104 protein-coding genes, 1 tRNA gene and 1 pseudogene are annotated in these 113,904 nt (G+C 75.8%); 40 read left to right on the top strand and 66 right to left on the bottom strand.

The window, feature by feature from the left end:
• Window positions 1-18 precede the first annotated feature (18 nt).
• Both ACI79X_RS12560 and ACI79X_RS12555 read right to left on the bottom strand, forming a co-directional pair.
• A complete protein-coding gene (locus ACI79X_RS12560) occupies window positions 19-627 on the bottom strand; it encodes an arsenate reductase/protein-tyrosine-phosphatase family protein (protein WP_457025735.1) in 609 nt (202 codons plus the stop codon).
• A gap of 113 nt (window positions 628-740) precedes the next feature.
• Window positions 741-2,123 carry a polysaccharide biosynthesis tyrosine autokinase gene (locus tag ACI79X_RS12555; protein WP_457025734.1) on the bottom strand — a complete coding sequence of 461 codons (1,383 nt, stop codon included), beginning with the start codon at window positions 2,121-2,123 and terminating at the stop codon, window positions 741-743.
• Window positions 2,124-2,386: 263 nt separating this feature from the next.
• Between ACI79X_RS12555 and ACI79X_RS12550 the strand changes: the two genes are divergently transcribed.
• From ACI79X_RS12550 to ACI79X_RS12535, 4 genes are all read left to right on the top strand, one after another.
• Window positions 2,387-3,289 carry a glycosyltransferase gene (locus ACI79X_RS12550; protein WP_457025733.1) on the top strand — a complete coding sequence of 301 codons (903 nt, stop codon included), beginning with the start codon at window positions 2,387-2,389 and terminating at the stop codon, window positions 3,287-3,289.
• A gap of 55 nt (window positions 3,290-3,344) precedes the next feature.
• On the top strand, window positions 3,345-4,619 hold the full coding sequence (locus ACI79X_RS12545) for a glycosyltransferase family 4 protein (RefSeq protein WP_457025732.1): 1,275 nt from the start codon (window positions 3,345-3,347) through the stop codon (window positions 4,617-4,619).
• A gap of 88 nt (window positions 4,620-4,707) precedes the next feature.
• Window positions 4,708-5,733: a glycosyltransferase family 4 protein gene (locus ACI79X_RS12540; protein WP_457025731.1), complete on the top strand. Its 1,026-nt coding sequence runs from the start codon at window positions 4,708-4,710 to the stop codon at window positions 5,731-5,733.
• Window positions 5,734-5,855: 122 nt separating this feature from the next.
• The gene (locus tag ACI79X_RS12535; protein ID WP_457025730.1) at window positions 5,856-7,271 is read left to right on the top strand and encodes a hypothetical protein; all 1,416 of its coding nucleotides are present in this window, start codon (window positions 5,856-5,858) and stop codon (window positions 7,269-7,271) included.
• Here the strand turns inward: ACI79X_RS12535 and ACI79X_RS12530 are convergent.
• From ACI79X_RS12530 to ACI79X_RS12515, 4 genes are all read right to left on the bottom strand, one after another.
• A complete protein-coding gene (locus ACI79X_RS12530; protein WP_457025729.1) occupies window positions 7,268-8,506 on the bottom strand; it encodes a hypothetical protein in 1,239 nt (412 codons plus the stop codon). The two genes, ACI79X_RS12535 and ACI79X_RS12530, sit on opposite strands and share 4 nt — an antisense overlap.
• Before the next feature lie 90 nt (window positions 8,507-8,596).
• Entirely contained in the window at window positions 8,597-9,829 is a 1,233-nt protein-coding gene (locus ACI79X_RS12525) for a glycosyltransferase family 4 protein (protein WP_457025728.1), read from the bottom strand.
• Between the two features lie 107 nt (window positions 9,830-9,936).
• A complete protein-coding gene (locus ACI79X_RS12520) occupies window positions 9,937-11,421 on the bottom strand; it encodes a glycosyl hydrolase family 28-related protein (protein ID WP_457025727.1) in 1,485 nt (494 codons plus the stop codon).
• Between the two features lie 133 nt (window positions 11,422-11,554).
• Window positions 11,555-12,451, bottom strand: coding sequence for a glycosyltransferase family 2 protein (locus ACI79X_RS12515; RefSeq protein ID WP_457025726.1), 897 nt, complete (start codon window positions 12,449-12,451; stop codon window positions 11,555-11,557).
• A 105-nt stretch (window positions 12,452-12,556) separates the two neighbouring features.
• Between ACI79X_RS12515 and ACI79X_RS12510 the strand changes: the two genes are divergently transcribed.
• Complete coding sequence (locus ACI79X_RS12510) at window positions 12,557-14,002, top strand: lipopolysaccharide biosynthesis protein (protein ID WP_457025725.1); 1,446 nt, start codon at window positions 12,557-12,559, stop codon at window positions 14,000-14,002.
• A 16-nt stretch (window positions 14,003-14,018) separates the two neighbouring features.
• Here ACI79X_RS12510 and ACI79X_RS12505 read toward each other — a convergent pair whose 3' ends face one another.
• Window positions 14,019-14,795, bottom strand: coding sequence for a class I SAM-dependent methyltransferase (locus ACI79X_RS12505; RefSeq protein ID WP_457025724.1), 777 nt, complete (start codon window positions 14,793-14,795; stop codon window positions 14,019-14,021).
• 212 nt (window positions 14,796-15,007) lie between these two features.
• On the opposite strand from ACI79X_RS12505, the gene ACI79X_RS12500 reads away from it, so the two are divergent.
• On the top strand, window positions 15,008-16,165 hold the full coding sequence (locus tag ACI79X_RS12500) for an acyltransferase family protein (protein ID WP_457025723.1): 1,158 nt from the start codon (window positions 15,008-15,010) through the stop codon (window positions 16,163-16,165).
• Between the two features lie 35 nt (window positions 16,166-16,200).
• Here the strand turns inward: ACI79X_RS12500 and ACI79X_RS12495 are convergent, their stop codons facing one another.
• Window positions 16,201-16,851: a TVP38/TMEM64 family protein gene (locus tag ACI79X_RS12495; RefSeq protein WP_457025722.1), complete on the bottom strand. Its 651-nt coding sequence runs from the start codon at window positions 16,849-16,851 to the stop codon at window positions 16,201-16,203.
• A 68-nt stretch (window positions 16,852-16,919) separates the two neighbouring features.
• On the opposite strand from ACI79X_RS12495, the gene ACI79X_RS12490 reads away from it, so the two are divergent.
• The gene (locus ACI79X_RS12490; protein ID WP_457025721.1) at window positions 16,920-18,128 is read left to right on the top strand and encodes a glycoside hydrolase family 3 N-terminal domain-containing protein; all 1,209 of its coding nucleotides are present in this window, start codon (window positions 16,920-16,922) and stop codon (window positions 18,126-18,128) included.
• A 9-nt stretch (window positions 18,129-18,137) separates the two neighbouring features.
• Here ACI79X_RS12490 and ACI79X_RS12485 read toward each other — a convergent pair whose 3' ends face one another.
• A complete protein-coding gene (locus tag ACI79X_RS12485; RefSeq protein ID WP_457025720.1) occupies window positions 18,138-19,214 on the bottom strand; it encodes a glycosyltransferase in 1,077 nt (358 codons plus the stop codon).
• A 101-nt stretch (window positions 19,215-19,315) separates the two neighbouring features.
• Window positions 19,316-19,543, bottom strand: a complete 228-nt coding sequence (locus tag ACI79X_RS12480) for a hypothetical protein (RefSeq protein WP_457025719.1) — start codon at window positions 19,541-19,543, stop codon at window positions 19,316-19,318.
• A gap of 125 nt (window positions 19,544-19,668) precedes the next feature.
• Here ACI79X_RS12480 and ACI79X_RS12475 point away from each other — a divergent pair, with 125 nt between their 5' ends.
• Complete coding sequence (locus ACI79X_RS12475) at window positions 19,669-20,475, top strand: hypothetical protein (RefSeq protein WP_457025718.1); 807 nt, start codon at window positions 19,669-19,671, stop codon at window positions 20,473-20,475.
• Window positions 20,476-20,550: 75 nt separating this feature from the next.
• Window positions 20,551-21,069 carry a hypothetical protein gene (locus ACI79X_RS12470; RefSeq protein WP_457025717.1) on the top strand — a complete coding sequence of 173 codons (519 nt, stop codon included), beginning with the start codon at window positions 20,551-20,553 and terminating at the stop codon, window positions 21,067-21,069.
• A 49-nt stretch (window positions 21,070-21,118) separates the two neighbouring features.
• Here ACI79X_RS12470 and ACI79X_RS12465 read toward each other — a convergent pair whose 3' ends face one another.
• Window positions 21,119-21,274 (bottom strand): hypothetical protein, encoded by a 156-nt coding sequence (locus ACI79X_RS12465; protein WP_457025716.1) that lies wholly within the window; start codon window positions 21,272-21,274, stop codon window positions 21,119-21,121.
• Window positions 21,275-21,384: 110 nt separating this feature from the next.
• A complete protein-coding gene (locus ACI79X_RS12460) occupies window positions 21,385-21,543 on the bottom strand; it encodes a hypothetical protein (RefSeq protein WP_457025715.1) in 159 nt (52 codons plus the stop codon).
• 220 nt (window positions 21,544-21,763) lie between these two features.
• Between ACI79X_RS12460 and ACI79X_RS12455 the strand changes: the two genes are divergently transcribed.
• Together ACI79X_RS12455 and ACI79X_RS12450 are read left to right on the top strand one after the other, a co-directional pair.
• Window positions 21,764-23,938: a SpoIIE family protein phosphatase gene (locus ACI79X_RS12455; protein WP_457025714.1), complete on the top strand. Its 2,175-nt coding sequence runs from the start codon at window positions 21,764-21,766 to the stop codon at window positions 23,936-23,938.
• Between the two features lie 10 nt (window positions 23,939-23,948).
• Window positions 23,949-24,773 carry an SDR family oxidoreductase gene (locus tag ACI79X_RS12450; protein WP_457025713.1) on the top strand — a complete coding sequence of 275 codons (825 nt, stop codon included), beginning with the start codon at window positions 23,949-23,951 and terminating at the stop codon, window positions 24,771-24,773.
• Window positions 24,774-24,797: 24 nt separating this feature from the next.
• Here the strand turns inward: ACI79X_RS12450 and nrfD are convergent, their stop codons facing one another.
• The 6 genes and pseudogenes from nrfD to ACI79X_RS12420 all read right to left on the bottom strand — a co-directional run bounded on the left by nrfD (window position 24,798) and on the right by ACI79X_RS12420 (window position 31,528).
• A complete protein-coding gene (nrfD, locus tag ACI79X_RS12445; protein WP_457025712.1) occupies window positions 24,798-25,850 on the bottom strand; it encodes an NrfD/PsrC family molybdoenzyme membrane anchor subunit in 1,053 nt (350 codons plus the stop codon).
• Window positions 25,847-26,911, bottom strand: coding sequence for a 4Fe-4S dicluster domain-containing protein (locus ACI79X_RS12440; protein ID WP_457025711.1), 1,065 nt, complete (start codon window positions 26,909-26,911; stop codon window positions 25,847-25,849). The genes nrfD and ACI79X_RS12440 overlap by 4 nt, the downstream gene beginning before the upstream one ends.
• Window positions 26,908-30,198 (bottom strand): annotated as a pseudogene (gene fdh, locus ACI79X_RS12435) (formate dehydrogenase). Before fdh ends, ACI79X_RS12440 begins: the two are co-directional and overlap by 4 nt.
• Before the next feature lie 85 nt (window positions 30,199-30,283).
• A complete protein-coding gene (locus ACI79X_RS12430; RefSeq protein ID WP_457025710.1) occupies window positions 30,284-30,904 on the bottom strand; it encodes a GNAT family N-acetyltransferase in 621 nt (206 codons plus the stop codon).
• Window positions 30,832-31,236, bottom strand: coding sequence for an MmcQ/YjbR family DNA-binding protein (locus ACI79X_RS12425; protein WP_457025709.1), 405 nt, complete (start codon window positions 31,234-31,236; stop codon window positions 30,832-30,834). Before ACI79X_RS12425 ends, ACI79X_RS12430 begins: the two co-directional genes overlap by 73 nt.
• Window positions 31,237-31,264: 28 nt before the next feature.
• The gene (locus tag ACI79X_RS12420; protein ID WP_457025708.1) at window positions 31,265-31,528 is read right to left on the bottom strand and encodes a hypothetical protein; all 264 of its coding nucleotides are present in this window, start codon (window positions 31,526-31,528) and stop codon (window positions 31,265-31,267) included.
• Window positions 31,529-31,632: 104 nt separating this feature from the next.
• Between ACI79X_RS12420 and ACI79X_RS12415 the strand changes: the two genes are divergently transcribed.
• The 4 genes from ACI79X_RS12415 to ACI79X_RS12400 all read left to right on the top strand — a co-directional run bounded on the left by ACI79X_RS12415 (window position 31,633) and on the right by ACI79X_RS12400 (window position 36,361).
• Window positions 31,633-32,442: an MBL fold metallo-hydrolase gene (locus ACI79X_RS12415; protein WP_457025707.1), complete on the top strand. Its 810-nt coding sequence runs from the start codon at window positions 31,633-31,635 to the stop codon at window positions 32,440-32,442.
• Entirely contained in the window at window positions 32,439-33,146 is a 708-nt protein-coding gene (locus tag ACI79X_RS12410) for a DedA family protein (RefSeq protein ID WP_457025706.1), read from the top strand. Before ACI79X_RS12415 ends, ACI79X_RS12410 begins: the two co-directional genes overlap by 4 nt.
• On the top strand, window positions 33,128-35,320 hold the full coding sequence (locus tag ACI79X_RS12405; RefSeq protein WP_457025705.1) for a phage holin family protein: 2,193 nt from the start codon (window positions 33,128-33,130) through the stop codon (window positions 35,318-35,320). Before ACI79X_RS12410 ends, ACI79X_RS12405 begins: the two co-directional genes overlap by 19 nt.
• 72 nt (window positions 35,321-35,392) lie before the next feature.
• The gene (locus ACI79X_RS12400; protein WP_457025704.1) at window positions 35,393-36,361 is read left to right on the top strand and encodes a glucosyl-3-phosphoglycerate synthase; all 969 of its coding nucleotides are present in this window, start codon (window positions 35,393-35,395) and stop codon (window positions 36,359-36,361) included.
• Here ACI79X_RS12400 and ACI79X_RS12395 read toward each other — a convergent pair.
• Together ACI79X_RS12395 and ACI79X_RS12390 are read right to left on the bottom strand one after the other, a co-directional pair.
• Window positions 36,318-39,338, bottom strand: coding sequence for an acetoacetate--CoA ligase (locus tag ACI79X_RS12395; protein ID WP_457025703.1), 3,021 nt, complete (start codon window positions 39,336-39,338; stop codon window positions 36,318-36,320). The genes ACI79X_RS12400 and ACI79X_RS12395 overlap by 44 nt on opposite strands.
• On the bottom strand, window positions 39,335-39,997 hold the full coding sequence (locus tag ACI79X_RS12390; protein WP_457025702.1) for a 4'-phosphopantetheinyl transferase superfamily protein: 663 nt from the start codon (window positions 39,995-39,997) through the stop codon (window positions 39,335-39,337). Before ACI79X_RS12390 ends, ACI79X_RS12395 begins: the two co-directional genes overlap by 4 nt.
• 269 nt (window positions 39,998-40,266) lie before the next feature.
• Here ACI79X_RS12390 and ACI79X_RS12385 point away from each other — a divergent pair, with 269 nt between their 5' ends.
• Both ACI79X_RS12385 and ACI79X_RS12380 read left to right on the top strand, forming a co-directional pair.
• Window positions 40,267-41,229: a glucosyl-3-phosphoglycerate synthase gene (locus ACI79X_RS12385; protein ID WP_457025701.1), complete on the top strand. Its 963-nt coding sequence runs from the start codon at window positions 40,267-40,269 to the stop codon at window positions 41,227-41,229.
• Complete coding sequence (locus tag ACI79X_RS12380; RefSeq protein WP_457025700.1) at window positions 41,226-42,395, top strand: glycosyltransferase; 1,170 nt, start codon at window positions 41,226-41,228, stop codon at window positions 42,393-42,395. Before ACI79X_RS12385 ends, ACI79X_RS12380 begins: the two co-directional genes overlap by 4 nt.
• Window positions 42,396-42,408: 13 nt before the next feature.
• Here ACI79X_RS12380 and ACI79X_RS12375 read toward each other — a convergent pair whose 3' ends face one another.
• Both ACI79X_RS12375 and ACI79X_RS12370 read right to left on the bottom strand, forming a co-directional pair.
• Window positions 42,409-43,359 carry a Gfo/Idh/MocA family protein gene (locus ACI79X_RS12375; RefSeq protein WP_457025699.1) on the bottom strand — a complete coding sequence of 317 codons (951 nt, stop codon included), beginning with the start codon at window positions 43,357-43,359 and terminating at the stop codon, window positions 42,409-42,411.
• 29 nt (window positions 43,360-43,388) lie between these two features.
• The gene (locus ACI79X_RS12370) at window positions 43,389-44,504 is read right to left on the bottom strand and encodes an NDMA-dependent alcohol dehydrogenase (RefSeq protein WP_457025698.1); all 1,116 of its coding nucleotides are present in this window, start codon (window positions 44,502-44,504) and stop codon (window positions 43,389-43,391) included.
• 252 nt (window positions 44,505-44,756) lie between these two features.
• On the opposite strand from ACI79X_RS12370, the gene ACI79X_RS12365 reads away from it, so the two are divergent.
• The gene (locus ACI79X_RS12365) at window positions 44,757-45,476 is read left to right on the top strand and encodes a TetR/AcrR family transcriptional regulator (protein ID WP_457025697.1); all 720 of its coding nucleotides are present in this window, start codon (window positions 44,757-44,759) and stop codon (window positions 45,474-45,476) included.
• Between the two features lie 10 nt (window positions 45,477-45,486).
• On the opposite strand, the gene ACI79X_RS12360 is transcribed toward ACI79X_RS12365, so the two are convergent.
• The 4 genes from ACI79X_RS12360 to ACI79X_RS12345 all read right to left on the bottom strand — a co-directional run bounded on the left by ACI79X_RS12360 (window position 45,487) and on the right by ACI79X_RS12345 (window position 48,293).
• Entirely contained in the window at window positions 45,487-46,101 is a 615-nt protein-coding gene (locus ACI79X_RS12360; RefSeq protein ID WP_457025696.1) for a TetR-like C-terminal domain-containing protein, read from the bottom strand.
• Window positions 46,102-46,234: 133 nt separating this feature from the next.
• A complete protein-coding gene (locus ACI79X_RS12355; RefSeq protein ID WP_457025695.1) occupies window positions 46,235-46,582 on the bottom strand; it encodes a hypothetical protein in 348 nt (115 codons plus the stop codon).
• A complete protein-coding gene (locus ACI79X_RS12350) occupies window positions 46,579-47,469 on the bottom strand; it encodes a 1,4-dihydroxy-2-naphthoyl-CoA synthase (protein WP_457025694.1) in 891 nt (296 codons plus the stop codon). The genes ACI79X_RS12355 and ACI79X_RS12350 overlap by 4 nt, the downstream gene beginning before the upstream one ends.
• 53 nt (window positions 47,470-47,522) lie before the next feature.
• Window positions 47,523-48,293 (bottom strand): hypothetical protein, encoded by a 771-nt coding sequence (locus ACI79X_RS12345; protein WP_457025693.1) that lies wholly within the window; start codon window positions 48,291-48,293, stop codon window positions 47,523-47,525.
• A gap of 130 nt (window positions 48,294-48,423) precedes the next feature.
• Between ACI79X_RS12345 and ACI79X_RS12340 the strand changes: the two genes are divergently transcribed.
• Complete coding sequence (locus ACI79X_RS12340) at window positions 48,424-49,227, top strand: endonuclease/exonuclease/phosphatase family protein (protein ID WP_457025692.1); 804 nt, start codon at window positions 48,424-48,426, stop codon at window positions 49,225-49,227.
• 9 nt (window positions 49,228-49,236) lie between these two features.
• Here the strand turns inward: ACI79X_RS12340 and ACI79X_RS12335 are convergent, their stop codons facing one another.
• A complete protein-coding gene (locus tag ACI79X_RS12335; RefSeq protein WP_457025691.1) occupies window positions 49,237-49,728 on the bottom strand; it encodes an NUDIX domain-containing protein in 492 nt (163 codons plus the stop codon).
• Window positions 49,729-49,794: 66 nt separating this feature from the next.
• Here ACI79X_RS12335 and ACI79X_RS12330 point away from each other — a divergent pair, with 66 nt between their 5' ends.
• Together ACI79X_RS12330 and ACI79X_RS12325 are read left to right on the top strand one after the other, a co-directional pair.
• Complete coding sequence (locus ACI79X_RS12330; RefSeq protein ID WP_457025690.1) at window positions 49,795-50,253, top strand: MaoC family dehydratase; 459 nt, start codon at window positions 49,795-49,797, stop codon at window positions 50,251-50,253.
• A gap of 6 nt (window positions 50,254-50,259) precedes the next feature.
• The gene (locus ACI79X_RS12325) at window positions 50,260-50,838 is read left to right on the top strand and encodes an LOG family protein (protein ID WP_457025689.1); all 579 of its coding nucleotides are present in this window, start codon (window positions 50,260-50,262) and stop codon (window positions 50,836-50,838) included.
• Here the strand turns inward: ACI79X_RS12325 and ACI79X_RS12320 are convergent.
• Entirely contained in the window at window positions 50,835-51,392 is a 558-nt protein-coding gene (locus ACI79X_RS12320) for a DinB family protein (RefSeq protein WP_457025688.1), read from the bottom strand. The genes ACI79X_RS12325 and ACI79X_RS12320 overlap by 4 nt on opposite strands.
• 73 nt (window positions 51,393-51,465) lie before the next feature.
• Here ACI79X_RS12320 and ACI79X_RS12315 point away from each other — a divergent pair, with 73 nt between their 5' ends.
• Window positions 51,466-52,575, top strand: coding sequence for an NAD(P)/FAD-dependent oxidoreductase (locus tag ACI79X_RS12315; RefSeq protein WP_457025687.1), 1,110 nt, complete (start codon window positions 51,466-51,468; stop codon window positions 52,573-52,575).
• Between the two features lie 89 nt (window positions 52,576-52,664).
• Here ACI79X_RS12315 and ACI79X_RS12310 read toward each other — a convergent pair whose 3' ends face one another.
• The 9 genes from ACI79X_RS12310 to ACI79X_RS12270 form a co-directional block, all read right to left on the bottom strand.
• Window positions 52,665-53,501, bottom strand: coding sequence for a substrate-binding periplasmic protein (locus ACI79X_RS12310; RefSeq protein ID WP_457025686.1), 837 nt, complete (start codon window positions 53,499-53,501; stop codon window positions 52,665-52,667).
• Window positions 53,502-53,577: 76 nt separating this feature from the next.
• Window positions 53,578-54,234, bottom strand: a complete 657-nt coding sequence (locus tag ACI79X_RS12305; protein WP_457025685.1) for an amino acid ABC transporter permease — start codon at window positions 54,232-54,234, stop codon at window positions 53,578-53,580.
• Window positions 54,231-54,869 carry an amino acid ABC transporter permease gene (locus ACI79X_RS12300; protein WP_457025684.1) on the bottom strand — a complete coding sequence of 213 codons (639 nt, stop codon included), beginning with the start codon at window positions 54,867-54,869 and terminating at the stop codon, window positions 54,231-54,233. Before ACI79X_RS12300 ends, ACI79X_RS12305 begins: the two co-directional genes overlap by 4 nt.
• Window positions 54,869-55,633, bottom strand: coding sequence for an amino acid ABC transporter ATP-binding protein (locus ACI79X_RS12295; RefSeq protein ID WP_457025683.1), 765 nt, complete (start codon window positions 55,631-55,633; stop codon window positions 54,869-54,871). Before ACI79X_RS12295 ends, ACI79X_RS12300 begins: the two co-directional genes overlap by 1 nt.
• On the bottom strand, window positions 55,630-56,790 hold the full coding sequence (locus ACI79X_RS12290) for an aminotransferase class III-fold pyridoxal phosphate-dependent enzyme (RefSeq protein WP_457025682.1): 1,161 nt from the start codon (window positions 56,788-56,790) through the stop codon (window positions 55,630-55,632). Before ACI79X_RS12290 ends, ACI79X_RS12295 begins: the two co-directional genes overlap by 4 nt.
• Window positions 56,791-56,821: 31 nt before the next feature.
• Window positions 56,822-58,357, bottom strand: coding sequence for an aldehyde dehydrogenase family protein (locus tag ACI79X_RS12285; protein ID WP_457025681.1), 1,536 nt, complete (start codon window positions 58,355-58,357; stop codon window positions 56,822-56,824).
• Window positions 58,358-58,383: 26 nt separating this feature from the next.
• Window positions 58,384-59,550, bottom strand: coding sequence for an NAD(P)/FAD-dependent oxidoreductase (locus ACI79X_RS12280; RefSeq protein WP_457025753.1), 1,167 nt, complete (start codon window positions 59,548-59,550; stop codon window positions 58,384-58,386).
• Between the two features lie 289 nt (window positions 59,551-59,839).
• Window positions 59,840-60,604: a cache domain-containing protein gene (locus ACI79X_RS12275; protein WP_457025680.1), complete on the bottom strand. Its 765-nt coding sequence runs from the start codon at window positions 60,602-60,604 to the stop codon at window positions 59,840-59,842.
• Complete coding sequence (locus ACI79X_RS12270; protein ID WP_457025679.1) at window positions 60,601-61,377, bottom strand: FadR/GntR family transcriptional regulator; 777 nt, start codon at window positions 61,375-61,377, stop codon at window positions 60,601-60,603. Before ACI79X_RS12270 ends, ACI79X_RS12275 begins: the two co-directional genes overlap by 4 nt.
• Before the next feature lie 156 nt (window positions 61,378-61,533).
• Between ACI79X_RS12270 and ACI79X_RS12265 the strand changes: the two genes are divergently transcribed.
• Window positions 61,534-62,433 (top strand): MBL fold metallo-hydrolase, encoded by a 900-nt coding sequence (locus ACI79X_RS12265; protein WP_457025678.1) that lies wholly within the window; start codon window positions 61,534-61,536, stop codon window positions 62,431-62,433.
• Window positions 62,434-62,443: 10 nt separating this feature from the next.
• On the opposite strand, the gene ACI79X_RS12260 is transcribed toward ACI79X_RS12265, so the two are convergent.
• The 4 genes from ACI79X_RS12260 to ACI79X_RS12245 form a co-directional block, all read right to left on the bottom strand.
• Window positions 62,444-63,427 carry a GGDEF domain-containing protein gene (locus ACI79X_RS12260; protein ID WP_457025677.1) on the bottom strand — a complete coding sequence of 328 codons (984 nt, stop codon included), beginning with the start codon at window positions 63,425-63,427 and terminating at the stop codon, window positions 62,444-62,446.
• A 121-nt stretch (window positions 63,428-63,548) separates the two neighbouring features.
• Entirely contained in the window at window positions 63,549-63,965 is a 417-nt protein-coding gene (locus ACI79X_RS12255) for an arsenate reductase ArsC (RefSeq protein WP_457025676.1), read from the bottom strand.
• A complete protein-coding gene (arsB, locus tag ACI79X_RS12250; protein WP_457025675.1) occupies window positions 63,962-65,071 on the bottom strand; it encodes an ACR3 family arsenite efflux transporter in 1,110 nt (369 codons plus the stop codon). The genes ACI79X_RS12255 and arsB overlap by 4 nt, the downstream gene beginning before the upstream one ends.
• The gene (locus ACI79X_RS12245; RefSeq protein ID WP_457025674.1) at window positions 65,068-65,406 is read right to left on the bottom strand and encodes a metalloregulator ArsR/SmtB family transcription factor; all 339 of its coding nucleotides are present in this window, start codon (window positions 65,404-65,406) and stop codon (window positions 65,068-65,070) included. The genes arsB and ACI79X_RS12245 overlap by 4 nt, the downstream gene beginning before the upstream one ends.
• A 119-nt stretch (window positions 65,407-65,525) precedes the next feature.
• Between ACI79X_RS12245 and ACI79X_RS12240 the strand changes: the two genes are divergently transcribed.
• Window positions 65,526-65,939 (top strand): ArsI/CadI family heavy metal resistance metalloenzyme, encoded by a 414-nt coding sequence (locus ACI79X_RS12240; protein ID WP_457025673.1) that lies wholly within the window; start codon window positions 65,526-65,528, stop codon window positions 65,937-65,939.
• Window positions 65,940-65,942: 3 nt separating this feature from the next.
• Here the strand turns inward: ACI79X_RS12240 and ACI79X_RS12235 are convergent, their stop codons facing one another.
• Window positions 65,943-68,498 (bottom strand): putative bifunctional diguanylate cyclase/phosphodiesterase, encoded by a 2,556-nt coding sequence (locus ACI79X_RS12235; protein WP_457025672.1) that lies wholly within the window; start codon window positions 68,496-68,498, stop codon window positions 65,943-65,945.
• 91 nt (window positions 68,499-68,589) lie between these two features.
• Window positions 68,590-68,676, bottom strand: a tRNA-Ser gene (locus ACI79X_RS12230).
• Between the two features lie 146 nt (window positions 68,677-68,822).
• Between ACI79X_RS12230 and ACI79X_RS12225 the strand changes: the two genes are divergently transcribed.
• On the top strand, window positions 68,823-70,640 hold the full coding sequence (locus ACI79X_RS12225) for a helicase-related protein (protein WP_457025671.1): 1,818 nt from the start codon (window positions 68,823-68,825) through the stop codon (window positions 70,638-70,640).
• Window positions 70,641-70,663: 23 nt separating this feature from the next.
• Here ACI79X_RS12225 and ACI79X_RS12220 read toward each other — a convergent pair whose 3' ends face one another.
• The 7 genes from ACI79X_RS12220 to ACI79X_RS12190 all read right to left on the bottom strand — a co-directional run bounded on the left by ACI79X_RS12220 (window position 70,664) and on the right by ACI79X_RS12190 (window position 78,233).
• Window positions 70,664-71,416 carry an MIP/aquaporin family protein gene (locus ACI79X_RS12220; protein ID WP_457025670.1) on the bottom strand — a complete coding sequence of 251 codons (753 nt, stop codon included), beginning with the start codon at window positions 71,414-71,416 and terminating at the stop codon, window positions 70,664-70,666.
• 97 nt (window positions 71,417-71,513) lie between these two features.
• Complete coding sequence (locus tag ACI79X_RS12215) at window positions 71,514-72,611, bottom strand: ABC transporter ATP-binding protein (protein ID WP_457025669.1); 1,098 nt, start codon at window positions 72,609-72,611, stop codon at window positions 71,514-71,516.
• On the bottom strand, window positions 72,608-73,609 hold the full coding sequence (locus ACI79X_RS12210) for an ABC transporter ATP-binding protein (protein ID WP_457025668.1): 1,002 nt from the start codon (window positions 73,607-73,609) through the stop codon (window positions 72,608-72,610). The genes ACI79X_RS12215 and ACI79X_RS12210 overlap by 4 nt, the downstream gene beginning before the upstream one ends.
• Window positions 73,606-74,571, bottom strand: coding sequence for an ABC transporter permease (locus ACI79X_RS12205; protein WP_457025667.1), 966 nt, complete (start codon window positions 74,569-74,571; stop codon window positions 73,606-73,608). Before ACI79X_RS12205 ends, ACI79X_RS12210 begins: the two co-directional genes overlap by 4 nt.
• Complete coding sequence (locus ACI79X_RS12200) at window positions 74,568-75,509, bottom strand: ABC transporter permease (RefSeq protein WP_457025752.1); 942 nt, start codon at window positions 75,507-75,509, stop codon at window positions 74,568-74,570. Before ACI79X_RS12200 ends, ACI79X_RS12205 begins: the two co-directional genes overlap by 4 nt.
• A complete protein-coding gene (locus ACI79X_RS12195; RefSeq protein ID WP_457025666.1) occupies window positions 75,506-77,044 on the bottom strand; it encodes an ABC transporter substrate-binding protein in 1,539 nt (512 codons plus the stop codon). Before ACI79X_RS12195 ends, ACI79X_RS12200 begins: the two co-directional genes overlap by 4 nt.
• Before the next feature lie 112 nt (window positions 77,045-77,156).
• Window positions 77,157-78,233 carry an ABC transporter ATP-binding protein gene (locus ACI79X_RS12190; RefSeq protein WP_457025665.1) on the bottom strand — a complete coding sequence of 359 codons (1,077 nt, stop codon included), beginning with the start codon at window positions 78,231-78,233 and terminating at the stop codon, window positions 77,157-77,159.
• 243 nt (window positions 78,234-78,476) lie between these two features.
• Between ACI79X_RS12190 and ACI79X_RS12185 the strand changes: the two genes are divergently transcribed.
• Window positions 78,477-79,937 carry a glycoside hydrolase family 3 protein gene (locus ACI79X_RS12185; RefSeq protein WP_457025664.1) on the top strand — a complete coding sequence of 487 codons (1,461 nt, stop codon included), beginning with the start codon at window positions 78,477-78,479 and terminating at the stop codon, window positions 79,935-79,937.
• A complete protein-coding gene (gene nagA / locus ACI79X_RS12180; RefSeq protein WP_457025663.1) occupies window positions 79,934-81,064 on the top strand; it encodes an N-acetylglucosamine-6-phosphate deacetylase in 1,131 nt (376 codons plus the stop codon). Before ACI79X_RS12185 ends, nagA begins: the two co-directional genes overlap by 4 nt.
• Window positions 81,065-81,073: 9 nt before the next feature.
• Here nagA and nagB read toward each other — a convergent pair whose 3' ends face one another.
• The 10 genes from nagB to ACI79X_RS12130 form a co-directional block, all read right to left on the bottom strand.
• Window positions 81,074-81,856 carry a glucosamine-6-phosphate deaminase gene (gene nagB / locus ACI79X_RS12175; protein WP_457025662.1) on the bottom strand — a complete coding sequence of 261 codons (783 nt, stop codon included), beginning with the start codon at window positions 81,854-81,856 and terminating at the stop codon, window positions 81,074-81,076.
• Window positions 81,857-81,863: 7 nt separating this feature from the next.
• Window positions 81,864-82,829 carry an ROK family protein gene (locus ACI79X_RS12170; RefSeq protein ID WP_457025661.1) on the bottom strand — a complete coding sequence of 322 codons (966 nt, stop codon included), beginning with the start codon at window positions 82,827-82,829 and terminating at the stop codon, window positions 81,864-81,866.
• The gene (locus tag ACI79X_RS12165) at window positions 82,826-83,740 is read right to left on the bottom strand and encodes a carbohydrate ABC transporter permease (RefSeq protein WP_457025660.1); all 915 of its coding nucleotides are present in this window, start codon (window positions 83,738-83,740) and stop codon (window positions 82,826-82,828) included. Before ACI79X_RS12165 ends, ACI79X_RS12170 begins: the two co-directional genes overlap by 4 nt.
• Window positions 83,737-84,723 carry a carbohydrate ABC transporter permease gene (locus ACI79X_RS12160; RefSeq protein ID WP_457025659.1) on the bottom strand — a complete coding sequence of 329 codons (987 nt, stop codon included), beginning with the start codon at window positions 84,721-84,723 and terminating at the stop codon, window positions 83,737-83,739. The genes ACI79X_RS12165 and ACI79X_RS12160 overlap by 4 nt, the downstream gene beginning before the upstream one ends.
• Window positions 84,724-84,786: 63 nt before the next feature.
• Window positions 84,787-86,112, bottom strand: coding sequence for an extracellular solute-binding protein (locus tag ACI79X_RS12155; RefSeq protein ID WP_457025658.1), 1,326 nt, complete (start codon window positions 86,110-86,112; stop codon window positions 84,787-84,789).
• A 65-nt stretch (window positions 86,113-86,177) separates the two neighbouring features.
• A complete protein-coding gene (locus ACI79X_RS12150; RefSeq protein ID WP_457025657.1) occupies window positions 86,178-87,359 on the bottom strand; it encodes an ROK family protein in 1,182 nt (393 codons plus the stop codon).
• Window positions 87,360-87,489: 130 nt separating this feature from the next.
• The gene (locus ACI79X_RS12145) at window positions 87,490-89,151 is read right to left on the bottom strand and encodes a hypothetical protein (protein WP_457025656.1); all 1,662 of its coding nucleotides are present in this window, start codon (window positions 89,149-89,151) and stop codon (window positions 87,490-87,492) included.
• A 276-nt stretch (window positions 89,152-89,427) separates the two neighbouring features.
• A complete protein-coding gene (locus ACI79X_RS12140) occupies window positions 89,428-90,282 on the bottom strand; it encodes a MaoC family dehydratase (protein ID WP_457025655.1) in 855 nt (284 codons plus the stop codon).
• Window positions 90,282-91,634 carry a 3-oxoacyl-ACP reductase gene (locus ACI79X_RS12135; RefSeq protein WP_457025654.1) on the bottom strand — a complete coding sequence of 451 codons (1,353 nt, stop codon included), beginning with the start codon at window positions 91,632-91,634 and terminating at the stop codon, window positions 90,282-90,284. Before ACI79X_RS12135 ends, ACI79X_RS12140 begins: the two co-directional genes overlap by 1 nt.
• Before the next feature lie 14 nt (window positions 91,635-91,648).
• Window positions 91,649-92,938, bottom strand: coding sequence for an acetyl-CoA C-acetyltransferase (locus ACI79X_RS12130; protein ID WP_457025653.1), 1,290 nt, complete (start codon window positions 92,936-92,938; stop codon window positions 91,649-91,651).
• Between the two features lie 90 nt (window positions 92,939-93,028).
• Here ACI79X_RS12130 and ACI79X_RS12125 point away from each other — a divergent pair, with 90 nt between their 5' ends.
• From ACI79X_RS12125 to ACI79X_RS12110, 4 genes are all read left to right on the top strand, one after another.
• Window positions 93,029-93,688 carry a TetR family transcriptional regulator gene (locus ACI79X_RS12125; RefSeq protein ID WP_457025652.1) on the top strand — a complete coding sequence of 220 codons (660 nt, stop codon included), beginning with the start codon at window positions 93,029-93,031 and terminating at the stop codon, window positions 93,686-93,688.
• Complete coding sequence (locus tag ACI79X_RS12120) at window positions 93,685-95,736, top strand: acyl-CoA dehydrogenase family protein (protein WP_457025651.1); 2,052 nt, start codon at window positions 93,685-93,687, stop codon at window positions 95,734-95,736. The genes ACI79X_RS12125 and ACI79X_RS12120 overlap by 4 nt, the downstream gene beginning before the upstream one ends.
• A gap of 61 nt (window positions 95,737-95,797) precedes the next feature.
• Window positions 95,798-96,529, top strand: a complete 732-nt coding sequence (locus ACI79X_RS12115) for a trimeric intracellular cation channel family protein (protein WP_457025650.1) — start codon at window positions 95,798-95,800, stop codon at window positions 96,527-96,529.
• A gap of 27 nt (window positions 96,530-96,556) precedes the next feature.
• Window positions 96,557-97,780, top strand: a complete 1,224-nt coding sequence (locus ACI79X_RS12110; RefSeq protein ID WP_457025649.1) for a saccharopine dehydrogenase family protein — start codon at window positions 96,557-96,559, stop codon at window positions 97,778-97,780.
• Here the strand turns inward: ACI79X_RS12110 and ACI79X_RS12105 are convergent.
• Window positions 97,759-100,503 (bottom strand): SpoIIE family protein phosphatase, encoded by a 2,745-nt coding sequence (locus ACI79X_RS12105; RefSeq protein WP_457025648.1) that lies wholly within the window; start codon window positions 100,501-100,503, stop codon window positions 97,759-97,761. The genes ACI79X_RS12110 and ACI79X_RS12105 overlap by 22 nt on opposite strands.
• 167 nt (window positions 100,504-100,670) lie before the next feature.
• Here ACI79X_RS12105 and ACI79X_RS12100 point away from each other — a divergent pair, with 167 nt between their 5' ends.
• Window positions 100,671-101,792, top strand: a complete 1,122-nt coding sequence (locus ACI79X_RS12100; RefSeq protein WP_457025647.1) for an EAL domain-containing protein — start codon at window positions 100,671-100,673, stop codon at window positions 101,790-101,792.
• Here the strand turns inward: ACI79X_RS12100 and ACI79X_RS12095 are convergent.
• Complete coding sequence (locus ACI79X_RS12095) at window positions 101,773-102,696, bottom strand: aldo/keto reductase (protein WP_457025646.1); 924 nt, start codon at window positions 102,694-102,696, stop codon at window positions 101,773-101,775. The genes ACI79X_RS12100 and ACI79X_RS12095 overlap by 20 nt on opposite strands.
• 11 nt (window positions 102,697-102,707) lie before the next feature.
• Here ACI79X_RS12095 and ACI79X_RS12090 point away from each other — a divergent pair, with 11 nt between their 5' ends.
• Window positions 102,708-103,205, top strand: a complete 498-nt coding sequence (locus tag ACI79X_RS12090) for an HU family DNA-binding protein (RefSeq protein ID WP_457025645.1) — start codon at window positions 102,708-102,710, stop codon at window positions 103,203-103,205.
• 145 nt (window positions 103,206-103,350) lie between these two features.
• Window positions 103,351-104,607 (top strand): serine hydrolase domain-containing protein, encoded by a 1,257-nt coding sequence (locus ACI79X_RS12085; protein WP_457025644.1) that lies wholly within the window; start codon window positions 103,351-103,353, stop codon window positions 104,605-104,607.
• A 49-nt stretch (window positions 104,608-104,656) separates the two neighbouring features.
• Here ACI79X_RS12085 and ACI79X_RS12080 read toward each other — a convergent pair whose 3' ends face one another.
• Window positions 104,657-105,118 carry a MaoC family dehydratase gene (locus ACI79X_RS12080; RefSeq protein ID WP_457025643.1) on the bottom strand — a complete coding sequence of 154 codons (462 nt, stop codon included), beginning with the start codon at window positions 105,116-105,118 and terminating at the stop codon, window positions 104,657-104,659.
• 75 nt (window positions 105,119-105,193) lie between these two features.
• On the opposite strand from ACI79X_RS12080, the gene folP reads away from it, so the two are divergent.
• The 3 genes from folP to ACI79X_RS12065 all read left to right on the top strand — a co-directional run bounded on the left by folP (window position 105,194) and on the right by ACI79X_RS12065 (window position 108,283).
• The gene (folP, locus tag ACI79X_RS12075) at window positions 105,194-106,054 is read left to right on the top strand and encodes a dihydropteroate synthase (protein ID WP_457025642.1); all 861 of its coding nucleotides are present in this window, start codon (window positions 105,194-105,196) and stop codon (window positions 106,052-106,054) included.
• A 115-nt stretch (window positions 106,055-106,169) separates the two neighbouring features.
• A complete protein-coding gene (locus ACI79X_RS12070) occupies window positions 106,170-106,604 on the top strand; it encodes a PaaI family thioesterase (RefSeq protein ID WP_457025641.1) in 435 nt (144 codons plus the stop codon).
• An 80-nt stretch (window positions 106,605-106,684) separates the two neighbouring features.
• Window positions 106,685-108,283 carry an AMP-binding protein gene (locus ACI79X_RS12065; RefSeq protein WP_457025640.1) on the top strand — a complete coding sequence of 533 codons (1,599 nt, stop codon included), beginning with the start codon at window positions 106,685-106,687 and terminating at the stop codon, window positions 108,281-108,283.
• Between the two features lie 57 nt (window positions 108,284-108,340).
• Here ACI79X_RS12065 and ACI79X_RS12060 read toward each other — a convergent pair whose 3' ends face one another.
• Window positions 108,341-109,033: a hypothetical protein gene (locus tag ACI79X_RS12060; RefSeq protein ID WP_457025639.1), complete on the bottom strand. Its 693-nt coding sequence runs from the start codon at window positions 109,031-109,033 to the stop codon at window positions 108,341-108,343.
• 63 nt (window positions 109,034-109,096) lie between these two features.
• Window positions 109,097-110,101 carry an AraC family transcriptional regulator gene (locus ACI79X_RS12055; protein ID WP_457025638.1) on the bottom strand — a complete coding sequence of 335 codons (1,005 nt, stop codon included), beginning with the start codon at window positions 110,099-110,101 and terminating at the stop codon, window positions 109,097-109,099.
• A gap of 154 nt (window positions 110,102-110,255) precedes the next feature.
• Between ACI79X_RS12055 and ACI79X_RS12050 the strand changes: the two genes are divergently transcribed.
• Both ACI79X_RS12050 and ACI79X_RS12045 read left to right on the top strand, forming a co-directional pair.
• Window positions 110,256-111,026, top strand: coding sequence for an NAD(P)-dependent oxidoreductase (locus tag ACI79X_RS12050; protein ID WP_457025637.1), 771 nt, complete (start codon window positions 110,256-110,258; stop codon window positions 111,024-111,026).
• Window positions 110,971-111,963 (top strand): NAD(P)H-quinone oxidoreductase, encoded by a 993-nt coding sequence (locus ACI79X_RS12045; protein ID WP_457025636.1) that lies wholly within the window; start codon window positions 110,971-110,973, stop codon window positions 111,961-111,963. The genes ACI79X_RS12050 and ACI79X_RS12045 overlap by 56 nt, the downstream gene beginning before the upstream one ends.
• Here ACI79X_RS12045 and ACI79X_RS12040 read toward each other — a convergent pair.
• Window positions 111,960-113,183, bottom strand: a complete 1,224-nt coding sequence (locus ACI79X_RS12040; protein WP_457025635.1) for a cysteine desulfurase-like protein — start codon at window positions 113,181-113,183, stop codon at window positions 111,960-111,962. The two genes, ACI79X_RS12045 and ACI79X_RS12040, sit on opposite strands and share 4 nt — an antisense overlap.
• A gap of 89 nt (window positions 113,184-113,272) precedes the next feature.
• Between ACI79X_RS12040 and ACI79X_RS12035 the strand changes: the two genes are divergently transcribed.
• Window positions 113,273-113,815, top strand: coding sequence for a bacterial proteasome activator family protein (locus ACI79X_RS12035; protein WP_457025634.1), 543 nt, complete (start codon window positions 113,273-113,275; stop codon window positions 113,813-113,815).
• Window positions 113,816-113,904 lie beyond the last annotated feature (89 nt).

The following is a 113,904-nucleotide window of genomic DNA, read 5'->3' as shown; positions in this document are numbered from 1 at the left end:
AGCGCCGGCGGGGCCACGTCAGGAAGCGGGAGGACCGGTCAGGAAGTCCAGCAGCGGGATGAGGGCTGCGGCGACGCTCTCACCGACCTCGAGGTGCACTTCGAGGGAGAGCCCGACCGGGTCCTGGACGTCGTCCTCCGGCCCCGAGTGGCGGCGCGACCTGGCGGCGTTCAATCGCGAGACGAGCCGCCGCGCCCGATCGGCCGGCGTCCGGTCCGGGACGTCCGTGCCCGTACCGGCGATCCGGATGAGGTCGGCGGCCTCGCGCAGGGTGTAGGTGCGGGCCAGGGCTCGGGGCGCCAGGGCGAGGACCTCCCGTCGGTGCGCCCGGGTCATCGTGAGCGTCAGGTCCGCGTCGATCACCATGCCGTCGACGACCTGGCGAGCCCGGAACCCAGCGGGATCGCCGCCGAGGCCCCGCAGGACGAGCGCGGTGTCCGGGTGCATGGCCGCCCCCACGACCGCGCGGGTCCCGGCGCTGCCCAGCTCGACCTCACCGGCACGCCCGGCAAGCCGCTCGTCGAGATAGGCCCGTCCGAGGCGTTCGGCGAGCGGGGACCGGCAGATGTTGCCCGTGCACACGACGAGGACGGTGAAGACCGGCTCGGGGGAGCAGTGGCGGGGCATCCGACCATCCTGTCGAGGTGGGTCTCAGCGGCCCGGGGTCCCCGGGCTCCCGGCCGTCCGGCGCACCTGGGCGAGGCGGCCCGGGCTCCTCCGGTCCTGCGCCCGGGACCTCCTCAGCCCGGCGTCCCCGGACGGCGATCGACGTCGTAGCCGTACTCGTACCCGTAGCCGTGGGCGGCAGCGATGTCTCCACGCGGGGGCACGATGTTGAGGATGACGCCCAGCACCCGGCTGCCCACGCGCTCCACCGTCATGACCGCCTGGACCAGCTGGTCCTTCCGCGTGACGCCGTAGCGGACGGACAACAGCGCCCCGTCCGTGTGCACGGCCAGGCCGGTGGAGTCCGCGACCGGGAGCAGCGGAGGTGCGTCGATGAGGACGAAGTCGTTCGACTCGCGCAGCTTGTCCAGCAGCGCCGCCATCTGGTTGGAGGCGAGCAGTTCCCCCGGGTTGGGCGGGGTCGGTCCGGCCGCGATGACCGAGAAGTCATCCGAGCCGTACTTCTGGACGACGTCCTCGACGTCCGCGGTGCCGGACAGGATGTTGGTGAGGCCGGTGCCACTGACGAGCCCGAGGTAGCGGGTCACCCGCGGCTTGCGGAAGTCGGCCTCGACGACGGTCACCCGCCGGCCGGCGTCCGCGAGGGCGAGGCCGAGGTTGACCGCCGCCGTCGTCTTCCCCTCCGAGGGGACCGCACTCGAGATCATGATGACCCTGGGCGGCTGGTCGACGTCGAGGAACTGCAGGCTCGTGCGAATCTGCCGGTAGTCCTCCGCCGACCGGCTCGTCCCGGTGCGGTCCATGACGTGGTGCTTCTCGAGCCCCTCGTCGCGCAGGACGGTGCCGAGCACCGGTACGCCGGTGAGCGAGGTGACGAGCTCCGGGTCCCGCACCGAGCGGTCCAGCTGACGGCGCGCGACCGCGGCGGCCGCGGCGGCCATGAACCCCACCAGCGCGCCCAGCACGATGTTCCGTGCGACCTGGGGCGAGCTCGGGGCGGAGGCCGTCTCCGGAGCCTCCGTCGTCGTGACGCGGACGACCGCCCGGCCGCTGGCGTCCGGGGCCTCCAACTGGTCGACGAAGGAGGGGAACTCGGCGCCCAGGGCCTCGGCGATCTCGCGGGCACCCTCGGCCGACGGATCCGTGACCGTGACGTCGATCAGGACCGTCCCCGGGATCGGGGAGGCGCTGATGCTCGCCGTGAGGTCGTCGGGTCCGGCGTCCAGGTCCAGACGGTCGATGACCCGTTCGGCCATCTCCCGGCCGGTGAGGAGTTCGGCATAGGAAGCCACACGCTGCTGCGAGAGCTGACTCCCCTGGAATGCATTCTCCGTCGACGTCGAGTCGGTCGTCGAGACGAACAATTGCGTCGACGAGGAGTAGAGGGGCGTCTGCAGCGAGCTCCAAAGGAAGGCCAGACCGCTCCCGATGACGACACCGGCGACCAGCATCCACCACGAGGTGCGCAGTGCAGCGACGACGTCTCGAAGTGTCATCCGTCCCCATTCTTCGGCGCGCCGGCGTTGCACGACCATAGGACACCTGCTGGTCCGTCCGTCGCGCGGCGGGGCGACACGTCCTCCCATGGGGTGGGGGAAGGCGCCTCGGGCCCGCCGGCGTCCAACCCCCGCGGCGCCATCTCCTCTATTCGGGTCGGCCGAGATTGCGCGGCGTCCGAGTTCTTGCACAATCGCGACACGGGGAGAGCAGGACACCTCTCGTCGAGGGCCGTGCACCATCCGTATGCGAGAGGGAATCCGTGGAACTGGACGCCAGCGTGATCGTGCGCGCCAAGGACAAGGCCGACACGATCGAGGCGACCCTGCGCTCGCTGCGCGCACAGACCCATCCCGTGCAGATCATCGTCGTCGACTCGGGTAGCACGGACGGGACCCTCCACATCGCCCGGCGCTGGGCCGACGAGGTCATCGAGATCGCGTCCTCGGACTTCACGTACGGACGTGCCCTGAACATCGGCGCCGCGGCCGCGTCCTCGGCCGTCCACTTCGCCCTGTCCGCGCACTGCGTACCCGCGACCGACACGTGGGTGGCCGACAGTCTGGCGCTGTACGCGGATTCCTCCGTCGCGGCCACCAACCAGGCCGTCCGGACCCCGACGGGTCACCCCATCCATGACCGCTACCTGCAGTCCGTCGACGACGTCCGTGCTCACCCCGCCTGGGGGTTCTCGAACCACGCGTCGTCGTGGCGAGCGGACGTCTGGGAGGACCTCCCTTTCCGGGAGGACCTCCCCGCGTGCGAGGACAAGGAGTGGTCCTGGCGGGTGCTGGCGTCCGGCCACACCATCGCCTACTCACCGGACCTGGTCGTGTCCACCGACCACCGGCGAGGGCAAGGGCCTCAAGCGCTGTTCCGCCGCATGGCGCGGGAGGCCGAGGCCATGGTCAGTCTCGGGGCTGCGCGGCCGATGACGGTCGGCGAGGTGGTCTGGGCATGGTGGTCGTCCTTCCCGGCAGCGGAGAGCCGCTTCCCGCGCCCGCTGCGACGCCTGAGCCCCTACCGCCTCATCGAGCTGGTCGCCGCCTGGTCGGGTGGACGCTCGGCGGTCCCCGTGGAGAACGGCGGGCTGCAGGACATCCTGGGTGCCGGCCACCGGGGAGGTCTCGCCCCCTGGCTGCCCTGGTTCGCCGGAGGCGCGTGACCGTGGGCAGGGATTCCCGGGCGATACCGCCTTGTCTGCGCGCCACTCCGTGCCCGTGGCGCTGGTCCACCTCGTCGGCGGCCTCGACCGCCCTGTCCTGGGAGGCGACGGCGTGATCGTCGTGCACGTGACCAACGAGATGGAGGCAAACGGCACCGGCATCACCAACATGGTGGTGGACCTCGCGGTGGAACAGGCCGCTGCCGGTCACGACGTCTTCGTCGTCTCTTCCGGAGGCTCGTTCGTCGAACTGCTGGAGGAGAACGGTGTCGTCCACGTCCTGGCCGAACACAGCAGGCGGCGGATCTACCGGCACGCACGAGCCCTCGGCCGGATCGTCCGGCTGACCAGGCCGACGGTGGTGCACGCCCACACGATGACCGCCGCCTGTGCGATCACCCTGTTGCGTGTCCTCCGCGTCGTCCGGCGGCCGCTCGTCACCACGGTCCACAACGAGTTCCAGGGATCCTCCTGGCTCATGGGTCTCGCCGATGCCGTCGTCGCGGTGAGCCGGCCCGTGGCCGAGGGCCTCGCGCGGCAGGGCGTCCCCGCCGAGAGGCTGCGCGTGGTGGTCAACCGCACCCGGGGGACGGTCCGTCAGCGCGGGGGCGCGGAGGTCGCCTGTCACCACCCGGCAGTGCTCTTCGTGGGAGGGTTCTCTCCCCGCAAGGGGCTCGACGTCCTCCTGGAGGCCTTCGAGACCGTGGCAGCGCGGGTGCCCGACGTCCACCTCTACGTCGTCGGCAACAGGGACAACCCCGACATCGAGCAGCGCGTCCAGGCCAGTGACCATGCCGGACGCATCCACATGGTGGGCTTCGTCTCGAATCCCCGACCGTGGTTCCTCGCGACCGACGTCCTCGTGGTCCCGTCACGCCGGGATCCCGCTCCGCTGGTCGTCCCGGAGGCACGGGACGTGGGACTCCCGATCGTCGCCTCGGACGTCGACGGGATCCCTCAGCTCCTCGACGGCGGGGAGGCAGGGAGGCTCGTCCCGCCGGGCGATCCCGCCGCTCTCGCCGACGCTCTCGTCGGACTCCTGACCTCTCCTGGGTCGTTGCGAGCCCTCCGCGCCGCCTCCCTGACCAGCGACGGCGGGGACACGGCGACGATGGGCCGGGACTACGAAGTCGTGTACGAGCAGGTCCGGACGCGGTTCCAGGGGGCTCGCCGGTCCGGTCCCAGCCGGCACCGGCCCGGGAGCGCGGAACGACCCGTGCCGACCGGGCCGCGCACCGGGATCCCCGAGGCTCATGCTGGCTCCAGCTTCACGGCGAGGTCTCGGCGGGCGTTCCTCACGGCGGCATCCTGGGTCGTCGGTCCTCGGTGAGTCCCCGGTCGACGTGCCCGGCCCCGGCTCGAGGACCGTCTCCGGAGCCGATGGGCGCCCGTGACGAGAACGGCGACGGAGGACCGCGATGACGAGGATCTACCTGAACGGGGCGTTCACCGGGCAGCGCGTCACGGGCCAGCAGCGGTACGCCACGGAGGTCTCCTCCCGGTTGGTCCGGCGCACCGGCGCCCGCCTCCTGGTCCCACCTCCGCCGGCGCTGGAACGGCCGGTGCTCGCCCACGCGTGGGCTCACACGGCCCTGCCGCTCCGGGCGGCCAGGGGGTCGCTGGTCTCCTTCACGTCCCGCAGCCCGATCCTGGCCAGGCGGCACGTGGTCGTGGTGCACGATCTGTTCGTACTCGAGCACCCCGAGTGGTACTCCGCCCGGTACGTCCGGACGCACGCACCCGTGCTCCGGTCCCAGTTGAGCTCCGCACATGCACTGGTGACCGTCAGCGAGCCCGTCGCCGAGCAGGTGCGACGTCTTCGTCCCGGCGTCCCCGTCGCCGTGGCCCCCAACGCCCCGAGTGACGTCTTCGCACGCCCGTCGTCCGACGACCTGCCGGCCGAGGTGCTCGCCCACCTCGAGCGGCCGGGCGTCGAGGGTTTCCTGCTCGCCGTCGGGAGCAGGGACCCCCGCAAGAACTTCGGCCGGCTCGCGGCCGCATACCGCGGACTCCCCGCCGCGATGCGGGAGGCCCATCCCCTGATGATCGCGGGCGGTGACTCACCGGTCTTCGCGGACGAGGCCCCGGAGGCCAGCGCCCACGTGCACCGGCTCGGTTATGTCAGTGATCCCGCACTGGCAGCGCTCTACGAGGCGGCGACCGCCGTGGTCATCCCGAGCCTCGACGAGGGGTTCGGGTTGCCGGTCGTCGAGACGCTGGCCGCGGGAGGCCGACCGCTCGTGTCCGACATCCCGGCATTCCGCTGGGTGGCGGGGGACTCGGTCAGCTACTTCGACCCGTTCGACGTCCCGGGGATGACGCGTGCGCTCCGCCTGGTCCTCGAGGGCGCCAGCGCGGTCACCGACCGTTCGGCGGTCCTCTCCCGGTTCACCTGGGACGGCTCCGCGCAGGCCTTCGCCGACCTCCTGGGCGACCTCGCGTGAGGAGGAGGTCCCGGGGGGCGCACAGGGCGGCCGATCCTCCGCCCCGACCCGACGTCGCTGCCGCCACGACCGGCACGGCGTCGATCCGTCACGGAGTCGGCCCGTCCCTCCTCGCGGTGGGTGTGGCTGAGACCGCTCTACTGCCGTGGATCCTGCAGCTGGGGACCTTCCAGGTGATCGTCTCCGTGCTCCAGATCGGCATCTGCGCCGCCGGCATCGCCCGCAGCGCCCACCCCGCGCCACGTCCCATCGCCCTGGTGACGTTCGTCTTCCTGTTCTCCTGGCTCGGGGTCGCTCCGATCTACCAGCTGTCCCACGGCACGGCCGCATGGGGCGACAGCGCGGTCCTCGACAGCCCGCTCGTCCCCGACGCGATGCTCATCAACCTGCTCGCGACGACGGTCCTCTTCGTCGGGCTGCTCCTGGGACCGGGCTCCCGACATCCTGCCGAGCCCGCGCCGACGGTCCGCCGGTCGCCCGTTCCCGGCAGGCCCCTGTGCCTGGCCTACCTCGGGTGCTGCATCGTTCTGGCTCCAGGGGCCATCGCCTCCGCGGGCGGGGTCGCCGGCCTGTTCAGCAGCCGCGCCGACCGCGCGGCCTCCCTCGAGGCGGCGGGCATCTCCGGCGCGCTCGCCGGTGGCGTGCAGGTGGCGCTCGTGAGCATCCTCCCGGGAGCGTTGGCCACGGCCGTCGCCTACCTGGCGCTGCTCCGGGTGATCCACCAGGTCAAGACCCGGAGCTGGGCACAGGTGGACGCCGTGGACGCCCTCGTCCTGGCCCTCGGCCTGACCCTGGTCGTGCTGTTCGCCAACCCCTTCGTCAACACCCGGGCCCTCAGCGCCGCGGCCCTGGGCTCCCTGGTCCTCGTCCTCACGCGCCCGCGGTCGCGCCGGTCGGGACTCGTGCTGGCCGCGGCCTTGCTGACGGCGACGCTCGTCGCCTATCCCGCGGCGAACGCGTTCCGGGGGGAGGACGTCACCTATGCGACCGGCTTCGACGCCTTCGCCGGCCAGGACTTCGACGGCTTCCAGCAGTCGGTCAATGCCGTTGCATTCGTGCGGGACGTCGGTCACTCCTGGGGCAACTACACGGTGTCCGGCGTCCTCTACGTCGTCCCCCGATCCGTGTGGGAGGACAAGGCGACGCCGGCCTCGATCGACGTCGCAGCACACAGGGGCTACGCGTTCACCAACCTCTCGCTGCCCTTCCACACCGAGCTCTACGTCGACTTCGGCGTCCTCGGCATGTGCGTGATCCTCTTCGGCATCGCCGCTGCGGCGCGGCGGTGTGACCTGGCCTGGACCCGGGCGCCCGATTCCGGGCTGGCGCTCCTCGTGCCGTACGCCAGCCTCGCGGTCCTGAGCATCATCCGGGGACCCATCGGATCGAACGCCCCGGTCTACCTCACCAACCTCGTGCTGATCGGCCTGGGACTGTGGTGGGCCCGCGAGAGACGGCGCGACACCACCGGACCCGTCCCGTCGACGTCCGGCCGGGTCGCGCGGTACCCGGTCGGCCGGACCGCACCGATCCGCTAGCGCGGGCCCGGTTCCACCGCGCCGCCGAGAGCTCCCTCCGGAGTCCCGGGCTGTCCGGCCGCCGGCAGCCGCCGGAGCCACAGCGCGGCGGAGACGATGCCGACGGTGGCACCGCACGCCGTGGCCACCGCGGCCCCGGCCAGCGAACCGGTGCCCGCCGCCGACCACGCGCCCGCGGCCACTCCGCTCAGGCCCACGACCGCCCCGACCAGGGTGAGCCGGTAGGCCGGCACCGCACGACCCAGCGGCACCCAGACGACCAGCAGCACGCTGCGGTACACGTAGCTCGCCGCGATCAGCACCGCCGCCACGCCTGCCTGAGCCCCGGACAACTCGACCGTGCCGGCGAAGAGCAAGGACAGGACGAGGGGCAGCAGGAGCCAGGTGCCGACGAGGAGCAGGAGACCGAGGACGAGGACGGAGCCGAGCACGATGCGCAGCCGGCGGGCCGTCCCGTCCCCTCCGGTACTACCGGTTCCTCCTGTCCAGGAGACGAGCCCGAAGTTCAGGCTGGTCAGCACGTTGGCGGCCATGACGTTGACCTGCTGCACCGGCCCGAACACCCCGAAGGCCGGAAAGGACACCAGGGCCACCAGGAGACCGGCCAGGTAGTTGTAGGCGGCGTCTCCACCCCGGGCGACGGCGGCGAAGACCTCATCCCGCCACGGCGACCGCGGGAGGACGACCGCTGGGTCGCCGGCCGGGAGCAGGCGGTGCGCGACGACCAGCGACGCCAGCCCACCGGCGACCAGGCACACGGGATAGGCCCACAGCGGCGCCACCAGGAGCACGAGTAGCCCGACGACCTGCGCCACCAGCCGGGTCACGCCCTCACACAGCACCGCGTTGCGCGGCTGGCTGACGCCGACGAAGAACCACGTGGGCGTGAGCGCGTTCATCGCGATGGCCACCGCGCTCAGGACGGCGGTCGTCCGCTCCTGCGGCGTCACCAGCACCGCGACGGCGACCATGGCCGGGGTCAGCGCGAGGAGCGCCAGGACGCGCTGGCGGAGGCTCGAGGAATAGAGCGCCCGCCGCTCCCGGGGTTCCCGGGTCGCCACGCGATGAGGGCCCTCGAAGGGCCACGAGAGCGAGGCGACCACCGACACCGCTGCACCGATCGACTGCCCGAGGAGGAGGCTGCTCCAGCCGGCCGCGCCGAAGCGGGAGCTGATGAGCGGGAGCACCAGCAGACTCGAGACGAGGGAGAAGAGCGGCAGCATCGAGAACGACACGAGGTGACGGAGGAACCGCCCGCCCGCCCGTCGCCGTGGCTCGTCGATCCTCACCTGCCGGCCCCTCCTCCCGTCCGGGTCAGCGCATCGTCACAGGACGGCGGGTGCCGCGCCGGTCCGGCGTCCCTCCAGCGCGGACACGACGTCCTCGGCGTAGGAACGCCACGACCGGATGTCGCCGGTCGCACCGGACCGCAACCCGGACGAGATGCGGTCGCGGTCCTCCGGGGTCAGGACCGGGACGGCCTCCAGCGCCGACCGGAGGCTCGGGACGTCCCCAGCCGGCAGGACGACGTGCTCCGGTGGGAGCAGTTCGGCTGCCCCATTGGCGTCCGTCGTCAGGACGCGCAGGCCGCTCGCGGCCGCTTCCGCCACGACCAGTGAGCAGGCGTCGTCGACCGTCGGCAGGACCATGGCGTCGTGGTCCTTGTAGGCGTCCGCGAGCTGCGCGGGTGACAGGACACCTCGCAGCGTCACGTTGTCGGGGAGGTGCGCGACGGTCGAGCGGTCGAAGACCTGACCGGCCAGCGTCACGTCCAGGTCGAGGCCACGGACGGCGTCGAGGAGGAGGGGCACGCCCTTCCGGAGCGAGATCTGGCCGACGAAGATGACCCGGGGCCGCCGGCTCTCCGGGCTCGGGGACGCGGGCGCCGGCGTGAAGCGCTCGAGGTCGACTCCGTAGGGGATCCGGAGGACGCGGTCGGCCGGCACCCCGTACCGGACCATCTGGTCGGCGACGAGCCGCGACGGGGCGAGGACCAGGTCGGACATCCCGAGTTCCCGCTCGATGCGGGCCGCGAGGAGGGGTGGGTGGGCCTCACTCCAGGCCCGGCCACCGTATGCGGCAACCAGGGCACGGTTCCTCGCCCGGGGGTGCGTGTCGATGGCGTGGAAGACGCGCAGGGGCCGGGCGTGTTCCCGGAAGATCCGCTCCGAGGAGCCCGGCATGCCGATCAGGACGTCGATCCCGTCGGAGTCCAGGTGCCGGCTCGCGCGGAGGTCGAACTCCGCCTTCCACGCGTAGTGACCCAGGAATGGGGTCACGGGCGTCTTCGTCCGACCGCCGGCGATCCGGATGACCTCCGTGAGGCGACTGACCGCCAGGTCCTCCGGCAGCGCAGAATTCCGGAGCCTGGCCTCTTTGCGTGCGCGGAAGCCCTCGAGCGCCTCGGACCTCGTCACGGCGGACAGGGTCCGGGCGACGTCAGCGGTCAGCGACCAGTTCGGCACGAGCCGCTGGGCGAGGAGGCCATGCTGCGACGCGTACTGCGAGATCGACCAGATCGCGTTCTCGTTGAAGGCACAAGCGACGGCGATCCTCATCACCGCACCCGCTGGAGGGGGCCCGACCTGTGTTGCGTCTCCGCCTGCCCGCTACGGAGTGCTCCGCCGGCCGAGTCCCCTCGGCTCGTACGTCCGTCCATGCCGCCTCACTCCTCCGTCTCGTCGGTGATCAGGCCCAGTTGCGCCAGCGCTCCCAGCAGCCCGGCGAGTGCCTCGTTCCCGCCACGGACCCCCCGCACGGACGGGCGTCCGGATGGTCCGGCGTCCCCGAAGCCCAGCGGACCCACCACCCTGTTCGCCGCGGCGGCAGTCCCCCCGCCGGTGGTGTTGCCCCAGCTGCTCGAGTCCAGCGGGAGGTTCTTGACCGCCTGGTCGGCGTGGTCGGCGAAATGGCAACCGATCACCCGGAGGCCGCGAGGGGGCGACTGCTCGTCGCAGTCGATGCCCTGGACCCCTCCCTGGGTCGTACAGCCCAGCAACGCCACCCCATCGACGCCGGACAGGTGGAAGGCGTAGGCGCCGGGCCGGACGGAGCGGCAACCGAGCATCTGGACGTCGGCAGCGGAGTCGCCGGTCACCTCGAAACCGTGCACGTCCGCGTCCTGCGACGAACAGCCGACGAGAGTCAGCCGGCGGGAGCCGACGACGGTCCACGCGGAGTTCCCGTTGCCCGGTCGGGGCCCGCTCGCGGAACAGTCGGTGAACGACAGACCGGTGCACCGTTCGACGAGGAAGGCGTGCGCGTCCGCTCCGACGACCCGGACACCCCGGAAGTCGGAGTCGACGACGTCGGCGACGCGACAGGCGTCGCCGAGGGTCCCGCGCGCGTCCACCAGCACGTCGGCTACCAGGACCTCCCGGACACGCCCGCCTCGGGACTCGTCGGCGATGAGGACCGGGTTGCCGGACGAGCCGCCGCCGGGCGCAGAGCCGACCAGACCGGTCAGCACCACGCCGCTGATGCCGTGGACCTCGTCCGGAGCGACCGTCACGCGGACCATGTGCGCTCGACGCGAGCGGAGGACGCAGTTGCTGACGACGACCTGGCCGACCGGGCGCGTCTGCCCGAAGTCCTGGGCGATCGCGAGGGCGTCGTCACCGCTCTCGATGGTGCAGTTGGACACGACGACGCCCGTGCATCCCGAGATGTGGAGGCCGTCCTCCCCGAGCTCCGTGCCCCCTTGGACGCGGACCTCCGACACGTGGACGTCGCGGCAACTCTCGAAGGTCATCATCCAGTCGACGAAGTCCGAGGCGCCCTTGCGCACCACCAGTCCGCGGACATCGACGTCGCGACAGCCGACGAAGCCGAGGAGGCGGCCGGTCGAGTCCTCGCCGCCCTCGATGTACCCGCCGTGGATCGTGATCCGGCGGTTGCCTCCCCGGAGGTCGGCGTTGCGCACCGTGGCCCCGGCAGCCGCGCCCTCGCGGTTGCCGTACCGACGGAGGACGGCCGCCCCGAGGTCGAGCCAGGTGTCGTCCGGGAGCAGCAGCCGCGACACGAGGAAGGTCCCGCTGCCGAACCGCACCATGCGCCCGCGTCCAGCGTCGATCGCCCGCTGCAGTGCCGCGGTGTCGTCGCTGCGCCCGTCGCCTCGGGCACCGTGGTCCCGGACGTCGACCTCAGCCATCGCGCCGGCGGGTCCGCCGGACCGCTCGCCGCTCGCCGCGGTCCCGGCGAGCGCCAACGCCCCGGCAGCCGCAGCGCCGCCCGCGACCGCGACGACGTCCCGGCGACTGATCCCCCGGGCGGGGCGCGGGGGGTCACCCATCCGGTTCTGCCGACGCCCAAGGCAGGTACATCGGTCGCGGCCCGGAACAGCCGGACGGGAACGTCCGAGGGCCGCGCAGATGCTCTGCGGCGCGACTGCCGGACCAGGCCCCGGCGAGCTCGACGACGCGGTGCGGGTTCATCCGCCGGACGAACCGCGGGCGGTTCCCCTCGAGCGAGAACGACGACCACCAGGCGGAGACGGCGCCCGTGATCGTGAGCGGCCTGGTCGCCCCGAGGGCGGTCAGGGCCTGGGCCTCCCCCGCGACGCGGCGGTGGAGGGTCCGCAGCCCCTGCTGGCGCCGGTGTACCGAGGGCACGGCCAGCGCGGGTGAGTAGGCGATCGTGCGGCCCGAGGCGAGGACTCGCCAGGACCACTCCTTGTCCTCGCACGCCGGCAGGTCGATCCGGAAGGGGAACTCCCGCCAGACATCCGCCCGCCACGACGACGCGTGGTTGGAGAACCCCCACAGGGGGCTCCGGCAGACGTCGTCGACGGTCTGGTGGTACGTGGTCGCGATGGGGAGGCCCGCCGGCGTCCTCGACGCCTGGTTGGTCGCCGCGACGCGCGCGTCCTCGTCATAGAGCGCGAGGCTGCGCTCCACCCAGTCCGTGCGGTCGGGCACGCAGTGCGCGGAGAGGGCGAAGTGCACGTCTCCACTCGCCGCCTCGGCGCCGACGTTGAGGGCACCTCCGAAGGAGAAGTCGGCCGGCTCCAGGTGGAGGACCTGGTCGGCCCACTGACGTGCGATGTCCACCGTCCCGTCAGTGGAGCCGGAGTCGACGACCAGGATCTCCGGCACCACTGTCTGCGCTCGCAGCGCCCGCAGCGTCGAGCCGATCGTGTCGGCCTTGTCCTTGGCACGGACGATGACCGTCGCTCCGGACACGGAGCGGCGCGGTGCGTGGTCTCCTAGCATGTCCGCGCACCGCTCATGACGGCGTGCAACGCGTGCAGTCGATGGCACTGCCCCCCGATGTGACTAGGACGGATGATGCCTGGCCTGCGCACGCGCGTCATCCGCGGGGTGGGATGGACCGCCGTCCAGCGGTGGGTGGTCCGCGGGACGACGTTCGTCACCTTCGTCGCGTTGAGCAGGCTGCTGACGCCGGAGGACATCGGCGTGGTCGCGCTGGCACTCGCCATCACGACCGCCTTCACCGTCTTCGTCGATCTCGGCATGTCCGACTTCCTCGTGCGGTCCGACGACTCCGAGGAGGCGCGCACGACGAGCACCGTCTTCTGGCTCCAGATGGGGCTCGCGACGTGCATCGCGGTTCCGCTGGCCGTCTTCGCCGGTCCGCTGTCAGCGGCCGTCGGCTCCCCCGGGCTCGCGCCGGTCCTCCGGGTGCTCTGTTTCCTCCTCCCCCTCTACGCGGCGGCTGCCGTGCCCGCGGCGCTCCTGCACCGTCATCTGTCCTTCGCTGCGCTTGCAGCCCGCGACATCGCGGCGGCGGTCGCGGGTGGGGTCGTGGGCGTGGGCTCGGCGCTGCTGGGTGCAGGCGTCTGGTCCCTGGTGGCCCAGTCCTACGTGCACGCGACCGTCTCCCTCGTGACGGTGCTCGCGAGGACACGCTGGCGCCCGCGGTTCGCCGTCTCCTCCGAGGTGACCGGCAGGGTGCTGCGCTTCGGCGCACCGCTCGTCGGGGTCCAGGTGATGCAGACCCTGCGCGACCGGGCGGACGCGTTCGTCATCGGTGGCGTGGCCGGCGCCGAGGCCCTGGGCCTCTGGACCGTCGCAGCCCGTCTCCTCAGCGTGGTGGCCGAGGTCTCGACGTCCGTCATGGACACCGTCGCCCTCCCGGTCTTCTCGCGGGTCCGGGACGACGCGGAGCGTTTCCGGACCGCACATGCGACCGCCGTGGCCTACTCCATGGCGCTGCTGACGCCGGCGCTCCTCGTCCTGCTGGTCACCAGTCCCGTCCTGGTCCCCTTCTTCTTCGGCGCCCAGTGGACCAGCGCCGTGCCCCTCGCCCAGGTCCTGTGCCTGGCCTACGCGGTGTCCGGTCTGGCCTACCTCAACCGGCCGACCCTGGTCGCGCGCGGCAAGGTGGGTCTGGAGTTCGCGCTCACCGGAGGCGGGGCACTGCTCCACGTGGTGGTGGTCTCCGTCGCCGTGTCCGGGGGACTCACGGTGGTGGCGTGGGCCGCGGTCGGAGAGGCGGTCATCGCCACCGCGGCGGGCGCTCTCGTCCTCCGGTGGTCGCTGGGGCTGCGCCCTCCCGTCCCACTCCGGGCGTTCGGCACACTCGCCGCCGGAGCCGCGGGGGGAGCCGCCGGCCTGGGCGTCCACCTGGCCGATCTCGGACGGTGGACTGGCCTGGCCCTCTCCACCACCGCCGCCGTTGCGGCTTTCGCGGTCGTCATGTGGGTGACGAACGCGGCCCTCGTGCGGGAACTGTCCGCCGACGCGCGGAGGCTGCTGCCCACGAGGACGTGAGCGCATTCCCCGCGCGTCAGTCGAGGAGGCGGCGAGCCAGGGAGTCGACGCCCTGCCCCAGGCGCCTCGACACCCGCCTGCCGAGCGAGGCAGGACCTGCCCCTGTGGGGAAGACACGCAGGAGCGGCTCCTGCAGCTCGTGCACCTCGAAGCCGAGCGCCCGCTCCTCCTCGATCGTCGCGACGAGCCGCCGCCGCACTGCCTCGGCATCCCCCCACGTGGCGTAGAGCTTCGTGTCGCTGACGACGATCGGGTGCAGATCCGCGGTCGCGACCTGCTCCCAGATGGCGGCCGCGGTCCCAGGCGCGTGCGCCGTCCGGTAGTCGTCGAAGGCCACCACGCCCTCCGCCTGAAGGTACGAGCGCGCCGCCAGCGCATCCGCCCGCACGTGCCGGTAGTGGTGTGAACCGTCGACGTGTGTGAACCGGACGGCCCCCGGGCGGACGTGGTGTGTCACCTCCGTGGACAGGCCCTGGACGATGACCGGGAGCTCACGGTGGAACCTCAGGTAGTTGGACTCGAAGGCCTGACGCGTGAGGTCTCCGTAAGAGGACGCGTTCTCCTCGGCGTTGTCCGCGTCCTCCGCCGGCGATCCGTACAGGTCGACAACGGTGAACGTCTCGTCGTCACGGAGGTGCGCGCCGATGACGACGGCGCTCTTGCCCAGGTAGGTGCCGATCTCGACGAGGTCCCCCGTCACGCCCCGCGTCGACTGGTCGTGCAGCAACCAGTCGAAGAGGAAGACGTCGATCGGCTGGAACCAGCCGGGGATCGTGTCGAGCGACTCGCTCACCTCCGCGACCCCCGGTGTCCGCCAAGGAAGAGCAGCCCCCGCGCGCATGGTCGGGCACTCTAGCGGCGCGGCATCCCCCGTCGTGGTGGCGCGGGCAGGAGGGGAGGTCGGGCGCGGGCATCTCCGCCTAGGGTGGGATCGCGCTGGTCACCGTGCCCGTTCCCCGGCCGAGGGCCTCCGCCGGCGGGGACATCGGGGACGACGGGGGTCGGATGGCAGGGCGACGGAACGCGACCTCGCGCGCCCGGGACACCGCCGTCCGGCTGGACTCCCTGACGGGACTGCGGGCCTTCGCCGCCTTCGCCGTCTTCCTGCGGCACGTGCAGGGCCTCTACAACGAGACCCCCGCCGAGACGTTCCTGGAGCGCCTCGGCGTCCAGGGGTTCACCGGGGTCTCGTTCTTCTTCGTTCTCAGCGGATTCGTCCTCACGTGGTCGCACAGGGACGGCGACTCCCCTCGCGCCTTCTACCGCCGCCGCTTCGCCCGGATCGCCCCCGCGTACTGGCTGGCCCTCGTGGTGGCCACCGCCCTGACCGTCGTCGTGGAGTCCGAGCGAGGGTGGCGGCCGGTCCTCGAGGCGGCCCCCTCGGTCCTCGCCGTGCAGGCATGGGTGCCGGAACCCCGCATCTACTTCGGCGGGAACGGCCCCGGTTGGTCCATCTCGTGCGAGGTGTTCTTCTACGCCCTGTTCCCTCTCCTGATCTCCGTGCGCCGGCGGTGGCTCCGCCGGCCACTCGCCACGACGGCCGTCCTGGTCGTCGCCGCGTCGGCCTGGCCGCTCCTCCTCCACGCTCCGGACTCGCCCTCGGTGGCCAGCTGGGCCACGCTCCACCTCCCTCTGGTCCGTCTCGCCGAGTTCGCCCTCGGCATCGCCCTGGCCGAGGCGATCCAGCGGGGGTGGCGGCCGAGAGCACCGTGGTCCCTCGCCGTGTGTGTGTCCGTGGGCGGCTACCTCGCCGCCGGCTGGCTGCCCACCTACGCGGCCCCGCTCCTGACGGTGGGCCCCTTCGCCCTCCTCATCGCCAGTGCGGCCGCCCGTGACCTCGAGGGGGCGGGCACCGTGGCGTCCCGGCCCTCGATGCGCCGACTCGGCGAGTGGTCCTTCGCCTTCTACCTCGTCCACGAGCCCGTGCTCCGCGTCCTCATCCCGGTCATCCGAAGGATCGGCGACGGTCTCACCCTCGTCACCGCGGCTGGCGCCCTCGCCCTCGCCCTCGCCGTCGGGCTCGCGGCACTGCTGTACCGCTGGATCGAGGCGCCGCTGGAACGGCGTCTCCGCCGGGCCGCGCCGAGGCCGGAGATGACGGCGGCTGCGCACGGGGGGACCGATCCCGATCACCCGGCCGCGACGACTCCTCCCACGGCCTGACGGCGCACCCGTAATCGGCATCGCCGCGACCGCCGTCAACCGGCGTGGGAGCGGGTCCACCGCCACCACATGACGCCGGCGGCAACGAGCGCCAGCACGACCACACCCTCGACAGCCAAGCCGACGGGCGAGGTCACCCACTCCGGCAGGCCGCCCACCGAGGCGCCCACCGCCACCTGCAGCGCGGAGCCCGGCACGACGCCGAGCCCCGTCGCCGCGGTGTACGGCGCCACTCGCATCGCGGTCAGGCCGGCCGCGTAACTGATCGGCATGAACGGGACCGGCGAGATCCGCACCAGCAGCATCGGGCCGAACCCGTGTCCGACCAGCCGCCGGTCCACCTCCGCCAGCCGGCGCCCGGCCAGCTTCGTCACCGCGTCGCGGCCCAGCCACCGGGCGAGCCCGAAGGCACCGAGGCCGCCGAGCACGGCGCCCACGACCGCCACGACGAAGCCACCCCAGAAGCCCAGGACGACGCCGACCAACAGCGACAGCGCCGTCCGTGGCACCGGCGCCAGGAGCGCGATCCCCACCCCGAGCGTCAGGAGCACCAGCCCGGTGACCCCGGAGCGGTCCACCCAGCCGCGGACCGTGGCGACGTCGGGCAGGTCCACGGTGAGCGCCACGACGCCGGCCGCCGCGAGGAGGGCGACGAGCACGCCGGCCCGCACCCACGTCCCCTGCACGGTCCCATCGTCGCCCACGTGCGCGAGGCAGACTGGGGCAACCGTCCGCCCGCGCCCGGAGGAGAGCGATGCGCACGCCCGCTCGGACCCGCCCGGCCGTCGCCTGCGCGCTGCTCGTCCTCGCCCTGACGTCCTGCTCCGGCTCGGGGGACGCGCAGCAGGAGCCGGAGGCCACGAGGACGACGACGAGCAGCAGCGCTCCCGCCACGACGAGCGCCGAGCCCTCCCCGCCGCCCGCCGACCCGGTGGAGGAGCGGGTCGACGCCGCCCTGGCCGAGCTCGACCGCCGCGCCCAGGTGGCCCAGCTGTTCGTCGTCGGCGTGCGGCTCGAGGACCTCTCCCCCGGCGACGCCCTCGCCGCCGACGGCGTGGGCGGCCTCTTCCTCGCCGGGCGCTCGCAGGCGCCGGCCGAGGAGATCGCCGCCGTCACCGGCCGGTGGGTCGATTCCGCGCCCGGCCCGCGTCCCTGGATCGCCGCCGACCAGGAGGGCGGCGCTGTGCAGAGCCTGCAGGGGCCCGGCTTCGAGCGGCTGCCCGCCGCCGTCGACCAGGGGCAGCTGCCCGGGGAAGGGCTTGCCGCTCTCGCCGACGGCCTCGGTGCCGACCTGGCGTCGGCCGGCATCACGCTCGACCTCGCTCCGGTCGCCGACGTCGTCCCCGCCGGCACGGAGGCCGGCAACGATCCGATCGGCGCCTTCGGGCGGCAGTACGGCAGCACCCCGGCCGACGTCGTCCCCGACGTGCAGGCCGTCGTCGACGGGCTGGCCGCCCACGGCGTGACCGCGACCATCAAGCACTTCCCCGGCCTCGGGCTGGTCGACGAGAACACCGACGAGGTCCCCGGCGTCACCGACGACGTCACCACCGCCTCCAGCGAGCAGGTGGCCGCGTTCGGCGAACTGGCCCGCTCCGACGCCGACCCGTTCGTCATGGTGTCCTCGGCGATCTACCCGCGGCTGGACCCCGCCGCGCCGGCCACCTTCTCCCGGCAGGTCATCACCACGCTGCTCCGAGGGTTCCTGCGCTTCGACGGGGTGGTGATCAGCGACGACGTCGGCGCGGCCGCCGCGTTCCAGGACGTGCCGCCCGGCGACCGCGCGGTCCGGTTCCTCGAGGCGGGCGGCACGCTCGTGCTCACCGTCGACCCGGCGGTCTACCCCGAGATGCTCGACGCCGTCGTGGCCCGCGCCGAGGCCGACCCGGCGTTCGGCGAGGTCGTCGACGCCGCCGTCCGCACCGCGCTCACCGCGAAAGCGGAGTCCGGTCTCCTCGCCTGAGCCGGCCCGTCACACGCGGTGCGCGAGAACGCCGTCGACGACGTCCTGGAGCCGGCGGTGGAAGGTCTCGGGCTCCCACTGCCGCCCGTGGTCTCGGATCCGGTCGGCGTCCCAGTCCCGGTCGGTGAACTCCCGGATGCAGGCGCGCAGGGTCTCGATCGAGGTCGCATCCAGCCACAGGCCTGTCAGCCCCTCGACGCAGGTCTCCAGGTAGCCGCCCTCCTGCGTCGCGGCGACCGGGGTGCCGAACCCGAATGCCTCGACGGGCGTCAGACCGAAGTCCTCGATCGAGCAGGCCAGGAGTCCGCAGCTGTTCGCGTAGAGCCATCGGAGCTGGGCGTCCGAGAGTCCGACGAGCTGGTGGACGTTGGCCGGCCACCGGGGGTCCGGCTTGCTGCCGACGGTGACCAGGTGCAGGTCGGGCATGCCGGCCACGGCCTCCGCGAGGAGATCCGTGCGCTTGTATCCCCGCGCCCTGCCCACCGTGAGGAGGAAGCGGTCCGGTAGACCCGGGATCTCCTCCTGGGGTCCCTCCGGTTGGAGCCCTCGCGGCGGGTGGAGCACCTCGGCCTCGATGCCGTAAGCGTCGCGAATGCGGTTGGCCACGTTGCGCGAGTTCGCGAGGTAGTACGCCGCTTGCTGCGCCGCCGCCCGGTCGAGGAACCTCAGGTAGGGCCGCATGGCGCGGATGAGCACGCGCTGCGGCAGCCCGAGTCCGGTCCGGTAGTCGCTCCACTGGTGGACCCACCGCGGGGGGTTGTGGCAGTAGACGATCTTCGGAGCCCTCGTGCCGATCTTGTGCGCGAAACCCGACGTCGACACGAGGACCGCATCGGCGTAGACGCTGCGTCGCCGGAAGACGTCGGCGAGCACGGGCAGCGCCAGGCGGGGGTCGCGCTTCAAGAACGGCCCTCGCTGCAGCCAGAAGGTGTCCACCTCGAGCTCGCCGAATTCGGGATAGGTGCGCTCCGGCGCGTAGACCGACGTGAGGACGGCACTCCCGGGGAATGCCCGTGCCATCTCGAGGACGACTCGTTCCGCGCCGCCGCGCTGGGTGAGGTAGTCGTGCACGATGACCAACTTCATGGACAGGCCCCCCGTCGGCTCGTGAAGTGGACGTCCACCATCCACTCATCCGGGCCGGTCAGCGAATCGGAGCCGGGCTCGTGGGCGGCCGCATCGAGGGGTCAGGCCGGGGGCCGGTCCCCTCGCCGGTCCGGGCGGGCCAGCACGAGCAGCATGAGCATCGCGACCAGCCAGCCGGCGCCGATGAACAGGTCGCCCAGGTGCAGCCCGTGGCTCCACGACAGCCGGACCAGCACCGGCCCGTCGTTGATGTAGTTGCCGGTGACCAGCAGGAAGGCGAACCCGGACAGGACCGCCCCCGCGACGGCGGCACACGTCCAGCGGAGCATCCGCGCCACGGTAGTCGCGGAGAGCGCCTCGTGTCGGAACCGCGGCGCAGCGGTACCCGCGAGAGTGGCACGCTGGCTGCCGGACGGCCGATCCCGGACGGCCGGACGACGGGACGGGGGCGCGCGTGACGGGTGAGCAGCACGGGCGGCCGCCCCGGCCGGTGACCGCCGCCGCCGTCCTCGCGGTCGCGCAGGCCGTCGTGCTCCTGCTCCTCGTCCTCGTGGTCGTCCTCGATGTCGTGGGCCTCGGGCGCGGGGCCGACGTCGGCGTCCCCGCGCTGTTCGCCATCGGCGCCTGCTCGCTCGCCGGCCTCGACCTGCTCGCCGCCGCGCTGCTCCACCGCGGCGGCGGCCGCGTCCTGCTGCTGGTCACCGCCGCGGTCGAGGCCGGCCTGTCCGGCCTGCTGCTCGTGGTCGCCGGCGCGCGCCTGGCCACCAGCGGCACCCGCACCGGGTCGGCGGCCGACCTGCTCGTGCTGACCGCCCTGGTCGTCCTGCTCGCCCTGCCCGTCGCCCGGCTCGTGCTCGTCACCCGGGCCGAGGTGCGCGCCTGGGCGCGGCCGGGCCGGCACCCCGCCGTCCCCGTCAGGACCGTCGCCGGGCTGCTCGGGCCGGTCGCCGCCCTCGCCGCGACGGCGACCGTCGTCCTCGCCGTCGTCGGCACCGACTCCGTCTTCACCGACGACCTCGGTGGCACCTACTCCGGCAGCGGCGAGCCGGTGGCCCCGCCCGCACCCGGCGGGCCCGACTACGACGCGCGATTCGCCGACGCGGCCGGCGACTGCCACGACGGCGAGATGGGCGCCTGCGACGACCTCTACGCGCAGACCCCGGTCGGCGACCCCTACGAGACCTACGGCTCCACCTGCGGCGGCCGCCTCGAGGACGAGACGTACGGCGGCTGCGTCCGGGTGTTCGGGCCCACCGACTGACCCGGTCTCATCCTCGGGGGTGGGACGGCGGGTGGTCGGCTGTCGGGCCGGGTACCGGGGGCCGTTCTGACCGTCATGACCATCGCGCACCACCCGATCGCCCTCAACACGTTCGCCCCGCTGGGAGGCGGCCTGCCCGCCCTCGAGCTCGGCTCCGCCGGGCTCCTCCCCGGCCCGGCCGGCGTCCGCGCCGAGCTCGAGCGCCGCGTCACCCGCCCGGCGCACCGCCCGGCCCTGGTCGTCCTCGGCCTGCTCCGCCGAGACGACACCCGGCCGACGTCGGCGGGCGTACTCGACGCGACGACGGCGCTCGTCGCCCGCACGCTGCGGGGCGACGACTGGCTCGGCCGCTCCGGCCCCGCGGAGTTCGCCGTCCTGCTCGACGGCTCGGCCGACGACGCCGACGCGGTGGCCGCCCGCCTGACCGCCGGTGTCGCGGATCTCGGGTTCACCGGCCTGGGCGCGGGCGCCGGCGTCGCGGTGCTCGAGGACGGCGTCGCCGCCTCCGAGGTGCTGCGCCGCGCCACGCTCAGCCTGACCACGGCGCGCTCGGCCGGCGCCGGCACCGTCGTCCGCTACCGCGGCGTGCGGTGAGCCCGGGCGACGGCGGTCCGCACCGGCGCGGACCCGCCCGGCCGGCGCGTCAGCGGGCTCCGTCGACCTCCTCGTCCGACGGCCCGCCCAGGTCGTCGTCGGTCGCCTCGTGCCGGTCGGCGATCCGGATGGCCGCGCCGAGCACCAGCGCCGCCACGACGGCGACCGCCACCCAGATGACGAGCACCCACGCCCACCACGGCACTGCTCCCCCAGTCGGACCCAGCCCCCGTGGTGACGCCTCGACACGATTACACTACGTGTGGTGAGCGATTCTCCCGCTCGACACCAGGGTCCCCTCCGTCGCGGCCGCCGTCATCCGGCGCGCCGCTCCTCGGCGGGCGGGTCCTCCTCGCGGAGCCGGTCGACCGGCGTCCGCCCCTGTTCGGCGGCGCGCAGCGCCGCCCCGAGCACGAGGCCCACGGCGGTCGCCACCGAGAACCAGACGACGAGCAGCCACACCCACCACGGCACCGTTCCCCCCTGCCGGAAGGCACTCCCCCTGGTCACCCTCCGGTAATCCGACACTACCGAGAGTCATGGGGGTCTCGCATGTCGAGGCCGGACCGCTGTGACCTCCGCCTGGGAAGATTGCGCGCAACCGGACACCTCCGGTAGACACGGTGGCCGACCTCCCTCCAGAACCCGGGGCGAGGTCCGGCGACCCCGGGACCCCGGGGCCGGGAGAGGCGCCGTGGACGACGCAGGACGGACCGGACCGGTCGAGACCGGCACGGGACCGGCACAGCCGCACCCAGCCCAGCAGCACGTCGACGAGATCGCCGCGGCGCTGCGCAACGAGCTGGCGATGGACGCCGCGGGCATCGGCACCTGGGACTGGGACCCGGTCGCCGGCACCCTCGACTGGGACGACCGCCTCGTCGAGCTCTTCGGCTACGCCGACACCGGCTTCGACCGGACCCTGGACAGCTTCGCCGCACGCATCCACCCCGAGGACCGCGACGGCGTCCTCGCCGCGCTGCGGCGCGCCCTCGACACCCACGACGACTTCGCCTCCGTCTACCGCATCGTGCTGCCCGGCGGCGACCTCCGCTGGATCTCCGCGCGCGGCCGCACGCTCACCGACACGGAGGGCCGGGCCACCCGGCTGCTGGGCGCCGCCTCCGACGTCACCGAGCAACGCGGCACCGAGCTCGCGGTGGCCCGCGTCCTCGAGGCCATGCCGGCCGGCTTCTACTCCCTCACCCCCGACTGGCGCTTCGCCCACCTCAACGCGGAGGGCGAGCGGCTGCTCGGCGTCAGCCGGGAGCAGCTCGTCGGAGCCGTCATCTGGGAGGCCTTCCCGGCCGCGGTGGGCTCGGTCTTCGAGGCGAGCTACCGGCGCGCGGTCGAGACCGGCGAGCCGCTCTCCTTCGACGCCTACTACCCCCCGCCGCTCGACGGCTGGTACGAGGTCCGCGCCTGGCCGACACACGACGGCCTGTCGGTGTACTTCCTCGAGGTCACCGAGCGGCTGCGCGTCCAGGAGCAGCTGCGCCGCTCCGGCGAGCGGGTGGCCACCGTCGCCCGGGTGAGCACCGAGCTGGCCGACTCCCTCGACGCCGAGGTGGCCACCGGCCAGGTGCCGCGGCTGGTGGTCCCCGTGCTCGCCGACGCCTGCATCGTCAGCGTGCTCGACCAGCACGGCCGGGCCCAGGGCGTGAGCTCCTGGCACGCCGACCCCGCCGCCCGCGACCTCCTCGAGGACTACGCGGCCGCCCGGGCCGCCGCGCTCGCCACCATCCCCGCGGTCACCCGCACCCTGACCACCGGCGAGGTCCTGCAGCTGACCGGCGAGCAGGCGCTGGCCACCACCCCCGCCGGCCGGCCCCGCGAGCTCCTCACGGCCCTCGCGCCCAGCGCCGCGGTGGCCCTCCCCCTGCGCGGCCGCGGGCACACGCTCGGCCTGCTCTCCCTGCTCTACACCGACGGGCGCACGCCGACGGCCGAGGAGGTCGCCACGCTGCGCGACGTCGCCGACCGGGTCGGGATGGCGCTGGACAACGCCCGCCTCTACGGCACCCAGCGGCGCCTCGCGCTGGAGCTGCAGCACTCGATGCTCACCGCGCCCCCGGAGCCCGACCACGCCGAGGTCGTCGTCCGGTACCACCCCGCCGCCGAGGCCGCGGCGGTCGGCGGCGACTGGTACGACGCCTTCCTCACCCCCGAGGGGGCGACGACGCTGGTCATCGGCGACGTCGCCGGCCACGACACCGCCGCGGCCGCCACCATGGGCCAGCTGCGCAGCCTGCTGCGCGGGGTCGCGCTCGGCACCGGCGGCGGCCCGGCCGCCGTCCTGGGCGACCTCGACCGCGCCATGGACCTGCTGCGGCTGGGCACCCTCGTCACCGCGGCCGTCGCCCGCCTGGAGCAGACGCCGGAGGAGGTCGCGCGCGGCGTCACCCGGCTGCGCTGGGCCAACGCCGGCCACCCGCCGCCGATGGTGCTGCACGCCGACGGCCGGGTGAGCGTGCTGGCAGCCGAGCGCGCCGACCTGCTGCTCGGCGTCGACCCCGGCCGGGAACGGCGCGAACACGTCGTCGAGCTCCGCCGCGGCGACACGGTGCTGCTGTACACCGACGGGCTCGTCGAGCGCCGCGACGGCGACCTCGACTCGGGCACCGCCCGGCTCGTCGAGACGCTGACCGCGCTCGCCGGCCGGCCGCTGCAGGAGCTGTGCGACCTGCTGGTCGAGCACATGGTCGACGACCACCCCGACGACGACGTCGCCCTCGTCGCCGTGCGCCTGCACCCGCAGGACCGCCCGCGCCCGGCCGCCGCCGGACCGGTCGACGTGCCCACCGCCGTCCCGCCGGACCCGGCCGCACCCGCCGGAGCCCGCCGGGACCCGCCGGAGCCCGCTGCCTAGGGTCGGGCGGGTGATCGTCGTGACCGCCGCGGGCGGGGCCACCGGGACCGCCGTCGTCCGGGCGCTGCGGGAGCGCGGCGAGCAGGTGCGCGCCGTGGTGTCCTCCGCGCGGCCCCGGCCGGAGCTCGAGGCGCTCGGCGCGGAGGTCGTGGCCGCCGATCTCACCGGCGACCCGTCCGCCGCGCTCGCCGGCGCCGACGCGCTGTACCTGATCTGGCCGAACTTCGACCCGGCCGAGACCGAGGGCGCCCCCGCGGTGCTGCGCGCGGCGGCCCGGGCGGGCGCGCGGCGGCTGGTCTACCACTCGGTGCTGCGCCCGCAGGCCCGGTCGATGCCGCACCACGCCGCCAAGGACCGGGTGGAGGAGGCACTCGACGCCGTCGTCGCCGGCACCGGCGCCCGCTGGCGGGTGCTGCAGCCGTGCGCCTACGCGGACAACCTCGACGACGCGGTCGCCGCGGCCGCGCGCTCAGGTGAGCTGCGCAGCGCCTGGGGCCTGGAGCGCGCGCAGTCGCTGGTCGACCTGCGCGACGTCGCCGAGGCCGCCGCCGTGCTGCTCACCGAGGACGGCCTGGACAGCGGCACCTTCGAGGCGGCCGGGCCCGAGGAGCTCACCGCGCCCGACCTGGCCCGGCTGGCGGGCGCGCACCTCGGCCGCGAGGTGACCGCCGTCGACGCCGACCCGCCGGCCGACGACGGCAGCTACGCCCGCCGCTGCCTGCGCGCGATGTTCGCCGAGTACCGCGCGCACGGCTTCACCGGCAGCCCGCGGGTGCTCACCGCCCTGCTGGGCCGCCCGCCGCGCACCTTCGCCGACCACCTGAGGGGCCGTTAGCGCTACGAGGGCCCACCCAGGCCGTCAGCGGGTGATGGTCGAGGCGTGCCCGTCGAGCGCGGCCGCCTCCTTGGCGGCGAGCCGCTCGCGCTGCGGCACCACGGTGTACTTCGGGTCCTTCGCGCTGACCAGCCCGGCCTCGAAGACGCCGAACCGGGTGAGCAGCGATCCCGCCGCGAGCAGCACCCCGGCCGCCACCGCGCCGGCGCGCCGGCGCCCGGCGACGACGGTCAGCGCGGCCCCGGCCGCGGTGCACGCCTTCGCCGCGCGCAGCAGCGTCCCGGGCCGGCCCTCGAGGTAGGGCTCGCTGACGATGCCGTGGTCGTGCTCCACCCGGTGCATGACCGCCAGCTCGATCGCCGCGCCGGCCACCGCCGTGCGCCGCGACGGCGACGCCTCGGCGACCGGCGTGAAGACCATCGTCACGCCGCCGCCGGCCGCCATGGCGGAGCCGCCGAACAGGTAGGGCAGCTGGTCGTGCGCCGCGTGCCACGAGGGCACCGCGGTGTTGGCCAGCAGCACGCCGGTGTAGGTGGCCAGCGGCCCGCCGAACAGCGCCGACACCACGCCGCCGAAGCGCTTGAGCCGCGGGAACCAGCCCAGCAGCTCCACGGCCGCCGTCGCCGCGGCCGCCCCGCTGAACGGCGCGAGGATGTAGGAACCCACCGACAGCGGCGAGGTCGGCTTGAACACCCGCAGCATGTGCAGGAACCGCTCGGGCCGGCCGAGGTCGTGGATGAGGAAGACCACCGAGGCGAGCGCCCCGCCGCCGGCGGTGTAGCGGCTGACCCGGGTCAGCGTCGGCCGGCCGGTGACGTCGGCGACCGCCGCGATGATCGACGACGAGCCGGCCATCCCGCCGAGGAACAGGTACAGCGGGACGTCGGGCGACTTCCACACCGGCGGCTTGATGATCGGCCGGCCGTAGTACGAGGTGAACGTGGCGTCGTCGACCATGGCGACCTCGCCGCCACCGCCGCGCCGCCCGCCCCTGCGCCGCCGCTTGCCGCGGGCCTCCGCGGCCGGGCCGTCGGCCCGCCGCCAGCCCGCGCCCGGCGCGGTCAGCCCCTCGGTCACGGCCGGCGTCCGATGAACGACGAGATCACGACACCGGCGATCATCGCCGCGCCGGCCGCCGCGGCCCGCCACATCGAGGGCAGGTCGCGGGTGGTGACCACCGGGTCCGGCGGCAGTCCGTAGACCTCCGGCTCGTCGAGCAGCAGGAAGAACGCCCCCGCGCCGCCGACGCCGTCGTCCTCGTCCCGGCCGTAGAGCCGCGCCGTCTCCACGCCCTGCGACTTCAGCGTGGCCAGCCGCGCGTCGGCGCGGGCCTGCAGCTCGTCGAGGTTGCCGAACTGGATCGACTGGGTCGGGCACGCGGTCGCGCAGGCCGGCTGCAGCCCGTCGGTGAGCCGGTCGTAGCACATCGTGCACTTGAAGACCCGGCCGTCGTCCTTGCGCTGGTCGATGACCCCGTAGGGGCACGAGGGCACGCAGTAGCCGCAGCCGTTGCAGATGTCGCCCTGGACGACGACGGTGCCGAACTCGGTGCGGAACAGCGCCCCGGTGGGACAGACGTCGAGGCAGCCGGCGTGCGTGCAGTGCTTGCAGACGTCGGAGCTCATCAGCCACCGGATCTGCTTGTCGGTGCCGCTCTGCCCGGTCTGCGGGTCGAACTCCGACAGCGCCTCGGCGTTGAGCACGCTCGACTGCTGGGCGTTCGCCAGGCTGTCGTCGTTCTGCCCCTCGGCCACCGACGGGCCGCTGCCCCGCCGGTCGTCGCCCGGGCGGCCGAAGGTCGGCATCGGCAGGTCGACGGTGCGCGCCTGCTCGATGAACGCCACGTGCCGCCAGGAGTTGGCCCCCAGCTGGCCGGTGTTGTCGTAGGACATCCCGGACAGGCCGATGACGTCGCGCACGCCGTGCGAGTCGTCCATCGGCAGGGTGTTCCACTCCTTGCACGCCACCTCGCAGGCCTTGCAGCCGATGCACACCGAGGTGTCGGTGAAGAAGCCCACCCGCGCCGGGTGGTCGCTGTCGTAGCCGGACTGCCCGGTCACGTCCGGGACCGGCCCGAAGAGCCGGTTCTCGGGGTCGTTGCCGGTGAAGGCCGCGCTCGCCGAGCTGATCGTCGTCACTGCTGCGACCCCTCCCCCGCCTCGGCGGCCACCGGGTCGCGCCCGTTGACGCCGACCCGGCCGGACTCCACCCCGGCGCGGCGCCGGTAGCCCTCCACGAAGTCGATCAGCTCGGGGCCGCGCGGGCGCCGTCCCGGGACGATGTCGGCGGTGCTGACCTTGTCCTCCTGGATGTGGGTGTTCGGGTCGAGCACGATCCCGAGCAGGTCGTTGGCCGAGTCACCGGTGGAGATGCCGCTGTAGGACCAGTGGTAGGGCATCCCGATCTGGTGCACCACCTGGCCGGTGCGCAGCCGGATCGGCCGCATCCGCTCGGTGACCAGCACCTTCGCCTCGATCGCCGTCCGGGTGCTCACCAGCGTGGCGTACTCGCCGTTGACCAGGCCGCGCAGCGCGGCGAGCTCCGGGCTGACCTCGACGAAGAACTCCGGCTGGAGCTCCGAGAGGTAGGGCAGCGTGCGGCTCATCCCGCCGGCCGTGTGGTGCTCGGTGAGCCGGTAGGTGGTCACCTGGAACGGGAAGACCGGGCTGAGCGAGGGGTTCTCCCGGTTCCACGGGCCGTTGATGTGCTCGATCGTCGGGTTCGCCTGTTGCTCGTACAGGGCGTTCTCGACGACGGACTCCGCCGGCTCGTAGTGCGTCGGCAGCGGCCCGTCGACGACGCCCGCGGGCGCGTACAGCCAGGCCTTCCCGTCCCCCTGCATGATGAACGGGTCGGAACCGCCGATCGCGTCCTGCGCCCTCGCACCGTCCGGCGGCACGTAGTCCGGCCGCTTGGTCGCCTCGAAGTCCGGGTTGTCGACGCCGGTCCAGCGGCCGGCCTCCTCGTCCCACCACACGTACTTCTTGCGCTCGCTCCACGGCTTCCCGTCGGGGTCGGCCGAGGCGCGGTTGTAGAGGACCCGCCGGTTGTACGGCCAGGCCCAGCCCCACTCGGAGGCGACCTGGCCCTGCTCGCGGCCGGGCTTGCGCCGCGCGGACTGGTTGACCTCGTCGGCGTAGACGCCGGAGTAGATCCAGCAGCCGCACGACGTCGACCCGTCGTCCTTGAGCTCCATGTACCCGGAGACGGCGCGCCCGTCGGGCCCGACGCCGTTGATCTCCCGCAGCACGTCCTCGGCGCTGGGCTCCTGGTCGGGCCCGTGCGTCGGGTAGTCCCAGGTGAGGTCGAGCAGCGGGCGGTCGCGCGGGTCGGTGGAGTCCGCGAGCCGCTCGCGCAGGATGCGACCGAGGTGGAAGTAGAACCACAGGTCGCTCTTGGCGTCGCCCGGCGGCTCGACGGCCTTGTGCCGCCACTGCAGCAGCCGCTGGGTCTGGGTGAAGGTCCCCTCCTTCTCCGCGTGCGACGCCGCGGGCACGAAGAACACCTCGGTGGCGATCGTCTCGGGGGCGAGCTCGCCGGTCTCGATCTCCGGCGACTCCTTCCAGAAGGTCGCCGACTCGATCAGCTGCAGGTCTCGGACGACCAGCCAGTCGAGGTTGGCCAGGCCGAAGCGGTTCATCCGGCCGTTGGGGTGGCCGACCGTGGGGTTCTCGCCGACCAGGAAGTAGCCGGAGATCTTCCCCTCGATCATGTCCTTGATCTGGCGGTAGGAGCTGTGGTCGCCGTCGATGCGCGGCATGTAGCCGAAGGCGTAGTCGTTCTCCGCCGTCGCGGCGTCGCCCCACCAGGCCTTGAGCAGGCTGACCATGTAGGCCCGCTTGTTGCCCCAGAAGCCGGCCTTGCCGGCGGCGTCGGCGCAGTAGTCGTCGAGCGACTCGTGCTGCATCGCGTGCGGCATCGGCAGGTAGCCGGGCAGCAGGTTGTACAGCGTCGGGACGTCGGTGGAGCCCTGGATGCTGGCGTGGCCGCGCAGCGCCAGGATGCCGCCGCCGGGACGCCCGATGTTGCCCAGCAGCGTCTGCAGGATCGAGCAGGTGCGGATGTACTGCGCGCCGACGCTGTGCTGCGTCCAGCCCACCGAGTACACCCACGCCGTCGTCCGGTCGCGGCCGCTGTTCTCGGTGACCCAGCGGGCCACCTGCAGGAACGCCTCCGGCTCGACGCCGCAGACCTCGGCCACCATCTCCGGGGTGTAGCGGGCGAAGTGCCGCTTGAGGATCTGGAAGACCGTCCGCGGGTGCTGCAGCGTCTCGTCGCGCTTGGGCTTGCTCGCGATCGGCGGGCCGCCGCTGCCGGCGGCCTGCGCCTTGTCGGTCTTGCGGATCTCCGGGTGGTCCTCGAGCTCGTCCTGCTCGGCGGCACCGGCCGGGTCGTCGGAGCCCGAGTGCGGCGGCTCCTCCGGCTCGTACTGCCAGCTGGACTCGTCGTAGGTGTTGTTCTCCGGGTCGAAGCCGGAGAACAGGCCGCCGAGGTCCTCGGCGTCGGCGAAGTCCTCGCTCACCAGCGCCGCGGCGTTGGTGTAGGCGACGACGTACTCCTTGAAGTACAGGTCGTTCTCGAGGACGTACCGGATCAGGCCGCCGAGGAAGGCGATGTCGGTGCCCATGCGCAGCGGCACGTGCAGGTCGGCGATCGCGCTGGTGCGGGTGAACCGCGGGTCGACGTGGATGATCTTCGCGCCGCGCGCCTTGGCCTCACTCACCCACTGGAAACCCACCGGGTGGCACTCGGCCATGTTGGAACCCTCGATGACGATGCAGTCGGAGTTCGCGAGGTCTTCCTGGGAGTTCGTGGCACCGCCACGACCGAACGAGGCACCCAGACCGGGCACCGTGGCGGAGTGCTATATGCGCGCCTGGTTCTCGATCTGTATGGCGCCCATGGCGCTGTACAGCTTCTTCATGAGGTAGTTCTCCTCGTTGTCGAGGGTCGCCCCTCCGAGGCTCGCCAACCCCATGGTGCGGTTCACGCGCTTGCCGTCGTTCTCGTCCTGCCAGCCCTTGCGCCGGGCCTCGAGGACGCGGTCGGCGATCATGTGCATCGCCGTGTCGAGGTCGAGGTCCTCCCACTCGGTGCCGTACGGCCGGCGGTAGCGGACCTTCGTGACCCGGGTCGGGCTGGTGACCAGCTGCTTGCTGGCGCTGCCCTTGGGGCACAGGCGGCCGCGGCTGATCGGCGAGTCGGGGTCGCCCTCGATCTGGACGATCTGCTCGTCCTTGACGTAGATCCGCTGCCCGCAGCCCACCGCGCAGTACGGGCACACGCTCTGCACGACGCGGTCGGCGGTGGCCGTGCGGCTCACCACGTTCTCCGTCGCCTTGCTGCGCGCCGCGGCGCCGCGTCCGAGGGGGTCGGGGCCGGTCAGCTGCCGGAACACCGGCCACGCGTCGAGCCAGGTCTTCACCCGGTGAACTGTGCCACCGCGACGGCGATCCGGCGCGCGGAACCCCGCGGTGACGATCGGTCCGGTACCGCGGCGTCCGGGTGGGTCAGACCGACGGCGGCGGGTCGGCGTCGGCCAGCCGCTGGAACAGCAGGTGGTCCTGCCACTCCCCGGCGATCTGCAGGTACCGCGGGGCCATCCCGATCCGCTGGAAGCCGTTGCGCGCCAGCACCCGCTGCGACCGCGCGTTGTGCAGCAGCGTGGCGGCGCCGACCCGGTGCAGCCCCAGTTCCCCGAACGCCCACCGCAGCGTCAGCGCCACCGCGGCCGTCGCCACCCCGCGGCCGTTGTGCGACGAGGCCACCCAGTAGCCCAGGTCGCCGGACCGGAAGGCGCCCCGGACGACGCCGTTCACGTCCACGCGGCCGACCACCTCGCCGTCGGCGAGGACGACCAGCGGCAGCATCCGGTCGGCCGCCGCCTCGGCCAGCGCCCGTGTGACGACGCGGCCCTGCACCTCCTCGTCGGCCCGGTCCTCCGCCCGCACCGGCTCCCAGGGCGCGAGGAACTCCCGGTCGGCCCGCAGCAGGGCGGCGAGGACCGGGACGTCGTCGGGGCTGACCGGGCGGACCTCGACGCGCGCGGGCGCCGACCCTAGGAGGACGGGCCGGACCGCTCCGCGGCGAGGTGCTCGCGCGCCAGCCGCTCCGGCGCCTCGGCCAGCCACGCGTCGGTGACCAGCTCGGCGAGCTCGCCGGTGTCGATGGCCTCGAGCCGGACGAGGACGGCGGCGTACCCGTCGAAGTGCGGCGTCGTCAGGTAGACGGCGGGGTCGTCGGCGACCAGCGCCCGCTTCACGCCCTCGTCGGCCACCGCGGCGCCGAGCAGCGGGCCCTCCGGGGCGCCGGCGCCGAGGTGCTCGAGGTCGGCGCGGCGCAGCGGCCGCTCCCAGACGAAGGTGCGGTCGCGCACCTTCCACGCCGGCGAACCCCACGAGGTGCCCTCGCTGGTCCCCGGCAGCGCGAGGGCCAGGCGCCGCACGTCCGCCCAGGTGGCCACGAGCGGGAGGCTAGCGGCGGCCGGCGCCTCAGGGCGCGGACGCGGCCGTCCGGGGAGCGCGCGGGGGGAGCGCCCGGCCGCAGGCGGCGAGGTGCTCGCGCAGCCGCCCGGCCTCCTGCCGGCGCTGCTCGGCGCGGCGGCGCAGCACGGCCACCTGCCGGGGATCGGTCGTGCGCTGCGCCCGCAGGTCGAGGACCGCGGCCGTCTCGAGGAGCAGCGCCATGCGGCGCAGCTCCTCGGACAGCTCGGCAGCCGGTCCGGCCGACCCCGGGTCGCGCCCCGCTGAGGTCATGGCAGGCATGGTGAGGCGCGCCCGCGCCCGGCGCACCTCGAACGGACGGATCCGTCCGAGGGAAAGCGTTCGGGGACGTCGGTGCCGGGGTCGATACTGGCCGGGTGGGGAACGCCGGACTGCGCTGGCTGGGCCACTCGACGGTCCGCGTCGAGCTGGCCGGGAGCACGGTGCTCACCGACCCGGTCCTCACCGCCGCCGTCGGGCCGCTGCGCCGCGTCGTCCCGCTGCCGCCGGAGTCGGCCTGGGCAGGCACCGACCTGGTCCTGGTCAGCCACCTGCACGCCGACCACCTGCACCTGCCCTCGCTGCGCCTGCTGGGCGACGACGTCCGCGTCGTCGTGCCGCGCGGCGCCGGGGCGTGGCTGCGCTCGCGCGGCCTGCGCTGGGTCGACGAGCTGGCGCCGGGCGAGTCGCTGACCCACGGCGGGCTGCGGGTGACCGCCGTCCCGGCCGTGCACAGCGGCCACCGGTGGGGCCCGCGGCTCACGCACGGCCCCGACACGGCCGCCGTCGGGCACCTGGTCGAGGGCGACGGGCAGACGGTCTACGCCTGCGGCGACACCGACCTGTTCGACGGCATGGCCCGCATCGGCGGGCGCGGGGTCGACGTCGCGCTCGTGCCGGTGTGGGGCTGGGGTCCCACCCTCGGCCCCGGCCACCTCGACCCGCAGCGTGCGGCCGAGGCGGTCGCCCGGGTGCGCCCGCGGTTCGCCGTCCCGGTGCACTGGGGCACGCTCACCGTGCCCGGCGGCACCACGGTGCCCGGGCTGGCCGGGCGCTACCGCAGGCTGCTCACCGAGCCGCCGCGGGAATTCGCCGCCGCCGTCGCCGCGCGCGGGCTGCCCACCACGGTCGTCGTCGCCGAGCCCGGCGACCCGGTCGTCCTGCCCGCCCCGGCGGGGGCACCGTGAGCGCCACCGGGACGCTGGCGTCGAGCTGGACCGACGGGTCGTCGCTCGGCTACCCCGTCGTGTTCGGCGGCGTCCTGCTCGGCTCGATCGTGCCGGTCGTGCCCACCGGCGCGGTCGTCGGCGCGGCGGCCGCCCTGGCGGTGAGCACCGGCCGGCTCGACCTCGCGCTGGTGCTCGTGCTGTCCACGCTCGGCGCCTGGATCGGCGACGTCGTCACCTTCGCCGTCTGCCGGTTCGGCGGGCCCGCGGCGGTGCGGTTCGTGGCACGCGGCCAGCACGCCGACCGCATCGAGGAGGTCCGGGCGCAGTTCCGGGATCACGGCTGGCTGATCGTGCTGGTCGGCCGGCTGCTGCCCGCCGGGCGCATCCCCGTGCTGCTGGCCGCCGGTGCGCTGGCCTACCCGTGGCGGCGGCTGCTGCCCGCCTCCCTGCTCGCCGCGACGCTGTGGGCGGTCGCCTACGCGCTGCTCGGCGTCGTCAGCGGCGGCGTGTTCGACAACCCGCTGGTGGCCACCCTGGTCGCCACGCTGCTGGTGCTGCTGGTGGGCGCGGTGCTGAACCTCGTCGGCGCGGCCCGCCGGCGGCGGGCCGCCCCGGAGCAGGACCGGTCCGACGACGGCCCGTCCGACGACGACCCCACCGAGGAGCCCGCGGACGAGCCCGCCGGGCAGGCCAGCGCGTCCCCGTGCGGCCCGACCTCGTGAGCGCGGGGTCCCCGGGGCGCGCCGGCGGGCGCGTGCTCGGCCCCGGGCGGGCGACCGCGCGGGTGTTGCTCACCTGGGCGCTCAGCACGCTGGCGCTGGTCGTCCTCGACCGGTGGCTCGCCGGCTTCGCCATGCGCGACTGGTGGCAGCCCCCGCTGGCCGCGCTGCTGCTCGGCCTGCTCTCCGGCGTCGTGTGGCCGCTGGTCATGCGGGTGGCGCTGCCCCTCGCGCTGTTCACCCTGGGCCTGGGCAGCTTCCTGCTGCTGGGCGCCGTGGTGCTCGCCGCCTCCTTCGCCGTCCCCGGCGTGACCGTCGCCGACCTGCGCACCGCCGTGCTGGTCGTGGTGGCGATGGCCGGGGTGTCGGCGCTGGTCACCAGCGCGCTGGCCATCGACGAGGACGAGCTGTTCTTCCGCCGCGCCCGCCGCCGGGCCGCGCGCACCGAGACCGCCGGCCCCTGCCCGCCCGGGGTGTTGTTCCTGCAGATCGACGGCCTCGGCTTCGACACCGCGCGCCGCGCCGTCCGCGACGGGTCGATGCCCACCCTCGCCGCCTGGCTGCGCTCGGGCAGCCACGCGCTCACCTCCTGGCACACCGACTGGAGCTCGCAGACCGGCGCCGCGGTCTGCGGCATCCTGCACGGCTCCAACCACGACGTCGTGGGCTTCCGCTACTACGAGAAGGACCGCGACCACGTCGTCCAGGTCTCCCACCCGGCCGACGCCGCGGAGGTCGAGCGCCGGCACTCCGACGGGCGCGGGCTGCTGGCCGGCGGCGGGGCCAGCCGCGGCAACCTGTTCAGCGGCGACGCCCCGCACGTGAGCCTGACGATGAGCTCGCTGCCGCTGGTCACCACCCGGCGCTCCATGCGCCGCCGCGAGCGGGTGGGCGCCGGCTACTACGCCTACTTCGCCAACCCGGTGAACGCCGTCCGCACGGTGGGCGTCTCGATCGTCGACATCGCCCGCGAGCTGTCCGCCGCTGCCCGGCAGCGGCGCGCCGACGTCCGGCCGCGGGTCAGCCGCGGAGGCATCTACCCGCTGGCCCGGCCGGGCACGACGGTCATCGCCCGCGACGTCGTGGTGGCGGCGATCCTCGAGGACATGCTCGCCGGGCGGCCGGTGGTCTACGCCGACTTCCTCGGCTACGACGAGGTCGCCCACCACAGCGGCGTCGAGCGCTTCGACACCCTCGAGGTGCTGCGCAGCATCGACCAGCAGATCGGCCGCCTGGCCCGGGCCGGCGCGCTGGCGCCGCGCGACTACCACCTCGTGTTGCTGTCCGACCACGGACAGACCCAGGGCGAGGCGTTCGCGCAGCGGTTCGGCGAGACGATCGAGGCCTTCGTCGGCCGGCACTGCGGCGGCTCCCCCGCGCCCGGGCACCGCGGCGGCGAGCCGAAGGACAGCCGCCGCCCGGCCGAGGGCTGGCAGGTCGCCTCCGCGCTGGCCGAGGCCGCATCGGGGCCGGGGCCGATCGCCCGGCGGCTGCGGGAGCGGGTGGAGAGCGCCGGCGCGGGCGAGCACACGCACCGCACGCCGTCGGGGCAGCCCGGGCAGGTGGCCCGCGTGGCGCCGGGCGTGGTGGTCGTCGTCTCCGGCCACACCGCCGGCGTCCACTTCGCCGACCTGCACGGCCGCGTGCCGCTGGAGGAGATCGAGCGGCACTGGCCCGACCTGCTGCCCGCGCTCGTCGACCACGACGGCGTCGGCTTCGTGCTGGTGCACTCCGAGGAGCACGGGCCGGTCGTCCTCGGCCGCGACGGCCTGCACCGCCTGGCCACCGGCGTGGTCATCGGCACCGACCCGCTGGCCCCCTACGGCGAGCACGCGCCGGCGCTGGTCGCCCGGGTGTCGGCGTTCCCGCACTGCCCCGACGTGATGGTCAACAGCCGCTACGACCCCGACACCGACGAGGCCTCCCCCTTCGAGCCGCACGTCGGCTCGCACGGCGGCCTCGGCGGCCCCCAGCAGCGCGGGTTCCTGGCCCACCCCCGCGGGCTCACCCCGCCCGGCGAGATCGTCGGCGCCGAGCACCTGCACCGGGTGCTGCGCGGCTGGCTCACCGAGCTCGGCCACCCCGAGCCCGACGGCGCCGGCGCGGCGGTCGGCCCGCTGAGCCGCACCGCCCTGGAGGGCACCGGTGCCGGGCGGGGGCGGGCCCCCCTCCCGTAACGGCGGGCGACGTGTTCGTGAACACCGGTCCCGACCGTGGCGGGGCCGATCCGGTTCCACGACAGTGAGCCGATGCGACCCGACGCCCGAGCCTGGTTCACCGGCCGCACGTCCACCACCCGCTCGGTCGACGACGTCGACGTCGTCGGGCTGCTGCGCGCCAAGCGGCGCGGCGGGCACCGGGTGAGCGTCGTCCTGCCCGCCCGCGACGAGGAGGCGACCGTCGGTGGGCTGGTCGCGGACCTGGTGGAGCGCTGGGTCCGGCTCGTGCCGCTGGTCGACGAGGTGCTGGTGGTCGACTCCGACTCGCGCGACCGCACCGCCGAGGTGGCCCGCGCCGCCGGGGCCGACGTGGTCGCCGCCGCCGAGGTGCTGCCCGGGCACGGCAGCCGGCCCGGCAAGGGCGAGGCGCTGTGGAAGTCGCTGGCCGCCACCACCGGCGACCTGCTCGTCTTCCTCGACGCCGACCTGCTCGGCGACGTCTCCCACTACGTCCCCGGCCTGCTCTCCCCGCTGCTCACCGACCCGCAGGTCGGCTACGTCAAGGGCTGCTACACCCGGCCGCTGGAGATCGACGGGCGCCGCACCCCGGCCGGCGGCGGGCGGGTCACCGAGCTGACCGCGCGGCCGCTGCTCAACGCGCTGTGGCCCGAGCTCGCCGGGTTCGTGCAGCCGCTGGGCGGGGAGTACGCCGGCCGCCGCGCCGCCCTGGAGCGGGTGCCGTTCGTCTCCGGCTACGGCGTGGAGGTGGGGCTGCTGGTCGACCTGCTCGGGCTGCTCGGCCTGAACGGGCTGGCGCAGGTCGACCTCGGCGTGCGCCGGCACACCTCCCAGGACCAGGAGGCCCTCGGGCGCATGGCCGGGCAGGTCGTGTCGGCGGTGCTGGGACGCAGCGGGGCCGGCTCGGCAGCGGGCCTGCTCACCCAGTTCCGCAGCGACGGCGGGGGTTTCGTCCCGGTCAGCACGGGCGTCGCCGTCGACGAGCGCCCGCCGATGGTCACCGTCGCCGAGTACCTCGCCGAGCGCGCCGGGGCCGTCTGACCCCGGCCCCCTCGCCTGCGTCCTCGCCGGCCCTCGTGCCCGCCCCCTCGATGGCCGCCGACACCCGCCGGCCCAGCGACGCCGCGTACCGGCCGGCCAGCAGGTCGTTGTGCGTGCCCGACACCGGCACCACCCGCAGGTCGGGCAGGTGCCGCCGCCACACCGCCATCTGGTGGGCGAGCACCGGCACCCGCCGGCGGATGCGGAAGTACGTCACCGGCCCGGCGTGGTCGGGCAGCGGGAACGCCTCGTAGAGCGCTGCGGAGTCGCGCAGCACACGCCGGTCGGCCGGCAGCTCCGCGCTGCGCCGGTCGGCCAGCGCCGTGCGCACGCCCTCGTCGCTGAGGCCGGGGACGACGAGGGCCAGTGCGCCGGCCACCTTGCGGGCGAGCCTGCGCCCGCGGCCGAGCTCGACGTAGGGCGGGCGGCAGTCGAACAGCCCGAGGAAGTCGACGTCCCGCCCCGCCGCGGTGAGCCGGCGGGCGACCTCCAGGGCGACGACGCCGCCGAAGGAGTAGCCGGCCAGCCGGACCGGCCCCTCCGGCGCCCGCGCGGTGACCGACGCGACGTGGCGGTCGGCCAGCTCGGCGACGGAGAACCGCGAGCCGTCGGGCCGGGCGAGCGGGCCCACCAGCCCGACGACCTCGCCGGGCACCGTCAGCTCCGCGACCAGGGCGTGCCAGCTGTCGAGGTCGCCGTGGGCGCCGTGCACGAGGAACAGCGGCGGCGCGGCCGGGTCGCCGTCGCGCAGCGTCCGGGTGTCGGGCTCGGCGCCGTCGCGGCCGGTGAGCAGCGCGGCCAGCGCCCCGACGGTGGGGGCCTCGGCGAGGTCGGCGAGCTCCACCGGGCGGCCGAGTTCCTGCCGCAGCCGGCGCAGCAGCGTCATCGACTGCCGCGAGGTGCCGCCGAGGTCGGCGAACGCGACGCCGTCGGGCACGGGCCGGCCGAGGACCTCGGCGAACACCCGCGCGACGACGGCGGCCACCCCGTCGCCCTCCGGCGCGGGCGTGGCGGCCTCCTGGGCCGCAGCCGCCGCGCGGATGGCGTCGAGGCAGGCCGGGTTGCGCAGCGCGTGCACGTTGGCCGCCGGCCGCCCGTCGAGGGCGTCGCGGGCGGCGCGCTCGGACGGCTTGCCGTTGTGGGTGCGCGGCACCTCGGGCACGGCGAGGACGACGGCCGGCACGTGCGCGGGCGAGGCCTCCCGGCGCAGCGTCGCGCGGATGCGCCCGGCCAGCTCCTCGTCGAGCCGCAGCCCCGGCGCGAGCACGACGAGCAGCACCAGCCGGCTGCTCCCCCACGACCGGGCGTCGCGCTGCTCGAGCGCCATCGCGTCGACGACGCCGGGGATGCGCCGCACGACAGCGTAGATCTCCGACGGGCCGATGCGGACGCCGTCGACGTTGAGGACGCCGTCGGAGCGGCCGAGCACCCGGGCGGTGCCGTCGGGGTGCACCTCCACCCGGTCACCATGGGTCCACACGCCGGGGTGCTGCGCGAAGTAGGCCCGCTCGTAGCGCTCCCCGCCGGGGTCCTCGAGGACGCCGACCGGCCGTGAGGGGAACGGGTTCCGGCAGACGAGCTCGCCCTCCTCGCCCAGCACCGGGCGCCCGTCGTCGTCGAGGGCGGCGACGTCGAGGCCGAGGCTCAGCGCCTGCGAGCGGCCGCGGACCACCGGCAGCTCCGGGTGGCCGAGCACGAAGCAGCCGACGATGTCGGTCCCGCCGGAGATCGACTGCAGCGGCACGTCGCCGACGGCGTCGCGCACCCAGTCGAACTGCCACTCGTGCAGCACCGCGCCGGTGGACATGACCGCCCGCAGCCGGGAGAGGTCGGCGGCGTCGCGGGGCCGGAAGCCGGCGTCCTGGCACATCTGCAGGTACGCCGGGCTCGTGCCCAGCACCGTGACGCCGTGCCGGGCGGCCAGCGCCCACAGCGTGTCCGGGCCGGTGACCGGGCCGTCGTAGAGGACGACGTGCGCGCCGACCGCGAGCGCCGACAGCTGCCAGTTCCACATCATCCAGGCGGTCGTGGTGTGGAAGTACAGCGTGTCGGCCGGCGTCAGGTCGCCGTGCAGGCGGTGTTCCTTGACGTGCTCGAGCAGCGCGCCGCCGGCGCCGTGCACCAGCGCCTTGGGCGGGCCGGTGGTGCCCGAGGTGCTCATGACCCACAGCGGGTGGTCGAACGGCAGCCGCGGCCAGTCCGGCACGGGCACCGGCTCGGGCAGCGCGGCGACGTCGTCGGCCAGGCGGGCCACGGTGACGCCGGGACCGAGGTCGGGCGGCGGTGCGTCGTCGAGGACCAGCACCAGTCGCACGGAGGGCAGCTGCGCGGTCAGCTCGGCGAGGGCGGCCTCGGGCTCATCCCACCCACCCAGGTCCCGCCGGTCGACGACGAGCGTGCCCGGGCGGAGCTGGCCGAAGCGGCCGAGCAGCGTGGGCACGCCCATGTCGGGCGTGGCGGTGGCCAGGGTCGCGCCGAGCGCGGCGACGGCGAGGGCCGCGACGAGCACCGGCGCGGAGTTGGCGCCCACGGCCGCGACGCGGTCCCCGGTCCGGACGCCGCGGGCGGCCAGCGCGGCCGAGGCCCGCTCGACCTCCGCGCGCAGCTCCGCCCGGGTGAGGACCTCCGCCGGGCGGCCGGCGTGCACCGCGGTGACCGCGGGGGCGCCGTCGTCGACGCCGGGCAGCGGCCGCAGCAGGTTCTCGGCGTAGTTGAGGCAGACGCCGGGGAAGAAGCGCGCCGTGCGGACGTCGTCGCCGGTGCGCACCGGCTCGGCGACGCCCTCCCAGGCCAGACCCGACCAGTCGAGCAGGGCGCGCCAGAAGGTGTCCGGCTCCTCGACCGAGAAGCGGTGCAGCTCCGGGGCGGCCGACAGGTCCCGCCCGGTGCGGCGCTCGAGCAGCGCGCGGAACGCGGCGAGCTGGGGCCGGCGCCCGGATCCGGTGCGGACCGGGACGCGGGGGGCGACGGCGGTCACCGGAGGCGCTCCGGCGTCAGCGGGCGCACGCGCAGCCGCGCGGGGTCCCAGCGGCGGCCGAGCGCGGCGGTGGCCACCCAGCCGGCGGGCACGGGCACCGGCGCCAGCCACCAGGAGCCGAGCCGGCCCCTGCCGCCGGCCGGGGTCACCACCGTGCGCGGGTGCCGCCGCAGGCCGGTCCCCTCCGCCTTGAGCACCGCCTCCTTGGCCGTCCAGGCGCGGGCGCGCTCCCCGCCCTCGCCCGCACGCCCGGCGAGCCGGGCGAGCTCGGGCGCGGCCAGCCACTCGTCACCCTCGGGACCGGGGCCGGCCGGCTCCAGGTCGATGCCCACGCCCGCGTGCGGCGCCACCGCGACGAGCGCGAGGCCGCCGGCGGCGGCGCAGCTGACCCCGGGCGCGCGGCGGCCGGACCGGACCAGCGGCCGGCCCCCGCGGACCTCGAGCGGCACGTCGGCCGGGGGCAGCCGCAGCAGGTCGCCGAGGACGGTGCGCAGCGCGGCGCGCACGAGCACCCGGCGGCGCCGGACCGCGGCGATGCCCCGGTCGGCGGCGGCGCGCTCGCCGGGGGTGAGCCGCGCGGCGGCGGCGTCCTCGTCCCAGGCGTCGTCGGCGAGGTCGACCGACCAGACCCTCAGGGGGCGGTACAGCGACGTCGGCACCGTTCCTCCTCCCCGGTCGTCGACCGGCCGGCAGGTGCCCGGCCAGGTCCTCGACCGGGCCGACGGTACGTCACGCTGAGTAGCCGATCCAGCGGAACGGTACGTGAACGCGCTGGTGCGTCGCGGCGTGACGCTGCGCAGCGTGACCACTTCGGAGACGGACCGCAACGGGCATTGACGACCCACGGGCCTGGGGACTGCGGCATCCTGTCGCGACGGGGGCCCCGTGCCGGAGCAGGAGCCGGCACCCGACCATGGGGAGAAGACCCATGCGACCGGACGTCTCCCGCTGGCTGCGCCGGCGGACCTTCAGCGCGGGCACGTGGTGCGCCGCCGGGCTCGCCGACGCCAAGCGGGCCCGGGGCACCACCGTCAGCGTCGTGCTGCCGGCCCTGGACGAGGAGCCCACCGTCGGCGCGATCGTCGGTGCGATCCGGCGGGCCCTCGTCGACGAGGCGCCGCTGGTCGACGAGGTGGTCGTCGTCGACAGCGGATCGGCCGACCGCACCGCCGCCGTCGCCGCGGAGGCCGGCGCCACCGTCGTCGACACCGCCACCGTGCTGCCCGCCCACGGGCGGGTGCCGGGCAAGGGCGAGGCGCTGTGGAAGGGTCTGCACGCCACGAGCGGCGACCTCGTCGTCTTCGTCGACGCCGACCTCGTCGGGTTCGACCCGCAGTACGTCGTCGGGCTGCTCGGCCCGCTGCTCACCGATCCGGCGATCAGCTACGTCAAGGCGCTCTACGACCGGCCGCTCACCACCGCCGAGGGCATCGTCCCCTCGGGCGGCGGGCGGGTCACCGAGCTGCTCGCCCGGCCGCTGCTCAACGCCTGGTGGCCGGAGCTCGCCGGGTTCGTGCAGCCGCTGTCCGGGGAGTACGCCGGCCGCCGGGAGCTGCTCGAGCGGGTGCCGTTCGTCTCCGGCTACGGCGTGGAGTTCGGCCTGCTCGTCGACCTCGCGGGGCTGGCCGGCGTCGACGCGCTCGCCCAGGTGGACCTCGGCACCCGCCGGCACAGCCACCAGTCCGACGCGGCGCTCGGGCGGATGGCCGGGCAGATCCTGTCCACCGCGATCGCCCGCCGGCCCGGCGCCGGGCGGCCGTCGTCGGAGCTGCTGCAGTTCCTCCGCACCGCCGACGGCGTGGAGGCGGTGAGCTGGGACGTCGGCGTGACCGAGCGACCGCCGATGCGCACGGTCCGCGCGGCCTCCGGCGAGCACGGGCCGCTGTCGTGAGGGTGCTGATGGACGCCGGCCCCTGGTTGCCGGTGCCCCCGCCGGGCTACGGCGGGCTGGAGAACGTCGTCGCCACCCTCACCGCCGAGCTGCGCGCCCGCGGGCACACCGTCGTCCTGGCCGCCTCCGGCGACTCCCCGCTCCCGGTCGACGGCCTGGTCAGCGCCTTCCCCACCGGCCGGTTCGAGCGCCTGGGCCTGCCCTATCCGCAGGTGGTGGGCGACGCGCACGCCCACGCGCTCGCCGTCGCCGACGCCGTCGCGGCCGGGTCGTTCGACCTGGTGCACACCCACCTCGAGGTGGTCGGCCCCGCGGTGCTCGGCGCGCTCGGCCCGGCCGCCCCGCCGGTGCTCGCCACGCTGCACTGGGACCTGCGCCGCAACGCCTCCTTCTACGAGCGCTTCGACGGCCGAGGCCGGGTGTTCTTCGCCGGGGTCTCCGACAGCCAGGTGGCCCGCGGGCCGGCCGCGCTGCGGCGCCAGACGCTGGCCGCCGTCCCGCTGTCGGTCCCGGTCGACGGACCCCCGCCGCTGCCCCGGGAGGACCGCGACGCCGCCGTGCTCGTGCTCGCCCGCATCTGCGAGCTCAAGGGCACCGACACCGCGGTGCGCGCCTGCGCCGCCGCCGGGGTGCCGGTGGTGCTCGCCGGCCCCGTGGGCCCCTTCGCCGGCCCGGCCGACCTCGACGCCGCGGCGGCCACGCCCGGGCACCCGGGGCTCGGCCACCCCGACGTCGCCTGGTTCTGCCGGGAGGTCGCGCCGCTGCTCGACGGCGACCGCGCCCGCTGGGTGGGCAGCGTGGCGGGGGCGGAGAAGGACGCGCTCCTGCGCCGGGCGAGGGCGCTGCTGACGCCGGTGCGGTGGGACGAGCCGGGCGGGACCGCGGTGTGCGAGGCGCTCGCCGCCGGGACGCCGGTGGTCGCGACGCCGCGCGGCTGCCTGCCCTCGCTGGTCGACGACGGCCGCACCGGCCTGCTCGCCGTCGACGAGGCGGGCCTGGCCGCGGCCCTGCGGCGGGTGGGCACCATCGACCCGGAGGTGTGCGCGGCCGAGGCGCGGCGACGCTTCGCCCCGGCGGTGATGGCGGCGGCCTACGAGGAGCTCTACGCCGAGGTGGTCGCCCGCGCGGCCGCGGCGGCTCCCCTGCAGCCCTTGGGGAGCCGATAGCGCGACAAGGGCCCTACCCGGGGCGGACGGCGGCGCCGGTGCGGGCCGACTCGGCCACCGCGACGGCGAGGCGGTGGGTGCGCAGCGCCTCGGCGTAGTCGACCAGCCCGGCGGCGCGCGGCCCGCCGGTGAGCAGGTCGACGAAGGCCCGGTCGACGGCGGTGCGCGCGTCGACCGCGGGCTCCCGGCGCTGCACACCCTCGGCGGTGGTCACCGTCAGCGCGGTCTCGGTCAGCTCCACCGCCGCGCCGGCGCAGGAGAGCTCGAGGCCGGCGCGGGTCCTGGCCGGCTGGGCGCAGGCGGCGGTGAGCGTGCCGACCGCGCCCGAGGCGAACCGCAGCACCGCCGCCGTGGCGTCGTCGACGTCGCGGCCGGGGTCCGACGACGGCGCGCGCACCGCCTGCACCTCGGCCACCTCGCCCGCCAGCAGCCGCGCCAGGTCGAGCACGTGCGTGGCCTGCTCCACCACCTGGCCGCCGGACCGGTCGGCCCGCGACCACCAGGCCGGCGGCGGCACCCTGTCCAGCCACGTGGCCGACACCAGCCGGGGCGGGTGCGCGGCGCACACCTCCCGGGCGGCGGCCACGGTGTCGAGGTGCCGCCAGTGGTAGCCGGTCGCCGTGGGCACGCCCGCGGCCGCGACGGCGGCGGCCACCTCCTCGGCGACGGCGAGCCCCGCGGCCAGCGGCTTCTCCACGAACAGCGGCAGCCCGGCGCGCACCACCGCGAGCTCGAGCTCGCCGTGCGCGAACGGCGGCACGCAGAGCCAGACGGCGTCCGGCCGCGACCGCAGCAGCTCGTCCGGCGCGAGCGCCGGCACCCCGAGCGCGCCCGCCAGCGCCCGCGCCGCGGCCGGGACGGCGTCGGCCACCCCGACCAGCTCGACGTCGTCCAGTCCGGTCAGCGTGCGGCCGTGCCGCGCGCCCACGCCGCCGGCGCCGACCAGTCCCACCCGCAGGGCCACGCCGGCCACCTGCCCCGGCGCGGCGGGCGTCAATCCCCGTGGACCAGCAGCCCCCGCACCGTCTCGCCGGCCGCCTGGTCGCGGTAGCCCTGGTTCAGCTCGTCGAGGGAGTACCGGCGGGTCACCAGCGAGCCGAGCTCCAGCCGCCCCTCCTCGGCCAGCCGGGCCAGCATCGGGATGTCGCGGAACGGGTTGCACGAGCCGAACAGCGAGCCCTGCACGCGGTGCTCGAAGACGGTGGTCATCTGCCCGTTGAGGTCGACGTGGCCCTCGCGCGGGTGGTCGGCGAGCGCGGTGAGCACCAGCGTGCCGCCCTTGCCCAGGCACGCCGACGCCCCGGCCATGACCTCCGCCGACATCTTCCCGACGGTGACGACGACGACGTCCGCGCCGGTGCCGCGCGAGAGGTGCCGCGCCAGCTGCGCCGCCTCGCCGGCGTCGGCGACGGTGTGCGTGGCGCCCAGGGTCTGCGCGAACTCCCGCTTCATCGCCACCGGGTCGACGCCGATGACGTGCGCCGCCCCGGCGTGCACCGCGCCCTGCACGGCGTTGACGCCCACCCCGCCGAGGCCGACCACCACGACGACGTCGCCGGGGCGGGTGCCGCCGGAGTAGACCGCCGAGCCCCAGCCGGTGGGCACGCTGCACGCGAGCAGGGCGGCGGTGTCCAGCGGCAGGTGCGGGTCGATGCGCACGCAGGAGTACTCGCTGAGCACGGTGTGCCGGGCGAAGGCGCCGACGATGCAGAAGCCGCCCAGCGGCTCGCCGTCGAGCCGGAAGGGATAGGTGCCGGTGGGCAGCTGCCCGATGCCGATGGTGGCGCCCTTGTCGCAGATGTTGGAGCGGCCGGTCGCGCAGTACCGGCAGTGCCCGCAGGCGGGCAGGAAGCTGGTGACGACGTGGTCGCCGGGCGCCACGCCCGTGACGCCGGGGCCGACCGCCAGGACGACGCCGGAGCCCTCGTGGCCGCCGACGATCGGGTACCGCCCGCCGGGGTTGGAGTGGCGCAGGTGCTCGTCGGAGTGGCACAGGCCCGCGTAGGCCATCTCGACCAGGACCTCGCCGGGACCGGGGTCCACGACCTCGAGGTCGACGATCTCGTACTCGGTGCCCGCCTCGCGCAGCACCGCTCCCCTGGTCCTCACCGGCGTCCGGCCCTCCTCCGATGCGGCGGCGTCCCCGTCGGCGCCGTCCGGCGCCCAGCCAACCCCACCGGCTCCGCCCGGCCGACGGCGGGGTGGCACCCGGTGCCACCGGGTCGCCCTGCGGGACCGGGGAGTCCGGGGCAGGATCGTCCGGATGCCCGACACCCCTGTTGCGCCGCCGGGATGCCCCGTCAGGCTGAAGGCGTTCCCGATGACGCCGGAGTCGCAACGGTGCGTTGCTAGCCTTCAACCGTGAGTGAGCAGTCCCTGCGCGCGAGGAAGAAGGCGCTGACCCGCGCGCACGTCCTCGCGACCGCTCAGCGCCTGTTCGCCGAGCGCGGGTTCGACGCCGTCACCATCGCCGACGTCTCGGCGGCCGCGGACGTGGCCGTGCAGACGGTGTTCAACCACTTCGCGACCAAGGAGGAGCTCTACTGGTCCGGGCGGGCGCCGTGGGTCACCGGACCGGCCGACGCCGTCCGCGACCGGCCCGTCGGCGTCCCCCCGCTGGCCGCGCTCCGGCAGCACCTGGTCGAGTCGATGACCGGCTTCGCCGAGCGGCTCGGCGAGCCCGAGGGCCGCTGCACCGTCACCGCGCTCGACCGGTCGCCGGCGCTGCAGGCCGCCGAGCGCGAACTGCACCACGAGGCCGAGCGGCTGCTCGCGGCCGCGCTCGAGGAGGCTCTCGCGGAGGAGCCGCCGGCCGGCGTCACCACGTCCCCGCGGCTGGCCGCCCGGCTGGTGGCGTCCACCTGGCTGTCGGTCTCCCGGTCGCTGGTCCTCACGTTGCGCGACCCGCTGCCCGAGCCCGCCGACGTGCCGGCCCTCGTCGAGGAGGTGCGGGCGCTGACCGACCGGCTGCTGTCCCGCCTGGAGGCCGACCTCGAGACCGGGATCGCCGCCGGGACCACCGCCGGGACCGCCGCCGGGACCGTCGCCGGGACCGACGCCGGGACGCTGCGGGCCGTCTGACCCGCCGCCCTCAGCTCGCGACCGGCTCCACGGCGGACCCCACGATCGGCAGCAGGACGTCGTCGACGACCTGCTCCACGTGCTCGGCCACGAGCGCGCCGTCGCCGGCCACGGTCAGCCGCTGCCACCAGAAGGCCTCGAGCACCGAGCGCAGCAGGGCCAGCCGCTCGGCCGGCACCTCCTCGCCCCGCTCGGACCAGCGGCTGCCGAGCGCCTCGACGGCCTCGGTCAACGGGCGGACGAGGGCGGCGTCGAGCCCGGCCCGCAGGTCCTCGTCGTGCCGGGCGGCCCCGACCAGGCTGGCCACGGCGCGCTCCTCGCGCGACAGCGGCCGGTGCCAGGAGGCGACCAGCGCGGCGAGGTCCGCCCGGGGCGAGCCCTCGTCCTCGGGCACGGTGACCAGCGTGAAGCGGCTGACCGCCGACCGGGCGAGCGCGGACATCGACGGCCAGCGCCGGTAGATGCCGGCCTTGCCGGCCCGGGCGCGGGCCGCGACGCGGTCGCTGTTGAGCCGGCCCCAGCCCTCCTCCGCGAGGATGTCGACGGCGACCGCGACCAGCTGCTCGGACAGCTCGGCGCTCAGCGGGCGCCCGGGCGTGCCGCTCACGAGCGGGTCCGTTCGCACGTCATCAGGTTGTGCACGGCCTCATACTGGCCTGTCGGTGGAGTCACCACAACGACCGGGGGCCCGCGTCACCCGACCGGTCCCCCGCAGCCCCCACTGCTGGAACGGCGCGTTGCACGGGGCTCTCCGGAGGTCAGGCGCCGGCCGCGGACTCGACGTGGACCTGCAGGAACGCGCCGTCCTCGCTGACCCACCCCCGCCCGCGGGCGAACTCGATCATGCCGTCCCAGCGCCGTCCCCAGTCGGCGACGTCGGCGTCCGGCTCGGCCGCGGCGCGCAGGGCCGCGGCGTCGAGGACGCCGGTGTCGGCGTCCTCCATCCGGCCCAGGCCCGCGTCCCGCAGCGCCCGGTCGGCCTCCTCGTCGGTCACCTGGCCGAGTGCCAGGTGCAGCGTCGTCAGGTCGTCGGTGTCGACGACCCGCACCTCGGGGCGCTCGTCGGCGCCGCCCACCACCTCGACGATCACAGGTCCTCCGCTCACACGTGCCAGGGGAAACGGGAGAAGTCGGGGTCGCGCTTCTCCAGGAAGGCGTCGCGGCCCTCGACGGCCTCCTCGGCCATGTAGGCCAGCCGGGTCGTCTCCCCGGCGAACAGCTGCTGGCCGACCAGGCCGTCGTCGACCAGGTTGAACGAGTACTTGAGCATCCGCTGGGCGGTCGGGCTCTTGGCGACGATCCGCCGCCCCCAGTCCAGCGCGGTGCGCTCCAGCTCGGCGTGCGGCACGACCCGGTTGACCATGCCCATCGCGTGCGCGTCGGCCGCCGAGTACTCCTCGCCCAGGAAGAAGACCTCCCGGGCGAACTTCTGGCCGACCTGGCGGGCGAGGTAGGCCGAGCCGAAGCCGCCGTCGAAGCTGCCGACGTCGGCGTCGGTCTGCTTGAAGCGGGCGTGCTCGGCGCTGGCCAGGGTCAGGTCGCTGACCACGTGCAGGCTGTGCCCGCCGCCGGCGGCCCACCCCGGGACGACGCAGACGACGACCTTCGGCATGAAGCGGATCAGCCGCTGCGCCTCCAGCACGTGCAGCCGGCCGCTGGAGCGGCCCACCTCGTGCTCGTAGCCGTAGCGCCCGCGCACCCGCTGGTCGCCGCCCGAGCAGAACGCCCAGCCGCCGTCCTTCGGGCTCGGCCCGTTGCCGGTGAGCAGCACGCAGCCGACGTCGGTGGACAACCGGGCGTGCTCGAGCGCGGTGATCAGCTCGTCGACCGTCTGCGGCCGGAAGGCGTTGCGCACCTCGGGCCGGTCGAAGGCGATGCGGACGACGCCGGCGTCGACGGCGCGGTGGTAGGTGATGTCGCCGAAGTCGAACCCGTCGACCGGCTGCCACGCGGCGCTGTCGAAGATCTCCGAGACGTCGTCGCGGGCACTCATGCCCCGAACCTAGCGGCGTCCGGGACGCCCGGCCGCCGGAGGTGGACGCGTGGTCACGGGCTGCCGAGCAGACCCCCGACGCCGCCGGTGACGCCGCCGACCACGCCCCCCACCGTGCCCCCCACCGTGCCGGTGACGTCCTCCACGACCCCGCCGACCGTGCCGGGAACGTCCTCGACGAGCTCCTCCACCGGCTCGGTCACCGGTGCGAGCGGGGCGGCCGGCGGCGGGACGGGGGCCGGCGCGGGTGCCGGGCCGGGGGCGGGTGCCGGGGCGGACGCCGGGGGTGCGGGCGCGGCCGGGGCGGTGGTGGTCCCGCCGGAGGACGGGGTGCCCGGGGCAGGCGCCGGGGCGCCGGTGGCTGGCGCACCGGCCGCGGGTACCACGGGAGCCGCGCCCGGCGCGGGGGTGGCGGACGGGGCGTTGCCGCCGAGGTCGAACAGACCTGCCGACGGCGACGCGGCCCGGCCGCCGGCGCCCTGCGAGGACGAGGCGGTGGTGCCGAGGCCGGGGAACAGGTAGCCGTCGGGTGTGCCGGGGACGCCGAAGGACGGCGTCAGGCGGGCGTACCCGGAGGCCCCGCCGGGGGCTCCCTCGGCCGCGTAGACCCCCGAGCCACCCGCGCCACCCCCGGCGGCGGCGCCCGCGGCGTCGGCGCCGGCCGTGGCCATGAGCGGGGCGACGACGAGGCCGGTGACGGCGAAGGACATGAGCACCCGCCAGGTGAGGCGCTGCGCGGCGGTCTCGGGGGCCGGCGCGACCTCCTCGGCCGGGTCCGGCCGTCCGGTCGCGACGACGTCGGTCGCACGGTGCCGCGCGCTCATCAGCCGTTCCTCTCCGTCGAGGTGGGTGCGACCGCCCTCACACCGCCGGTACAACGAGGTACCAGCCGCGGGGTTGCGCGTCCACCGCGGGACCGCGCACGGGTGACCGTCCCCGGCTAGCGTCGGGCCCGTGCCCGACGGCGCCGCCCTGCGCGTGGGCACCCTCAACCTGGCCTCCGGCCGTGGCCCCGGCGGCCGCGTGCTCGCCCCCGCCGACCTCGCCGCCGCGGTGGCCGAGCTCGACGTCGACGTGCTCGCCGTCCAGGAGGTCGACGGCGGCCAGCCCCGCTCCGGCGGCACCGACCAGGCCGCCGCCGTGGCCCGGGCACTGGGCGCGGCCGACTGGCGGGCGGCCGCGACGCTGCACGGCACCCCGAGCCCGTTCCGCGGCACCTGGACCACCGCCGAGCCCGCGCTGCGCGGCCCCGGCGGCGCGGTCGACGGGCCGGTCTACGGCGTCGCGCTGGTGTCCCGGCGCCCGGTGCGGGGGTGGGCGGTGCTCGGGCTGGGCACCGGCCGCGCCCGGCTGCCGCTGCGCGCCCCCGACCCCGCCACCGGCCGGGTGCGCACCTGGTGGGTGCCCGACGAGCCGCGGGTCGCGGTCGCCGCCTGCCTCGACGGGCTCACCGTCGTCGCCACCCACCTCTCCTTCTCCCCGCCGACCGCGGTGCGCCAGCTGCGGCGGCTGCGGCGGTGGGCGGCGACGCTGCCCGGGCCGGTCGTCGTGGCCGGCGACCTCAACCTGCCCGGCGGGGTGCCGGCCCGGCTGCTCGGCGCGACCCGGCTGGTCAGCGGCCCGAGCTTCCCCGCGCACGAGCCGCGCATCCAGCTCGACCACCTGCTCGCCCTGGGCCCGGTACCGGCGCGGGACGCCGCGGTGCGCGCGATGCGGGTGGGCGACCACCGCGCCCTGACGGTGACCGTCGACGCCTGACCCGCGAGATCAGGCCGCGGGGCTGTCCTCCAGCAGCGGGCGCAGCCGGTCGAGCGAGCCCGCCAGCCCCGGGTGCAGCGTCACCTGGTGCAGCCCGGCGAGCGGCACCCACGCGACGCCGGCGCTCTCGCCGTCGAGCTCCAGTCGCGCGGGGTCGAGCTCGCCGGCCGGGCGGGCCAGCACGGTGGTGTAGGCCCAGCCGCCGTGGTCGTCGACCGAGCGGGCGCCGAGCACGAGGGCCCTGGCCGGCAGCCCCAGCTCCTCCTCCACCTCGCGCAGCGCCCCCTGCTCGGGGCTCTCGCCGAGGTGCAGCGCGCCGCCCGGGGTGCCCCACGTGCCGCCGTGGTGTGACCACAGCGCCCGGTGCTGCAGCAGCAGCTCGGGGCCCTCGGCGCCGTCGCGGTGCACCAGCAGGCCGGCCGCGCCCGCGCGGCCCCAGTGCCGGTGGCCGAGCGAGCAGGTGGTCCAGCCGTCGGTCGGCGTCAGCCCGCTGCTCCCCACGCGTCCAGTGAACCGCACTGGCAGGATCCGGCGGGGACGCCGCCACCGACGACGGGAGCACGCACGATGACCACCACGACCACGATGGCCGAGCTCCCCGGGCTCGTCGGGCGCGAGCTGGGGACCAGCGACTGGTTCGAGGTGACCCAGGACCGGGTCGACACCTTCGCCGACGCCACCGGCGACCACCAGTGGATCCACGTCGACGTCGAGCGGGCGAGGGCCGAGAGCCCCTTCGGCGGCCCGATCGCGCACGGCTACCTCACGCTGTCGCTGCTGGTGCCGCTGATCGCCGAGGTGTTCGTGGTCACCGACACCGCGATGGGCGTCAACTACGGCCTGAACAAGGTGCGCTTCCCCTCCCCGGTGCCCGTCGGCTCGCGGGTGCGCCTGACCGCCACGCTGAAGGACGCCGAGCAGGTGTCCGGCGGGCTGCAGCTGACCCTCGCGGTCGTCGTCGAGCGCGAGGGCAGCGAGAAGCCGGCCTGCATCGCCGAGCCCGTCTACCGCTACTACGGCGGCTGACGGCGGGTGCGCGTCTCCCCCGTGCGCGTCGCCGTCTTCACCGGCAGCCGGCCCGGGCCGGAGCCGCACCGCGCGGCCGCCGCGGCGCTGGGCGCCGACCTGGCCGCGGCCGGCGTGGGCGTCGTCTACGGCGGCGGGCACGTCGGGCTGATGGGCACGGTGGCCGACGCCGCCCTGGCCGCCGGCGGCGAGGTGGTCGGGGTGATCCCGCAGCACCTGGTCGACGACGAGCTGGCCCATCCCGGCCTGCCGCGCCTCGACGTCGTCGGGTCGATGCACGAGCGCAAGGCGCGGATGGCCGAGCTCGCCGACGCCTTCGTCGCGCTGCCCGGCGCCGCCGGCACCCTCGAGGAGCTCTTCGAGGCCTGGACCTGGGGGATGCTCGGCCTGCACGCCAAGCCGGTCGCGCTGCTCGACGTCGACGGGTTCTGGCAGCCGCTGCTCGCCCAGCTGCGGCGCATGGCCGACGACGGCTACCTCGAGCAGCGCCGGCTCGACGCGCTCGGCGTGGTGCAGGACGCGGCGGGCCTGCTGGCCTTCGTCGAGGGCTACGAGCACCCGCCGCGGAAGTGGGCCGCCCGCTAGCGCCAGCCCGGCGCGGCGATGCCCTGCGCCTCGGCCTCGAGCTGCCAGGCGCCCTTGCCGTCGATCGACTCGCGGATGACGTCGGCGTGCCCGGCGTGGCGGGCCTGCTCCTCGATCTGGTGCAGCAGGAGCCACCGCACGCTGAGGACGGTGCCGGGCGGCAGCCACCGCGCCACGCCGTCGGGGACCTCGACGACGCGGTCGAGGTCGCGCTCGGCGCGCACGACCTCCTCGGTCTCCCGCGCCACCTCGGCCAGGCGGTCGAGCAGCACCTCGACGGTCTCGCCCGGCCCCACGGTGAAGCCGGCCATCCACTCGGCCTGCGGATCGGTCTCCACCGCGTGCGGGCGGCGGCCGATCCGCCCGGCCACGTTCACCCGCTCCCCCTGCGTCACGTGCTTGACCAGCGCCGACAGCGACAGCTCGCTCGCGCTGGGCCGCGCCCGGGCCTGCTCCTCGGTGAGGCCCAGCAGGGCGTTGCGCAGTCCGGCGCGCTGGTTCTCGAGCATCCGCAGCAGCAGGTCCCGTTCGTCCGGTGCACTCACGGCCGCCATCCTCCGCCGCGCGGGCGCGGTCCCGACAGCCCCCGGCTGGCCGCGCGGCGCGGGCCTGCCTAGCGTCGCGGGCGTGGAGCGCTGGGACGTCGTCGTGGCCGGGGGCGGCCCGGCGGGGGCGGCCGCCGCGCTCGCCGCGCTGGGCACCGGTGCCTCGGTGCTGGTGCTCGACCGGGCGGAGTTCCCCCGCGACAAGGTCTGCGGCGACGGGATCGCGCCCGAGGCGCTCGACGTGCTCGCCGGCCTGGGCGTCGACGTCGCCGCGCTGACCGAGGGCTACGCGCCGGTGCCGCGGCTGTCGCTGCGCTCCCCCGGCGGCGCGGCGGTGGAGCGGGCCACGCACCGGCCGTCGTCGGTGGTGCCGCGGGAGGTGTTCGACGCCCGGCTGCTGGCCACCGCCCTCGACCGCGGCGCCGCCTTCCGCCGGCACGCCGTCCGCTCGGTCACGCCGGGCCCGGACGGGGTCGACGTCGACGGGGTGCTCACCGCCGGGGTGCTGGTGGCCGCCGACGGCGCGGAGTCCGTGGTCCGCCGGTCGCTGGGGCTGGGCCGCAACCGCGACGACCGCCTGGCGGTGGCGCTGCGCGGCTACGCGCCGGAGCTGCCCGGCCAGGCCGGGACGCAGGTGCTGGTGACCACCGAGCAGCGCTGGCCGGCCTACGCGTGGTCGTTCCCGCTCGGCGACGGGCGGGCCAACGTCGGCTACGGCGAGCTGGTCAGCGGCGGGGCGAACCGGGCCGCGCTCGTGGAGGGCCTGCACCGGCTGCTGCCCGGGGTGGAGCCGGAGGGGCTGCGCGCGCACCGGCTGCCGCTGTCGACCGGCCGCCCGCGCCAGCCCGACGGCCGGGTGCTGCTCGCCGGCGACGCGGCGTCGCTGGTCAACCCGATGACCGGCGAGGGGATCTTCTACGCGGTGCTGTCCGGCGTGCTGGCCGGGCGGGCGGCGGCGGCCGGCGCGGGCGCAGGGGCGCTGCACCGGCGGGCGCTGCGCCGGCGGCTGGGCGCACACCACCGCTCGGCGTCGGCGGCGTCGTGGATCAGCCGGTGGCCGGTGGTCATGGACGCCGCCTTCCGCGCCGCCGCGGCCGACCAGCGGGTGTTCGACGACGTCGTCGCGCTCGGCCTCGCCGACGGCCGGCTCACCGCCCGCACCCTCGCCGCCGCGGCCCGCCGGCTGCACTGATCCGCCTTCCGCGCGCGGGAGGCGGGGACGGCACGGGCCCGCGGCCGGGGATCACCCGGCCACGGGCCCGCCGACGCGGCTGCCGGGGGTCAGATCAGCCGTGCGTCACCGACCTCGGCCGCCGACGCGGGGAGGCCGTTGTCCTCGAGGATGGACACGAGCGAGCCGTCCTCGCGCATGGCCCCGATGTGCTCGTCCACGGCGCTGGCCAGGGCGTCGTTGCTCGGGTCGAGCAGCAGGCTCGTCTGCGAGGGCTCCTCGGTGGCCGGCACCCGCGGGTCGCTCTCGAGGACCTCGATCGCGAAGTCGGTGCCCTCGGTCGACTGGGCGGCAGCGCCGTAGCCGTCGAGGCCGATGTCGAGGCGGCCGGCGGTCAGGTCCTGCGCCAGGCTCAGCGAGTCGGGGTAGGTGCGCAGGTCGTCGCCGAGCAGCTCGCGCAGCGCGTCGACCCACAGGTAGCCCTCGACGGTGCCGACCTGCTTGCCGACCAGGTCGTCGACGGTGGAGACGCCGTCGGCGGACATGACGGTGAGCTCGTCGAGGTACACGGGAGCGCTCAGGGTGACGACCTCGCCGCGGGCGGCCGTGCGGTAGAAGCCGCCGACGGCGACGTCGACCCGGCCGGTCTCCACGGCCGGGACCGCGGTGGCGTAGGTGTAGGCCTCGTACTCGATCGTCAGGCACTCGTCGGCGGCGATCTCCTTGAGGATGTCGCTGTCGATGCCCTCGGCCTGGCCGCCCTCCTCGAAGGAGTACGGCGGGGTGTTGGTCAGGGCGACGGTGAGCACGCCCTCGCTGACCGTCTCGAACTCGTGGGCGGGCTCGCAGTCGGCGGCCACCTCGCTGGTCGGGTCCGATCCGCAGCCCACGAGGGCCACGGCGGAACCGAGGGCGAGGACGGCGGCGCTCAGGCGGTGCGTCTTCACGGTGATCTCCTCAGGACGAGCTGGCCCGACGGCGGGGTGCCGTCGCGCTGGGTGCGGGTGGAGCGGGGTGGTGCCGTCAGAGGTGGCGGGACAGCCGCCGTTCGGTGCGGTTGGTCAGCAGCCCGGCCGGGATGGTCACGGCCAGGTAGAGCAGGCCCGCGAGGACGAGGACGTCGAGGTAGCGGAAGGTGGCCGCGCCGATCGAGTAGGCCTGGCTGAGCAGCTCGACGACCGAGATCGTGAAGGTCAGCGAGGTGGCCTGGAAGATCAGGATCGCGAAGCCCATCAGCGACGGGAGCGCGATCCGGACGCCCTGCGGGACGACGACGAAGCGCAGCGTGTCGCGGTGCGACATCCCGAGCGCGCCGGCCGCCTCGGTCTCCCCGGCGGGCACCGCCTGCAGGCCGCCACGCAGGATCTCGCTGGTGTAGCCGGCGGTGGTGAGCGACAGGGCCGCCACCGCCGAGACGAACGCCGTCAGCGACAGCCCCGCCGACGGCAGCCCGTAGTAGACGAACTGCAGCATGACCAGCGCCGGCGTCCCGCGGCCGATCTCGACCAGGGTGATCGCCCCCCAGCGCACCGGGCGGGCCCGCGAGGAGCTCAGCAGCGCGAGGACCAGGCCCAGCGGGACGCCCAGCAGGAGGCTCACCGCGGTGAGCTCGACGCTGGTGACCAGCCCCTCGAGCAGCCGGGGCAGCCACTCGCCCCACGAGGTCAGCAGCCCCGTCATCGCGCGACCCTCGCCCGCAGCCGGGCGTCCAGGCCCCGCGACAGCCAGGCCAGCGGCGCGCTGAGCAGGATGTAGACCGCCGCGGCGACGAAGAACGGGGTGAGCCCGGCGCCCATCGAGCGGGCGCTCTGCGTCGCGCGGAACAGGATCTCGCTGACGCCGATCGCCGAGACGATCGTGGAGTCCTTGAGCAGGCTGATCGCGTAGGTCGTCACGGCCGGCAGGGAGACGCGGAAGGCCTGCGGCGCGACGACGCGGACGAGGGTGTCCGTGCCGCCCATGCCGAGCGCCGAGGCGGCCTCCCACTGGCCGCGGTGCACCGCCGACAGCCCGCCGCGGTAGATCTCGGCCAGGTAGCCGGCGGAGATGACGCCGAGCCCGATGATCCCGGCCTCGATCGGCTCGAGCCGGATGAGGTCGCGGCCGAGGCCGAAGAAGATGAGGAACAGCCACACGACCGGCGGGATCCCGCGGACGACGTCGATGACGACGCGGCCGAGCCAGCGCAGCGGCACCACCCGGGAGCGCCGGGCCGCCGCCAGGGGCACGGCCAGCACCGCGCCCAGGGCGAGCGCGGCGACCGTGACCAGCAGGGTGACCGGCACCCCGAGCAGCACCGCCTCGAGGACGTCCATCAGCGGTCGACCACCGCGCTGAGGAAGCGGCGGGCGCGCTCGGTGGACGGGCTGCGCAGCACCTGCTCCGGGGGGCCCTGCTCGAGGATCGCGCCGTCGGCCATGACGACGACGCGGTCGGCGACGTCGGCGGCGAAGTGGATCTCGTGGGTGACCACGACCATCGTCATGCCGTCAGCGGCGAGCTCCCGCATGACCGCGAGCACCTCGAGGCCCAGCTCCGGGTCGAGCGCGGAGGTCGGCTCGTCGAAGAGCATCACCTCGGGGTCGAGGGCCAGGGCCCGCGCGATGGCCACCCGCTGCTGCTGGCCGCCGGAGCAGCGGGAGGGGTAGGTGTCGGCCTTCGCGGCCAGGCCCACCCGCTCCAGCAGCCGGCGGGACCGCTCGTCGGCCTCCGCGCGGCTGCGGCCGAGCACCCGCTCCTGCGGCAGCGAGACGTTGCGGAGCACGGTCATGTGCGGGAAGAGGTTGAACGACTGGAAGACCATCCCGACGCTGCGGCGCAGGGCCGCGAGGTCGCGGCCGGCGACCCCGGCGCCCGGCTCGACGGCGCGGCCGACCACCTCGACCCGGCCGGAGTCGGCCCGCTCGAGCAGGTTGATGCAGCGCAGCAGGGTGCTCTTGCCCGACCCGCTGGGGCCGATGATCGCCACGACCTCGCCGCGGGCCACCGTCAGCGACACGTCCTTCACGACGACGAGGTCGCCGAACTGCTTGTGGATCCGGTCGAGGACGACGGCCGGCTCCTGCGCGACGGCGCTCATGCGGCTCCCTCCACGGCGGACAGGACGGCGTCGCGGACGGCGTCCACGTCGTCGTCGGTCATCGGGGTCGACAGGGCGAGCAGGCCGTTGGTGCCGGCCAGCACGCCGCGCTCGTACAGCCGCCACCAGGTGGCGCCGGGGTCGGGCAGCAGCAGGCGCACCAGCGAGCCGGAACCGCTCACCGGGACCCCGGAGGCGGCGAGCTCCTCGCGCAGGCGGTCGCCGCGGGCGTTGAGCGCGGCCACCTCCGCCGCCCCGAACAGCCGCAGCGCGGCGGCGCCCGTGCGCATGGTCACGGGGTTGGCGCTGAAGGTGCCGCCCCAGCTGACCGGGCCGTCGGTGAGGGGGCTGAAGGAGTCGAGCACCTCGGTGCGCCCGCCGACGCCGCCGACGGGGAAGCCGCCGCCCACCACCTTCCCGACGGTGACCAGGTCGGGCTCGACGCCGTAGCGCGCGTGCAGCCCGCCGACCTCCAGCCGCAGGGTGATGACCTCGTCGACGACGAGCAGCGCCCCGGCGCGGCGGGTGAGGTCGGCGGCGAGCTCGACGAAGGCCGGGTCGGCCGGGCGCAGGCCCGCCCGGTTGGGCATGAGGTCGACGAGGACGGCGGCGACCTCGCTCCCCCGGCTGCGCAGCAGGTCCGCGAGGGCGTCGGCGTCGCCCTGCGGGAGGGTGACCACCGAGTCGGTGACGCTGCCGGGGACGCCGGGAGCGGCCGGGTCGACGACGGCGTCGTAGGTGCCGTGGTAGCTGCCGGCGAACCGGACCACCAGGTCGCGGCCGGTGGCCGCGCGGGCGCCGCGCAGCGCCATCATCACGGCCTCGGTGCCGGAGTTGCAGAACCGCCAGCTCGGCAGACCCGTGCGCTCGCGCAGCAGCTCGGCGCACACCACCTCGGACTCCGTCGGCAGCCCGAAGGCCGAGCCCGCCGCCACCGCCTCGGTGGCCACCGCGACGAGCTCCGGGTGGGCGTGGCCGTGGATCAGCGCCGTGTAGTTGTTGTTGCAGTCGACGACCTGGTGGCCGGTGGCGTCGGTGACGACACAGCCGGCGCCGGACACCGCGTAGGGGGGGTGCGGCGGCACGAAGAGCGTGCTGCGGGTGTTGCCGCCGGGCATCACGCGGCGGGCGCGGTCCCGGAGCTCGGCGACCGTCACGGTGCCTCCTCGGTCGGTGGGGTGGGGACGGTCAGCCGGCGACGGTGCGGGACTGCTCGCGCATGAAGCCGGGCAGGTACCAGGGGCCGAGGCCGCCCTTGCCCGACGAGCCGCTGGCCTTCCAGCCGCAGAAGGACTGGATGCCGGGCCAGGCGCCGGTGGTCGCGCCCGCGCGCCGGTTGACGTAGACGACGCCGGCCTCGATCTCGTCGAGGAAGCGGTCGACCTCGTCCTGGTCGCCGGTGAACACGCCGGCCGACAGGCCGTAGTCGACGGCGTTGGCCTCCGCGATCGCCGCGTCGAAACCGTCGACCGCGGTGACGGTGACGAACGGCGCGAAGAGCTCCTCGCGCGTCAGCGGGTGCCCCGGCGGCAGGTCGGTGACGACCACCGGCCGGTAGAAGTTGCCGCTCAGCTCCCCGGCCCGCCCGCCGGTGACCACCCGGCCGTCGCGGGCCGCGGCGGCCAGGGCGTCGTCGATGCGGCGGCTGACGGCGTCGTCGGCGACCGGGCCCATGCCGGTGCGCGGGTCGGCCGGGTCACCGACGACGATCGCCTCGGCCGCGGCGGCCAGCTTCTCGAGCAGCTCGTCGGCGACGCTGCGGTCGACCACCACCCGGCGGCAGGCGCTGCACTTCTGGCCGGACAGGCCGAACGCCGAGCGGGCGATCCCGTGCGCGGCGTCGTCGAGGTCGGCGGTCGCGGTGACGATCGCGGGGTTGCTGCCGCCCATCTCGGCGAGCACCGGCCGGGCGTACGCACCCTGACCCAGCTCGCGCACCAGCTGCCACCCGACGGCGGCCGAGCCGGTGAAGGCGATCCCGTCGACGGCGGCGCCGGCCAGCGCGCGACCGGTGTCCGCCCCGCCGTGCACCACGTTGAGCACGCCGGCCGGGAGCGCGGCGCCGAGCAGCTCCCACGCCAGCGCCGTGGAGCGCGGCGTCTTGTCCGAGGGCTTGGCGACGACGGTGTTGCCGGTGACCAGGGCGGCCGCGGCCATGTTGACGGCCAGGGCGACCGGGAAGTTGAACGGCGCGATGACGGCGAAGACGCCGAAGGGGCGCAGCACGTCGGTGTTGCGCTCACCGGGGCCCGACCGCAGCGGGGTGACGAAGCCGTCGTTGCGCTCCATCTCGGCGCAGTAGTGCTCGACGAGGTCGACGGCCTCCTGGGCCTCGGCCAGCGCCTCGAGCCGGGTCTTGCCGGTCTCGGCGGAGACGACGCCGGCGATCTCGGCGGCACGGTCGGCGAACCCCGCCTTCGCCGCGCGCAGGGCGGCGATCCGGTCGGCGGGGGCGGTGGTCCGCCAGCCCCGGGAGGCCGCGCGGGCCGCGGCGACGGCGTCGGCCACCACGGCGTCGTCGGCGGTCCGGGCGGTGGAGACCACGGTCCCCGGGGCGCACGGGTCCTCGCGGGTGAAGGTGTCCCCGCGCTCGTCGGGCCGCCCGCCGATGACGTGGTCGAGCACGTCGGCGCCCTTCCGCGCCTCGGCGAGGGCGGCCTCGAAGCGCGCGTCGAGCGCGGCGTCGCCGAGGTCGGTCGATCCGTAGTCGAGCCTGGTGGTCACCGGGGACTCCTCAGTCGTCGGGTCGGTCAGGGGGTCTGCGTGGAGGCGTGGCCGACGGGGGCCCCGTCGGCGATGCGGGCCGGGTCCCAGCCCGGGTCGGTCGTGGCGAACGTCGGCTCGGCGGCGCCGGTCAGCGCCTCGGCGGCGACGCGACCGATCGCCGGGGCGAGCTGGATGCCGTTCCCGCCGCCACCCACCGCGCAGATGACGTCGGCGCGGGCGGGGTGGCGCCCGACGATCGGCCGGTGGTCGGGCGTCATCGGGTAGATGCCGGTCCAGCTGCGCCCGATGCCGGCGCCGTCGGTGTCGGTCAGGCGCTCGCCCATCCGCTCGACGAGCTCCTCGAGGAAGGCGTCGTCGACCCGGCCCAGCGGCACGTCCGGCGACACCGACTCGGCCACCGCCTCCTCCACGTGCAGGCCGGCGATGAGCTGGTCGGCGCGCTCGGAGCGGAAGTAGACGCCGGCCTGGCCGGAGCCGGGCACGTAGTCCATGACGAAGGGCAGCAGCGGGGTGAGCGGCGCGGCGAGCTCGACGGTCACCGCCCCGTGCAGCTGCGGCACCAGCGGCACCGGCGCGCCGAGCAGGTCGCCGACCACCCCGGCCCACGGTCCCGCGGCGTTGACCACGACGTCGGCCTCGACCGGCTCGCGGCCGGTGACCAGGCGCCAACCGCCGCCGGGCAGGGACTCCGCGCCGACGAGCGGGGTGCCGGGGAGCACCCGGCCGCCGCGCTCGCGGACCAGCCGGGCGGCCAGCGTGCAGTACTCGTAGCCGTCGATGTGGCCGTCGGAGGGCCCGTGCAGCCCGCCTGTGAGGTCGTCGACCACCAGCTGCGGCCAGCGCCGCGCGATCTCGGCGGCGTCGAGCACCTCGGCGTCGGGAACGCCGGCGTCGCGCTGCCGCCGCACGCTGCGCTCGTAGTCGGCGAGGTCGGCGTCGTCGTGGGCGGTGCGCAGGTAGCCGCCGCGGACGAACGTCAGCCCGTGGTCGCGCTCGACCGCGTCGTAGTAGCGGCGGCCGTGCGCCCGGACGGCGATGTCGGGCACCTCGACGTACTGCGTCTCGACCATGCCGACCGACAACCCGGAGGACCCGTCGCCGGGGTGGCGGGCGTCGAGGACGACGACGTCGCGCACGCCGAGCGCCTGGAGCTCCAGGGCGGTGGTCACCCCGCACACCCCGGCTCCCACGACGGCGACCCGGACATCCCCCACGACGGCTCCCTGCTGTTGACGGACGGCACTCCACGGACGGCGACCGGCCGTGACCGGACGTCGTCTGCGGGTGGTGGACGGACCGCTGCGGAGGGCCCGGCAGGTGGCTCCCGCGGGCCCTCGCACGCCCTCCCGGGCGGCGCGGTGGCGAAAACCTACAGTCCTGACGTTTTAGAGGTCAACGGCTGTTCGGGCGGTCGTTGCCGAGTCGTTGCGCGGGGTCCGCCGGGTCGCGGCGGGCGGGGTGCCGGGTCAGGCCCCTGGATCAGGCGGGGGCGTCGGCCGCGGGGAGCAGCACCAGCGACCAGCCGCGAGCGCCGGCCGGGACCGCGGTGCCGGCCGGGGCGCCGGCCGTGGCACGGGACCGCGGGGTCAGCCGCAGGCCGGTGCTGAGGTCGGGCGCGGTCGAGGCGACCACGCGGCCGTCGGCGTTCACCAGGACGGCGTCCTGCGGCAGCTCGTCGAGCGCGTCGGTGAGCTCGCCGACGAAGCGGGCGGTGGCGACGTCGAGCGCCACGACCCCGATCGCCCGGCCGCCGGCGCGCAGGGGCAGCCCTGCGGTGATCGTGAGGTCGTCGGTGCCCCACGCGTCGATGTAGGGGCCCGCGACGACGAAGCCGCCGGTGGTGCGGGGCACCGAGAACCACTCGGCGTCCCGGTAGTCGTAGAAGGCGTCGGAGGTGGGGTTGAGGTCGTGCCGCTTCTCGCTCACCACGCCGTTGCGGCTGACCCACCAGACCATCGCGAAGGCCTCCCCCGCCTCCGCCGGGCTCTGCGCGACGCAGCCGACGCCGGCCACCGACGGCGCCGCCCCGAGCGCGGCGGTGCAGTGCGGCGCCGCGACGTCGCGCAGCAGCGCGGTCAGCTCCCGGTAGCCGAGCGCGGGCACGTCCGCGCCGGACGCGGCCAGGCCGGCCTCGACCGGCCCCCGGACCCCCTCGAGAAGGGTGGCCAGGCCGTCGAGGTGGGTGCGGACCCGCGTGACGGCCCGCGCCACCGCGGTCCCCTGGTCGACGTCGTCCTGCGTCACCGCGCCGCCTCCCTCCCCGTCCCGGTGCCCGGCACCGCCGTCCGACCCCGCAGCCGGGACAGTCTGCGCGCGGTGTCGCCGGTCAGCTCGGTCACGACGCGGCGTGCCCGCTCGGCCTCCCCGCCGCGCACGCAGTCGGCGACCTCGGCCAGCCGCGCCCCGCCCTCGCGCCGGACGTCGGGGTCGGCGTAGACGAGGGCGAGCATGGGGGCGTACGTCACCTGCAGGTTGATCGCCTCGGTGCTCAGCCGGCGCGACCGGGCCGCGGCCGCGAGCGCGATGTGGAACCGGGCGTCGAAGCGGCGGGCGGTCGCCTCGTCCTCGGCGGCGGCCAGGCTGCCGGCCAGCGAGCCGAGGTGGCCGACGTCCTGGTCGGAGGCCCGCTCGGCGGCCAGCTCGGCGGAGGCGCCGGCGACGGCGGCGCGCCAGTCGGAGAGGTCGCGGAACTCCGGCGGGGGCATCGAGGCCAGCAGCGCCGACGCGTGCGCGACGTGCAGCGACTCGGACACCCGGACGAAGCTGCCGCCGCCGCGCCCGCGGCGGGTCTCGACGATGCCCTCCTCGCGCAGCGTCGCGAGCGCGTCCCGCAGGGTCCCCGGCGCGACGTTGAACTGGGCGGCGAGGTCGACCTCGGAGGGCAGCTGGGCGCCGTCGGGGAGCACGCCGAGGGCGACGGCCGTGCGCAGCCGGTTGACCACGGCCTCCGTGCGGCCGGGGGTGTCGAGCGGGCCGAAGAGCACGTCGCGGGTGAGCGTCGAGAGCACGTCGCGCATCCGGCCCCCTCCTCCGCCGCCGCCGTCGGGCGGCACTCTACGAGCCGCGACCGGTTCCGCCCTGTGCCGATCCGCCGTCCGCGCGCGAGGGGCTCCCACCGGGCCGGGAGGAGGAGCCTTCGTAGCGCTCTTGGCTGTCCGTGCCAGGGTGGGGCCGTGGGCAGCCGCGACGACGACCTCCGCTACGGCGGCATCACGCTCCTCGCCTCGCCCGAGGGCGGCCGCTACCCGTGCGGCAACTCGCTGCTGGTCGCGGGCACCGAGGCGACGGCGCTGGTCGACCCCTCGATCGAGGTCGGCCGGCGGGGGCGCGCCGTCGGTCCGGTCGACCTCGCGTTCGTCAGCCACGGGCACGAGGACCACGTCGCCGGCCTGCACGTCTTCCCCGAGGTGCCGGCGCACGCCCACCCGGCCGACGCCCCCGCGGTGCGCGAGACCGAGGCGCTGCTGGCCGGCTTCGGGATGGACGCCGCCGCCGCCGACACGTTCCGCGAGGAGCTGCGCGGCGACTTCGGCATCACCGGGCACGCCGACGTCCGCGAGGTGGCCGACGGCGACGTGATCGACCTCGGCGGGCGCACCCTGACCGTCGTCCACCTGCCCGGGCACACCGCGGGGCACTGCGGGCTGCTCGTGGAGCCCGACGGCTTCCTGTTCATCGGCGACATCGACCTCACCGGCTTCGGCCCGTACTACGGCGACGTGAGCAGCGACCTCGACGCGCTCGAGGCCTCGTTCGACCGGCTCCGCGGCATCGAGGCCCGGTGGTACGGCACCGCGCACCAGAAGGGCGTCGTCGAGGGGCGGGAGGCGTTCCTCGCCGCGCTGGACACCTACGCGGGCGTGGTCGCCCGCCGCGACGAGACGCTGCTGGGACTGCTCGCCGAGCGGCCGCGCACGGTGGCCGAGGTGGTGGCGCACCGGCTGGTGTACCGGCCGCACGTGCAGCTGCCGTTCGTGCCCACGGTCGAGCGGCGCACCGCCGAGCAGCACCTGGCCCGGCTGGAGCGCGCCGGGGTGGTGCGCGCCGAGGGCGGCACCTGGGCACTCACCTAGACCCGCAGGCCTAGGCCGGCGCGACCTCCACGCGGCCGCGGCCGCCGCGCTTGGCGCGGTAGAGCGCGCGGTCGGCGGCGGCGTAGAACTCGCGCATCCCGAGCGCCCGGCCGCCGGAGTGCGCCACGCCCACGCTCACCGACAGGGCCAGCAGGCTCCCGTCGGGCAGCGTCAGCGGCGTCGACAGCACGCTCTCCAGCAGCGACCCGGCCCGGTCGACCGCGACGTCGGCGCTGCAGCCGGGCAGGAGCACGGCCAGCTCGTCACCGCCGAGGCGGGACAGCACGGCGTCGCCGGCGCGGATCTGCCCCCGGATGACGCCCGCGAGGTGGACCAGCGCGTCGTCGCCCACCGGGTGCCCGTGCACGTCGTTGATCTGCTTGAACGAGTCGACGTCGAGGAGCATGAGCGCGGTGCCCTCGCCGGGGCCGGACCGGCGGCCGTCGAGCGCGACGGCGAGGGCGTCGTCGAACACGCGGCGGTTGACCAGGCCGGTCAGGGTGTCCACGGTGGCCTGCTGCTCCAGTGCCTCGACCAGCCGCTCCTGCACGGACCCGGCCCGCTCGAGCATGGACGCCACGACGGCGAGCACGGTGCCGGTGAGCAGCACGTCGGACAGCGCCACCTCCAGCGGGACCAGCAGCGGGACGACGGCGGCGTTGGCGACCACCGCGGCGGCGGTGACGACGGCGACCGCGGTGCGGCGCAGGTGCGAGGCGGCCCACAGCACCGGGAAGGCGAGGAAGGCCTGGGCGCCGGCGGAGGAGTCCTGGGTGAGCAGGTTGAGCCCGCAGGCCATGAGCGCGCCGGCGACCCCCACCGCCACGAAGACGCCGGCCCGGTCGAGCCGGCCGGGATCGGTGCGGCGCACGACGACGGCGAGGACGACGAGGAAGGCCACGCCCGCCCAGGTGGCCCCGACGGTCAGCGCGTTGGCCGCGTTCGCGCCGAAGGTGCTGACCACGGCCAGCACGCCGGCGGACACGGCGATCATCAGCACCAGGGACCGGGCGGCGGCACGCGGCTGCCGCGCACGGAGTCCCCGGGGAACGGCCACACCTGGTCTTCGGCAGGACGGGGCCGCTCCCCGAGCCGGGCCACCCCGAGGAGGGAGGTCAGTCCCGCGCGGGGGTGGGGACCTCCAGCTCGGCGAGCAGGCCGCGGACCCGGCGCTCGATCTCGTCGCGGATCGGCCGGACCGCCTCGACGCCCTTGCCGGCCGGGTCCTCGAGGGCCCAGTCGAGGTAGCGCTTGCCCGGGAAGACCGGGCAGGCGTCGCCGCAGCCCATGGTGATGACGACGTCGGAGGCCTCGACGGCCTCGGTCGTGAGGACCTTGGGCCGCTGGTCGGTGATGTCGATGCCGGCCTCGGCCATCGCCTCCACCGCCGAGGGGTTGACCCGGTCGCCGGGCAGGGAGCCGGCGGAGCGGACCTCGACGGCGTCGCCGGCGAGGTGCCGCAGCCAGCCGGCGGCCATCTGCGAGCGGCCGGCGTTGTGCACGCAGACGAACAGGACGCTGGGACGGGTCACGGGGTGCTCCTGACGGGGACGGTCGGGTCGCCGGGGAACCAGCGGGCGGCCCACAGCGAGACGTAGACGAGCGCGACGAGGACGGGGACCTCGATGAGCGGGCCCACCACGCCGGCCAGCGCCTGGCCGGAGGTGACCCCGAAGGTGCCGATCGCGACGGCGATGGCCAGCTCGAAGTTGTTGCCGGCCGCGGTGAAGGCCAGTGTGGCGGTCTTGGCGTAGCCGAGCCGCAGCCGCACGCCGAGCAGGAACGAGCCCCCGAACATGACCAGGAAGTAGGCCAGCAGCGGCAGCGCGATCCGCGCGACGTCCCAGGGGTTGGACGTGATGGCGTCGCCCTGCAGCGCGAAGAGCACGACGACGGTGAACAGCAGCCCGTACAGCGCGACCGGGCCGATCCGGGGCAGGAACCGCTGCTCGTACCAGGCGCGGCCGCGGGCCCGCTCCCCCAGCGCGCGGGTGAGGGAGCCCGCGGCGAGCGGGATGCCGAGGAAGACCAGTACCGAGACCACGATCGCCGCGACGGAGAACTCCGCCGACGTCGTCGGCAGGCCCATCCAGCCGGGCAGCACCTGCAGGTAGAACCAGCCGAGCGCGCCGAACGCCAGCACCTGGAAGACGGAGTTGACGGCGACCAGCACGGCGGCGGCCTCGCGGTCGCCGCAGGACAGGTCGTTCCAGATCAGCACCATGGCGATGCAGCGCGCGAGACCCACGACGACCAGCCCGGTGCGGTACTCGGGCAGGTCGGGCAGCAGCAGCCAGGCCAGGGCGAACATCAGCGCGGGGCCGACCAGCCAGTTCAGCACCAGGCTGGCCCCGAGCAGCCGGCGGTCGCCGGTGACCCGGTCGAGCTCGGAGTACCGGACCTTGGCCAGGACCGGGTACATCATCAGCAGCAGCCCGACCGCGATCGGCAGGCTGATCCCGCCGACCTCCACCACCGACAGGGCGTCGTCCAGGCCCGGCACCAGCCGGCCGAGCAACAGGCCCGAGGCCATCGCCGCGAGGATCCACACCGGGAGGAACCGGTCGAGGACCGACAGCCGCTGGAGGACCGGCGCCTCCGGCGGCGCGACCGGGGCCTCCCGGACCGGGTCGCTCACACCGGCACCACGGCGGCGTCGAACAGGCCGGCGACGGCGGCCAGCGCCTCGCGGCGCACGGCGTAGTACACCCACACGCCACGCTTCTCGCGGTCGAGCAGCCCCGCGGTGTGCAGCACCTTGAGGTGGTGGCTGATGGTGGCCTGGGTCAGGTCGAAGGCGGCGTTGAGGTCGCAGACGCAGGCCTCGCCGGTGTCGCTGCCGGCGATCAGGCTCACCAGCCGCAGGCGCACCGGGTCGGCCAGCGCCTTGAGCAGCCCGGCCACCTCCTCCGCGCGCTCGGCGGACATCGCGGTGCCGGTCAGGGGCGTGCAGCAGGCCGCCGGGTCGTTCACGGGTCCTCCATCGACGTCCGTCACTACGACGACGATCGTATTGACAGACGTCGATGTCAAGGCGCACGGTGGCCCGGACATCGACGAGCGTCGATGTCTCCCGACCCGAGGAGGTCCCCGTGTCCCGGATCCAGCTCGCCCTGCGCGTCGCCGACCTCGACGCCGCCGTCGACTTCTACGGCCGCCTGTTCGGCACCCCGCCGGCCAAGCGCCGTCCGGGCTACGCCAACTTCGCCGTCGCCGAGCCGCCGCTCAAGCTCGTCCTGCTCGAGGGCGAGGGCGAGGGCGGGGAGCCCACCCGGCTCGACCACCTGGGCGTGGAGGTGGCGAGCCCGGCGGAGGTCGCGGCCGCCACCGGACGGCTCGCCGACGCCGGCCTCGCCACGCGCACCGAGGAGCAGACCACCTGCTGCTACGCCGTCCAGGACAAGGTGTGGGTGACCGCGCCCGGCGGCGAGCCGTGGGAGGTCTACACCGTCACCGCCGACGCCCGGCCCGACCTGGAGGGCGCGACGACGACGGCCTGCTGCTGAGCCTCAGCCGCCCGCCCCGGCGGCCGTCTCGTCGGCCAGGGTCCGCAGCGCCCCGCGCACGCGGTCGGCCAGGCCGGCCGGGCAGCCGGGGTCGACGACGACGTCGTCGGCCCCGGCGGCCAGCAGCCGCGCCCGGGTGGCCCGGTCGGCCCGCGCGCACAGCACGAGCACCGCGGCGCCGGCCGGGCGCACGGCGGCCAGCCGGGCGAGCGCGTCCTCGCCGCGGGCGGCGACCAGCACGACGGCGTCCGGCGGCTCCCCCGGCCCGGCCGCCGCGAGACCGGCCCGCACCAGGGCGCCGCGCACCGCCCGCCCGAGGGCGGCCCCGCCGTCGACCAGCGCCACGGTGGTCCGGCCGGACCGGCCCGGGCAGCCGGCGGCGGCCCGCATCGCCGCGCCGGCCGCGGCCACCGCGTCGTCGAGCCCGTCCAGCGGCACCGGGCGGGCGAGGTGGTGGCCCTGCAGGTGGTCCACGCCCAGCTCCAGCAGCCTGGCCGCCTGGTCCCGGGTCTCCACGCCCTCGGCGGTGACCTCCAGGCCCAGGTCGTGGGCGAGGGTGACCATCGCGGTGAGGATCGCGGCATCCCCCGGGCCGGCGCCCATCTGCTGGACGAAGGTGCGGTCGACCTTGACGCCGTCGACGGGCAGGTCCTGCAGCCGGCCGAGGGAGGAGTACCCGGTGCCGAAGTCGTCGATCGCCACCCGGATGCCGGCCGCGCGCAGCTCCGCGAGCTGGCCGACCACCCGCGGGCCCGCCTCGAGGAACAGCGTCTCGGTGACCTCGAGCAGCAGCTGCCCCGGCCCGACGCCGGTGCGGGCCAGGATGTCGAGCACCGTCGTCGCGAAGTCCGGCTCGCGCAGCTGCACCGGCGAGACGTTGACCGCGACCGAGCGGCGCGGGTCGGCCGCCAGCCACGGGGCGAGCCCCCGGCAGGCGGCGCGCAGCACCTGCCGGCCGAGCGCGCGGACCAGCCCGCTGCGCTCGGCGACCGGGAGGAAGTCGGCCGGCAGGGCGAGCCCGGACGGGCGCGGCCAGCGGACCAGGGCCTCCACCCGGGTGGCCGCACGGGCGCCGACGTCGACCAGCGGCTGCAGGTGCACCACGAGCTCGTCGTGGTCGAGCGCCTGGCGCAGCCCGTTCTCGACGTCGGCGCGGGCGAGCACCGCCGTGGACATCGTCGGGTCGAACACCTCGTAGCGGCCCTTGCCGGCGCGCTTGGCCGCGTACATCGCGATGTCGGCCTGCTGGAGCAGCACCTCGGCGGGGACGGGCTCGCCGCCGGCCGCCCGGGCGACGCCGATGCTGCCGGTGGGCACCAGCTGCCGGTCGCCGAAGCGCACCGGGGTGTCCAGCGCCGCCCCGATCCGGCGGGCCACCTGCTCGCCGTGCGCCGCCTCGGCCAGCACGACGGCGAACTCGTCGCCGCCGAGGCGGGCCACGGTGTCCTCCGGGCGCACGCAGCGGGCCAGCCGCCCGGCGACCTCGACGAGCAGCCGGTCGCCGACCTGGTGGCCGAGCACGTCGTTGACGTCCTTGAAGTCGTCCAGGTCGACCAGGAGCACGCTGACGCCGGCCGGCGAGCGGGCGTCGAGGGCGTGCTGCAGCCGGTCGGCGAACAGCGCCCGGTTGGCCAGGCCGGTGAGCGGGTCGGTGAAGGCCATCCGGCGCAGCTGCTCGGCGCGGGCGGCGAGCTCGGCGGTGGCGCGGGCGGCGGCCAGCTCGGCGAGCTTGCGCTCGGTGACGTCGGTGGCGGTGCCGTGGACGCGCACCTCGGCGCCGTCGTCGTCGCGGACCACGGCTGCGCGGCAGCTCACCCACCCGACGCTGCCGTCGGCGCGCAGCACCCGGTGCTCGAGCGCGTAGTCCTCCCGGCCGGCCCGGACGTCGGCGAGCATCTGCAGCAGCTCGTCGCGGTCGTCGGGGTGGACCCGCGCCAGGTACCCCTCGACCGTGGGCACGAGCACGGCCGGCGGGATGCCGAAGATGCGGAACATGTCGTCGGACCAGGCGACGACGTCGCTGCGCACGTCCCAGTCCCACCGGCCCAGCCGGGCCACCCGCTGCGCCTCCAGCAGCCGCCGCTCGCTCTCCTGCAGGCGGGCCTCGATGGCCACCCGCTCGGTGACGTCCTGCGCGGTGCCCACGAGCAGCAGCGGGCTGCCGTCCTCGCCGCGGCTGACCGACCCGCGGGCCCGCACCCAGATGACCTCGCCGTCCCCGCACACGACCCGGTGGTCGAGGTCGAAGACCCCGCCGTCGGTGAGCGCGGCGAGGATCGCCCGCTCGGCCCGCGGGCGGTCGTCGGGGTGGACCATCTCCAGGCAGGTGGCGAAGGTCGGCGTCACCGACGGGTCGAGGCGGTAGACGGCGCGGAGCTCGTCGCTGAACAGGACGTCGCCGGTGCGGACGTCCCACTCCCAGCTGCCCAGGGCCGCCAGCCGCTGGGCCTCGGCCAGCCAGCGGCGGCTGCGCACGAGCGCCGTGGCGTCGTCCTCCCGCTGTCCGTCCAGGACGTCGTCGACCGCCGTGGTGGCGCCCGGCGCGGCTGCCCCGTCCATGCCACTCCCCGCTCCGCGGTCCCCGGATGTCCCCGCGAAGGGGCACACGCTAGGCGATGCTGAGCGCACGGAGGGGCACCGCGCGCACGAGCGGAGGGCGTGGGATTCGAACCCACGATGGGTGTGACCCCATAGCGGTTTTCAAGACCGCCGCCATCGGCCTCTAGGCGAGCCCTCCCGGCCGTCCGAGGCTATCCCGCACCCGCTCCCCGGGCGCGGGCATGGACACGGCGCCCGTGGTGTTGACCCGGAGTTGCCCCGCGAACGACCCGAGGACCCCTCCTGACCGACACCGCTCCCCAGCCGTCCACCGCCCGCCGCCGGGTGCGGCGCCCCGACGCCGCCCGCCCGCCCGTCCGGGACGCGTACGACCCGTACGACAGCGGCGACCGCGCCGCCGACCGTGCCGCCGACCGTGCCGCCGACCGTGCCGCCGCCCGGGAGGCCGCCCGCGCCGAGCGGGCCGCCCAGCAGCGCTGGGTCGAGGCCACCGCACCGGACCTGCCCGTGCGCGCCACCCCGCCGCGGCGGGTCGTCTTCCACCTGGGCCCCACCAACTCCGGCAAGACCTACGAGTCGCTGCAGGCGCTGGCCGCCGGCGGGTCCGGCGTCTACGCCGCGCCGCTGCGCCAGCTCGCGCACGAGGCCTACGCCAAGCTCTCCGCCCTGCTGCCCGAGGGCACCGTCGGCCTGTCCACCGGCGAGGAGGAGATCGACCCGGGCGCGCCCGTCCTGTGCTGCACCGTCGAGAAGGCCCCCATGGCCGGCGACATGCTCGTGCTCGACGAGTCGCACTGGGTCGCCGACCCCGACCGCGGGCACACCTGGGCGCGCCTGCTGCTCACCGGCGAGTACCGGGAGATGCACCTCATCGCCGCGGCCGAGGCGCACCCGCTGCTCGCGCCGCTGGTCGCCGACGCCGAGGACGTCGAGGTCGTGCACCACCGGCGGCTGTCGCGGCTCGACGTCCTGCGCGCGCCGGTCCGCACCACCGGCGTCCGGCCCCAGACGCTCGTCGTCGCCTTCTCCCGCAAGACCGTCTACGCCGTCGCCGCCGAGCTCGACCGGCACCGGCCCGGGAGGGTCGGCGTCCTCTACGGCGCGCTGCCCCCGGCCACCCGCCGCGAGGTCATCGAGCGCTTCACCTCCGGCGAGCTCGACGTCCTGGTGACCACCGACGTCATCGGCCACGGCATCAACGTGCCGGCCACCACCGTGCTGTTCGCCGAGACGACGAAGTTCGACGGCACCGAGCTGCGGCCGCTGCGCAGCTGGGAGGCCGCGCAGATCGCCGGCCGCGCCGGCCGCTACGGCCTGACCGGGCACGGCACGGTCGGGATCCTCACCGGCGTGCGCGGCCTGAAGCCGTCGGCGGCGCTGGTGTCCCTCGGCGCCGAGGTGGCCCGGGGGGACCGGCCGAGCGACCTGCCCGAGCGGATGCCGCGGCTGCGGCCCGAGCTCGACGACCTCGGGGCGCTGGAGCCCGTCGACCTGCCCGAGGCGCTGGTCCGCTGGCAGGCGTGGGCCCGGGCGGCCACCCGCGACCAGGCCGTCGCGCCCGACGACGTCACCGGCCTGGTGCTGCGGGTGCAGGCGCTGCTCCCGCTGCTGCGCGGCCCGCTCGGCGCGGCCGGCGACCTGCACACCGTCTGGCGGCTGGTCCGCCTGCCGATCGACTACGAGCCGCCGCGGCGCACCCGCTGGCTGCTGCTCGCCCGCGCGGCGCTGCGGCACGCCGTGGGCCTGCCGGTGCGGCCGGAGGTCGTGCTGCCCGACGTGCCGGTGGGCGGCAGCGTGGAGGAGTTCGAGCAGGCCGCCGCGGCCGCGCGCGACGCCCAGACGCTGCTGCGCCAGTTCCCCGGCGTCGCCGGGCTGGACGGCGACGACGCCGCCTGGGTCGAGGAGGAGTGCGCCGAGGCCATCAGCGAGCTGCTCCCCGACGCGATCGCGGTCAGCCGCTCGTCGGCCTGCGTCGAGTGCGGCACGCCGGTCGCGCCCTGGTTCTCCACCTGCCGCCCGTGCAGCGCCCCGCGCGGCCGCGGCTCCGACGGGCACCCCCGCACCGGCGGCCGGGACTCCCGTCGGGCGTCCCGCTCGGGCTCCCGGCAGGGCCGCCGGCCCACCCGCAGCGGCCGAGGCTGACCCGCCGGAGGCCGGCCGGACGGTCAGGCCTCCGGCGGCTCGCCCCGGGACAGCAGCCGGTCGTACACGACCGCGGCGAGGACGCCACCGACCACCGGCGCCAGCAGGTAGATCCACAGCGGCCCGACCTGACCGGCCAGCAGGTTGGGGCCGAGGGCGCGCGCGGGGTTCACCGCGCCGCCGGTGAGCCCGCCGACGGCGAAGATGCCGGCCGCCAGGGCGAAGCCGACGGCGACCGGGGCGATCGCGGACTCGGCGCGCTCGTCGGTGGCCACCGACACCACGACGAGCACCAGCACGAACGTCACCAGCGCCTCGGCCAGGAACGCCTGGCCGGCGGAGACGCCCTCCTGCGGCGTCGTCGCGCCGAGCAGCCCCTCCTCGCGCGCCGCGCTGCCGTAGACCGCCCACGTGGCGGCCGCGCCGAGCAGGCCGCCGACCAGCTGCGCCACGACGTAGATCCCGGCGGCCGGCCACGGGAAGCGCCGCGTCACGGCGAGCCCGAGCGTCACCGCGGGGTTGAGGTGGCAGCCCGAGACGTGCCCGAGGGCCGCGGCCAGCGCCACCAGCGTCAGCCCGAAGGCCAGCACCACACCGACCAGCTCGAAGAGGCTGTTGCCGGTGGCGGGTCCCGCGACCACGGTGCTCGTCCCGACGAACACCAGGATCGCCGTCCCGATCACCTCGGTGAGCGCCGCGCGCCCCAGCCGGTCCCCGATCCTGCTGCCGTAGAGGCCGGTGGACCCGGCCCGCCCGGTCGTCCTGCTCGACGCCATCGCCGTTCCCCGTTCCCGACGGCGCGCGCGCCCCGTCTGCCGGGGCGCCGGTAGCCGCTCCGGTGGAGGGGCAAACGGACGGTCGCGTGCCGCGAGGTCAGCGCGCCGGGTCCCCCGCGTCGGCCGGAGCGCCGGGCGCCTCCCGCCGCACCGGCGTCCCGGCCACGCCGTGCAGGTGGCAGGCGGCCACGTGCCCGGGCGCCGAGCCCACCGGCTGCAGCGCCGGGTCGACGTCGGGGCAGGGCTCGAACACGTCGGGGCAGCGGGTGCGGAACCGGCAGCCGCTGGGCACCCGGGCCGGGGAGGGCACGTCGCCGCGGAGCACGATCCGCTGCCGGGAGCGCTCCAGGGCCGGGTGCGGGAGCGGCACCGCCGACAGCAGCGCCCGCGTGTAGGGCATCTGCGGCTGCGCGGCGACGGCGGTCGCCGGCCCCACCTCGACCACCCGGCCCAGGTACATGACCGCGATCCGGTCGGAGACGTGCCGCACCGCCGAGAGGTCGTGCGAGATGAACAGCAGCGTGAGGCCGAGCTGCCGCTGCAGCCGGCGCAGCAGGTTGAGCACCTGCGCCTGGATGCTGACGTCGAGGGAGGCGATCGCCTCGTCGCAGACCAGGAAGTCCGGCTCCCCGGCCAGCGCCCGGGCGATGCCCACCCGCTGCCGCTGGCCGCCGGAGAACTCGTGCGGGTAGCGGGAGGCGACGGCGGGGTCGAGCCCGACCAGCTCCAGCAGCTCCCGCACCCGCGCGGCGCGCGCCTGCCGGCCGGGGTGCAGGCGGTGCACCTCGAGCGGCTCGGACACCGTCTGGGCCACGGTGCGCCGCGGGTCCAGCGAGGCGAACGGGTCCTGGAAGACCATGCCCGCCCGCCGCCGCAGGTCGCGCAGTTGCCGGCGCCCCATCGCGGTGACGTCGAGGCCGTCGAAGGTGACCGTGCCGCCGGTGGGCGGGACCAGCCGCAGCAGCGCGTTGCCCAGCGTGGACTTGCCGCAGCCGGACTCCCCCACCAGCCCGAGCGTCTCGCCGCGGTACACGTCGAGGTCGACGCCGTCGACGGCGCGCAGCGCCCCCGTCGTCCGCCGCAGCGCACCGCCCGAGCGGATCGGGAAGTGCACCTCCAGCCCCCGCGCGGAGACCAGGACGTCGCGCTGCCCCGGCCCGGCCGCGGACTCCCCGCCCAGGAACACCGTGCTCACCGCGCGCCCCCCTCCGTGCACCAGGTGGCCGCGCGGTGCGGCAGCCCCTTCGACAGCCCGGCGCCGACCACCTGCAGCGGCGGCTGCTCGGTCTCGCAGCGTGCGTCGCCGCGCACCGGGCAGCGCGGCCAGAAGACGCACCCGGTCGGCAGGTCCGTGGGCGCCGGCGGCGTGCCGGGGATGGTGGCGAGCTCGCCGCCGTCGTCGGCGGCGAGGTCCGGCAGCGCCCCGAGCAGGCCGCGCGTGTACGGGTGCGCGGGCCGCTCCAGGACGTCGTCGACCGTGCCGTCCTCCACGCACCGCCCGCCGTACATGACCAGCACGCGGTCGGCGATGCCGGCGACGACGCCGAGGTCGTGGGTGATCCAGATGACCCCGGTGCCGTGGTCGGCCTGCAGTGTCTCGACCAGGTCGAGGATCTGCGCCTGCACCGTGACGTCGAGCGCGGTGGTGGCCTCGTCGGCGATGAGCAGCGCGGGGCTGTTGGCGAGCGCGATCGCGATGACCACCCGCTGCCGCATGCCGCCGGACAGCTCGTGCGGATAGCGGTCGAGCGCGCCCTGCGGGTCGGGCAGGCCCACCTCGGCCAGCAGCCCGGCCGCCCGCTCGCGCGCCGCCGCCTTGGACACCTCGCCGTGCGCGCGGATCCCCTCGACCAGCTGCCGCCCGACGGTCAGCACCGGGTTCAGCGAGGTCATGGGGTCCTGGAACACCATGCCGACGCCGGGGCCGCGCACCTGCCGCAGCCGCTCGGGCGACATGGTGAGCAGGTCCTCGCCGTCGAGCCGGGCGCTGCCGGTGACGGTCGCCACCCGCTCGGGGAGCAGGCCGAGCAGCGCCAGCACCGAGACGCTCTTGCCGCTGCCGGACTCCCCGACGACGGCGACCGTCTCGCCGCGGCCCACCGTGTAGCTCAGCCCGTTGACCACCGCGGCCGGGCCGCGCGGGGTGCGCAGCCGGACCCGCAGGTCCTCGACCTCCAGCAGCGGGGCGCTCACCGGCCGCCCCCGGCCATGAGGGTGCGCTGGCGCGGGTCGAGGACGTCGCGCAGGCCGTCACCGAGCAGGTTGAAGCACAGCACGGTCAGGAAGATCGCCATCCCGGGGAAGAACGCCAGCCACCAGGCGATGTCGATGAAGCCGCGGCCCTCGGCGAGCATCAGACCCCAGGAGGGGTTGGGCGGCTGGGTGCCCAGGCCGAGGAAGGACAGCGCCGCCTCCGCCAGCACGGCGAACGCCAGGCTGATCGAGGTCTGCACGATGATCGGCGGGGCGGCGTTGGGCAGCACGTGCCGGGTGAGCAGCCGCCAGTCCGAGGCGCCCACCGAGCGCGACGCCCGCACGTAGACCTCCTCGCGCACGCCGAGGACGCTCGCCCGCGTCACCCGGGCGAAGACCGGGACGTAGACGATCCCGATGGCCAATGCGGTGTTGCCCGCCCCCGGGCCGCGCACCGCGAGCACCGCGATGGCCAGCAGCACGGCGGGGAAGGCGAACAGGACGTCCATGGCCCGCATGAGGACGTCGTCCACCCAGCGGCCGTAGAAGCCGGCCAGCAGCCCGACGAGGGCGCCGACGACGAGCGCGAACGCGACGGCGAGGAACCCGACGCGCAGCGAGACCCCGGCCCCCAGGACCACCCGGCTCAGGATGTCGCGGCCGAGGTCGTCGGTGCCGAAGGGGTGGGCCCAGCTCGGCGCCTGCAGCCGGTCCTCGACCGAGATCTCGTTCGGCCCCTCCGGCGCGACGGTCTCGTCGAACACCGCGAGGAGCACGAGCAGCACGAGGAAGGCGGCCGCGGTCGCCGCCGTCGGGTTGCGGGCCAGCAGGCCGAGGGTCTCCCGCCACCGCGGCCGGGGTGCCCGCGGCGCCGGGGGCGCGCCGGCCTCGGAGCCGGCGCCAGGGCCAGCGCCGGCGCCGGGGCCGGGGCCGGGGCCGGGGCCGGGTCGGGTGTCGGTCACCTGCGGATCCTCGGGTCGATGGCGGTGTAGAGCAGGTCCACCACCAGGTTGATCACCAGGAAGGTCACGGCGAACAGCAGGATCGCGCCCTGCAGCACCGGGTAGTCGCGGGCCTGGACGGCCTGCAGCGCGAGCTGTCCCAGCCCCGGCCAGGAGAAGACGATCTCCACCACGACCACGCCGGAGAGCAGGTAGGCCAGCTGCACGCCGGTGACGGTGACCAGCGGCAGCAGCGCGTTGCGCAGCACGTGCCAGGTGAACACCTGCCGCCGCGGCAGCCCCTTGGCCTGGGCGGTGCGCACGTGGTCGGCGCCCAGGGCCTCGAGCACGCTCGACCGCACGAACCGGGTGATCACCGAGCCGGACACCACCCCGGTGACGACGGCCGGCAGGAGCAGCCGCTGCGCCCAGCCGGCCGGGTCCTCCGTCAGCCCGACGTAGCCGCCCGAGGGCAGCCAGCCCAGCGTCCCGGCGAACACCAGGATCAGCACGATCGCCATCCAGAACTCCGGCACCGAGATGCCGATCTGGCTGAGCACCGTGGCCACCCGGTCGACCAGCGAGCGCGGCCGCAGCGCCGAGATCGTGCCGAGCGGGACCGCGATCAGCAGCGCCACGAGGATCGAGGCGAACGCCAGGGTGAGCGTGGCCGGCAGTCGCTCCGCGATCAGCGAGGTGACGGTCTCGCCGCTGCGGAAGCTGACGCCGAGGTCACCGGTGAGGGCCCGGCCCGCCCAGCTGAGGTACTGCTGCACCAGGGGCTGGTCCAGCCCGGACCGGGCCAGCAGCGCGTCGTAGGTCTCCTGGTCGAACCGGGTGCCCAGGGCCAGCCGGATCGGATCGCCCGGCACCAGCTGGACGAGGGCGAAGACGATGACGCTCACCCCCGCCAGGACGACGAGCGCCTGGCCGACCCGGCGGAGGACGTAGCCGCTCAGGGCAGCTCCACCGTCTCGAAGTTGATCGCCTTGTCCGCGCGGATCTGGTAGCCCCGCAGCCCCGGCGCCCAGGCCTGCACGACGTCGGGGTTGTAGAGGTACAGGTAGGAGACGTCGTCGACGATGATCTGCGCCGCCTGGTCGTAGATCTGCTTGCGCGCGTCCTCGTCGGTCTCCACCGCGCCCTGCTGCAGCAGCTGGTCGACCTGCGGGTTGCTGTAGCCCTGGTAGTTGTTCGGGCCGTCGGTCTGGTGCTGCTCCTGGTAGTAGGCCGCCGGGTCGAGGTTGCCGAGCCAGCCGAGGTAGAAGGCGTCGAAGTCGCCCTGGCCCTGCCGGTCGAGCCAGGTGGCGAAGTCCAGCGTCTCGATGTTCACGGTCACGCCGATCTCGTCGAGCTGGCTGGCGATCACCTGCGCGGCGGTGACGGTCTCGGGGAACTCGTCGGTGACCATCAGGCCCATCGTCAGCGGCGTCTGGACCCCGGCCTGCTCGAGCAGCTGGCGGGCCTGGTCGACGTCGCGCTCGAACGGCGCGTAGTCGAGGTGGAAGAAGCTGTCCTCGGGGATCGCCGTCTGGTTGGCCTGCGCGGCGCCGAACCACGCGGCCTCGGCGACGGCCTCCCGGTCGACGGCGAGGGAGATCGCCCGCCGGACGTCGCGGTTGTCGAACGGCGGCCGGGCGTAGTTCATGGACAGGTACCAGTAGTCGACGCTCGGCGTCGTCTGCAGCTCGACAGTGTCGTCGTCGGCCAGCGACTCGATCTGCTGCGGCGGCACGTTGTCGGTCCACTGCACCTCGCCGTTCTGCAGCGCGGTCAGCGCCGCGGCCGGCTCGGTGATGTAGCGGAACTCGACGCCGCCGACGCTCGGGGCGCCGCCCCAGTGGTCCTCGTAGGCGGTCAGCACGGTGCTGCTCGCGTCGGTGCTCTCCAGCCGGAACGGGCCGGTCCCGTTGGCCTCGGTGGTGAGGTCGATGTCCTCGGCCGCGCCCTCGGGGAGGATCGCCATGCCCTTGAACGCGCCGATCCGCTCGAGCAGGTTCGGGGTGGGCTGGCTGAGCGTGAGGACCACCGTCCGCGGGTCGGGCGCCTCGACGGCGGTGACCGTCTCGAACCGGTAGGAGTTCTGCAGCTCCTCGTCGATGATCCGCCGGTAGGAGTAGACGACGTCGGCGGAGTCGAACTCGCTGCCGTCGTGGAAGGTGACGCCCTCGCGGAGCGTGAAGGTCCAGGTCAGGCCGTCGTCGCTGGTCTCCCAGCTCTCGGCCAGGCTCGGCTCCATCGTGAGGTCCTCGGCGTTGGGGACCACGAGGGTGTCGTAGACGTTCTCGAGCACCTGGAAGCTCGGGTAGGCCGTCGTCTGGTGCGGGTCGAGCTGGTCGGGCTGGGCCGCGACGGCGGCGACGAGCGTGCCGCCCTCGCCGCCGCCCCCACCGCCTCCGCCTCCGCCTCCGGTGTCGACGCTCTCCCCGCCGCCGCAGGCGGACAGCAGCAGGGCCGCGGCCGCGGCGAGGGGCAGGAGCCGGTTCGTGCGCACGGGGACCTCCGGAGCTCGTCGGCGTCGTCCCTGCCGACCCTGGCCCCGACCGCGCGGCCCCGCGAACCGAAACGGTGATCGTTACGTTTCCGCCACCCGCCACCCGCCGCCCTCAGGCGGCGATGCGCTCCCCGTCGCCGGCGCGGAACAGGTGCACCGAGCCCGGCCGCGGGGCCACCCGGACGACGTCGCCCTTCTGCGGCGGGCGGCGGCCGTCGACACGGGCGGTGACGACGTGCGTGTCGCCGCCGAGCCGGGCGCGGCCGTAGACGTAGGCGTCGGCGCCGAGCTCCTCGACGACGTCGACCTCCACGGCCAGCCCCTCGGCCGCGAGCTCGAGGTCCTCCGGGCGCACTCCCAGCACGACCTCGGCCGCGTCGGCGGAGCCGAGGGCCTCGCGGGCCACCGGCACGAGCTGGTCGCCGAGGCGCACGCCGCCGTCGGCCACGGGGAGGGTGAACAGGTTCATCGCCGGGGAGCCGATGAACCCCGCGACGAAGACGTTGCGCGGCCGGTCGTAGAGCTCCCGCGGGCGGCCCGCCTGCATGAGCACCCCGTCCTTGAGCACGGCGACCCGGTCGCCCATGGTCATGGCCTCGGTCTGGTCGTGGGTGACGTAGACCGTGGTCACGCCGAGCCGGCGCTGCAGCGAGGCGATCTGGGTGCGGGTCTGCACCCGCAGCTTGGCGTCGAGGTTGGACAGCGGCTCGTCCATGAGGAAGACCTGCGGCTGGCGGACGATCGCCCGGCCCATGGCCACGCGCTGCCGCTGGCCGCCGGAGAGCGCCTTGGGCCGCCGGTCGAGGTACTGCTCGAGGTCGAGCATCCGGGCCGCCTCGGCCACCCGCTCCCGGATCTCCGCCTTCGGCACCCCGGCGATCCTCAGCGCGAAGCCCATGTTGTCGCCGACGGTCATGTGCGGGTACAGCGCGTAGTTCTGGAACACCATCGCCACGTCGCGGTCCTTGGGCGCGGCGTCGGTGACGTCGCGGCCGCCGATGAGGATCCGCCCGGCGTCCACCCGCTCCAGGCCGGCGAGCATCCGCAGCGACGTGGACTTGCCGCAGCCCGACGGCCCGACGAGGACGAGGAACTCGCCGTCGGCGACCTCGAGGTCGAGCGCGTCGACGGCGAGGCGGTCGGCCCCGTCGTAGACGCACGTCGCGGAGTCGTAGGTGACGGTCGCCATCGCGGGTCCTCCGGGGACGGGAAGGGGCACGGGCAGCCATTTCCCGCGCACGCCGGGACGGCGCCCGGCACGCCGCGACAGTAGTGCAGGACAGACCCCGGGAGAAGGCCCCGGCGTCCATTCCTGGACGCCGTCGGAATGGCGGGCGTGGCCGCGGGCGCCCGGGTGCCGATAGGCTGCCCGCGCGCCATTCCGGGAGCCGTCCGGCTCCATTCTGCGGCGCACCGACGGAAACGGCGGACGATGCCGGAACTGGACGACCTCGTCGACGCGTGCCTCGTGCCCGGTTTCTCCGGGACCGCCGTCCCGGACTGGGTGCGCGCGGCGCTGGACCGCGGGATGGCCGGCGTCTGCGTCTACGGCGCCAACCTCACCGGCGGGCCCGCGCAGCCGGCGCCCGAGCGGGTGCGGGCCATCAGCGACGCCGTCCACGCGGCCGCGCCCGACGCCCTGGTCACCCTCGACGAGGAGGGCGGCGACGTCACGCGGCTGGACTACCTGGTCGGCAGCGGCTACCCGGGCAACCTGGCGCTCGGCGTCGTCGACGACGTGGAGCTCACCCGCGCGGTGGCCGCCGCCGTCGGCGCCGACCTGCGGGCCGCCGGGGTCGACGTCGACCTCGCGCCGTCGGTCGACGTCAACAGCGACCCCCGCAACCCGGTCATCGGCGTGCGCTCCTTCGGCGCGGACCCCGCGCTGGTGGCCCGGCACGGCGCGGCGTTCGTGGCCGGTCTGCAGGCCGCCGGGGTCGCCGCCTGCGCCAAGCACTTCCCCGGCCACGGGGCCACCACCGTCGACTCCCACCTCGGCCTGCCGGTCGTCGACGTCGACCCGGCCACCGCGCGGGCCCGCGAGCTGCCGCCGTTCGCCGCCGCGGTCGCCGCCGGCGTGGACCTGGTGATGACCTCGCACGTCGTCTTCCCCGCCGTCGACGGGCAGCCGGCCACGCTCAGCCGCCGCTGGCTGGTCGACGTGCTGCGCGGCGAGCTCGGGTTCGGCGGCGTGGTGGTCACCGACGCCCTCGACATGGCCGGGGTGCGGGCCGCGCACGGGATCGCGGGGGCCGGCGCGCTGTCGCTGGCGGCGGGCGCGGACCTGCTGCTGGTCGGCGCCGAGGACGGCGAGGAGCACTGCGCGGCGATCCGCCGGGCGGTGACCGACGCCGTCCGCGCGGGCGCGCTGCCCGAGGAGCGGCTGCACGAGGCGGCCGGGCGGGTGCGGGCGCTGCGGGCCCGTCAGGCCGCCCGCGCCGCCGGCCCGGCGCCGGAGGGCGACCCCGGTGCGGTCGCCGCCCGCCGGGCGCTGCGCTGCCGCGACGTCGCCCCGCTGACCGCGCCGGCCGTGGTCGTCGAGGTGCGCGGGGAGGCGAACATGGCCGTCGGCGACGCCCGGTGGAGCCTCGCGGACCCGCTGGCGGAGCGGGGTCTGCTCGGCGAGGCGGTGGCCGTGCGCGGTGGCGACCCGGGCGCCGCCGCGGTGGCCGCGCGGGCGCAGGGCCGCCCGCTGGTGGTCGCCGTCCGAGACGCGTACCGGCACCCCGCCGAGCGCGCCTGGCTCGCCGACCTGCTCGCGCACCGGCCCGACGCCGTCGTCGTGGCGCTCGGCATGCCCGACGACGCCGTCCTCACTCCCGGTCCGGTGGTCGTCACGCACGGCGCCGCGCGGGTGCTCACCGAGTCCGCCGCCGCGGTCCTGGCCGGATGACCACGCTGGTCCGGGGCGCGCGGCTGGTCGACGCGGGCGGCGCCGTCGACGGCGGGTGGGTGCTCCTCGACGGCGCGACGATCGCCGCCACCGGCACCGGTCCCCCGCCCCCGGCCGACGGCACCGTCGACCTCCCGGGCGCCGACCTCGTCCCCGGCTTCGTCGACCTGCACGCCCACGGCGGCGGCGGGGCGGCCTTCGACGACGGCCCCGGCGCGATCCGCGCCGCGCTCGCCGTGCACCGGGCGGCGGGCACCACGCGGTCGGTGGTCAGCCTGGTCGCCGCCCCGCTGGAGCGGCTCGAGGCGTCCCTGGCCGGCATCGCCGACCTGGCCCGCGAGGACCCCACCGTGCTCGGCGCGCACCTCGAGGGCCCGTTCCTGGCGCCGGCCCGCTGCGGCGCCCACGATCCGCGGCACCTGCGCGCGCCCGCGCCCGGCGACGTCGCCCGGCTGCTCGCCGCCGCCCGCGGCACGCTGCGCCAGGTCACCGTCGCGCCCGAGCTGCCCGGCGCGCTGGAGGCCGTCCGCGCGCTCACCGCCGCGGGCGCCGTCGTCGCGGTCGGGCACACCGGGGCCGACGCCGCGCTCACCGCCGCGGCCTTCGACGCCGGCGCCCGGCTGCTCACCCACGCGCTCAACGCCATGCCCGGCCTGCACCACCGCGAGCCCGGCCCGGTCGGGGCCGCGCTCGCCGACCCCCGCGTGGTCCTCGAGCTCGTCCTCGACGGCGTGCACGTGCACCCCGTCGTCGCCGCGCTGCTCCTCGCGGGGGCGCCCGGACGGGTCGCGCTGGTCACCGACGCGATGGCCGCGGCCGGCGGCCCCGACGGCGCGCACCGGATCGGCGCCCTCGACGTCACCGTCCGGGGCGGCCGGGCGGTGCTCACCGGCACCGGCACGATCGCCGGCTCCACGCTCACCCAGGACGCCGCGCTCCGGAACGCCCTCGCCGCGGGCGTCGGCCTGGTGCCCGCGGTGGCCGCGCTGACCGCCGTCCCCGCCCGCGCGCTGGGCCTCGGCGACCGGCTGGGGCGGCTGGCGCCCGGCTACGCGGCCGACGTCGTCGCCCTGGACGCGGACCGGTCCGTCACGGCCGTGTGGGCGGCCGGGGCCCGCGTGCGCTGAGCCCCGCGCCTAGGGGCGCTGCCAGGCGGGCTTGGCCGCGTAGACCTGCCGGTAGTGCTCGAGCAGGGTCAGCCGCGCCGCCGCCGCCTCGTCGACGACGACGGTCGCCCGCGGGTGCAGCTGCAGCGCCGAGCCCGGGCACATGCTGGTCAGCGGCCCCTCGACGGCGGCCGCCACGGATGCGGCCTTCCCCTCGCCGTGTGCGACCAGCAGCAGCCGGCGCGCCTCGAGGATGGTGCCCAGCCCCTGGGTGAGGCAGTGCAGCGGCACCTCCTCCGGCGAGGCGAAGAACCGGGCGTTGTCGGCGCGGGTGCGGGCGGTGAGCGTCTTGATCCGGGTCCGCGACCCGAACGACGACGTGGGCTCGTTGAACCCGATGTGCCCGTTGGTGCCGATGCCCAGCAGCTGGACGTCGACGCCGCCGGCCCCGGCGATGGCCCGCTCGTAGTCCTCCGCGGCGGCCTCCAGGTCGCCCGCCCGCCCGTCGGGGACGTGCACCCGCGCGGGGTCCAGCCGCAGCGGACCGGTGACGTCGCGGGCGACCACCGCGGCGTAGGACTCCGGGTGCCCGGCGGGCAGCCCCACGTACTCGTCGAGGGCGAAGGCGGTGACGCCGGACAGGTCGAGCTCACCGGCACCGACCCGGCGGGCCAGCTCGGCGTAGACGCCCACCGGCGAGGAGCCGGTGGCCACCCCGAGGACGGCGTCCGGGCGCCGCCGCACGACGTCGGCGACGACGTCGGCGGCCACCTGCGCGACGTCGTCGGGCCCCGGCAGGACGATCACCTCCACGGCGCGCTCACAGGGCGAGCGGCTCGGCGAGCCGCGGTCCGGCCGCCTCCAGGGCGGTCAGCGCGGCGCCGACCGGGGCGACCGGCACCCCGCGCGGGACCACCTGCACCCGCGCCGGCATGCCCAGGCTCCGCAGGAACGGCGACCCGTGGGCCTGCCGCTCCAGCCGGTCCCGGACGGCCGCCACCAGCGGCTCGCCCACCTCGGCGACGCCGCCGCCGAGCACCACGTGCTCGACGTCGCAGGTGAGGACCAGCAGGCGCACCGCGGCCGCGACCGCGCCGGCGAACCGGTCGCGGACCCGCAGCGCCGCCGCGTCCCCCGCCCCGGCGGCGGCGAAGACGGCGGCCGCCGCGGGCACCCCGTCCGGCGCCGGCCAGGCGGCGTCGAGCGCCGACCCGGAGGCGTAGAGCTCCAGGCAGCCGCGCTGGCCGCACGGGCAGGGCGGGCCGTCCGGGTCGAGCGGCACGTGCCCGATCTCCCCCGCGCCGCCGCCGTGGCCGCGCCGCAGCCCGCCGCCGAGCAGCAGGCCCGCGGCCACCCCGGTGCCCAGGCCCAGCAGCGCGAGGTCGCCGCGCAGCCCGAGCACCCGGGCGGCCCCGACGGCGGCCACGTTGAGGTCGTTCTCCACCGTCACCGGCACCCCGCCGAGCCGGGCGGACAGCAGCGGCGCCAGCGCCACCCCGCGGTCGTCGATGCCGAGGTTGACCGCGTGCGACACCTCCCCGGAGTCCGGGTCGACCAGCCCCGGGACGCCGGCGCCCACGGCGGCCAGCCCGGCACCGTCGAGGCCCGCGTCGGCGCACAGCCGCTCCACCACCTCGGCGGCGGCGGCCACCACGCCGTCGGTGCCGCGGCGGGTGGGCACCCGCACGCTGCCCCGGACGGTCCCGGCGCCGTCGAGCAGCACGCCGAGGACCTTGGTGCCCCCGATGTCCAGACCCGCCGACCAGCTCCCCGCGGTCCCGGTCACCCCTTCACCGCCCCGGCCACCAGACCGGCGCTCATCCGCTTCTGCACCAGCAGGAAGAAGCCGATGACCGGCACGGCGATGAGCGTCGCGCCGGCCATGACCACGCCCCAGTCGGTGGCCCGGTTGGCCTCGACCAGGCCCTGCAGCCACAGCGGCAGGGTCCGCTCGCCCGGCTCGGTCATGACGACCAGCGCGAGCGTGTACTCGTTCCACGCCTGCAGGAACCCGTAGACGCCGGAGGCCACGAGGCCGGGCGCCAGCAGCGGGAAGGTGATGCGGAAGAAGGCGCGGGTACGCGACAGGCCGTCGACCATCGCCGCCTCCTCCAGTTCCATCGGGACGCCGTTCACGAATCCGCGGAGCATCCACACCGTGAACGGCAGGATGGCGGCGACGTAGACGATGGACAGACCCAGGACGGAATTGACCAGACCCCATCCGTCGAGCACCGCGTACTGCGAGATGAAAAGACCTTCCGCGGGGATCATCTGCACCACGAGAATGGTCACGATGAACGACTTCCGCCCGCGGAAACGGAATCGGCTGATCGCGAGTGCGGCGACGAACGCGAACAGCACCGCGCCGGCGAGGGTGATCGCCGTGACCGCCAGCGAGACGCGGAACGAGGCGTAGAACGACTCGTCGGTCAGCACCTGCCGGAAGTTGGCCAGCGTCCCGTCGACGGGGAAGAAGGTCGGCTCGGGCCGCTGCAGCTGCGCCGTCGGCAGGAAGGCGCTGCTGACCATCCAGTAGATCGGGAAGGCCCAGACGAGCGCGACGGCGACGGCGAACGCGCCGAGCAGCCAGCGCGCGGCCCGGGTGCGCGGGCGGACGCGCCGCCGCCGCCGGGCGGGACGGGGAGCGCGGGCGGCCGGCGGGACGGCGACCGCGGGCGGGACGGCGGCGCTCACAGCTCCTCCTCCCGCAGCATGCGGCGGATGTAGAAGCCGGTGAGCAGCAGCGTGAGGACGAGCATGACCGTGGCCATGGCGCCGGCCATCGAGAACTCCCGGGACAGCGAGTAGACGAAGGTGCCGAGCAGGTGGGTCTCCCGGGTGGGGGCGCCGGCCTTCTGCAGCACGTGGATCTGGGTGAAGACCCGCAGGTCCCAGATGACCTGCAGCAGCGCGGCGATGAGCAGCACCGGCCGGACCAGCGGCAGGGACAGGTGGCGGAAGCGCTGCCAGGCGGTCGCGCCGTCGAGCTGGGCGGCCTCCACGCACTCGGCCGGCACCTGCAGCAGGGCGGCGTAGGTGGTGAAGACGACGAACGGCACGCTCATCCACACCACGATCACCGTGGCGACCAGGTAGAACGACGCCGGCTCGATGATCCAGGAGTGGCCGCGGAACTCGGCCAGCCCGAGCGGGCCGGCGAGCACCCAGTTGACGACGCCGTACCGGGAGTCGAACAGCCACTGCCAGACGGTGAGGGTGGCCAGCACCGGCGTGCCCCAGGCCAGCAGCATGCCGACCTGCAGGGTGATCCGGGCGGCGCGGCCGACCTTGCTCATCAGGACGGCGAGCCCGACACCGACGGCCATGGTGAGCCCGGCGTTGACCAGGCAGAACGCCACCGACCGGCCGATGACGCCCCAGACGTAGGGGTCGCTCAGCAGCTCGGTGTAGTTGCGCAGGCCCACCCACTCGGCGGGCCGGCCGAACTGCTGCGCCAGGCCGTACTCCTGGAAGGACAGCAGGAACTGGCGGACCAGCGGGTAGCCGAGGCCGACGGCGATCGGCACCAGCGCCGGGACGAGCAGCAGGTAGGGGTTGAGGCGCGCCCGCCAGGGGGCCCGCCGGGGCACCGGGCGGGGCGGCGCCGGGGCCGGGCCGGGGGGCGCGGGGTCGCGCGGGGGCGCCGCCGTCTCCGGCGGCAGGGGTGGTGCGGCCATGGGGCGCTCCGGGCGTCCGGGACCGGGGAGGACGCGGGCGGCGCGCCCTCCCCGGTCGGGCGGTCAGTTGAGCGTCTCCTCGAGGAGCCGGTCGGCCTCGGCGGCGGCCTGCGCGACGTCGGCCCCGCTGGCGATCTGCTGGAAGAAGTCCTCCAGGATGCGGGCGCCCTCGACGTCGGCCCACCGCTCGGCGGCCGGCGTCAGCTTCGCGTCGACCGCCGCGGCGAGCGCGGCCTGCGCGTACGGGTCGTCCCCGAGGGCGTCGGCGTACTGGCTGTTGCCGGGGATGAGCCCGTTCTCGGCCAGCATCGTCTGGAACTCCTCGGAGTAGATGATCCGCAGCAGGTCGCGGGCCTCCTCCTGGTGCTGGGACATCGTCGGGACGGCGATGTTCGAGCCGCCGGCGAAGACCGTGGCCGGGGTGCCCGGCTGCTCACCGGGCAGCGGGAAGACCCCGGTGCGCTCCTCGTTGCAGGCCTGCTGCTCGGCGAGCAGCGCCTCGGCCTCGGGCGAGGTGTCGTCGGGGTCGACGCCCTTGTCGCACTCGGGCAGGGCGATGCTCCACCGGGCCCAGGTGGGCGCGGAGAACATGGCGGCCTGGCCGTTGTTGAACGCGACCCACGGCTCGTCGGAGTCGGCGTCGCGCGGCGCCCGGGTGGCGTTGGTGAACAGGTCCTGGACCTCGGTGAGCGCCGCCTGCGACTCGGGGCTCGACAGCGCGCCGACCCAGCGGTCGCCCTCCTGCACCGCGAGCTCGCCGCCGCCGGTGAACAGCCAGGCGATGCCGTTGTACCAGTCCTGCCCGGGGAACCAGAACCCGCTGAAGTCCGGCGACGGGTTGGCCTGCTGCAGCGCGATGGCCGCGGCGCGGAACTCCGCGAGGGTCTGCGGCACGGCCACGCCGGCCTGCTCGAAGAGGTCCTTGCGGTAGAAGACCGCGCGGGCGCCCGAGTAGTAGGGCACCGCGTAGAGCGTGCCGTCGGCGGTGCCGGCCTCGACGAAGCCGGGCAGCAGGTCGTCGCCGCCGAGCTCGTCGTACATGTCCGACAGGTCGCTGAAGGCGCCGGCGTAGGTGAACGTCGGGCTCTGCGTGTTGCCGACCTCGACCAGGTCGGGCGTCTGGTCCTCGCTGGCCAGGGCCGTCTGCAGGCGCGGCACCAGGCCGCTCCAGTCCTGCTCCTCGATGACCAGCGTCATGCCCTCGTGCTCGGCCTCGAAGGTCTCGACGAGGTAGTCGCGCAGCTCCTGCGGGGTGTCCGTGCCGTTGAGCCAGAGCCGGACCTCGGTGTCCCCGGACGCCTCCGCCGTCGAGCCGCCGCCACAGGCGGAGACGGCGAGCAGCGACGCGACCGCAGCGGCGGCCAGCCCGCCGGTGCGTACTCTTCTCATGTTGGGGTTCCTCCTCGTTCGCGCGGGTTGGGTCCTCCGACGTGCACCTGGCCGGCTCGGGGTGGTCACGTCACCCCGAGCTGGCCGGACAGCACGAGCACGGCCGCCCCCGAGAGGGCGCCGTCCTCGTCGAGCGAGGTCATCCGCAGCTGCACCGTGCCGCTGATGACCGGCATCGTCCGCTCGCGGAGGGTGGCCAGGGCCGCCTCCCGCAGAGGGCCGTCCAGGAGCTCCCGCGGGCCGCGCAGCACGACCTCCGGGAGGTTGAGCGCGCTCACCACGGGGGCGAGCACGATGCCGAGCCGCCGGCCCACCTGGGCCAGCGCCGCGGCGGCGTCGGCGGGGGCCAGGCCCTCGACGCGACGACGGAGTGCGGGGACCGACAGCACGGTCTCCAGGCAGCCGGTGCGCCCGCAGGCGCAGCGCGCGGGCCGGCCGAGCGGGGCACCGTCGACGTCGTCCCGCTCGTCGACGGCGGTGACGTGGCCGAGCTCGCCGGCCGCGTGCGAGTCGCCGTGCACCAGCGCCCCGTCGAGGACGATCCCGGCGCCGACGCCGCCGCCCACGGTGAGCACCATCAGCCCGCCGCCGGTGGCGTCGCCGTAGGTGAGCTCGCCGAGCGCCGCGGTGTTGGCGTCGTTGGCCACGTGCACCGGCAGGCCGAGCTCCTCGGTGAGCCGGGCGGCCAGCGGCAGGTCGTACCAGCCGCGGTTGGGCGCCTGGACGACGCAGCCGGCGGGGGTGATGACGCCGGGTGAGCCGACGCCGACCCCCAGGACCGGCAGCGGGGACGCCTCGGCCAGCTCGCGGCACAGCGCCGTCAGCGCCTCGAGGGCGGCGGCGCCGGTGAGGCCCTGCACGTGCGCCGACCGGCGCTCGCGGACGGTGCCGGAGAGCTCCAGCACCGCGCCGTGCATGCGCTCGTCGTCGGCGAGGTCGACGGCGACGATGGAGAACGCGTCGGTGCGCAGGCCGACCAGCGTGGCCGGCTTGCCGACCCGGCCCTCGGCGCGGACGCCGAGCTCGGAGACCAGACCCTCGGCGAGCAGCGAGGAGACCAGGTCCGAGACGGTCACCCGGGTCAACCCGGTCGCGCGGGCGAGGTCCGCGCGCGACCGGGGACCCGAGTGGAACAGGTGCTGCAGCACCATCGAGCGGTGGTGCGCGCGGGCGTGCTCGGGGAGCACCTTGCGCGTCGGGCGCAGTGGACGGCGACGCGGGACGGGCGGCGCTGCGTCGGCGGTCACATTTGTTAGGCAACCGTCCTTACATATCCCGTGTCAAGAGGGTGGCTGCCCGGAGACCGAACGGTGACCCCCCCGCGAACGACCGGAGCCGCCGTCCCGTGGGGGACGACGGCTCCGGGGGTGCGGGAGGTCAGGCGGAGCGGCGCCGCGCGGCCACGACGAGCCCGCCGCCGAGCAGCAGCGCGGCCACACCGCCGACGGCCGGGACGGCCACGTCGGCGCCGGTGTAGGCCAGCCCGCCGGACCCGGCGGACCCACCGCCGGCGGCGGCGCCGGTCGCGGCGACCGTGACCGGCAGCGCCAGGGCGCGCGGGTTGCCCGCCGGGTCCACGCCCGAGGCGACCAGCGTGTGGGCACCGGACGCCAGCCCGGACGGCAGGGTCACCGTGGTGCTGAACGCGCCGTTCCCGTCCGTGACGACGGTTCCCAGCACGGTCGGCGTGGAGTAGACGACCAGCGTGACCGTGGAGTCCGGCAGGTAGCCCGAGCCGGTGAGGGTGACGGCACGGCCCGCGGTGACCGACGGGCCGGCCGGCGCGCCGAGGGGGCCGGAGGCGGTCGGGACGGTGGCCGGCACCGCCGGTGCCGCGACGACGCCCGAGGGGCCGACGACCGTGGACGCGCCACCGCCGGCCATGACGGTGACCCGGTAGCGGTGGCCCGGGACCGCCGGGAGCACACAGCTGCGGCCGGCCACGTCGGTCTGGCACATCGCGATCGGCGTGCCGTTGACCTCCTCGGCGGCGTCGTAGGACTCCGCGACGTAACCGCCGACGGGCGTGCCGGTCGCCGGCGGCGCCCACGTGACGGTGATCGAGGCGACGCCGGCGGTGACCCGCACGTCGGTGGGCACACCGACGACCTGCGGCACGGTCACCGGCACGACGCGACTCGCGGCGCCCGGGCCGGCCGCGCTCGTCGCCCGCACGGTCACGCGGTACTGACCTGCGGGGACGCCGGTGAGGGTCGCGGTGGCACCGGCGCTCCCGAGTCGGGCCTGGACCGGCGCCCACGTCGCCCCGCCGTCGAGGCTCACCTCGTAGCCGGTGGCCGCAGCGCGCCCGTCGGCGGCGGGGACCGGCGTGAAGCGGACGTTGACCGTGCCGGGCGAGGCGAGCGCGGACGTCAGCTCCGGCGCCGCGGGAGGGGTGGGGAGCACGGGCGTGCTGTCGCAGGGCAGCACGGTCCCGGAGATCAGGCCGTGTCCCGTCCGGGTGGTCACGCCCGTGGAGGTAGGGGTGTACGGGGCGGCGACGTAGTTGGCGCCGTGCGGCGGGGTGGAGCCCTCGTGGCCGTCGCCCCCGGCCCCGCCGTCGGCACCGGCGCCCCGCCCGCCGAGCGCCGCGACGATGTCCTCGCCGTCGCTGCCCATGACCACGGTGGCGCCGCCCCCGCCGCCACCGCCGAGCCCCTGCAGGTCCCCGTCCTCCCCGGACTGCACGTTGGTGATACGCCCGCCGGCCGAGCCGTCGGCGTGCGAGGCGCCCTGCTCCCCGACCTGGAGGAAGTAGTCCATCCCGGCCTCGACGTCGGTCGTCACCCGGATCTCGCCACCGCGCGCACCGGGGTTGCCGTCGGCGTCCGCTCCCCCCTGGGCACCGACGACGACCCACTCGACCCGGCAGTAGCCGGCCTCCGGGACGAAGACCAGCCCGTAGGGACCGGTCCAGGTGTGGCTGAAGGTGTAGGGCTCGAGCGGTGCCGCGGCGGCGACGCCGCCGGTGAGCACCACGGAGGAGGCGGCCACGGCGGCCGCGGCACCGAGGCCGAGGACACGACGGGCGGGGGACACGGGTCGCACGGTCGGACTCCCTGCGCGGGGCCCGGGACGCCGGGCACGGTGCCCGGCCGTCCGGACGCACCCGGCACGGAACCAGGCCGTCCGGTGCTGCGGCGTCCCGCCACCAGACGCGGGACGAGCCGTGATCGAGTCGTTACTCAGCGGCGTCCGTGCAGCTCGCACGGGGCGCAGGAGTTGACCGATCGGAGCTGTCGCGGTGATGCACAGCTGCCGAGGGACGACGCCGGCACCTGTCCGCCGGCGGGCCGGTGCCGGCGGACGGGACCGTCAGAGGGGGCGGACGGTGCCCATCAGGTGCTCACTTCCGTCCTTCGCGCTCCGCACCGCCACGTCCCAGCCGCCGCCGGCCGGCGCGGTGGCCACGTGCACCGTCGAGGGCAGCAGCAGCGGCCTGCGGAAGGCGACGTCGTAGGCCAGCGCGTCGGGCAGCCGGCCCGCCAGCGCCCCGAGCACGCACGCTGCGGTCCACATGCCGTGGGCGATGGCGCGCGGGAAGCCGAACGCCCGCGCGGGAAGCCGCCCCAGGTGGATCGGGTTCACGTCGCCGGAGACCCGGGCGTAGCGGCGGCCGGCGTCGGCGGGCACCCGCCAGGTGGCCACGGCGCGCGGCGGGTCCCCGACGGCCACCTCGGGGTCGGCCGCCGGTGCGCCCTCCGGCGCCCGGGCCCCGCGCGAGAGGTAGGTCGAGCGCGACCGCCACACCTCCGTGCCGCCGGCCGAGACGGTCGCGCACAGGTCGACGGTGGCACCGCTGCGGTGCGCGGCGAACCGCTCGGCCCACACCTCGAGGTCGAGCGGGGCGTCCGCGCCGACCGGGGCGAGCACCTCGACGGTGTTGCGCACGTGCACCAGCCCGGGCAGCGCCAGCGGGAACGCGCGGTCGGCCATCAGCGCCATCTGCAGGGGGAACGCCAGCACGTGCGGGTAGGTCGCCGGCAGGACGTCGGTCAGCGGCAGCCGGCACACCCGCGCGTAGGCGGCCAGGTGCGCGCGGTCGACGGCGACGCCGGTACGCGCGAGCCGGGCCGCGGGCAGGTCCCCGCCGCGGCCCCACGCGGTGACGGCGGCCCGGGCGTACAGCGCCCCCAGGCCCGGCGCGGCGTCCAGCACGGTGACCGCCATCAGGCCCCCAGCATCGACTGGCCGCACACCCGCACGACCTGCCCGTTCACCCCGGCGGCGCCGGGCTGCGCCAGCCAGGCGATCGTCTCGGCGACGTCGACCGGCAGCCCGCCCTGCTGCAGCGAGTTGATGCGGGCGCCCACCTCGCGGGTGCCGAAGGGCATCTTCGCCGTCATCTCGGTGACGATGAACCCCGGCGCGACGGCGTTGACGGTCGCGCCGCGCTCGGCGAACGCGGGCGCCCACGCGCGCACCATGCCGATGACGCCGGCCTTGCTCGCGGCGTAGTTGGTCTGGCCGCGGTTGCCCGCGATGCCCGACTGCGAGCTGACCGCCACCACGCGGGCGCCGGGCCGCAGCACGCCGTCGGCGTCGAGCAGCGCCTGGGTGAGGTCGAGCTGGGCCTGCAGGTTGACCGCCATGACGGAGTCCCACCGGGCGGCGTCCATGTTCACCAGCAGCTTGTCGCGGGTGATGCCGGCGTTGTGCACGACGACGTCGACCCCGCCGTGCCGCTCGCGCAGGTGGGCGACCAGCCGCTGCGCGGCGTCGGGCGCGGTGATGTCGAGCTGGAACGCCGTCCCGCCGACCTCGTTGGCCACCGCGGCGAGCGCCTCGCCGGCCGCCGGGACGTCGACGGCGACCACGTGCGCGCCGTCGCGGGCCACGACCCGGGCGATCGCGGCCCCGATACCGCGGGCGGCCCCGGTGACGACGGCGACCCTGCCGGCGAGCGGGCGCTCGTCGTCGCCCCCGGCGGGGACGTCGGCCGGCGCCACGGTGAGCACCTGCCCGTCGACGTAGGCCGACCGCCCGGACAGGAAGAACAGCACCGGGCTCGCGACCGACGCCTCGGCGCCCTCGGGCACGTACACGAGGTTGGCGGTGGAGCCCGCGCGCAGCTCCTTGGCCAGCGAGCGGACCAGGCCCTCGAGCGCCTGGCGGGCCGCCGCCTGGGCCGGGGAGCCGGCGTCGGCGGGCGGGTCGGCGAGCACGAGCACCCGGCCGGTGGACCGCAGCCGCTCCACCGCGGGGGCGAGCAGGTCGCGCGCCGCGGCGAGCTGCGCCGGGCCGGTGACGCCGGTGGCGTCGAGCACCACGGCCGCGGGCCGCTCCCCGGCCTCGGCGCCGTCGGCGGGCGGCGGGAGGACGGCGATGCCGGCGTCGCGGAGGAGACCGGTCAGGGCCTCCCGCAGCCGGCCCTCCCCCGCCGAGCCGACGACGGCCGGGCCGGGCAGCACCGGCCGGCCGGGCTCGTACCGGCGCAGCACGGCCGGCCGGGGCAGGCCCAGCTGCTTCACGAGGGAGGACCCGACGCCGGAGTTGGCGAAGGACGTGTACCAGTCGCTCACGGGGTGCAGCTCCTTCAGGACTCGAGGATCGCGACGACGCCCTGGCCGCCGGCCGCGCAGATGGAGATCAGCCCGCGCTTGCCGGGGCCGGCCTCGTGCAGCTGCTTGGCCAGGGAGGCGACGATCCGGCCGCCGGTCGCGGCGAACGGGTGGCCGGCCGCGAGCGAGGAGCCGTTGACGTTGAGCCTCGACCGGTCGATCGACCCGAGCGGGGCGTCGAGGCCGAGGCGCTCCTTGCAGAACGCCGGGTCCTCCCACGCCTTGAGCGTGGCCAGCACGGTGGAGGCGAAGGCCTCGTGGATCTCGTAGAAGTCGAAGTCCTGCAGCGTCAGGCCGTTGCGGGCGAGCATCACCGGCATGGCGTAGGCGGGCGCCATGAGCAGCCCCTCGCCCCCGTGCACGTAGTCCACGGCGGCGGTCTGCGCGTCGACCAGGTGGGCGAGCACCGGCAGGCCGTGTGCGGCGGCCCACTCGTCGGAGGAGAGCAGGACGGCGGAGGCGCCGTCGGACAGCGGCGTCGAGTTGCCGGCGGTCATGGTGGCCGCGGGGTCGTCCGTGCCGAAGACCGGCTTCAGCTTCGCGAGCTTCTCCACGGTCGTGTCGGGGCGCAGGTTCTGGTCGCGGGTGAGGCCCAGGTAGGGCGTGACCAGGTCGTCGAGGAAGCCGCGCTCGTAGGCGGCGGCGAGGTTGCGGTGCGAGCGGACGGTGAGCTCGTCCTGCTCCTCCCGGCCGATCTCCCACTCCCGCGCGGTGATCGCCTGGTGCTCGCCCATCGCGAGGCCGGTGCGCGGCTCGGCGTTGCGCGGGATCTCGGGCACGAGCGAGCCGGGGCGGAGACGCGAGAGCGCCGCGAGCCGCTGACCGACGGTCTTGGCGTTGTTCAGCTCGATGAGCACGCGGCGGAGGTCGTCGCCCACGGCCAGCGGGGCGTCCGAGGTCGTGTCCACGCCACCGGCGATGCCGGACTCCATCTGGCCCAGCGCGATCTTGTTGGCGACCAGCACGGTGGCCTCGAGGCCGGTGCCGCAGGCCTGCTGCACGTCGTAGGCGGGGGTGGCGGCCGACAGCCGCGACCCGAGCACCGACTCGCGGGTCAGGTTGAAGTCGCGCGAGTGCTTGAGGACGGCGCCGGCGACGACCTCGCCGACCTGCTGGCCCTGCAGGCCGAAGCGGGCGACCAGGCCGTCGAGGGTCGCGGTGAGCATGTCCTGGTTGGAGGCCTGCGCGTAGGCGGAGTTCGACCGCGCGAACGGGATGCGGTTGCCGCCGAGGACGGCGGCCCGGCGGGGCTGGGTCGGGCTCATCGGTGACCTCCAGGGGTCCCTGGTGCGCCATTCGCGCGCGAATGGCTGATGGAGTGGCCGGTACCGACGGTACACGGTACCGTCGGTTACATGAAAGCCGAGACGGTGAGCCGGCGCGACCGCCGGGACTCGCGGTGGGACGAGCACCGCCGCGCCCGCCGCGAGCAGCTCGTCGACGCCACCGTCGCCGCGGTAGCCAGGCACGGCGCGGGCGTCGGCATGGACGAGATCGCCGCCGAGGCCGGCACGAGCAAGACCGTCGTCTACCGGCACTTCGCCGACCGCAGCGAGCTCTACGTCGCCGTCTGCAACCGGGTCGCCACCCAGCTGACCGAGAGGCTGCGCGCGGCGATGACCAGCACCGACCACCCGCGCGGGATGGTCGCCGCCGCCGTCGAGACCTACCTGGCGTTCCTGGAGGCCGACCCGGAGCTCTACCGCTTCGTCGTCGCCCACCCGTTGCTCGACCGGCCGGTCGCCGCCGACCCGGTCAGCACGCTGTCCGACCTCGTGGGCGACCAGGCCGCCGCGCTGGTCGCCGTCGCCCTCGAGCAGGCCGGCCGCGACCCGGCCGCCGCCGCCCCCTGGGGGCACGGCCTCGTGGGCCTCGTGCGCGCCGCCGCCGACTGGTGGCTGCGCGCCGAGCGCCCCATGCCCCGCGCCGCCCTCGCCGCCCACCTGACCGACCTCGCCTGGGCCGGGCTCTCCGGCCTCGCCCCCGCCGGACCGACCAACGAGGAGACGAAGTGACCTCCACCCTCCCCCGCACCGTGGACCCGGCGCGCCTGCAGGAGGTGCTCGACGGGCGGTGGGCGCACGTGCGCCGCGACGCCCGCGAGCAGCTCGGCGACCCGAAGTACGCGCCGGTCTACGGCGAGTCGGTGCAGGAGGCCCGCGAGCGGATCACCCGGCTGGCCGGCGAGCTGGCCGCCACCGGCCGCGTCGGGCTGGGCTTCCCCAAGCAGTACGGCGGCGAGGCCGACGCCGGGGGCTCGGTGACCTCCATCGAGATGCTGGCCTACGGCGACCTGTCGCTCATGGTCAAGGCCGGCGTCCAGTGGGGCCTGTTCGGCGGCGCCGTGCAGCTGCTCGGCACCGAGCGCCACCACGACGCCTACCTGCCCGACATCATGAGCTTCGCCCTGCCCGGCTGCTTCGCCATGACCGAGACCGGCCACGGCTCCGACGTCCAGCAGCTGCGCACCACCTGCACCTACGACCCCGACACGCAGACCTTCGACCTGCACACCCCGCACGAGGCCGCGCGCAAGGACTACATCGGCAACGCGGCGAAGGACGGGCGGATGGCCGTCGTCTTCGCCCAGCTGGTCACCCGCGGGCAGAAGCAGGGCGTGCACGCCTGGCTGGTGCCGATCCGCGACGAGGACGGCCACCCGATGCCCGGCGTCACCATCGGCGACGACGGCCCCAAGGCCGGGCTGCTCGGCGTCGACAACGGCCGGCTGTCCTTCGACCACGTCCGCGTGCCGCGCGAGATGCTCCTGGACCGCTACGGGCAGGTGGCCGAGGACGGCACCTACACGAGCTCGATCCAGAACGAGACGCGCCGCTTCTTCACCATGCTCGGCACGCTGGTGCGCGGGCGGGTGAGCGTCGGCGGCTCGGCCGGCTCGGCCACCCGGATGGCCCTCGACATCGCCGTCCGCTACGGCGAGGTGCGCCGCCAGTTCGCCGCCCCGGGCCGCGACCGGGAGATCGTGCTCAACGACTACCTGGTCCACCAGCGCAAGCTGCTCCCGGCGCTGGCCACCTCCTACGCCCTGGCCTTCGCCCAGGAGGAGCTGGTCGGCACCATGCACGACCTCCAGACGGCGGTGCACGAGCACGGCGAGGAGGTCGACGAGGCCGCCCAGCGCGAGCTCGAGTCGCGCGCCGCCGGGCTCAAGGCCGCCAACACCTGGCACGCCACCCGCACCATCCAGACGTGCCGCGAGGCCCTCGGCGGCGCCGGTTACCTGGCGGAGAACCGGCTGCCGCAGCTCAAGGCCGACACCGACGTCTTCACCACCTTCGAGGGCGACAACACGGTCCTGCTGCAGCTGGTCGCCAAGGGCCTGCTCACCGGCTACCGCGACGCGTTCGGCTCGCTCGACGGCTGGGGCCGGGTGGCGTTCGTCGCCGACATGGTCCGCGAGACGGTGCTGGAGCGGACGGCGGCCCGCGGGCTCATCGCCCGGCTCGTCGACGCCGTCCCCGGCCGCGACGAGGACGTGCCGCTGCGCGACCGCGGCTGGCAGCTGCGGATGTTCGAGTTCCGCGAGAGGCACACCCTCGAGGGCGCCATCCGCCGGCTCCGCCGGAACGCCGCCACCGACGGCATGGAGCCCTTCCAGGTGTTCAACAGCGTCCAGGACCACGTGCTGCGGACGGCGTCCACGCACATCGACCGGGTCGTCCTCGAGGCGTTCGTCGCGGGCATCGAGCGCACCACCGACCCCGGTGCGCGCGCCCTGCTGGAGGTCCTGTGCGACCTCTACGCGCTGTCGACCATCGAGGCCGACAAGGGCTGGTTCCTCGAGCACGGGCAGCTCACCCCGGCCCGCTCCAAGGCGCTGACCGGCACGGTGAACGCCCTGCTCGGCGAGCTGCGGCCGCACGTGGTCACGCTCGTCGACGGCTTCGGGATCCCGCACGCGTGGAAGAACGCGGCGGTCCTGGAGGAGGAGGCCGGCCGGCAGGAGGCCATGGCCGCGGAGGACGCCCGGCTGACCGCCGAGGCGGGCTCGGCCGCCCCGGACGACACGGCCGTCGCGGTGGACGTCCCGCCCGGGCAGTGACCCGCGCGGCCGGACCGGGCGGCCGTCGCCCGGTCCGGCCGCGGCGGGAGAATCCTCGGCCGTGAGCACACTGGCGGCGACCGTCGAGACCTTGCGCGTGCCGGCCGCCGTCGACCTCGCCGCGATCGTCGTCGGGGCGCTCACCGGCGGGCTGCTCGCCGCCCGGGAGGGCTTCGCCATCTCCGGCGTGCTGCTGCTGGCCGTCACCGGCGGCCTCGGCGGCGGGCTCATCCGCGACGTGCTGCTGGCGCAGGGGGCACCGGTGGCGCTGACCAACCGCGCCTACCTGCCCGCGGTCGCGATCACCGCGATGGTCACCTTCTACTTCTCCGGCTGGCTGTCGCGGCTGACCGCGCTGCTCGTGGTGCTCGACGCGCTCAGCCTCGGCCTGTTCACCGTCATCGGCGCGCAGAAGGCGCAGCTGGCCGGCCTGCCCAGCGCCTCGGTCGTCTTCATCGGCACGCTCACCGCCGTGGGCGGGGCGGTGATCCGCGACATGCTGCTCGCCCAGCGGGCCGACATCGTGCAGCCGGGCCCGTACAACGCCGTCGCGGCGCTGCTCGGGGCGACCCTGCTCACGCTGCTGGCCGGGCCGGCCGGCCTCGACCCGATCCCCGTGGCGCTGCTGGTCATCGCCTTCGTCGCGGCGCTGCGGGTGCTGTCGGTGTGGCGCGGCTGGGCGGCGCCGGTCGCCGTCGACCTCCCGGGTCGCGCCCGCAGCCGGCTGGCCGCGCGGGACCGGTCCCGGCAGCCCGGGAGCCGCCGCCGGGTCCTCCGCCGTCGGATGCGCTGAGCCGGGGCCGCCCGCAGGATGACCGGCATGCCCGACCGCGAGCACGACGTCGTCCTCTTCGGTGCCACCGGCTACGTGGGCCGGCTGGTCGCCGCCTACCTCGCCGAGGCCGCCCCGCCCGACCTGCGGGTGGCGCTGGCGGGCCGGTCGCGGGAGCGGCTGGCGGCGACCGCGGCGGACCTGCCGGGCGCGGCGCAGCACTGGCCGCTGCTGGAGGCCGACACCGGCGACGCGGCGTCGCTGGAGCGCCTGGCGGGGGCCACGCGGGTGCTGGTCACCACCATCGGCCCCTACCAGCGCTACGGCCTGCCCGTGGTCGAGGCGTGCGCCCGCGCCGGCACCCACTACGCCGACCTCACCGGCGAGGTGCTGTTCGTCCGCGAGGCGATCGACCGCTGCGACGCCGTCGCGAGGGAGACCGGCGCCCGGCTCGTGCACGCGGCCGGCTACGACTCCATCCCGTCGGACCTGTCGGTGTTCCTGCTGGCCGAGCGGGCCCGGGCCGACGGCGCCGGCGGGCTCACCGACGTCCGGCTGGTCGCGAGCCTCAGGGGTGGCTTCAGCGGCGGCACCGTCGACTCGATGCGCGCGCAGGTCGAGCAGATGGCCACCGACCGCTCGCTGCGCCGGGTGATCGGCGACCCGTACGCGCTCTCCCCCGACCGGGCCGCCGAGCCCGGCACCCGCCAGCCCCCGGACGCCGCCCCGCCGGCGCTCGCCGCCGACGGCCGCTGGACCGCGCCGTTCGTCATGGCGCCGTTCAACACCCGGATCGTGCGGCGCAGCAACGCGCTGCAGGACTGGGCGTACGGCCGGGGCCTGCGGTACGGCGAGTCGATGAGCGCCGGCCGCGGCCTCACCGGCGCCCTCACCGCCGCGGGCATCACCACCGGCCTGGCGGCGGCGCTGGGCGCGATGGCGTTCGGGCCGACGCGGGCCCTGGTCGACCGGGTGCTGCCCGCGCCCGGCACCGGCCCGTCGGAGGCGGCCCGGGAGAAGGGCTTCTTCCGGATGGTCGTCGACGCCGACACCGAGGGCGGGCGGCACTACCGCGCGACGGCGGCCGGCCCCGGCGACCCGGGCTACAAGGCGACGTCGGTGATGCTCGGCCAGGTTGCGCTGGGCCTGGCCCTCGACGGCGACCGGCTGCCCGACCGCGCGGGCTCGCTCACCCCATCGACGGCGCTGGGGCACGTGCTGGTCGAGCGGCTGCGCGCCGCCGGCCACACCTACGACGTGGTCGAGGCCTGACCGACCCGCACGGCCAGGAGGGCGACGTCGTCCTCGGCGCCGGGGAGGAACATCCGCCGCAGGACGACGTCGCACAGGTCGTCCAGCGGCGCCCCGGCGCAGCCGCGCAGCGCGTCCACCAGGTCGTCGGTGCCGGCCTCGAGGTCGCGGTCGCGGCGCTCGACCAGCCCGTCGGTGTGCAGCAGCACGGTGCTGCCGGCCGGCAACACGGCGACGTGGTCGGTGCGACGCCGCCCCGGGTCGACGCCGAGCAGCAGGTCGGCGGGCCCGGCGGCGAGCACGCGCACGTCCCCGCCGGGGTCGAGGACGACCGGCGGCGGGTGCCCGGCGCTCGACCAGCGCAGCACCGCGCCGTCGGGGCCGGGCCGCGAGAGCCGGGCCAGCAGCGCGGTCGCCATGGCACCGACGGCCAGACCGGAGGCGGCGCGGTCCAGCCGGGTGAGCAGCTCGGCGGGCGGCGCCGCGTCGGCGTAGGCGATGCCGCGCAGCAGCCCGCGCAGCTGCCCCATCGCGGCGGCGGCGTGACGGTCGTGCCCGACGACGTCGCCGATGGCGAGCACCGTCTCCCCCTCGCCGCCGGGGAAGGCGTCGTACCAGTCGCCGCCGATGTCGGCGCCCTCGGACGCGGGGACGTACCGGACGACGACCTCGCAGCCCTCCAGCCGGGGCGGCTCGGTGAGCAGGCTGTGCTGCAGCGCCTCGGCGAGGTCGCGCTGCTGGGTGAACAGCCGCGCCGCCTGCAGGGACAGGCCCACGCGGCGGCCGATCTCCACGGCGGCCTCCACCTCGGCAGGCGTGTGCGGGCCGCGCCCGGCGTCGTTGGCCAGGCCGAGCGCGCCCACGACCTCCCCGCGCGCGAGCAGCGGCACGACGGCGGCCGACCGGGGCTCCAGCCGGGTCAGGGCCTCGCGCGCCGCCGGGTCGGCCAGGACCGCGGTGATGCGGTCGGCGTCGATCTCGGGCACCACCAGCGGCCGGCCGGTGCGCAGCACCACCTGCGCGGCGTGCTCGCTGGTCATGGCGTGGGCCATGGCCCGGACGTAGGCGGCGACGTCGGCGCGCCGCTCGGGGCTGCGGTGGGCGACGGCGGCGTCGTGCAGCCGCCGGTGCTCGTCGGTGACGACGATCCAGCACCAGTCGCCGAGCGCCGGCACCACCAGGCCGGCCAGCCGGTCGAGCTGCTCGGCGGTGTCCAGGGTGCCCGACAGGACCCGCCCGGCGTCGGCGAGCAGCTGCAGCCGGCGGTTGGCCTCGGCCATGGCCGCCACCGCGGCCGCGCGCTCGGCGTCGGCGCGCAGCCGGGAGACGCTCAGCGCGATCTGGGCGGTCAGCGCGTCGAGCAGCTCGGCGTCGTCGTCGTCGAAGGCGTGCGCGGTGTCCCAGATGACGACGAAGCTGCCGAGCAGGCGCCCCTCGACCCGCAGCGGCAGCGAGGCCAGCGCCTGCAGGCCGAGCGCCGCGCCCACCTGGGCCATGGCGGGGAAGCGGGCGACGGCGTCGTCGAGGTCGGGGAAGAGGAACCGCTCGCCGTGCCGGGCGGTGTACTGGGTGGGCAGGGTGTCGTCGAGGTCGACGACGAGGTCCTCCGGCGGCGCGACGTCGGCCTCGGCCGCGGCCGCGGCCACGGTGTCGGCGAGCCCGCGCGCCAGGTACAGCCGCAGCGCGCCGTCACCGTCGAAGGCGGCCAGCGCACTGGAGGAGGCGCCGAGGACGCGCGCGCCGCGCAGGGTGATCTCGGCCAGCTCCGACAGCGCGGTCGCGCTGGCCAGCTGGGCGGCGACCTCGGCCACGGCCGCGGCCCGCTGCGTCGCGGCCAGCCGGCGCGCGGCCTCCTCGCGGGCGTCGGTGACGTCGACGACGGTGCCGAGCACGCGGACGGCGCTGCCCTGGGCGTCGCGGACGACGCGGCCGCGGGACACCGTCCACCGGGTGCTGCCGTCGGCGTGCAGGACCCTGGCCTCCGACACGTACTCCCCGGTGCCGGCCAGGGCGTCGGCCATCGCCCGGCGCACGACGTCCCGGTCGTCCGGGTGCAGGATCGTGGAGATCATCGCGTCGACGTCGGTGATCTCCAGCGGGCCCTCGAGGCCGTGCACGGCCGCGCCGCGCTCGTCCCAGTGCAGGACGCCGGTGCGCAGGTCGTGCTCCCAGATGCCCACCGAACTGGCCTCGAGCGCGACCTCCAGCCGGGTCCGTGAGGCACCGATGGCCGAGTGGGCGGCGGAGAGCTCGAGCTCGGCGACCACCGAGGCGGCGAGGTGCTCGAGCAGCTCCCCGTCGTCGGCGTGCCACGGACGCGGCGCGGGGTCGTAGACGGCGAGGACGCCCACGACCAGCCCGGAGGCGGCGACCAGCGGGGTGCCGAGGTAGGCGACCACCTGCCCGGAGGTCACGGCCGGCAGGTCCGCCAGCGCCGGGTCGAGGCGGGCGTCGGGCACCACCAGCGGCCGGCCGTCGGCGACGACCCGCGCCGACAGGGCGCCGGTCAGCAGCGCGCGCCCGCCGACGACACCCGGGGGCAGGCCGTGCCCGCCGACGACGGTGTCCTGGTCGGTGAACAGCGTGACCTTGGCGTGGCCGGCCGCGAGCAGCCGCGCGGCCAGCGCCGACAGGCGGTCGTAGGCGGCCGGCCCGGGCACCTCGAGGAAGAGGCGGCGCGCGGCAGCGACGCGGTGGGCGTCGCGCAGGGCCCCGGCAGCGGTCGACGACGGAGGAACGGTCACGGTTCCTCCTCGAGCGCACCCGGCCCCGGCGGCCGCGCCCGACCATGGTGCCACGGGGCACCTCTTGAACAGACGGAACCGTCCGGTGACGGAAGTGTCACCCTGCCGGGTGAGCCGCCCGGCCGCCGGACTGCACCGCTCCCCGCCGGACGCCGATCCCCTCGTGCATGACGGCGATGCTCACCCGCCGGCCGCCGGACTGCCGTCCGCTGCTGGCCGACCCGGACGACCTGACGCTCGTCTTCCAGCCCATCGTCGACCTCGTCCGCGCCCGCGTCGCGGGGTACGAGGCGCTGGCCCGCTTCCCCGGCACCGCGGGGCCCGACGTCTGGTTCGCCGCCGCGGAGGACTCCGGCGTGGCCGCCGAGCTGCACGCGCTGGCCCTGCTGAAGGCGCTCGGCGCCGTGCCCGCGCTGCCGGCCGACACCTTCCTCACCGTCAACGTCGGCCCGCACGTGCTCGGTTCGGCGCCGGTCCAGGCGGCGCTGGCGACCCGGCCGGACCTGCGCGGCGTCGTCGTCGAGCTGACCGAGCACGTGCCGGTGCCCGACCTCGGGGCGCTGCGGGTGCAGGTGGCCGCGTTGCGCGCCCGCGGCGCGGTGGTCGCCCTCGACGACACCGGCTCGGGCTGGTCGGGGCTGCGCCAGCTCGCGGCGCTGCGCCCGCAGCTGGTCAAGCTCGACCGCTCCCTGGTCAGCGGCGCCGACGCCGACCCGGTGCGCCTGGCGCTGGCCGAGACCGTGGGCGCCTTCACCGCCCGCATCGACGCCCTGCTCGTCGCCGAGGGCATCGAGACCCGCGGCGAGCTCGCCGCGTTCGCCCGGCTCGGCGTCCCGCTCGCCCAGGGCTGGCTGCTCGGCCGCCCGGCGCCGGGGTTCGCCCCGCTGGACCCCGACGTCGCCGCGCTGGTGCGCAGCAGCACCGCCCGCGCCCGCTCCGCGCACACCGTGGCCGGCCTGGTGCGCCCGGTCCGCCAGGTGGACGCGACCGACCCGCTGCCGGGCGTGCCGCCCGTGGTGCTCGTGGCGCCCGAGGGCCAGCCGCTGGCCCTGCGGCTGGCCGACCCGCGCACCGCCTCGGTGCACACCGCGCCCGTGTCGCTGTGCGCGGCCCCGGGCGACGCCGTCGTCGCCACGCTGCAGCGCGCGCTCACCCGGCCGGCGGCGCACCGCTTCGACCCGGTGGTGTGCACCGGGCCCGACGGCGCGGTCCTCGGCCTGCTACGGGTGGAGGACCTGGCCTCGGCCGCCGCCGTCCGCCAGGTGGGGGCTACTCGCTGGCCGCGGTGAGCGCGGCACGCTCGTCGTCGGCGAGCACGAGGTCCTGCATGGGCAGCAGGTCGGCGAGCTGGTCGACGTCGCGGCCGCTGGCGATCGGCGCGGTGACGGTCGGTTGGTCGGCGAGCCAGCGCAGCGCCACCGCGGCCTGGCTGACGCCGCGCGCGGAGGCCACCTCGGCCAGGGCCGCGAGCACCCGGTCCCCCCGCTCCCCCACGTAGGCCTGCGCGCCCTGCGCGCGCGGCGAGTCGACCCGCTCGCCGGCGCGGTACTTGCCGGTCAGGAAGCCCTTGGCCAGCGCGAAGTAGGGCAGGCAGCCGAGGCCGTGGGCCGCGACGACGTCGCGCAGCCCGTCCTCGTAGGCCGGCCGCTCGACCAGGTTGTAGTGCGGCTGCAGCGCCACGTAGCGGGTGAGCCCGAGCCGCTCGGAGGTCTCCAGCGCCTCGGTCAGCCGCGCCGGCGAGTAGTTCGACGCCGCGACGTGGCGCACCTTGCCCTCGTGCACCAGCTCGTCGAAGGCGGTGAGCGTCTCCTCGAGCGGCGTCGTCCCGTCGTCGTAGTGGGCGTAGTAGAGGTCGATGCGGTCGGTCCGCAGGTTGCGCAGGCTCCGCTCGGCGGCCGCCTTGACCTCGCGGGCCGACAGCGGGTGCTCCTTCTGCCCCGGCGAGGCCTTGGTGGCCACCACCACGCGGTCGCGCAGCCCGCGCTCGGCCATCCAGCCGCCGAGGATCTGCTCGGAGCGGCCGTCGCCGTACATCTCCGCGGTGTCGACGAACGGGCTCTGCGTGCTGGGGACGGCGTCGACGAAGCGGTCGAGCACCGCGTGCGACGTCGCCTCGTCGGCCGTCCAGCCGAAGACGTTGCCGCCCAGGCAGAGGTCGCTGACGGTCAGGTCGGTCCCGGGGAGCTGCGGCACGGCCCCACGCTATGTCGCGGCCGCGCCCCGGCCCCCGGGACGGGTGGGACCCGCGGGTCCGTAGGGTCGTGACCAGGCCCGTGGACTGGCCAGATGCCCGGTCGGCGTGTCACGGTGCCCCGGGCCGGACCCCGCAGGGGGAACGGTCCGTCCCGGGCGCCCGCCCGGGACCCCATCCTGCGGCCGCCGAGACCGCGCGGCCGCGACGTCCGAGAGGAACATCTGTGAACAAGGCCGAACTCGTCACCGCCATCTCCAAGCGCGCCGACGTCCCCAGCGCGACCGTCGACGCCGTCCTGTCCGGCCTCCAGGAGGAGCTCGTCGAGGCGATCACCCGCGGCGAGAAGGTCGCCGTCTCCGGGCTGCTGACCGTCGAGCGGACCCAGCGCTCCGCGCGCACCGGCCGCAACCCGCAGACCGGCGAGTCCATCGAGATCCCCGCCGCCAACACGGTGAAGGTCACCGCCGGCTCGAACCTGAAGAAGGCCGCCTCCAACGTCCCGGTCTGATCCGCCGGGCCCCGGCGCCGCGCCGGTCTGACCGGCCGCCCGCCCGGGGTGGCGCCTGCCCCCCTGTGACCCCGCCCACGCCGGGTGGGTCAGGATGCGCAGGCAGGCGCCGCCCGACGGGGACGGCAGCGGGACGGAGGCACGCGTGAGCAGCGGACTGACCCTGGACACCGACCCCGCGGAGGTCGGCCTCGACGGCGCCCGGCTCGAGCGCCTCGACCGGCGGCTGGCCCGCTGGGTCGACGGCGGCCAGCTGCCCGGCTTCCTCGTGACGGTGTCCCGGCACGGCCGGCTGGCGCACGTGGGCCGGTACGGCTCGCGCGACGTCGAGAACGGCCGGCCCGTCGAGGAGGGCACCCGCTGGCGGATCTTCTCGATGACCAAGCCGGTCACCTCGGTCGCGGCGATGATGCTGTACGAGGAGGGCGCCTTCGAGCTCACCGAGCCGATCGCCCGCTGGCTGCCGGAGTTCGCCGAGACCCGCGTGTACGTGGCCGGGTCGGCGCAGAAGCCGGTCACCCAGCCGCAGGTGGAGCCGATCCGGATCTGGCACCTGCTCACCCACATGTCCGGGCTGACCTACGGCTTCCACCACGCCCACCCCGTCGACGCGATGTACCGGGCGATGGGCCACGAGTGGGGCACCCCGCCCGGCGTCGACTCCGCCGAGGCCTGCCGGCAGTGGGCGTCGGTGCCGCTGGTCTTCCAGCCGGGCTCGGAGTGGAACTACGGCGTGTCCACCGACGTCCTCGGCCGGCTGGTGGAGGTCGTCTCCGGCCAGACGCTCGACGTCTTCTTCCAGGAGCGGGTCTTCGGGCCGCTGGGGATGACCGACACGTCCTTCGGCCTGCGCGAGGGCGACGACGTCGACTCCCTGGCCCGCCTCTACGCCGCCGTCCCCGGGCAGCCGGCCGGCGCCCCGACGTCGTTCGCGCCGATCGACGCGATGGGCGAGGCGGCGCACCGGAAGCCGACGTTCCTGTCCGGCGGCGGCGGGCTGGTCTCCACGGCGGCGGACTACCTGCGCTTCTGCGAGATGCTGCGCCGCGGCGGCTCCTACGACGGCGGCCGGCTGCTCGGCCCGCGCACGCTCGCCCACATGGTGCGCAACCACCTGCCCGGCAACGCCGACCTGGAGACCTTCGGCCGCCCGCTGTTCGCCGAGACGCCGCTGCGCGGGGTGGGCTTCGGCCTGGGCTTCTCGATGGTGCTGGACCCGGCGCGCTACGGCGGTGTGGCGAGCGCCGGCGACTACAGCTGGGGCGGGGCGGCGTCGACGGCTTTCTACGTCGACCCGGTCGAGGACGTCGTCGTCACCTTCTACACGCAGCTGCTGCCGTCGAGCACGCTGCCGATCCGCGCCTACCTGCGGGCGCTGGTCAACCAGGCGATCGTCGCCTGACGGCCACGTCCGCGGACGTGCCCCGGGCACGTCCGCGGACGTGCCCGGATCAGAGGTAGCGGCGGTAGACGACGGTGGCCACCATCGCCGGCTTGCTGCCGCCCTCGATCTCCACGGTGACGTCCATGTTCATGGCGATGCCGCCCTCGAAGGGCGTCGCCGACGCGAGCGTGGCGCCCGCGCGCACCCGGCTGCCCACCGGCACCGGCGAGGGGAAGCGCACCTTCTCGGTGCCGTAGTTGACGCCCATGCGGAAGCCGCTGATCTCGACGATCTGCGGCAGCAGCGACGGGATGAGCGACAGCGTCAGGTAGCCGTGCGCGATCGGCCCGCCGAACGGGCTCTCCTTCGTCGCACGCTCCACGTCGACGTGGATCCACTGGTGGTCGCCGGTCGCGTCGGCGAACTGCTGCACCTGCTCCTGGGTGACCTCGACCCAGTCGCTGTAGCCGAGGTGCTGCCCGACGAGCGACTGCACGCCCTCGACGCCGTCCACGGTGGTCTGCGCCATCGCCTGTCCTCCTGTGTCCGCTGGGGGTCTGGTTGGCTGACTCCACCACACCGCTCACGGGGACGGAGGCCACGGGTGCTGCGACTGGGCCGGCTGGACGTGCCCGACGGCGGTCTGGTGGTGATGGCCATCGTGAACCGCACGCCCGACTCCTTCTACGACCGCGGCGCCACCTACGAGCTGGCCGCCGCCGTGGAGCGGGTGGACCGGGTGGTGGCCGAGGGCGCGGACATGGTCGACGTCGGCGGGGTGAAGGCGGCCCCCGGCGAGGAGGTCGACGCCGCCGAGGAGATCCGCCGCACCGCCGACCTGGTGGCCGCGATCCGCGCCGCCCACCCGACGCTGCCCATCTCCATCGACACGTGGCGCGCCGAGGTGGCCCGCGAGGTGCTCGCCGCGGGCGCCGACATCGTGAACGACGCCTGGGGCGGGGTGGAGCCGGAGCTGGCCGAGGTGGCGGCGGAGGCCGGCGCCGGCATCGTGTGCACCCACGCCGGCGGCCTGCCGCCGCGCACCCGCCCGCACCGCGTGCGCTACGACGACGTGGTGGCCGACGTCGTCGCGCGGACGACGGCGCTCGCCGAGGCCGCGGTGGCCGCGGGCGTGGACCGCGAGCGGGTCCTGGTCGACCCGGGGCACGACTTCGGCAAGAACACCCGGCACTCGCTGGAGGCCACCCGGCGGCTGGACGAGCTGGCGGCCACCGGCTGGCCGGTGCTGGTGGCCCTGTCGAACAAGGACTTCGTCGGGGAGACCCTCGACGTCCCGCTGGAGGAGCGGCTCACCGGCACCCTGGCGGCGACGGCGGTGAGCGCGTGGCTGGGCGCACGGGTGTTCCGCGCCCACGACGTCGCGGCGACCCGGCAGACGCTGGACATGGTGGCGTCGATCCGCGGCGACCGCCCGCCCGCGCGCACCACCCGCGGCCTGGCCTGACCGGTCCCCGCACGATCAGCCGGGCTCACCGGAACGCGTCCTGGCTCACCGTCGGCGCTGAGCCAGGACGCCGCACGACCAGGCCGCCTGATCGTGCGGCGCTAGCGTCGCCGCCATGGCCGCCACCGGGTTCCACACCGCCGACGAGCTCAACGCGCTGCTGCCGGGAACGCTGCCGGGCCTGCTCGGGCTGACCGTCACCGCGCACGAGCCCGGCCGGCTGGAGGCGGCGCTCGACGTCCGGCCCGACCTGCTCGCGCCCAACGGCTACCTGCACGCGGCCACCGTCGTCGCGCTCGCCGACACCGCCTGCGGCCTGGCCACCCGGGCGCTGCTGCCGGAGGGCTCCGCCGGGTTCACCACCATCGAGCTCAAGAGCAACTTCCTCGGCACGGTCCGCGAGGGGCGGGTGCGCACGGTGGCCACCAACGCGCACGCCGGCCGCACGACGCAGGTGTGGGACGCCGTCGTCAGCTCCGGCGCAGGGAAGACGCTGGCGCTGTTCCGGTGCACCCAGTCGGTGCTCTGGCCGCGACAACCGGCGAGGTGACCGGCCGGTAACCCGCGTGTCGCGCGACACACCCGGGGTGTGAGACTGGCGCCACTGCCGCACCCCCGAGGAGGAGCACCGTGGCTCTGGCCAGTCGTTACCCCGACGTCGAGATCCCCGACCAGTCGGTCCCCGAGTTCGTCCTCGCCGGCGGGGCCTCGCGACCCGACGCGCCCGCGCTCGTCGACGGCCTGACCGGCGACTCGATCAGCCACGGGCAGCTGGCCACCTACGTCGACCGGGTCGCCGCCGCGCTCGCCGCCCGCGGGCTGCGCAAGGGCGACGTCGTCGCCGTCCTGTGCCCCAACACGATGTGGTACCCGGTGGTCTTCCACGGCATCGCCCGCGCCGGCCTGGTGATGAGCCCGATCAACTCGCTCTACACCGCCCACGAGGTGGCCTACCAGCTCAAGGACTCCGGCGCGAAGGTGCTCGTCACCGTCTCGCCGTTCCTCGACCGCGCGCTGGAGGCCACCGAGCAGACGCCGGTCGACGAGGTCATCGTCATGGACGGCGCCGAGGGCCACGCGTCGCTGCTCGACCTGATCACCAGCGACGCCCCCTCGGTCGAGGTCGACATCGACCCCGCGAACGACCTGGTCACGCTGCCCTACTCCAGCGGCACCACCGGACTGCCCAAGGGCGTCATGCTCACCCACCGCAACCTGGTGGCCAACGTGAGCCAGTCCCGCCCGCTGGTGGAGCTGGTCGAGGGCGACGAGCGGATCATCGCCGTCCTGCCGTTCTTCCACATCTACGGGCTGACCGTGCTCATGAACCAGGGCCTGCAGTGGGGCGGCACCGTGGTCACCCTGCCGCGCTTCGACCTCGAGCAGTTCCTGCGCACGATCCAGGACCAGAGGATCACCCGCGCGTTCGTGGCGCCGCCCATCGTGCTCGCGCTGGCCAAGCACCCGATGGTCGACCAGTTCGACCTCTCCTCGCTGCGCAGCATCACCTCCGGCGCGGCCCCGCTGGACGAGGCGCTGGCCCAGGCCGCCCAGGACCGGCTGCGCAAGGGCGCGGCCGACGGCGTCGTCGTCGCCCAGGGCTACGGCATGACCGAGCTGTCGCCGGTCTCGCACACCACGCCCGACGCCAACCGGCTGCCCGAGGGCGTCACCTCCGTGCCCAAGGGCTCGGTCGGCCTCGCGCTGCCGAACACCGAGTGCCGGCTCGTCGACCCCTCGACCGGCCAGGACGCCGCCCCCGGCGAGCGCGGCGAGCTGTGGGTGCGCGGGCCGCAGGTGATGAAGGGCTACCTGAACAACCCGACGGCGACCGCCGACACCCTCGACGCCGAGGGCTGGCTGCACACCGGCGACGTCGCGGTCGTCGACGAGAACGGCTGCTACACGGTCGTCGACCGGGTCAAGGAGCTGATCAAGTACAAGGGCTACCAGGTGGCCCCGGCCGAGCTCGAGGCCGTGCTCATCAACAACCCGGCCATCGCCGACGCCGCGGTCATCGGCGTCAAGGACGAGGAGAGCGGCGAGGAGCTGCCCAAGGCATTCGTCGTCCGGGCGCCCGGCGCGGAGATCTCCGAGCAGGAGGTCATGGACTACGCCGCCGAGCGGCTCGCCCCGCACAAGAAGATCCGCGCGGTCGAGTTCATCGAGCAGGTGCCGAAGTCCGCGGCCGGCAAGATCCTGCGCAAGGACCTCAAGGCCCGGGCCTGAGACCAGCGGGAGGCCGGTTCCCCTCCGGGGGAGCCGGCCTCCCGTCGTCCCGGCAGGTCACCACGGGAGGCCCAGCACCGCGTCGCGGGTGCGTCCGTGCCGCGCGCCGGCGAACCGCAGCACCAGCCGGGCCGACCGGGACGCCGTCCGCAGCACCGTCACGCGCTCGGCGGGGTGGCAGGCGTCCAGCAGCCAGGGCAGCGTGAACGCGTCCTGGCCGGTGGGGAGCAGGCGCCGGGCGGTCCGCACGGCCCGGTCGCGCTCGGCCGCGGGGACGTGCGCGTCGACCAGGGGCAGGACGCCCGCCTCCTCGGCCTCGAGCCGGTCGTCGACCAGGGCGGTGAGCTCGGTCAGCGCGACGGCGAGGTGCGGGGCGCCGGCGCTGGCGTCGCGGGCGAAGACCAGCAGCGCCCGGCGGGCGCGAGCGAGCGAGGCGTCGAGCGCGGCGTCCGAGGCCGTGTCGGCGCCGCCGGGGGCGCCGGGGAGCACCGCCCGGGACACCGCGGCCTCGAGCTCCCGGCGCAGCGCGGCGTGCGCCCGGACCTCGACCAGCACGCCCGCCGTCCAGCGCACCAGCTCGCGCTGCCGGGCCGGGTCGCACGGGTCGTCGAGCGCCACCCCGGTGACCGCGCGGCCGGCCAGCCGCAGGCCCGAGCGCAGGGCTCGGTGCAGGAGCGCGTGGTCGGTCAGCTCGGTGACCGCACCGCGGGAGGTGGCGGCGGTCCGGGTCGGCGGCAGCGTCGTCGTCATGACCGGGACGGTGCCGCCCGGCTCATGCAGGGTGCTTGCGGGCCGCTTGGAGCGGCCCGGCGGCTACCGCGCCGACTGCCCGGCCATGGTCGGCGGGACGCCGACGATGCGCTTGTAGGCGCGGGAGAAGGCCGCCTCCGACTCGTAGCCCAGGCGCCCGGCCAGCTCCCCCACCTGCGCGCCCTCGGCCAGCGCCACCGTGGCCAGGTGCATCCGCCAGCGCGCCAGGTAGCGCATGACCGGCTCCCCGGCGAGCTCGGTGAACCGGGCCGCGAACGACGAGCGCGACATCCGGGCCTCCCGCGCCAGCCGGGTCAGCGTCCACGCCGCCCCGGGCTCGCGGTGCAGCAGCGCCACGGCCTGGCCGACCTGCGGGTCGCGCAGCGCGCGCAGCCACCCGGGGCCGGTGGCCGCGGTGTCCAGCCACGTCCGGACGGCCTGCAGCACGACGACGTCGGCCAGCCGGGTGATCACCGCCTCCGCGCCCGGGCGGTCCTCGGCGGCCTCGTCGGAGATCACCTGCAGCAGCAGCGGCAGCCACCCGCTGCGGCGGGGGTCGCGGCCGTCGACCACCAGGACCGGCGGCAGCAGGTCGAGCAGGTGGGCCGCGCCGGGCCGGGCGGGCTCGACGACGCCGCACACCATCCCGGCCGCGGCTCCGCCGCCGTCGAGCCGCAGGACGGAGTAGTGCTCGCCCACCTGCTGCTGCGGCAGCAGGTCGGCCCGCCCGGCGACCGGCGCCCCGGCCGCGCTGCGCAGCAGGTGCCCGCGGCCGTGCGGGACCAGGGCCAGGTCGCCGACGCCGAGGGTCAGCTGCTCGCCGCCGACCTCGAGCACGACGGTGCCCCGGGTGACGACGTGGAAGGCCATGCACCCGGGGAAGGCGGGCATCTCCACGCCCCAGGGCGCCGTCGCCTCCGACCGGCAGTAGAAGGTGCCGTGGATGCGCAGGTCGGCCAGCAGGTCGCCGACCGGGTCGACCGGCGTCCACGGCCGGCCCGGGTCCGCCCCGGTGGGGACCCCGACCGGCGTGCCTCCCCGGACCCCGACGTCTCCGCTCCCGTCCACGGCGCCAGCCTGCTGCGTCCCGTACCGGGCGTCCAGGGTCGCCGGACGAACGGGCACGGACGCCGGACGCGCGGTCATGGGCCGGCGCGGCGCGGTCGGCCAGCCTCGATCACGACCGGCCGGGGCGGCCGGCGGGACCGGGAGGAGCAGGGACGTGCGCGTGCTGGTGGTGGGTGCGACGGGTGGATCGGGACGGGCCGCGGTCGAGGCGCTGACCGCGCGGGGACACGAGGTGACGGCGTTCGCGCGGCGGGCGGGGGCCGCCTTCCCGGGGGGCGCCGCGGGAGACGCGGCGGTGCGGACGGTGGACGGCGACGCGACGCGGCCGGCCGACGTCGCCCGCGCGGTCCGGGGGCAGGACGCCGTGGTGGTGGCGCTGGGGATCAGCGAGCACCCGCTCGCGGTGCGGCTGCGCGGCAGCCGGGGGACGCCGATGGACGTGCGGTCCCGCGGGACGGCCGCGCTGGTCGCCGCCATGCGCGAGCACGGCGTGCCGCGGCTGGTGGTGCAGTCCTCCTACGGCGTGGGCGAGACGCGGCACCGGCTGCCCCTGTCGTCGAAGCTGGTGTTCGCGCTGCTGCTGCGCCCGCAGATCGCCGACCACGAGCGGCAGGAGCGGATCGTCCGCGACAGCGGCCTGGACTGGACGATCGTCCAGCCGGTGTACCTGACCGACGGGGACGAGCCGGCCGCGACGTCGGCGGCCGGTGACGTCGAGGGCATGCACGTCTCGCGCCGGGCGGTGGGCGGGGTGCTGGCCGACCTCGCGACCGGCCCCGGGGACCCGGGCGGGCGCTGCCTGGCCGTGTCCGGTGCCTCGGCGCCCGCCGCGGGAGACCCCGGCCGGGCGCCCCTCCTAGGGTCGGGGCATGCGAGCGGTGACCACGAGCGGACCCGGCGGACCCGAGGTGCTCGGCTGGGGTGAGGTGCCCGACCCGGTGGCCGGCCCGGGCGAGGTGGTGGTCGACGTGGCCGCGACGGCGGTCAACCGGGCCGACCTCCTCCAGCGGGCCGGCAACTACCCGCCGCCGCGGGGCGCCAGCGAGATCCTGGGCCTGGAGTGCAGCGGCGTCGTCAGCGAGGTCGGCGAGGGCGTCACCGGCTGGTCGGTGGGCGACGAGGTGTGCGCGCTGCTGGCCGGTGGCGGCTACGCCGAGCGGGTCGCCGTCCCGGCCGTGCAGCTGCTCCCCCGCCCGGCCGGCGTCGAGCTGGCCACCGCGGCCGCGCTGCCGGAGGTCACCTGCACCGTGTGGTCCAACGTCTTCCAGCTCGCGGGCCTGCGGCGCGGGGAGACGTTCCTCGTCCACGGCGGGTCCAGCGGCATCGGCACGATGGCCATCCAGCTCGCCGCCCGCGCCGGGGCGCGGGTGCTCACCACCGCCGGCACGGAGGCCAAGCGGGCCGCCTGCCGGGAGCTCGGCGCCGAGGTGACGATCGACTACCGCGAGGAGGACTTCGTCGAGCGGGTCCGCGAGGTCACCGGCGGGGCGGGTGCCGACGTCGTCCTGGACAACATGGGCGCCAAGTACCTGGCCCGCAACGTCGACGCCCTCGCCGTCGGCGGGCGGCTGGTGGTCATCGGCATGCAGGGCGGGACGAGGGCGGAGCTCGACCTCGGGAAGCTGCTGGCCAAGCGGGCGTCGGTGGCCGCGACGGCGCTGCGCTCCCGCCCGAGCACCGGCCCCGGCGGCAAGGACGCGATCGTCGCGGCGGTGCGCGCCGAGGTCTGGCCCGACGTCGAGCGGGGCGTGGTGCGGCCGATCGTGGACCGGCGGCTGCCGATGTCCCGCGCGGCCGAGGCGCACCGCGTGGTGGAGGCCAGCGAGCACGTCGGGAAGGTGCTGCTGCTCCCCGACGCCTAGAGCGCGCGCAGCGCCGCCACCGAGTCGATCACGTAGCCGACCTCCTCGGCGGTGTTGTAGTGCGCGAGGCCGAGGCGGACGGCGCCGCCGAGCTCGTTGACGCCGAGCGCGTCGAACAGCTCGCGGGCGTAGAAGTCGCCGTCCCAGGCGCAGATCCCGCGGCGGGACAGCTCGGCGGCCACCTGCCGCGGGCGCATGCCGGGGACGGTGAACGACAGCGTCGGCGTCGTGTGCTCGGGGAAGCCGACCACCTGCACGTGCCGCATGGCCCGCAGCGCCTGGTCCAGCCACTCGAACAGGCTGCCCTCGTAGGCCGCGACGGCGGTCATCGAGGTGTGCAGCCGGTCGCGGCGGCTGCCGGTGGCGTCCTCGCACAGGCCGGCCAGGTGGTCGACGGCGGCGGTCACCCCGGCGTACAGCTCGAAGGGCGGCGTGCCGCTCTCCAGCCGGTCGGGCACCCGGTCGGGGGTGGGCAGCAGCCGGTCGGGGTCGAGCTCGGCCAGCAGCGCCGGGTCGGCCACCACGGCGCCCACGTGCGGGCCGCACCACGTGTACGCGGAGACGGCGACGAAGTCCGCGCCGAGCGCCGTCTTGTCCAGGTAGACGTGCGGCGCGGCCTGCACGGCGTCGACGTAGACCAGCGCGCCCACCGCGTGCGCTCGCGCGGCGATCGCGGCGACGTCGGGCCGGGTGCCGATCGCGTTGCTCGCCGCGGTGACCGCCACCAGCCGGGTGCGCGGGGTGATCAGCTCGTCGTACTGCCAGGCGGGCAGCTCGCCGGTCTCGATGTCCACCTCGGCCCAGCGCACCACCGCGCCGGCGCGCTCGGCCATCGTCACCCAGGGCCGGATGTTCGCGTCGTGGTCGAGGCGGCTGACCACCACCTCGTCGCCGTAGCGCCAGGTGCGCGACAGGGCGCGGGCGAAGGCGTAGGTCAGCGTCGTGGTGTTGGGGCCCAGCACGACGCCGGTGGACAGGCCGCCGACGAGGTCGGCCACGGCCGCCCGGGCGCTGGCCACCAGGCTCTCGGTGCGCGCCGAGGAGGGGAACACCCCGCCGCGGTTGGCCACCGGCACGCGCATCGCCGAGGAGACCGCGTGCACGACGCTCTCCGGCATCAGCGTGCCGGCGGGCGCGTCGGTGTGCACGAAGCCGTCGGAGAGCCCCGGGAACTGGCCGCGGACGCGCGCGACGTCCAGCCTGTGTTCCCCCGGGTGCATGCGGGCGACCCTAGTTGCCCTCCCCACCCGCCCGCGCCGCCGCACCGGCCCGCGTTCGGCGCTCGACCGCGCGGGGCAGGATGGAGGGCATGACGGCACCCGGGAACGGCAGCGAACGTCCGCAGCAGGTGCTGGTCGTCGGCCCCGACGGCCGGCCGGTGGGCGCGATGCCGGTGCCCGCGGCGGGCCAGGAGGACGGCGACGGGCAGCCCGGCCTCGGCGACATGGTGGAGCAGCCGGCCAAGGTCATGCGGATCGGCACGATGATCAAGCAGCTGCTCGAGGAGGTGCGGGCCGCGCCCCTCGACGACGCCAGCCGCGCCCGGCTGCGCGACATCCACGCCTCCTCGATCCGCGAGCTCGAGCAGGGCCTGGCCCCCGAGCTCTCCGAGGAGCTGCGGCGGATCACCTCGCCGTTCAGCGACAGCTCGACGCCGTCCGACGCCGAGCTGCGCATCGCCCAGGCCCAGCTGGTCGGCTGGCTCGAGGGCGTCTTCCAGGGCATCCAGACGGCGCTGTTCGCCCAGCAGATGGCCGCCCGCGCGCAGCTGGAGGAGATCCGGCGGGGGCGGGCGCTGCCCGGTGGCCCGAGCGCGGCGGAACCCCGCCCCGGCGGCGGCCAGTACCTGTAGACGACGGCGGCCCCGGGGGGGGGGGGGGGGGGGGGGGGGGGGGGGGGGGGGGGGGGGGGGGGGGCGGGGGGGGGGGTGGGGGGTGGGGG

It is taken from the genome of Geodermatophilus sp. SYSU D01119, from assembly GCF_054049975.1.
Note: the sequence above shows the minus strand (reverse complement) of the source record. Positions and strands in the feature narration are given on the sequence as shown.

Excerpts from the sequence above, each read along its gene's own strand:
- ACI79X_RS12295 (WP_457025683.1), bottom strand. The coding sequence starts at position 55,633 with ATGAGCGCCGTCGCGCAGGAGCCGGCCGTCGTCCTCGACCGGATCCAC.
- ACI79X_RS12420 (WP_457025708.1), bottom strand. The coding sequence starts at position 31,528 with ATGACCTCAGCGGGGCGCGACCCGGGGTCGGCCGGACCGGCTGCCGAG.
- ACI79X_RS12190 (WP_457025665.1), bottom strand. The coding sequence starts at position 78,233 with ATGGCGACCGTCACCTACGACTCCGCGACGTGCGTCTACGACGGGGCC.
- ACI79X_RS12400 (WP_457025704.1), top strand. The coding sequence starts at position 35,393 with ATGCGACCCGACGCCCGAGCCTGGTTCACCGGCCGCACGTCCACCACC.
- ACI79X_RS12510 (WP_457025725.1), top strand. The coding sequence starts at position 12,557 with ATGCCTGGCCTGCGCACGCGCGTCATCCGCGGGGTGGGATGGACCGCC.
- ACI79X_RS12320 (WP_457025688.1), bottom strand. The coding sequence starts at position 51,392 with ATGGCGGCCGTGAGTGCACCGGACGAACGGGACCTGCTGCTGCGGATG.
- ACI79X_RS12155 (WP_457025658.1), bottom strand. The coding sequence starts at position 86,112 with ATGAGAAGAGTACGCACCGGCGGGCTGGCCGCCGCTGCGGTCGCGTCG.
- ACI79X_RS12350 (WP_457025694.1), bottom strand. The coding sequence starts at position 47,469 with ATGAGTGCCCGCGACGACGTCTCGGAGATCTTCGACAGCGCCGCGTGG.
- ACI79X_RS12520 (WP_457025727.1), bottom strand. The coding sequence starts at position 11,421 with ATGGCTGAGGTCGACGTCCGGGACCACGGTGCCCGAGGCGACGGGCGC.
- ACI79X_RS12385 (WP_457025701.1), top strand. The coding sequence starts at position 40,267 with ATGCGACCGGACGTCTCCCGCTGGCTGCGCCGGCGGACCTTCAGCGCG.
- ACI79X_RS12060 (WP_457025639.1), bottom strand. The coding sequence starts at position 109,033 with ATGACGACGACGCTGCCGCCGACCCGGACCGCCGCCACCTCCCGCGGT.
- ACI79X_RS12525 (WP_457025728.1), bottom strand. The coding sequence starts at position 9,829 with ATGAGGATCGCCGTCGCTTGTGCCTTCAACGAGAACGCGATCTGGTCG.
- ACI79X_RS12045 (WP_457025636.1), top strand. The coding sequence starts at position 110,971 with ATGCGAGCGGTGACCACGAGCGGACCCGGCGGACCCGAGGTGCTCGGC.
- ACI79X_RS12185 (WP_457025664.1), top strand. The coding sequence starts at position 78,477 with ATGCCGGAACTGGACGACCTCGTCGACGCGTGCCTCGTGCCCGGTTTC.
- ACI79X_RS12235 (WP_457025672.1), bottom strand. The coding sequence starts at position 68,498 with ATGGACGGGGCAGCCGCGCCGGGCGCCACCACGGCGGTCGACGACGTC.
- ACI79X_RS12140 (WP_457025655.1), bottom strand. The coding sequence starts at position 90,282 with ATGGCGGTCACCGTGCTGGACGCCGCGCCGGGCCTGGGGGCGCTGTAC.
- ACI79X_RS12345 (WP_457025693.1), bottom strand. The coding sequence starts at position 48,293 with ATGAGCGCGCGGCACCGTGCGACCGACGTCGTCGCGACCGGACGGCCG.
- ACI79X_RS12270 (WP_457025679.1), bottom strand. The coding sequence starts at position 61,377 with ATGCGCGACGTGCTCTCGACGCTCACCCGCGACGTGCTCTTCGGCCCG.
- ACI79X_RS12555 (WP_457025734.1), bottom strand. The coding sequence starts at position 2,123 with ATGACACTTCGAGACGTCGTCGCTGCACTGCGCACCTCGTGGTGGATG.
- ACI79X_RS12260 (WP_457025677.1), bottom strand. The coding sequence starts at position 63,427 with ATGATCGCCGTGTCCGCCGGCGTGCTGGCCGTGGTCAGCACCTTCGGC.
- ACI79X_RS12485 (WP_457025720.1), bottom strand. The coding sequence starts at position 19,214 with ATGAAGTTGGTCATCGTGCACGACTACCTCACCCAGCGCGGCGGCGCG.
- ACI79X_RS12480 (WP_457025719.1), bottom strand. The coding sequence starts at position 19,543 with ATGCTCCGCTGGACGTGTGCCGCCGTCGCGGGGGCGGTCCTGTCCGGG.
- ACI79X_RS12100 (WP_457025647.1), top strand. The coding sequence starts at position 100,671 with ATGACGGCGATGCTCACCCGCCGGCCGCCGGACTGCCGTCCGCTGCTG.
- ACI79X_RS12560 (WP_457025735.1), bottom strand. The coding sequence starts at position 627 with ATGCCCCGCCACTGCTCCCCCGAGCCGGTCTTCACCGTCCTCGTCGTG.
- ACI79X_RS12540 (WP_457025731.1), top strand. The coding sequence starts at position 4,708 with ATGACGAGGATCTACCTGAACGGGGCGTTCACCGGGCAGCGCGTCACG.
- ACI79X_RS12220 (WP_457025670.1), bottom strand. The coding sequence starts at position 71,416 with ATGGCGTCGAGCAGGACGACCGGGCGGGCCGGGTCCACCGGCCTCTAC.
- ACI79X_RS12040 (WP_457025635.1), bottom strand. The coding sequence starts at position 113,183 with ATGCACCCGGGGGAACACAGGCTGGACGTCGCGCGCGTCCGCGGCCAG.
- ACI79X_RS12090 (WP_457025645.1), top strand. The coding sequence starts at position 102,708 with ATGTCGCGGCCGCGCCCCGGCCCCCGGGACGGGTGGGACCCGCGGGTC.
- ACI79X_RS12500 (WP_457025723.1), top strand. The coding sequence starts at position 15,008 with ATGGCAGGGCGACGGAACGCGACCTCGCGCGCCCGGGACACCGCCGTC.
- ACI79X_RS12160 (WP_457025659.1), bottom strand. The coding sequence starts at position 84,723 with ATGGCCGCACCACCCCTGCCGCCGGAGACGGCGGCGCCCCCGCGCGAC.
- ACI79X_RS12125 (WP_457025652.1), top strand. The coding sequence starts at position 93,029 with ATGAAAGCCGAGACGGTGAGCCGGCGCGACCGCCGGGACTCGCGGTGG.
- ACI79X_RS12470 (WP_457025717.1), top strand. The coding sequence starts at position 20,551 with ATGACCATCGCGCACCACCCGATCGCCCTCAACACGTTCGCCCCGCTG.
- ACI79X_RS12305 (WP_457025685.1), bottom strand. The coding sequence starts at position 54,234 with ATGACGGGGCTGCTGACCTCGTGGGGCGAGTGGCTGCCCCGGCTGCTC.
- ACI79X_RS12300 (WP_457025684.1), bottom strand. The coding sequence starts at position 54,869 with ATGGACGTCCTCGAGGCGGTGCTGCTCGGGGTGCCGGTCACCCTGCTG.
- ACI79X_RS12490 (WP_457025721.1), top strand. The coding sequence starts at position 16,920 with ATGCGCACGCCCGCTCGGACCCGCCCGGCCGTCGCCTGCGCGCTGCTC.
- ACI79X_RS12080 (WP_457025643.1), bottom strand. The coding sequence starts at position 105,118 with ATGGCGCAGACCACCGTGGACGGCGTCGAGGGCGTGCAGTCGCTCGTC.
- ACI79X_RS12070 (WP_457025641.1), top strand. The coding sequence starts at position 106,170 with ATGGCCGCCACCGGGTTCCACACCGCCGACGAGCTCAACGCGCTGCTG.
- ACI79X_RS12330 (WP_457025690.1), top strand. The coding sequence starts at position 49,795 with ATGACCACCACGACCACGATGGCCGAGCTCCCCGGGCTCGTCGGGCGC.
- nagA (WP_457025663.1), top strand. The coding sequence starts at position 79,934 with ATGACCACGCTGGTCCGGGGCGCGCGGCTGGTCGACGCGGGCGGCGCC.
- ACI79X_RS12110 (WP_457025649.1), top strand. The coding sequence starts at position 96,557 with ATGCCCGACCGCGAGCACGACGTCGTCCTCTTCGGTGCCACCGGCTAC.
- ACI79X_RS12035 (WP_457025634.1), top strand. The coding sequence starts at position 113,273 with ATGACGGCACCCGGGAACGGCAGCGAACGTCCGCAGCAGGTGCTGGTC.
- ACI79X_RS12130 (WP_457025653.1), bottom strand. The coding sequence starts at position 92,938 with ATGAGCCCGACCCAGCCCCGCCGGGCCGCCGTCCTCGGCGGCAACCGC.